We start from the raw sequence: 108466 nt of genomic DNA on the forward strand, positions 1-108466 counted from the left end.
TTTCCGGGGCGCGGGTGGAGGCCGCGCGGCTGCGTTCCCTGCATCGGACTTTCGTGGGGTCCCTTTCGGACGGTCGCCGGTACAGCGCGCTGGATCCGCTGGCGTACGCCTGGGTGCACGCGACCCTGGTGATGGTTCCGGTTGACGCGCAACGGTTTTTCGGCCGCCCACTGTCCACTTCGGAGCTTGACGAGTACTACGCGCAGATGTGCGACATCGGCCGGTTGCTGGGGGTGCGGGAGCGCGATCTGCCGCCGGATTGGGCGGCTTTCTCGCGCTACTACGACTCGATGGTGGCGGGGTTCGAGGGGAACTCGGCGATCGATCAGCTCTTCGCGACGATCGAGACGGTGCGCAAGCCGGTCGGGTGGCTGCCGGACCGGTGGTGGCTCCCCCTGCGGCGGGCTCAGGCGCGGGGACAGATGTTCTTGATCCGAGCCACGCTGCCGCCGGTGCTCCGGGAGCGGCTCGGGCTGTCGTGGAGTATTCGCGACCAGCGGCGCTTCGACCGCTTCGCGCGGGTGGTGCGGCTTCTCGCGGCTCCGCTTCCGCCCGGCTTGCGGACGGCGCACATGCGCTGGATCGGGCGGCTCAACGTCTGGTTCCGCGCCCACCCGAAGGCCTACCGCCTCCTGATCCGCGGCACCGGCCCCGGCTCGCGCCCCTGACGCACTTTCACAGGGAAAGTTCCGCGTCGCGCGGCCAGGCCACCCCGCCGCCGGTGACCCGCTCGCCCCACGTCTTGAATGACTCATTCAGGTCTTCGGAGGTCCTGAATGAGTCATTCAAGACGCCGGCGCAACGCTGCGGACCGCACCGACCCGACTTTGCCGGGCCCTGGACCGGAAGCCATGAGGGTGCCCCTCATGGCCACCCGCGCGGCACTTTCATAGGGGAAGTTCCGCTCAGTCCTCGCGGCCACTCACCCGCGCGTAGTGGGCGCGGGCCTTCGCGCGGTTCCCGCACCGGGACATCGAGCACCACTGCCGGTTCCGCCGCGGCGAGGCGTCGCAGAACCGCAGCCCGCAGTCGTCCGCCGCGCACACCCGCACCGAAGCGTCGCCGGCCGCCAAGTCGATCGCGTCCGCCGCCAGCGCCGCGAACGCCGCCGCCACCGGGTCCTTCGGTGCCGGGACCTCCCGTCGCAGCACCCCACCCGCCAGCACCAGGCGTGGCGGCGGCGAAGGCGCCGAAGCCGCCGCGTTGTTCACCAGCTCGATGTCCATCTCCGCCGGCACCCCGGAGGGCAGGAGCACCCGGTCGATCGCCTCCCGCAGCGCCTTCGCGGCCAGCACGTTCCCGGCCGTCACCGGGACCGGCCCGGCCGTGAAACCCGCGAGCGACAGCCACTCCGCCAGTGCGTCGGGCCCCGTCAGCAGCTCCACCCCCGTCGAGTGCCGGCTGCGCAGCGTGTTGACGAGGTCGAGGCACGGCCGTCCGCCGTCGAAGACCCATTCCATGCCGCCGATTCTAACCCTTGAAGACAGTTAGAAGCAGCGCTACCGTCTAACCCCATGAACCGGTTAGAAAACATCAACGGGCTGAAGATGCACTACCTTCACGCCGGCGACGGCCCGCCGCTGTTCCTCCTCCACGGCTGGCCGCAGACGTCGCACTGCTGGCGGAAGGTCATCGAACCGCTCGCCGAGACGCACACCGTCATCGCGCCCGACCTCCGCGGCTACGGCCGCACCGACAAGCCGAGGACCGGCTTCGACAAGCGCACCATGGCCGCCGACGTCGCCGCGCTCGCGACGCACCTCGGCTTCGAGCGGGTCGCCGTCGCCGGGCACGACCGCGGCGGCCGCGTCGCCCACCGCTGGGCGCTGGACCGTCCGGACCAGGTCGAGCGGATCGCCGTCCTGGACATCGCCCCGACCCGCGCGATGTGGCAGCGCCTCGACACCGGCGTTGCCAAGGCCTACTGGCACTGGCTCTTCCACCTCCAGCCCGACCTGCCCGAGCTCCTCGCCGGCCGGGACATCGCCGGCTACCTCGGCTACTTCTTCGAACGCTGGACCCACCAGCGCCACGCGCTCGACGCCGACGCGCAGGCCGAGTACGTCCGCGCCTTCTCCCAGCCCGGCGCGCTCCGGGCCGGCTTCGACGACTACCGCGCCTCCTTCCCGGACGACGCCGAGCTCGACGACGCCGACTTCGCCGCCGGAAAGCGCGTCACCCAGCCACTCCTCGCGCTGTGGGGCGCGAACGGCCTGCTCGGCACCCTGCCCACCCTCGAGATCTGGCGGGAGTACGCCCCTGGCGCCACCGGCACCGCGCTCGCCGACTGCGGCCACTTCCTCCCCGAGGAACAACCCGGCGAAGTGGTCGCCCACCTGCGCCAATTCCTCGACCCCTGAGACCACCGGGGGTACCGGTCCCCCGCACTGGGGACCGGGATTCCCTCGCCGCCGTGACGCCCGCCACCCGCCGCGCTGGCTAGGTTCGGACCACGATGGGGAGCAAATCGAAAGCGGCACTGCTGATGCTGCTGGCCGTACTGGGGATCGCGGCCGGCGGCGGGACCGCGCACGCCGACGGCGCGCCGAGCGGCACCGACGTCCAAGTCGCGCAGACGCTCGGCGCGCGCGAACTCACCGTGATCATCCGCCGGGTCGACACGACACCGTCGCCGCTGCGGGTCGACGTCGTGACGCACCAGGGCACCGCGCCCGGCACGCTGCACCTCGGCGTCGCGGCCGACGGGATCACCGGCGCGCGCACCGACGTCGTCCTCGGCGCCGAACCCGGGGTGTACGCGGGCGATCTCCGCGTCGACAAGCCGGGGCCGTGGGTGCTGTCGCTGAGCGACGGCACCGGCCCGCCCGCGACCATCCCGTTCATCGTGCCGGCCCGCGTCGTGCCGCCCTGGGAGCAGGCGACCTACGGCGGGTTCGTCGCCGCGGGGGCGTTCCTGCTGCTCGCCCTGATCGTCGGCGTCCGGGCGAAACGCACGGCCTACGCGCTCATCCCGGCGGGCGGCGTGGTCGCCGCGATCGCCGTGGCCGTCACCGGCGCGCTGCTGTCGGCGAACACGCCCCCGCCGCCCGCGCCCGGCAGCCAGCTGGACCCGACGTTCGACAACGTCACGAACCCGTACGCCAACGCGCAGTCGTCCACAGTGGACTATTCGCGGCCGCCGGTGAACCTCGCTGTGGAGGCCCTCCGCGACGAGCTGAAGCTGCGGCTCACCGACGGCGCCACCGGCCGCCCGGTGGACGACCTGCTGGTGCACGACAACGCGCTCGTGCACCTGGTGCTCGTCTCGCCGTCCGGTCGGCTGAGCCACCTGCACCCGGTGCGCGTCGGCCCCGGCGACTACCGCGTCCGCGTCGCCGATCCCGAAGCGGGCACGTACGCCGTCGCCGCGGAACTCGCCCGGCGCGGCGGTGGCGTCCAGCTCGTCCGGTCCACTGTGGACATGAAGGGCACCGCCGCCCCCGCGCCCGAACCCCCGGGGCCCGGACCGCGCACGGTCGACGGCACGCCGGTCGAACTCACCGTCAGCCCGGGGACACCGACCACGATCACCGCGCGCTTCCCCGCCCAGGACCTCCAGCCATGGCTGGGCATGCTCGGCCACCTGATCGTCACCGGGCCGTTCACCGGGCCCGCCGGGGAAGGCGCCGCGAAGGCACCGACGTGGGCGCACGTCCACGCGATGATCCCGCCCGTCGCCGGCCAGCTCGACCGCCCCGACGAAACCGTCGCGGCGTACGGCCCGGACGTCAGCTTCACCTACACCTTCGCCGAGCCCGGCCGGTACCGGATCTGGCTGCAGGCCGAGCGCGGCTACCGCGTGCTGACCGTCCCCGCCGTGGTGGACGTCCCGACGACAGGAGCCGGCCGATGAGACGCCCGACCACGCTGATCGTCGCCGTCGCCCTCGTCGCCGCGGGCCTGCTCACGTGGCTGCTCTGGCCGGGCGGTGGCGCGAAACCCACCACGCAGCAAGCGGTTTCCGGGCCCTACACCGTCCAGTTCTCCGCGGACCGGCCGCGCATCGGCGGCAACACGTTCGCGGTGGCGGTGACCGGGCCGGCGCCGGACGCCGTCACGATCGCGCCAGTGATGGCGCAGATGGGGCACGCGCTCGCGCCGGTGCCCGCCGGGCCGGACGGGCCCGGCCGCTTCCGCGCCGCGGACGTCGGGCTGCCGATGGCCGGGCAGTGGGAGATCACCGTCTCGCTGCGGGGGCCGGGCGGGGCCGCGCAAGTCGTCTTTCCGTTGCTCGTCAACTAAAGGAGGGTCGGGGGAAATGGATCTCACCGCATCCGGCGTCCGCACGGCGTCGGTCGCGAAACCGGCGCGAACGGGGTTGCTGCCGGCGAACGTCGTGCTCGGCGGGTCGTTGCTGTCGCTGGTCGGGCTGACCTGGGACATCCAGTGGCACAGCGACGTCGGGCCGGACACGTTCTTCACGCTGCCGCACCTGTTCCTGTACGCGGGCAGCGCGGTCGTCGGCCTGGCAAGCCTCGCCGTCGTGCTGCTGACGACGGCGGCGCGCCGCGCGGGCCGCCCGGTCGACCCGCGGATCGGCGGGCGCGTGGTCAACGTGTTCGGCCGGACGTTCGCCGCGCCGCTCGGCTACCTCGTCTCGGGCGTCGGCGCGGCCACGTTCCTGCTGTACGGCCTGTGGGACCAGTGGTGGCACGGGCTCTACGGCTTCGACGCGGTCATCGACTCACCGCCGCACATCGGGCTGCTGCTGTCGATCACGGTGTCGCTGATCGGCACGACCGCGGTGTTCGCCGCGGCGCGGGAGCACCGCTGGGGCCGGCTCGGCACGCTGGGGTCGCTGACCGTGCTGCTGACGTTCGCGCCGGTGCTGGCGCTCGGGCTGCAGCAGGTGCCGGACGACTACGCCGACGCCGTGTCGATCGGCCAGTCGACGATGGCGGTGCTGCTGGTCGCGGTCGGCGCGGGGTTCTTCCGCCGTCCCGGCGGGGCGGTCGGCACCGCGGCGATGGTCGCGGCCGTGCAGGCGGTCTTCTGGTGGTTCTCGCCGTGGGCGGCGCAGGCGTACGCCGAAATGGTCGGGCTGCCGATGCGGGACGCGATCTCCGGGGTGCCGGAGATGCCGTCGCTGACGCCGATGGCCCTGCTGCCGGTGGCCGCACTGATGGAGCTGGGCTACCTGGCCGGCCGGCGCCGCGGGTGGCGCCCCGGCCGCGTTTCCGTGGCCGTCGGCGGGTTCGCCGGTCTGCTGCTCGGGCTGAGCCTGCCGCTGCAGCGGGTCATGCTCTACACCGGCGCGCACCTGCCGCCGGCCTGGTACTTGACGACGACCGCCGTGCTCAGCGCGGCGCTGGGGCTGCTCGGCGGGTTCGCCGGGTGGCGGTTCGGCGGGATGCTGTGCCTGCTGGCGCCCGCCGAGAAGGGGGAAACCGCTGATGCGTAAGACGTTGCTCGCACTGGCCGCCGTCGCGGGCCTGCTGTTCGCGACCGCGGCGCCGGCGAACGCCTACGAGCCGGTCAACATCGTGCACACCGAGCGGGTGCAGGCCGGGCCGTACGGGCTGACGGTCGGGTTCAGCACCTGGCCGCTGAAGGCCATGCAGTCACTGGACTTCACCTTCGTCCCCGACGGCGGGATCGAAGGGAAGTCCGGCACGCTCACGATGGTCAACCCGGAGGGCGGGCAGAACCGGAAGCAGCCACTGGTCCGGCACCCGCGCAAGCTCGAGGTCTGGGGCCTGGACGTCCGGTCGATGCCGCGCCCGGGCGCGTGGACGTTCCGCTTCACCGTCAACGGTCCCGCCGGAACCGGCACCGGCGAGCTGCGCGCGCTGCCGGTCCTGGAACAGCCGGGGCCGCCGATGGGACTGAGCTGGGCGATCAGCACGCTGCCGCTGATCGGGCTGGTGGCGCTGGTCGTCGTGGCCTGGCGGCGGACCCGGAGCCGGTTGCGGGGCGGGGAGCTTCCGGCAACCGGGTGAGATTTCGCCCACATTCCGCGGTCGCGCGTATCCGGGCCGCCGCGAAGGCCTCCTTCACCGCAGAGGACGGGGAAGGGGGCCTTCGCCATTCGAGCACTCAGGCGGGTGATCATGATCACCCGAGCAGGGGAGGTATCAGGCCGGCAGGTCGAACTGCCCGGCCTTGACGGCGACCAAGAACGCTTCCCACTCGGCGGTGTCGAACACGAAAACGGGGCTGGTCGGGAGCTTGGTGTCCCGGACACCGATCAGGCCCTCGCGGCCCAGGTTGACCTCGACGCAGCTGCCACCGTTGGGCTCGCTCGCGAAGGACTTCTCCCACGCGGCCTCTTCGAACAGGGACACGGCCGTGTTCGGATCGTAATCCGCGAACGACGGATAATCCGCCATGGGTCGTACCTCCGAGGATCGATGGGGGGTGCGGCCGCGACCTGGTCGAAAGCACCCGTTCCCGGCTACTCAGTGTCTCAATGGCCTAGACCGCAGGGCCAAGCGGGTGATCAACTAGCTTCGGCCTCGACATGAAGATTATTCCAGGAGTAGGATTAATCGCATCGGCCGGGGCGTCGGCGTCGGTGAATGACTGCCTGCGCGCGGCGGGCGGTCCCCGAGCGACGCCGAAGCGGCCGAAACCGAAGAACCAAGCCACCGCAGGAACCTCATGGGGGAGGATCAGCGTGATCGTCGAGGACAGCGCGCCACCGGGCGTGCTCGTCGTGGGCAGGCTCGCCAAGGGCACCGCCGGCGAAGCCCGCCGGGTGGTGCACGTCTTCGGCCTGGACGCCGCCGCGACCGACACCGAGCTGATCCGAACCCGATGTGGGGAAGCGCTTTCCCGTCAAGACGTCGAATGGCTGGTCCCCGGGGCCGGCATGCCGTGTGAACCCTGTCTCGGACTGACCGGCGGCGAGCCCGCCCGGGCACCGCGACGAGAGCTGGGGGTGTAGACGATGGCCGTCCGAATGAACTCGCTCTTCCGCCGCGAAGACGAAGAACACCGTGGCCGCCGCGGGATCGGCGACGAACTGCGGAACCGCTTCGGCTTCAGCCTGATCCAGGCACCACTGCGCAAGACCACGACGTGGGCGACCGACCAGGACCTCCCGCTGCGCCGCTACTCCGACGGGGTCCGCACCACCCGGCCGATGGAGACGTCGATCGACCTGACGCCGCTGCTGCGCGGCCGCATCGGCTCCCGCGCCTGACTGCCGCACCACCACCGGAGCCCCGGTTCCCCGAAGGGACCGGGGCTCTCGCGCGTGCGGGCTACGGTTTCCGCAGCAGCAGCCGGGCTTGGCGGAAGGGGCGCTCGTCGCCGGTGTGCTCGCGGTGCATCCGCCCGACCTCGGCGAGGCCCGCCGTCGCACCCAGCGCGGCCAAGGCGTCCACCGGCCAGCGGTACGCCGTGGTGACCTTGTGGTCGAACGTCGTCACCTCGCCGCCGTCGGCCTCGAAGCAGCCGAGCAGCAGGACCCCGCCCGGCGCCAGCGTCCGCGCGAACTCGGCGAAGTAGCCCGGCAGCTCCGCCGGCGGCGTGTGGATCACCGAGTACCACGACAGGATCCCGGCGAGCGAGCCGTCGGCGATGTCCAGCGCCGCCATCGAACCCACGGCGAACCGCAGGTCCGGGTGCGCGGCACGGGCCAGCTCCACCATCGCCGGGGACAGGTCGACGCCGGACGCGTCGAGGCCAAGCGAACGCAGGTGCGCCGTGAGGTGGCCCGGCCCGCAGCCCAGGTCGGCGACCGGGCCGCGGCCGCGCGCGTAGTCCGCGAACGCCGTCCACGCCGCCCGGTCCAGCGGGTCGCCGTCCCAGATCGGGCCGACGAACTCCGCGTACTGGACGGCGACCGCGTCGTAGGGCGTGACCGTCACGGCTTGCGGCCGAGGCCGCAGAGGTGGCCGACGAACGCCGGGTCGTTCGCGAGCTTCTTGGTGGCCTTGGACTCGATCTCCTCCGGGTGCCACTCCGGCAGGTAGACGATGCCCGGCTCGACCAGTTCGAGGCCGTCGAAGAACGACGTGAACTCTTCGCGCGTCCGCAGGTGCAGCGGCGTGCTGGACCGGTTGTACTGCTTCATGATCGACTCGCGGCTGTCGGAGTCGGCCATCTGCTCGAGACCGTCGCTCGTCAGGTGCGAGGACAGGAAGTACGAGCCGGACGGCAGCAGCGACTGGTACTTCCGGATGGTCTGGGCCACCGGCTCGTCCGGGCCGAGGAAGTACAGGACGCCGACGATGATCAGGCCGATCGGGCGGTTCGGGTCGAGGACGCCGGTGTCGAGCGCGCGCTTCCAGATGTCGGCCGGGTCGCGCAGGTCGCCCTGCAGCACCGCGTGCCGGTCCGCCACGCCCTCCTTCTCCAGCAGGACCTGGGAGTGGGCCACCGCGACCGGCTCGTTGTCGACGTACACGCAGCGCGCGTTCGGGTTGACCTCCGCCGCGACCTCGTGGACGTTGCCGACCGTCGGGACGCCGGAGCCGAGGTCGAGGAACTGGTCGATGCCGTTGCGCGCCAGGTACCGGACGCCGCGGCCGAGGAAGTCGCGGCCGGCGCGGGCGACGGTCTTGATCATCGGGAACGTCTTGACGGCCTGCTCGCCGAACTGCCGGTCGATGGCCCAGTTGGCGGTGCCGCCGAGGAACCAGTCGTAGATGCGGGCCGCGTTCGGCCGCTCGAGGTCGACGCCTTCGGGGGCCTCGGGATCCTGCGTCGTCATGCGAACCGTCCTTCACGCTTGCGGCCGACACCGCCGACCACGCTCGCGAGGGGGACCGTGGCGGCGCCGGGCTCGGGGCGCCACTCTCCCACAGGCACGATCCCGGGCTCGACGACGTCGAAGTTACCGAAGAACGCGGCGATCTCGTCGAGCGACCGGGAAACCGCCGGCGAGCTCGACTTCTCGGACAGCTTCACGAGCCGCCGGATCTGCGCCAGCTCCTCGCCTTCGACCCCGGACTCGGTCGCGTGCGAAAGCACGTACGCCGACCCGGGCGCCAGCAGCCTCCGGTAGTCGCGGATGGCTTCGCGGACCCCGGTGACGTCCGGCAGGAAGTGCAGCACCGCCACGCTCAGCAGGCACATCGGCCGGTCCGGGTCGAGCACGCCGGTCGCCAGCGCGGCTTCCCACACCTCCCGGGCGTCGCGCAGGTCGGCGTGCAGCACGGCGTGGCGGCCGGGGTCGCCGGTCTCCTCCAGCAGGATCCGCCCGTGCGCCACGGCGACGGGCTCGTTGTCGACGTAGACGCACCGGCTGTCGTCGGCGTGGTCGTCGGCCACCTCGTGCACGTTGCCCGCCGTGGGGATGCCGGAGCCGAGGTCGAGGAACTGCGTGATGCCTTCGGCGAGGCAGTAGCGGACGGCGCGGCCGAGGAAGTCGCGGTTGCTCCGCGCGAGGGCTTTGGCCAGCGGGAACGCCTGCACCGCCTGCTCGCCGTACTGCCGGTCGATCGCCCAGTTCGCGGTGCCGCCGAGCGCCCAGTCGTAGATCCTCGCCACGTTCGGCCGGTCGAGGTCGACGGCGTCGGGGAGGAAGTCGGGGTCCACGGTGTCCACTTCCGGCGGATTCCAGCGCAACAGAAGGACTCTACCGAAAGTTGTTCACCGGACGGGATAGCTGAGGCGTCCGTTCGCCCTATTGGATCTGCTGCATCTGGGCGCGGTAACCCTCCGCGAGCTCCTTGAGGAACTGCCGGGTCTCCTGCCGCTCCAGCGCGGCGCCGCGCAGCCGGTCCCACGAGTCGACGAAGATGTTGAAGTCCTTGACGTCGTCGAGGTACAGACCACCGGCCGAGTGCTCGATGTAGACGAAGTCCCGGGTGCGGTCCGGGAAGCGCATGATCGTGAAGTCGTTGGGCACCGCGGCCAGCCGCGCGCCGAACGGCAGCACGTGCACGTAGACCCGCGGGTGCTTCTCGAGCGAGAGCAGGTGCTCGACCTGGTCCAGCATCACGGCGGGCGCGTACCCGCCGGGCGCCCGGCGCAGCGCGCCTTCGCTGATGATGAACCGGTAGTACGGCGGCTGCTGCTGTTCGAACACGGCCTTGCGGTCGAGGCGGTTGCGCACCAGCGACGTGACGTCGGTGGCGCCGGCCTCGGTGAACTGCTTGAGCATGTAGTGCTCGGACTGCAGCGGACCGGGGATGCGCTCGCCGTGCCAGGTGAGGATCTCCGCGGCCGCGGGTTCCAGGTCGGTGAAGGTGCGGAACCAGTGCGGCACCACCGAGCGGTAGCCGGACCAGTGGCCGCGCTGCCCGGCGGCGGCCCGGGCCAGGTTCATCAGCGTGTCGGCTTCTTCGCCGTTGATCCCGAACGCGTTCAGCATGGATCGCACATCCCCGAGCTTCACCCCGACGGCACCGGACTCGATCTTGTTGACCTTGCCCTGGGTGCAGCCGAGGACCTCGGCGACCTGCTGCTGTGTCATCCGCGCCGCGGTGCGGGCATGCCGGAGCTCGTTCCCGAGCTGCTTCCGGCGCGAGGTGACGGTGCTGGCCATCGCCCTGCTCTCCCGGACCACTACCAAGCGACGGCGGCCTCCCGGTCGCCGTCGCACGCGAACTATCGAACCCACCCAGGCTAGTGCTTCACCTTGCGGATCTCGATGATGACATCGCGCAGCGTTCCAGGAAACGCCGTGGAATGCCAGTCACCTGCGCTATCACTCGCCTGGACCAGTGAAATTCCTAATTATTCGGCCAACCGGCGGAGCCCCGGCTCGGGCATAGTGAGCGCCGTGACCGATCGTTCGCCCTCCGCCGCCGCCGTCACCCGCCTGGCCGACGACGTCCACGGCTACGTCCAGCCGGACGGCTCCTGGTACATCAACAACTGCGGGTTCGTCGACGCCGGCGACCACACCGTCCTCATCGACACCTGCTCGACCGAGCGCCGCACGCGCGCGCTGCTCGACGCCGTCGGCGCCACCACCGGCAGCCCGGTGACGACGCTGGTCAACACCCACCACCACGGCGACCACACCAACGGCAACTACCTCGTGGAGACCGCGACCGTGGTCGGCCACCGCAAGACCCGCGAGCTGCTGGTCGCCGAGGGCATCCAGACGTACGACGGCGTCTTCGTCGGCAACGACTGGGGCGAGCTGCGCTCGCGGCCGCCGGAGGTCGTGTTCGACGACCGGCTGACCGTGCACGCCGGTGACACGACCCTCGAGCTGATCCACCCGGGCCACGCCGCCCACACCACCAACGACGTCCTGGTCTGGCTGCCGGATCAGCGCGTGCTCTACGCCGGTGACCTGGTGTTCAACGGCGGCAGCCCGTTCGCGCTGATGGGTTCGGTGGCCGGCTGGCGCAAGGCGCTGGACGTGGTCCGAGACCTCGAGCCGCACGTGATCCTGCCTGGTCACGGCGGGCCGTGCGGGCTGGATGTCGTGGACAAAGTGGACGCGTACCTGGAGTTCGTCCAGCGGACGGCCGAGCGCGGGAAGGCCGCCGGGCTGTCCCCGCTGGAAGTGGCGAAGGACACCGACCTGGGTGATTTCGCGGCGCTGAGCGAGCAGGAGCGGCTGCCGGGCAACCTGCACCGGGCGTACGCCGAGCTGGAGGGCGCCGAATGGGGTGCTCAGATCGATCTCGCGGCCGCGGTCATGGACATGGTGGCGATCAACCGGGGCCCGATCCGCTGCTTCTCCTGAACTGCGTGAGCCGCGGCGCCGTACCTCCCATGAGGCGTCGATCGGACTAGGGTCTGAATCGAGAGAGTCTTCGAGAGGATTCGGATGAGCAAGAAGGCGAGCATCGGGGTCACCGGCCTGGCGGTCATGGGCCGCAACCTGGCCCGCAACCTGGCCCGGCACGGGCACACGGTGGCCCTGCACAACCGGTCCGAGGAGCGGACCCGCGCACTGGTGGAGCAGTTCGGCGACGAGGGCGACTTCATCCCGGCGTACTCCGCCCAGCAGTTCGTCGACGCGCTGGAGCGGCCCCGCCAGGTCGTGATCATGGTCAAGGCGGGCGCCCCGACGGACGCCGTCATCGAGGAGTTCGCGCCGCTGCTCGAAGAGGGCGACGTGATCATCGACGCCGGCAACGCGCACTTCGCCGACACGCGCCGCCGCGAGAAGGCGCTGCGCGAGCGCGGGCTGCACTTCGTCGGCAGCGGCGTCTCCGGTGGCGAGGAAGGCGCGCTGCACGGGCCGAGCATCATGCCCGGCGGCTCGAAGGAGTCGTACGAGTCGCTCGGCCCGCTGTTCGAGGACATCTCGGCCAAGGTCGACGGCCAGCCGTGCTGCACGCACATCGGTGCGGACGGCGCCGGCCACTTCGTGAAGATGGTGCACAACGGCATCGAGTACGCCGACATGCAGCTGATCGCGGAGTCGTTCGACCTGCTGCGCCACGCGGGTGGCTACTCCCCCGCCGAGATCGCCGACGTCTTCCGCACGTGGAACACCGGGCGGCTCGACTCGTACCTGATCGAGATCACCGCCGAGGTGCTGGCGCACGTCGACAAGACGTCCGGCAAGCCGTTCGTCGACATCGTCGAGGACGCCGCCGAGCAGAAGGGCACCGGCCGCTGGACGGTCCAGATCGGCCTCGACCTCGGGGTCCCGATCTCGGGCATCGCCGAAGCCGTCTTCGCGCGTTCGCTGTCCGGGTCGAAGCCGCTGCGCGCGGCCGCCCGCGGGCTCGGCGGCCCGTCGGCGTCGCCGCTGACCGGTTCTTCGCTGGAGCGCTTCGCCGACGACGTCGAGCAGGCGCTGTACGCGTCGAAGGTGGTCGCGTACGCCCAGGGCTTCAACCAGATCCAGGCCGGCGCGACCGAGTACGGCTGGGACATCGACCTCGGCAAGGTCGCCTCGATCTGGCGCGGCGGCTGCATCATCCGCGCGAAGTTCCTGAACGACATCACCTCGGCCTACGCCGAAGAGCCCGCGCTGCCGACGCTGCTCACCTCGGGCGGCTTCCGCAAGGCGGTCGAGGACGCGCAGGACTCGTGGCGTTCGGTGATCTCGACGGCGGTCCGGCTCGGCATCCCGACGCCGGGCTTCTCGACCGCGCTGGCGTACTACGACGGCCTCCGCGCCGACCGCCTCCCGGCGGCGCTCGTCCAGGGCCAGCGGGACTTCTTCGGCGCCCACACCTACCGCCGCGTGGACCGCGAAGGCTCGTTCCACACGGCTTGGGCCGCCGACGGCCGCCCGGAGTCCGACGCCTGACGAAGTCCGTGAAGGCCTCCTTACCGGCTTTTTTGCCCGGCAAGGAGGCCTTCACGGCTTTCCGGGTGAGCCCCCTCGACCCACCCGGGGTCTCACTGCCCGCGGGCGGCGAGGATCTCCGCCAGCACCTCCAGGATCTTCGCTTCGGCCTTGTCTTTCTTGACGCCGAGGCCGTCGAGCACCTCGAACCCGGCGCCCTCCCGCTGTTCCAGCAGCGCCAGGAGCATGTGCTCGGTGCCGATGTAGTTGTGGCCCAGCCGCAGGCCCTCGCGCATGGTCAGTTCGAGGGCCTTCTTGGCGCCGCCCGAGAACGGCACCGGGTTCGGCACGGGCTCGACCCGCTCGGGCAGCCGCGCTTCGGCGGCTTCGCGGACGGCGTCGAGCTGGACGCCCTGGGCGAGGATCGCGCCCGCCGCGAGTGCCGCGGGTTCGGCGAGCAGGCCCAGCACGATGTGCACGGTGTCGATCTCGGGACTGCCGTTGTCCACGGCCGACTTCTGGGCCTCGACGATCACGTGCCGCGCCCGGTCGGTGTAGCGGCCGTAGACGCGTTCGATCGCGCCGGAGGGGTCGCCGCCGGGGTCCACCTTCGGCACGAACCGCTTCTGGGCGGCCTGCTTGGTGACGCCCATGCTCTTGCCGATCTCGGTCCACGACGCCCCGGAGCGCCGGGCCTGGTCGACGAAGTGGCCGATCAGGTGGTCGGCCACCTCGCCGAGGTGTTCGCCCACGTAGACGGCGTCGGACAGCTGGGCGAGGGCGTCCTTGTCGTTGTTGCTCTTGATCGCGCTGATGAGGTCGTCGAGTTTGACGTTGGCAGGAAGGTCCATGCCGTCAACTGTAGGTTGACGATCTTCTGTCGTCAACCGCGAGTTGACGCCGCCTTCAGATGCTCCTTGAGGTTGAACTCGCTCACCTCGAGGTCCGCGTACCGCGGGTGCGGATCGGCGGTGAAGAGCCGCCGCGCGGCGATGTGGTCGGCCGGCCGGTTCACCGACTCCACCGCGATCAGGACGTCGTCGCGGAAGGACAGCACCGAGAACTTGCCCGCGTCGCGGTCGCCGGCGACCACCGTGCGATCGGCGCCGGACAGGATGCCCGCGATCTGCAGCTTCGCGCCCGACTGGTCGGTCCAGAACCACGGCAGGCTCGCGTACGGCTCGGGGGTGCCGGTGATCGCCGCGGCCACGCTGCGGGCCTGGTCGACGGCGTTCTGCACGGACTCCAGCCGGGTCGCCGCGCCGGCCTGCACGCACGGGAAGTTCGCGCAGTCGCCGATGGCGAAGATCTTCTCGTCCGACGTCCGCAGGTGCGCGTCGACGACCACGCCGTTGTCCACCGGCAGCCCGGCCTCGGCGGCGAGCGTCGTCTCCGGCACCACACCGACGGCGACGACGACCAGGTCGGCGGGCAGCCGGGTGCCGTCGGACAGCTCGACCTCGCGCACCCGCTCGTCCCCGTGCAGCGCGGAAACGCCTTGGCCGAGCAACACCGTGTGCCCGGCTTCGCGGTGCAGCTCGGCGAAGTAGGCGGAGATCTCCGGCGTCGCGACCCGGTTGAGCAGCCGGTCCTGCGCCTCGACGACCGTCACCGGACGGCCGGCGTGCGAGGCGAACTCGAGCCCGATGAAGCCGCCGCCGACCACGACGACGTTTTCCGCGTGCGCCAGCGATTCGCGGAGGCGGTCGGCGTCATCGCGGGTACGCAGGGTCAGCACGCCCGGCAGGTCCGCGCCGGGCACGGGCAGCGTCCGGTTGCGCGCGCCGGTGGCCATCACCAGGTGGTCGTAGCCCAGCTCGCGGCCGTCTTCGAGCCGTACCAGCGAAGCCTCGCGGTCGATCGCGGCGACCCGCCCGGCGACCAGTTCGATGTCCTTCTCCGCGAAGAAGTCCTCACCGCGCAGGTGCAGCTGTTCGAGCCCGGCGGTCCCGGCCAGGTAGGCCTTCGACAGCGGCGGCCGCTGGTACGGCACGCCCGGCTCGTCCCCGACGAGCACGACCCGGCCGTCGAAGCCCCGGTCCCGCAGCGACGCGACGGCCTGGAACCCGCTTTGCCCGGCCCCCACGACGAGAACCGTGTTCTGTGCACCCATGCCCGCCATCCGATCACAAGAGGCTCAAGCCGTCGAGGAGCCGCCGCTCGACCGCAGCGCGCGCGGCGCCCCGAGCACCCGCGAGATGCCCCGCGCCGCGGCCCGCACGGCCGGGACCAGCGTCCGCGGGTCCGTCCCCTCCGCCGGGACGACGATGGAGATCGCCGCCACCACCTCGTCGGTGGCGTCGTATACCGGGGCCGCCACGGACAACGAGATCAGCTCGATCTGGCCGTCGCTGATCGCGTAGCCGTCGCGGCGGACGTCGGCGAACACGCGCCGCAGCTGCGCGGGCGAACCGATCGTCTTGGGCGTGAACGTCTTGAGCGGCCGGGACAGGACCTCTTCCTGCGCCTCCGCGGGCGCGTGCGCGAGCAGCACCTGCCCGACGCCGGTGGCGTGCGCGGGCAGGCGGCCGCCCACCCGCGTCAGGACGTTGACCGCGCCGCGGCCGGAGATCCGCTCGACGTAGACGACTTCGGCGCCGTCGAGCACGGCGAGCTGCACGTTCTGGTGGGTGGCCTCGTAGAGGTCCTCCAGGAACGGCATCGCGCTTTCCCGCAGCTCGGCGCCGTGCGGTGCCAGCGACGCGACTTCCCACAGCCAGAGCCCGACGCGGTACACGCCCGCTTCGTCGCGGACGAGCGCCCCGCGCCGGGTCAGCTCGCCGGCCAGCCGGTGCGTGGTCGACAGCGGCAGCCCGACGCGACGGCTGAGCTCGGACAGCGTGAGCCGCGGCCGCTCGGCCGTGAACGCGCCCAGCAGGTCGAGAACGCGGTCCACGACCGACGTCGGCCGCCGCGCGCCGTGCCGCACCGGATCAGTCTTCGTCGTCGCCCGGCAGCAGCGGGCGCATGAACGTCCGCCGGTACCGGAGCACGCAGCCGCTTTCCTCGCGGATCTTGTCGGCCTCGATGAAGTCCGGGTCGGCGCCGAACAGCGTCCGGTAGCGCTCGTACGCGGCGAGGCTCTCGAAGCTGAACAGCGCCCGGGCTTCGTCGCTCGCCCCTTCCGACGGCAGGAAGTAGCCGTGGTGGACGCCGCCTTCCCGCTGCACCAGCCGCATCCACGCGGCGGCGAAGCGTTCGAAGTCGGCGAGCTTCGCGGGGTCGATGACGTAGTCGACGACGCAGGTGATCACCGGCCGCCCCAAACGCGGTCGGCCGTGGCCACGATCAGCTCCAGCTTCCGCAGCTGGTCGTCCGCGGTCAGGTCGTTGCCCTCCTCGGTCGAGGAGAACCCGCACTGCGGCGACAGGCACAGCTGGTCGATGTCGACGTACTGGGACGCCTCCTCGATCCGCCGCACGAGGACGTCGGCGTCCTCCAGCTCCGGCCGCTTGGTCGTGACCAGGCCGAGGACGACCTTCTTGTTCTTCGGGACGAACCGCAGCGGTTCGAAGCCGCCCGAGCGTTCGTCGTCGAACTCCAGGAAGAACCCGTCGACGGCGAGGTCGCCGAAGAGCGCTTCCGCGACGAACTCGTAGCTGCCGGACGCGACCCACGAGGACCGGAAGTTGCCGCGGCACAGGTGGGTCGTCACGGTGAGGTCCTCGGGCCGGTCGGCCAGCGCCGCGTTCATCGTCGCGATGTTGCGCAGGTGCTGGGTGTCCGGGTCGCCGCCCATCCGCGCGACGAGCTCCCGCTGCGCCGGGTCGTTGAGGTAGGCGAGGCTGGTGTCGTCGAGCTGGAGGTACCGGCAGCCGAGGCCGTGCACCGCGGAGACCTGCGCCGCATACGCGGAGCTCAGGTCCGCGAAGAACTCTTCGAGGTCCGGGTAAACGCTCTCACTGACCGCCGCCCGGCCGCCGCGGTAGTAGACCATGCTCGGCGACGGGATGGTCAGCTTCGGCGTCACCCCGGCGTCCACATGGGACTTGAGGAACTCGAAGTGCGCGGCGAAGATCGGCTCGTCGAGCCGGACCTTCCCGTCGACCTGCAGGCCCGGCGGGCTGAACTCGAGGTCCCCGGCCAGGTTGTGGAACTTGACGTGCAGCCGCTCGTCGCTCTTCGAGACGCCGCCGAGGGCGTAGATGAAGTCCATGTGCCACGAGGCACGCCGGAATTCGCCGTCGGTGGCCGAACTCAGCCCGGCCGCCTTCTGCATCTTGATCACGTCGCGGATCGCGTCGTCTTCGACCGCGCGGAGCTGCTCCGCGCCGATCTCACCGGATTCGTGCCGCCGCCGCGCGTCACGCAAGACCGGGGGCCGCAGCAGGCTCCCGACGTGATCGGCGCGAAACGGCGGGCCCACCTGGGGAATGCCGCCCGAAGTCATGCACCGATGGTCACACATCCGGGACCGTTCCGCCGCCCCCGGAAACAAGATCATGACTCGCGAGACTTGCCAGCGTCACGCGCGGCGCGTTGGCTGTCCCCGGTGAAAGGGGCCTGTGCATGACGAAACACCCGGTCGACGAAGTCCTGCCCGCCGGACGGCTGGCGCTGCTCGGGCTGCAGCACATGTCGATCATGTACGCTGGCGCGGTCGCGGTGCCGCTGATCGTCGGCAGCGCGCTCAAGCTGGACCCGGCGACGATCGGGCTGCTGGTCAACGCCGATCTGCTGGTGGCGGGCATCGCGACGCTGATCCAGGCGGTCGGCATCGGCAAGCTGCTGGGCATCCGGCTGCCGGTGGTGGCGGGCGCGACGTTCAGCGTCGTCAACCCGATGATCCTCATCGCCTCGCAGTACGGCCTGCCCGCCGTCTACGGCGCGATGCTGGCCTCCGGTGTCTTCGGGCTGCTCATCGCGAAGCCGTTCGCGAAGCTGATCCGGTTCTTCCCGCCGCTGGTCACCGGGACGCTGCTGCTCGTCATCGGCGTCTCGCTGCTCGGCCCGGGCGCGGGACTGATCGCGGGCAACGACACCAGCGCGCCGGACTACGCGGCCCTGTCGCACCTCCTGCTCGCGTTCGGCGTCTTGGCGCTGCTCGTGCTGTTCACGCGGGTGCTGCGCGGGTTCGCCAACCAGATCGGGCCGCTGCTGGCGCTGGCGATCGGGCTGGTGGCCGCGATCCCGATGGGACTGGTGCACTGGGACGGCCTCGGCGCGGCGAGCTGGTTCGGGCTCGCGTCGCCGTTCCACTTCGGGGCGCCGACGTTCCCGGTCGCCGCGGTCCTGTCGATGTGCGTGGTCATGCTGGTGACGTTCACCGAGTCGACCGCGGACATGATCGCCGTCGGCGAGATCACCGGGCGGCCGCCGACCGACTCCGACCTCGCGCGAGGCCTGGCCACCGACGGCTTCTCGGCCGTGCTCGGCGGCGTGCTGAACTCCTTCCCCGACACGGCGTTCGCGCAGAACGTCGGCCTGGTGCGGATGACCGGCGTCCGCAGCCGCTGGGTGGTCGCGGTGACCGGCGGGATCCTGGTGCTGATGGGCCTGGTCCCGAAGATCGGCGCGTTCATCGCGGCGATCCCGCAGCCGGTGGTCGGCGGGGTCGCGGTCGTCATGTTCGCGATGGTCGCCGCGGTGGGCGCGCAGAACCTGAAGAAGGTCGAGTTTTCCGGCAACCACAACACTTTCATCGTCGCGGTCGCGCTCGGCGTCGGGCTGCTGCCGGCGTTCGCGCCGAAGATCTTCCAGCACTTCCCCGCGTGGCTGCAGACGATCTGCGGCAGCTCGATCACGGTGGCGGCGGTGCTGGCGTTCGTGCTGAACCTGCTGTTCAACCACCTCGGCCGGCGCACGGAGCCGGATCTGCTGGAAGCGCCGTGAGCAGCCGCTCGACGAGCCGGGCCCCGGTGCCCGGCTCGACCGGGCGGCGGAACAGCACGCGCAGGTAGAGCGGGGCCAGCACGAAGTCGAGCACTTCGTCGACCGACGGCACCGGCTCACCCCGCGCTTCAGCCTTGTCCAGCGCGTCTTGGAGGTCGGCGCCGCGGTCCTGCAGGTATTCGAGCGGTTCCTTCTCCGGCCCGAGGGTCGCGACGAGCGCGCGAAGCAGGATCTGGCCGCGCGGGTCGCGCATCGCGCGTTCGACGCCCTCGGCCCAGCCGAGCAGGTCGCCGCGCAGCGAACCGGTGTCCGGGATCGGCGACGTCGCGCGCAGGCGCGTCACGGCCGCGTCGAGGAGCAGGTTGTCGCGCCCGCCCCAGCGCCGGTAGATGCTGGTCGGGTTCACCCCGGCCCGTTCGGCGATCTTCGGGACGGTCGCGTCGATCTCCCCGGCCGCGAGGAGCTCGATCACGGCTTCGTGGACGGCATCGCGGACACGGGCGCTGCGGCCGCCGGGTCGGGTCATCCACCCATCTTAAAGCAAACAAGCTTGCTTTAGCCGTCGCCCCGTGGCTATCGTTAAAGCAAACAACTTGGCTTTAGGGAGACCGAAGTGGCCCGCAAGATGACCCGGGAAGAGCGCGAAGCCTTCCTCGCCGAACCGCGCGTCGGCGTGCTGAGCGTCGCCGGCGAACCCGGCCGCGCCCCGCTGACCACGCCGATCTGGTACCGCTACGAGCCGGGCGGCGACATCCTCGTGATGACCTCCCCCGGCCTGCGCAAGACCCGGCTGATCGAGGCGGCCGGCCGGTTCGCGCTGTGCGTCCAGGAGCAGAACGGCGTCTACAAGTACGTCTCGGTCGAGGGACCGGTGGTGAAGACGTGGCCGATGACCAAGGCGGAGCGCCACGCGGTCGCCGCGCGCTACCTGCCGCCGGGTGTGAGCGACGCCTACACGGACGCGACCGACGGCACGCACGGGAGCAACATCGCGATCGTGATGCGCCCGGAGCGGTGGAACACCTCGGACTTCAGCGACCTCGCGGAGCAGCTGGCGTGATCACCAGCAGATGATCAGCAGGCACGTCGTCGGCTTCGGCGGCGCCGGGGGCGCCGGCCGAGTCGGCTGCTGGCCGCCCGTCGTCGCCGGCGTCGTCGTGACCGAGCCGGACGGGTCACCGCTGGTCGGCGTGGTCGTCGGCGTCGTGGAGTCGGCGCTGCTCTCGGTCGTCGTGGGCTTGCCGGGCACCTCGGTGACGGTCTCCCGTGGCACGCCACTGCCCGGGACGACGTCGCCGCCGCCGGTGCCACCCTCCGGGGGCGAGTCCGTGGCCTGGTCGGCGCCGCCGAGGCCGGTGGTGCGCTGCGGGAACGGGATCACCTGGATCTGGTCGACCGCCGACGCGTCCGGCGTGCCCTTGCCGCCGAGCCCGACCAGCACCGCGGCGGCCCCGCAGCCGATGACGACGGCGAGCATCACCGCGAGCACCCGCCACCGCGACTGCCCCGGCCCCGCCCGTTCACCCCAGCCCTCGCGCACGAGCAGCTCGGCGACCGATACCTCGTCGTTCACCCCGACAGACCTTCCCGAGAGGCCTTTCGGCCGACATCGTGGCCGTATTTTTACCGCACAAGCCACCCAAACGGGTGAGCAACTGGTAAAAATCTCTTCCCCGTCGCAAGAGTTTGACAGTGAGTGACAAGCACAGCGTTTTCTAAGCTGGCACTCGTGATACTCCCAGCATGACCGGCGAAGCTCAGCCCATGCTGCTGAAAGCCGGACGGCCGGTCCCCGTGATCGCCGTCCCCCGTCGCTTGAGCGCACGGCAGCTCGTCCGTTTCATCCCGAATCCGAAGGCGACACCGTTCACCTTCGGCTATCTGGTCCTCTTGCTCGGCACGACGCTCGTCCTCAAGTTCGCCGACCCCGCGGTGACCGAGCGGCTGCTCCGGCTGTCCAGCACCGACGCCCACAACCTCTGGCGGCGGCCGCTGACCTCGCTGCTGACCAGCGCCCTCTGGCTCTCCGACGAAGGCTGGCTCGCCTACGTCGTGATCTTCGCGATCGCGGTCGCCCCGCTGGAACGCCGGTTCGGCGCCCGCCGCACGCTCACCGTGTTCTTCTCCGGGCACGTGCTGGCCACGCTCGTCACCGAGCTGCCGGTGATGGCGCTGATCAACGCGCACGTCCTGCCGGCCTCCGCCGGGCACTGGCTCGACATCGGCGTCAGCTACGGCTTCTTCACCACGGCCGGCACGCTCGTGTTCCTGCTGCGCGGCCGGGCCCGGCTGTTCGCACTGGCCGCGATGGAGGCGTTCATCGCGGTGATCTGGATCAGCGACGACCCGGTGGCCCTCGATGCGGTCGTCACGCTGCTCGGCCACGCGTTCGCCGCGCACTTCGGGCTGCTGTTCTGGGGTCCGTGGCTGCGTGCCGCGACGGGTAGGCAGGTGGCGGCGTCGGTGGTGTAATCGACGGGCCACGGCCGCGCAGCACGGGGGACGGACGCTCATGGAGGCTGACTCGCTCACCGAGCTGGTCGAGCTGAGTCCGGACGCGATCTGCGTCCACGAGCACGGCGTCCTCACCTACGCCAACCGGGCCGCGCTCGAGACGTTCGCCGCGCGCGGCACCGCCGAGGTCGTCGGGCGCCGGTTCGCCGATTTCGTCGCCGAGGATTCACAGGCCGAGCTGGCCGGGAAGCTCGAAGGGCTGACCAGGCCGGGGCAGGCGAGCGAGCCCGTCGAAGCGCTGATGTCCCGGCTCGACGGGAGCAAGTTCGCCGTCGAGACGGTCGTGGTGCGCCTCCGGGGCGCGGCCGCGTACCAGGTCGTCATGCGGGACATCACGGCGAAGAAGGCGGCCGCGGACGCCCTCCGCTACCAGGCCGCGCTGGTGTCGCACGTCAGCGACGCCTTGATCGCGACCACCGGCGACGGCGTCGTGACCAGCTGGAACCCGGCCGCCGAAGCGGTGTACGGCTGGACTGCGGCCGAGGCCGTCGGGCGGCGCGCGAGCGAACTGGTCGGCGCGTCGCTGGACCTGGCGGCGATCCGGCGCGGCGGCGGGGTCGCCGAGGCGGTGCACCGGCGGCGCGACGGCGCTCCCCTCGCGGTCCGGGTTTCGGCAGCTGAGATGAACGACGGTTACGTGCTCGTCTGCGCCGACGAAACCGCGCGGCGGCGGGCCGAGCAGAACTACCGCACGGTCGTCGCGTCGCTCGACGAAGGCGTGCTGGTGATGGGCCCGACCGGGCTGATCGAAGCGGCGAACCCGGCGGCGTGCCGGATCCTCGGCGTGCCCGAGCCCGACCTGATCGGCGTCCCGTGCCACACGCTGGTGCTGTTCACCGAGTCCGGGCACTGGATCCCGCCGGACGAGATGCCGTCGGTGCAGTCCCGGCGGACCGGCGTCACGCACAACGGCCTGGTCGTGCGCCTGCGGCGGCCGGACGGGCGGGACGTCTGGGTGTCGCTGACCTCGCGGCTGCTCGACCCGGACGACCCGACGACGCGGGCCGTCGTCACCACGTTCACCGACATCACCGAGACCCGCGCGATCAGCGCGCGGCTGGCCCACGACGCCACCCACGACCCGCTCACCCGGCTGGCCAACCGGACCCTGCTCCTCGACCGGCTCGACGTCCGCGAGCGCGGGGCGCTCACGGTGCTGTTCCTCGACCTGGACAAGTTCAAGGTCATCAACGACTCGCTCGGGCACTCGGTCGGCGACCAGGTGCTGCGGATCGTCGGCGAGCGCCTGCGCCGCAGCTCCGGGCGCGAGGACCTGGTCGGCAGGCTCGGCGGCGACGAGTTCGTCGTCGTCACCGGCGAAGTCACCGAGCCCGCCGAAGTCCGGGCGCTGGCCGAGCACCTCCGGGCCGCGCTGGCCGAGCCGATCGGCGTGCTCGGCAGGCAGCTGCACCTCGACGCCAGCATCGGCGTCGTCCTCGTCGACGGCGCCGACGACCGCAGCGCGGAGGACCTGCTGCGCGACGCGGACGTCGCGATGTACCAGGCGAAGACGCTCGGCCGGGGCCGCCACCACTTCTTCGACGTCGGCCTGCGCGAGCGCATGCAGCGGCGGCTGCGGATGGAACAGGACCTGCGCGACGCGGTCCACGACGGCCAGCTGTGGCCCGCGTACCAGCCGGTCGTCGACCTGCGGACCGGCGAAATGGTCGCGGTCGAGGCGCTGCTGCGCTGGACGCACCCGCGGCAGGGCGCGATCTCGCCGTCGGAGTTCATCCCGCTCGCCGAGGAGAGCGACCTGATCAACGTGATCGGCAAGGCGATGCTGCGCGCGACGACCCGCGAACTCGCCGCGCGGCGCACCGGAGGTCTGGACCTGACGCTGAAGGTCAACCTGTCGGCCCGCCAGCTCGACGACCCGCACCTGGTGCCCGCGGTCCAGGACGCGCTGGCGAGCACCGGGCTCCCGGCCGCCGCGCTGTGCCTGGAGGTCACCGAAAGCGCGTTGATGCGCGACCAGGAAGCGGCCGCGGAAGTGCTGGCGTCCCTGCGATCCCTGGGCGTGCTGCTGGCGATCGACGACTTCGGCACCGGCTATTCGTCGCTCGCCCAGCTGCGCCGGCTGACGCTGGACACGCTCAAGATCGACCGCTCGTTCATCACCGGCATCGCCGAATCCCGCGACGCGGCGGCGATCGTCACGAGCATCATCGCGATGGCCCACGCCGTGGACCTGACGGTGATCGCCGAGGGCGTCGAGTCCGCCGAGCAGGTGGACCTGCTCCGGTCGCTGGGGTGCGACCAGGCGCAGGGCTACCACCTCGGCCGCCCGGTCGCGGCGGCCGAATTGTTCGGTCAGTAAACGGTTTTGAGCCGCTCGAGCTCGTCCGCGGTCAGCTCGATGCCGAGGTCTTTGAGGGTGGCGTCGAGTTCCCCGGGCGCGATGGTGGTGGTTTCGCTGTGCCCACCGGGTTTTTCGACGGTGAGCTCGCGGCCGAGGAGCCGCCGGCTGACGCCCGGTTCGAGCGTCATGACCACGAGCCGTCCGGTGAACGGCGACTTCGGGTGCGTCGACGTGTAGTGGTGGTAGACCTCGTAGTCGATGGGGTGCATCCCGTTGAGCCGGAACTCGAGGATGTCCTCACCGTCCTTTTGCAACGTCCACCAGCCGTCTTGGTGCTTCAGCCGCTGCGGCCAGCCTGCCTGGTCGACCTCCGCGCCGTCCACGAGCGGCATGGGCTCGAGGATCCCGGCCCCGTACCCGACGTCGGCGAGAAAGCTGCGGCCGTCCACGTCGACGACGAGGGTCATGTGCGTGTACGGCCCCGGCCGCCGCGGCTGCACGCGCGCGGAAAGCCGGTGCACGGTGTAGCCGAGCCGCTCGAGGACGGCGGCGAAGAGGCCACTCTGTTCGTAGCAGTAGCCGCCCCGCCGCCGCCCGACGAGCTTGGCGTTCACGACGTCGAGCGAAATCCCTTGGTGCTGCCCGAGAACGACGTCGACGTTCTCGAACGGGATGGCCCCGACGTGCCCCCGCATGAGCTCCCGCAGCGCGGCTTCGGACGGCGGGCGGCGCTGTTGCCCGGTGCGCGCCAGGTAGGCGTCGAGATCGACGGCATCGATGCCCCATTCATCGGTCATGGACCCACCCTGCACCCTCGACCTCGATCGAGGTCAACCCTCGTGCACGACCTTCCGCACCTCGACGGCGGTGTACTGGGCGTCGGGGATCTTCGCGGCCAGCTCGACCGCGCGCGCCTCGCTCTCGACGTCGACGACGTAGTAGCCGCAGAGGAAGGCTTCGGCCTCGACGAACCCGCCGTCCCGGGTGTGCGCCACGCCGTCCTTGACGGTGATGGTCTTGGTCTCGGCGGGTTCGGCGAGGGCTTTGGTCTCGACCATCTCGCCGGAGCCGGTGATGAGCTTGATGAACTCGCCGTGTCCTTCGTAGACGCCGTTCTTCTGGTCGTCGGTGAGGGTGGCCCAGATGGTCGGGTTCATGTGAAGGGTCAGGAGGTAGCGCATGTCGTCTCCCCGGTTCGGGCGGCGGCCCCTGGTGGGCTGCCTTTCGCCGGTGGGTCGGTGCTGTTCCGGCGGTCCGGACATGCGGCTTGGCGGTTCGCTCGTTCGGCCTAACGCCTCGTCCGGTTACGCGAGCCCCAGCGCGGCCAGCACCTTCCGCACCGCCTCCACGACCGGAGCACCGACCTCACCCGCGAAGGTGGCCACCCCGAGGATCTTCTTGGCCGCGCGCTTGAGGAGCCCCGGCTCGCTCTTCCCGTCGACGATCACCGCGTGCGCTTCGTCGACCTCCGCGACTTCGTCCGCGTCGAGCCGGGGTTTCATCAGCTCGATCGCCTCGGCGAGTTCGCGGAGTGCTTCTTCCTTCCCGCCGACCGTCCAGGTGTTGCCTTCGACCTTGTTGTCCCGGCCGATCACGCTGTTCGACACCGGGGCACTGATCTCGTACTTGTCGTTGCTGCTCATGTCGATGACCCTCTTGTCGACGTAGGTGATCCTGATGTGGTTCCTGGTCGTGCTTTCCGGCAGCCGCGCGGTTCGTTCGAGCAGCAGGTCCAGGCTTTTGAGGATGCCTTTGCTCTGCCCCAACAGTTCCGACCGCAGGCCGCGGAGAACAGCGGGCGAGGCCAGTTCTTCGCAGTTTTCGGCGAAGGCGAGTGCGGAAGACTGGTCGAACCCGCCCCGATCCTTCGGCACCAGGATTTTCAGCTGTGCGGCGAGGTAGCTCTTCAGCTTTTCTTCCGAGAAGACTTCCGGCGCGCTGTTCCAGGCGCGGATGACCCCGCGCAGGGATTCCCGTTCGGCGTGCAGCCGCCAGAGGTTCCCGCGGACCTGCCGGGCTCTCGCCCGGTCCGCGGCGACGTCGGTGACCACCGACCAGACGGGGATGATCTTCGCACCGAACTCCACCTGGTACCCGTTGATGGACGTGCTGTCGAATCGGCTCGCCGGATCCCCGTGGAGGCGTGCCGAGGGTTCCACCAGCACCGCAGGGAGGCCACCGGCCACCAGATCACCCGTAGCGGCCCCGAAGGATCTGGCCGTCGACACCTCGAGGAAGCGCCGGGCCAGGGGTTTCCCGCTGTCGCCCAGCGCCCGACCGGCCCCCGCGCGCACCTTCACCGAGAGGCAGTCCCGCGCGATGTCCCGCAGGGCTCCCACGGTCAGCGGGGCGCGACGGCGATCGTCGATTTGGAACCCGAAGTCGAGCCGAGCGGAGACACCGGACGAATAGAGCCGGCGGAACACCGGGGTGATCCGCGTGCCGTCCCGCAACGACGGCGGCTCCGCGTCGACGAACCGGACGAAGTTCTTCGCGTCGCAGAAGGCTCGTTCCCCGGACCAGTCGGAAATGCCCCCGCGCCGCCGATCCCGGATCGGGCCGGCGTCGCGCACGAACTCGTCGTCGCTGACCGGATCGGGCCAATGCGGAGAAGCCAGCCGCCCGGTGGGAAATGAAGCCAGCAACCGGAGATCGACCAGCGGCAGTTGCACGACGACGAGCATGAACCCGTTTCCCCGGCGGAAATTGTCCCCGACGGGCCGAGTTTAGGGCAGAACGATCCCCTCGTCGAACGTAATGGGGATCGCCGCCCAGGATCAGCCGAGAGGGCAGACCCCCGGGTTCCCCGGGCTCCGCCCTGCCACGCCTTCCACCGGCACCAACCGGCTCGGGCCACAGCCGATCCTGTGACCGACCCACGCATGAGGGCCCTCCGCCCCCACGCACACGGTCAGGTTCCTCGAGCAGCTCGCGGCCCCCGAGGATCTCGTCGCACGCAACGAGGCCACCCAGCCTAACCGGCCGTCGAGGGGTAGGAAAGCCACATGGCCTACGTCAGGTTCCAAAGCGCCGAGCCCACCGCCGAAGGGCGCCACCCCGGGTTCTTCGGCTTGATCAACAACTTGAGCAGGGCGGGTCGGCTCACAGCGGAGCAGGAAGAGTTCCGCCGGACCAACCACGCGTGGTACGAGTCCCACTACACGAATCCGGCCACGATCGATCCGGCCGTCTACGACCACGCGGTCAACCCGGGCGCGACCGCCTGGTTCAAAGACTCGGCCGAGGAGCTCGTCGGCCGTGCCGCCGGCTACCTCGAAATCCTCGACGCCCACGACGTCCGGTGGAACAAGCTGGTCTCCGACCAGGCGCCCGGGCGAATCATCTACGAGGACGACGACCAGATCGTCGTCGTCCCGTTCAGCTCCGGCTGACGAGCAGGTACCGCTCGTCCTCGATCGGGCCGCCCCACAGCGCGGGGTCGTCGAGCCGGATCACCGTCGCGGTTTCGCGGTGCGCGAGGACCAGGCGTTCGCACTCGGCGGCCGTGATCCCCGCCCCGGTGGACCACCGGCCTTCGACGAGCACCAGCCGCCCGTCCGGCTTGAGCAACCGCACCCAGGCTTCCAGCGCGGCGGACGGGTCGGGCATGGCCCAGAGCACGTGCCGCACGAGGACGACGTCGTAGGCACCGGGCGCGCAGGGCGGATCGGCGGCGTCCCCGGCGCGGAAGTCCACGGACACGCGCGCGGTAAGCGTTTTCCGCCGGGCCACTTCGAGCATCCGCCGCGAGCGGTCGACGCCGAGCACGGCGTGGCCCGCCTGCGCCAGCAGGACGGCGAGACTGCCGGTCCCGCACCCGAGGTCGACGACATCGGCGGGAGCCGGCGGCAGCACCGGCAGGAGGAGGTCGGCCCACGCGGCCCGCACGGCGGGGTCCCGCAGTCCGTGGTCGGGCTGCTCGTCGAAGGTGTCGGCTTCGGCGTCCCAGATGTCCGTCACACACAAGAAAGCCGCCTTGACCGGAGTCAAGACGGCTTCTTCGAACGGTGGCCAGGGCCGGGGTCGAACCGGCGACCTTCCGCTTTTCAGGCGGACGCTCGTACCAACTGAGCTACCTGGCCGGGAACGCCGGCAAGGAGCCGAACGATCTTGCGACCCTGACGGGACTCGAACCCGCGACCTTCGCCGTGACAGGGCGACGCGCTAACCAACTGCGCCACAGGGCCTTGCGTTACTACTGTACTGCGTACTCCCAACGGGATTCGAACCCGCGTTGCCGCCTTGAAAGGGCGGAGTCCTAGGCCGCTGAACGATGGGAGCCCGGCCGGTTTCGGGTGACCGACCGACCGCGCTCTCAGGTTCCCCTGGGAGCGATTACAAGCATAGGGCACGCTGCCACCGCTTTACACCGGGGGTTCCTTAAGCCCCCGACGGCGCCGGGACCTGCGCAAACGCCGCGAGTTCGGCCTGCCGCCGCTCGAGCTCGGCCAGCTCCCCTTCGGACAGCGCCGACGCCAGGAGTTCGTCGATCCGCGCGTCGGTGATCGACTCGGCCTCGCGCCAGCGCTCGCGGAGGTCCGGCTTGCGCTCCGCCGCGGCGACGAGCGCGTCGGCCGCGTCCTCCGGCCACGCGGTGCGCAGCAGCCGCTCGCGCCCGCCCTCGGGATCGGCGACCACCGCCTCGGGCACTGTGACGCCGAGCGCCCGCAGCGCGGCGAAGTGCAAGCCGCCGCGCAGCTCGCGGAAGACCATCAACGCGAAGCCGAGGCGTTCGGCGTCCCCTTCGGGCCGCTCGGCGTTCTTCCACCCGGCGAAGAGCGCCAGCCCGCTCGCGTCCGCGGCGCCCACCACGCGGAACAGCAGCTCGGCCAGGCGGCCGGGTTCCGGTACGGCCGAAAGGTTGACGCGCGACCACCGAGCCGATGACTCCGAGTAGGCGCGCACGGCGGCGGGCGCGTCGATGGCCGCCGCCGCCGCCGGCAGGACGAAGTCGAACAGCCAGTGCGGGAAGATCCCGAACAGCTCCGCGGCCACCTTCGGCGACACGTCCCCGAGCACCGCCGACCGCCCCCGCAGGCACAGCGACCGCGGCGGCAGGCCCACCTCCGCCTCGACCTCGGCCAGCTCCGGCGAAGTCATGAACTTGCCTCCCAGCACCTGCACCACCGACCGGATCCGGTTCGCCGTCGTCATGTCCGTTCCCCTTTCGACCCGACAACCGTAACACTGTTACGAAACCCGCGCCAAAGAGCGGTGCGCGACCTGCCAATTACTCCCCAGAAAGACCTTCAACCTGCGAGAACATCACGGGAAGGGTCCGGCACCGACACCGGACCCACCGGCTCACCGCTGAACCGGCGCCTGCCCGTCGTCATCCAGGTTCAGCCCCAGCATCTCCAGCAGCTGAACACAGTCCTCGACCCCCAACGCCCCGGCCGCGACCGCCAGCCGAGCCCGCCGAACCTGATCGTCGGACACCCGCTGCGCATCCCCGGCCCCACTGCGCTGCGCCGGCAACGCCCCGGCAAACGGAGCACTCCCCCCATCGGCACCTTCGTACCGAAGGAGGAACTGCCGCACTTCAACAGACCCGCTCATAGCTCCTCCACACGGCTCACAACAGCTTGGCCGCGAGGCTAACCAGCGCCGGCCGCCACACACAGCCCCCCGGAGAGTGAACCTGAGGCCACGCTCCGCTCAACGCAGCGCAATCAGCAGGGCAGGAGAAGAGCACCACCCGAACGAACGTCACCCACCGCGAAGTGACACCACACGCGGAAATTTCCCGCTCTCCACTCGCCCTGTCCAGCAACTCGTGCAACAATCGAAGTGCTGACACACCCCCGGTCAGCGCCTGTGGAGATCCCCTCCGACCCCCGCGTTCCTCCCCCTGGCGCGGGGGTCCTCCATTTTCTGGGCCTGCTCGGGCTTCACCCTTCGCTTCGGCCCATTCATTCCGGCGTATTGCCCGAGGGCCGAGTCCCCGGAGCCCCCACGGTGCCTTCGGTTCGGCTTGGCGGGATGGGGCGCGCAACCGGCCGCTCAGTCCGGTCAGCCCGCTCGCCTCGCACCCGTCCGCCCACCTGCCCGGTCAGGTCGCCCCGTACCCCTTGCGGCCGCGCTCGGCCGCCGCCACCCGGCTGATCGATTCCGCGCCCGTCCGACTCCCCACCCTCACAGCCGCGTCCGGCCCGCAAGTCCGCTCCGGAAGCTGTCTCGGCGACCTCGGCAATTCGGGGGGCGTTCTTGATCGATTCGCTCGGTTATTGAGGTGTTGCCCTCTGTTCAAAATCACCCCTACCCCATTGGGCTGATTGGGGGGTGGTTGCTCTGATTGGGGATATTCAAGGGCGTGTCGTGGCTCACAGTGGTTTGTGTGGTGAGACCTAACCGTTATCGTGGCTGGCGTGCCTCTTCCCTCCCTTGGCCGCTTGAGCAGCCGCACGAACCTCAAAGCCGCGTCCTCCGGGCGCCATCGTGGTGCCGCGAAGCCTGCGGACGACGGTGTCGTCGAGGACAAGGAACTCACCTCCTACCTCGCCGCGCTGGCGCCCGATGCCGACAACGAGAGCACCGGGACCGGCAAGCGCTTCGGCGAGGCGCAGGTCATCCAGCTCCGGATGAGCCTCATCGCCAACCAGCAGCTGAAGGACATCGCCGCCGAGCGGGACATCTCGCCCCAGGCGCTCGCCCAGGAATGGATCCTCGAGCGGCTCAACTGGGAAGGCCAGGCCTCCTCGCTGCAGGACCAGCGCCAGCAGACCGGTGACCTCACCGACCTCACCGACGAGTTCCACTTCCCCGCCGACGCCTTCGAAGCGCCGGCCCTCGGACGGCGCTGAACACCCCGGAAACCACATGAGAAAGGGCCCCCGGCGACGAATCGCCGGGGGCCCTTCACTCAGGCCTTAAGAAACGCAGAGGGCCTGTTGTCAGATCGCGCGGACCTTCTGGGCCTGCGGGCCCTTCTGACCCTGGCCGACCTCGAACTCCACCCGCTGGTTCTCCTCGAGGGTGCGGAAGCCGCGGCCCTCGATCTCCGAGTAGTGAACGAACACGTCGCCTTCGCCGCCGTCCTGCGCGATGAAGCCGAAGCCCTTCTCCGCGTTGAACCACTTCACAGTGCCTTGCGCCACCGCTGTACTCCTCGTTACACAGATCCGCTTCGAATGCCACCGAAGCGGCACCCCGACCGTCCCGGGCGGTTCCAACGAGACGAGTCAAGAGCGGTTCGGCTCCATGGCTCGCGTCAGAAGTTCCGCGAGTGTGAAGCCACGAACACGCAAAACGACGGCCTGAGAGCAGACTACCGGGATCTGGCCAAAGTTGAACCCCGTGATCGAGGCGAAAACCGGCTCTGCGCACCAAGGTCACCGGAACGTCGTAGGGCTCCCGCCCGGTTCTGTCGGACCCACCGGCTAGTCTGGCGCAGCACAGCGACACCGTGATCACCGGATACGGCTCGGAGTCGCCCGTGCCCCCTCCGTGAAAGCCCGCCGCGATCATTGTGACCTTCGTCACGCGACTCTTGCTCAACGTCGATGGTCCACGAGGCGTCTCGAAGGGGGAGGCACCAAATGGGGCAAAGGGGAATGGGTGTGACGGTGAGGACTTCCACGCGGCGCCGGGGCGCGGCAGTGGTACTGGGCTTGGTCGCGGTGCTCGCGCTGGGGGCGTGCAGCAGCGAACCGACGGTCTCGGCGAGCGGCTCTTCGGGCGGGGGCCCGACGGCTCCTCCGTCGCCCAGCGCGCAGCCCGCGAAGCTGACGGTGACGCCGGCCGGCGGCGCGCAGGACGTGGCGCCCGGCGAACCGGTGGGGGTCCAGGTCGCCGACGGCACGATCCTCTCGGTCACGCTGACGAACCCGGACGGCAAGCAGGTCCAGGGCCAGGCGTCGGCCGACAAGAAGAGCTGGAGCACCACCGAGCAGCTCGGCTACGGCAAGACCTACACCTGGTCCGGCCAGGCGCAAGGTTCCGACGGCAAGAACGTCGCCATCGGGGGCGCGTTCACCACCGTCAAGCCGAAGCGCCAGATGTCGGCGAGCCTGAACGTCGGGGACGGCCAGACGTACGGCATCGCGATGCCGATCGCGCTGACCTTCCCGAGCCGCGTCACCGACAAGGCCTCCGTCGAGAAGGCGCTGTCGGTCGAGACGACGCCGAAGACCGAGGGCTCGTGGGCCTGGCTGAACGGCGACACGTCGGTGCACTGGCGGCCGAAGGAGTACTTCAAGCCCGGCACGCAGGTCAAGGTCAACGCCAAGATCTACGGCGTCAAGATCGGCGAAGGCACGTACGGCAAGCAGGACGTCTCGGCGACCTTCGCGATCGGCCGCTCGCAGATCGTCAAGGGCAACACCACGCAGCACACCATGCAGGTGATCCGCGACGGCCAGCAGATCGCCGACTACCCGGTGAGCTACGGCCTCGACTCCGACCCGGGCCGCGTGACGCACAGCGGCGTGCACGTCGTGATGGGCAAGCAGGCCACGTACGCGATGAGCAACCCGAAGTACCACTACGAGAACGTCGTGGTGCCGTGGGCGGTCCGGATCTCCAACAACGGCGAGTTCATCCACGGGCTGGCGGCGTCGGTCTGGGCGCAGGGCAAGAAGAACATCTCGCACGGCTGCCTGAACCTCTCGCCGGCGCGGGCGAAGGAGTACTACGACGGCGTCCTGACCGGTGACCCGGTCGAGATCACCGGCAGCACGCAGACGCTGACCGCCAAGGACGGCGACTACAGCGACTGGACCTACGACTGGGCGAGCTGGCAGAAGCTGTCGGCCCTCGCCGGCTGAAGCCACTGAGGAGGACCGGGCGGCCGGGAAGTCCACCACGGACTTCCCGGCCGTTCGTGTTTTCCCGGCGACTCGCGAAATCCGGTGCAACCCCGGCGAAGCCCCACCGCATGACTACGGGCAGAGGCGCGACGATCCCGGTCGCGCCCGCCAGAAGAGGAGCTGTCTTGCGTATCCGCATCGCCCTGACCCTCGGCGCGCTCGTGCTCGCCGGTGGCGCCCTGTCCGGTGGCGTCGCGCTGGCCGCCCAGGCGCAGCCGGCCCCGCCGACCAGCGTCCGGCCCACCCAGGCGCCGTCCGACGTCCCGACGGCCACCCGCGCTCCCCAGCCGCCGTCCGCCGTGCCCGCGCCGCGCGAGACGACCCGCGCCCCGCGCACGGGCCCGGCTCCGCGCGTTCCGCGTGCCGTGCCCGCCGGCCCGACCGGTGACCTGCACCTGCCGGCCGTCGAGGTCGCCCGGTAGCCAGGTGATCTCCCGCTCCCGTCCGTCGACCGGGCCGGGCTCGCCGTGGGACGGCGAGTTCGCCCGGTACTTCGGCGAGCGCGCGCACAGCCTGCGCTCGACCGCCTTCCTGCTCTGCGGGGACTGGCACCAGGCCGAGGACCTCACGCAGGCCGCGCTGCTCAAGCTGTACCTCGCCTGGCCGAGGCTGTCGCGCCACGACGCCTTGGACGCCTACGCCCGCAAGGTCGTGCTCCGCACGTTCCTCGCCGAGCACCGGCGCAGCAGGTGGAAGCGGGAGCGGCTCACCGACACCCCGCCGGAGCTCCCGGCGGAACCGGCCGCGGGCGACCAGGACGGACTCGTCCGGCAGGCTCTGGCCGTACTGGCTCCGAAGCAGCGCGCCGTGCTGGTGCTGCGGTACTTCGAGGACCTGAGCGTCGAGGAGACGGCGAAGGCCCTCGGCTGCAGCACCGGCACGGTGAAGAGCCAGGCCTCCCGCGGCCTGGCGACGCTGCGCAACCGGCTCGGCCCGCACTACGCGCTGACCTTCAGCGCGACCACGGAGGGGAGGTGACGAACATGGACCCCGAAGACGACGTCCGCGCGTACCTGACGAGCGCGGCGGGTGGCGCGCAGCCGCCGATGCGCCTCGAAGCCGCCGATGTGATCGAGCGCGGCGGCCGGGTCCGGCGGCGGCGCAAGCGGCTCGCCGTGGCCGGCACCTCGGCCGCGACGGCGGTCGTCCTGGCGGTGGCCGGTTTCCTGGCCGGTCACCGTGCCGGGCCGCCGGAGCCGGTGCAACCCGCCGGCCCGGGGCTGTCCACGATTGGCACCAGCTCCCCCGCGCCGGCGCCGCAGGTCGCACCGCCGACGTCGATCGCGCCGCCGACCGCCCAGCCGGAACGCACGCCGACCGCGCGGGCCACGCGGGCTCCGCAGCCGCCGTCGGCCGGCCGCCCGACGCAGCGGGCGGAACCGAGCACCACCCGCGCCACCACCGGCCCGACGGACAGCGTGCCGTCACCCCCGGTCTCGAGCACGACCCGCTAGCGTTTCCGCAGCTCAGGACCTGTGCCGCAGATCACCGCCCACAGGTGGGTTTCCGACGAAATACCCGGCCCGCCCGTGGCGATATGCCGTGTGGTGTTCCGCTCGGACACCGGAGGAACTGCTCAGCCGGACGCTTCGCCGCCGGCCCGAGAAACCGAGGAGGAAGCACATGGTGTTCGCCGCACTCATCGTCGAAACCGGAATCGCTGTCGTCGTAGCGGGCGCGCTCGCCGCTTGGTCCCGCAAGCGCTTCACTCCTCGGAGCGAAGCGAACTGACCCCAGCGCGCACGTGTGCCCCGCCCGGTGATCCGGACGGGGCACACGTCTATCCGGCGGTCGCTCAGCGCTGGGCGGCTGCGGAGGCCAGCTTGCCGCCGCTGTCCTCGGTGTCGATCTGTTCCATCGGCACCTGCGACGTCTCCGGGATCTTGATGATCGGCAGGATCGCGATCAGCGCCGCCGCCATCAGGTAGTACGCCGGCCAGTCCTCGTTGCCGGTGCTCTTGATCAGCGCCGTCACGACGACACCGCAGGTACCACCGAACAGCGACGTCGAGATGTTGTAGCCGATCGCGAACGAGCCGTAGCGCACCCGCGTCGGGAACATCGCCGGGAACGTCGAGCCGATCACGGCGAGCATGAACACCAGCAGGATCGCCACGATCAGGAACCCGACGAACAGCCACAGGATGCTGCCGGACTGCATCAGCTTGAGGCAGGGCCAGCTCAGCACCAGGAACCCGATGGCCGCGGTGAGCAGCAGCGGTTTCCGGCCGATCCGGTCGGACAGCGCCCCGAGCGGGATGATGATCGCCATCTGGATGACTTCGACGGCGATGATGATCAACGTCGACGTGTTGTCGTTGATCTTCAGCGTGTCCGTGAAGTACGTCGGCATCGTCGTCAGCAGCAGGTAGTCCGCGACGTTCAGCAGCAGGACGATGCCGATCAGGTTGAGGATCATCCGCCAGTTGCGGACGAAGATCTCCTTGAGCGGCGCCTTCTTCGGTGCCTCGCCCGCGGCCTCCATCCGGCGGAACTCGGGGGTGTCCTCGAGTTTGTTCCGCAGGTAGAGACCGATCAGGCCGAGCGGCAGCGCGACGAAGAACGGGATCCGCCAGCCCCACGCGTCGACCTGCTCGGCCGACAGGGACAGCGTCACCGACAGCACCACGAGGTTGCCGAGGACGTAGCCGCCCAACGTGCCGAGTTCGAGGAAGCTGCCGAAGAAGCCACGGCGTTTCGTCGGCGAGTACTCGGCGATGAACGTCGCCGCTCCGCCGTACTCACCACCGGTCGAGAAGCCCTGGATGATCCGGAGCAGCAGGATCGCGATCGGCGCCGCGATGCCCATGCTGTAGCCGCCGGAGTACGTCGGCAGGACGCCGACCAGGAACGTGCAGCCGGACATCAGCAGGATCGTGATGGCGAGGACCCGCTTGCGGCCGAGCTTGTCGCCGAGCGGGCCGAAGAACGCCCCGCCGAACGGCCGCACGATGAACCCGACCGCGAGCAGCGCCAGCGACTTCAGGACCGCGTTGCCTTCTCCTGGGAAGAACAGCGTGCCGATGCTGGTCGCGATCGCGCCCGAGGTGAAGACGCCGTAGTCGTACCACTCGGTCGCGTTGCCCATGGCCGAAGCCCAGACAGCGCGTTTGACGGTTCTCTCGTCAGCTGCGGGTTTACCCGTGGTTGCTGCTGGTTCGCTCATGCCGGCGACGACCTCCTCCGCGCAGTGCCCATTGGGCCGTTCGAGCTCATCAACCCAGTCTTGACCGGTCGTCGCAGGTCGGCAGTCTGAGCCGCGAAACTTCTACGGTGGGGAACTTTCCGGCTACTGAGAGATGTAGCCCGCGGGTACCCGGCCCGGGCCGGACGCGGGCCCGGTTTACCCGCCGGTTAACGTCAGCGCATGAGTCGTGTTTCTCAACCGTGGCCGCCGGTGGCGGTGGAGCCCGCGGTCCCGCACCCGAAGGCGCCGGCGCCGGGCACCGAGCTCGGCGTGCACTTCGCGGAGTGCTTCGGGTGCGGTGACGAGGCCGACGCCGGGCTGCACCTGCGCTCGACCGTCGGCGAGGGCCAGGTCGTGCGCTCGCGGTTCACCGTCACCGCGGCCCACCAGGGCGCACCCGGGCTCGCCCACGGCGGCCTGCTGGCCTGCGCGTTCGACGAGGCGCTCGGCTCGGCCGTCGGCAACCTGATGCGCCGCCCGGCGGTGACCGGCAAGCTCGAGACGGACTTCCGCCGTCCGGTGCCGGTCGGGACGACGCTGTTCATCGAGACCCGGCTGGACGGCGTCGCCGGCCGCAAGATCTACGTCAGCGCGGACGGCCGCCTCGACGCCGAGGACGGCCAGATCGCGGTCAGCGCCCGCGCGCTGTTCGTCGTCGTCGGCTTCGAGCACTTCAGCACGCACGGCGACCCGGAAGCGCTGGAGAAGCTGGCCGCGCAGCACGAGAAGAACCAGCGTGAGCGCGCGGAACGCGACTGGGAGATCAACCCCTGACCGTAGCTTTCACGTGAAAGCTACGGTCAGGTGAGGGTCCGCGGCCGGATGGCGTTGGCCCGGTCGACCAGCTCGACGCGCTGTTCGACCGTGCCCGCCAGTCGCGCCAGCGCCCGGTAGCACCGCTCGAGGCCGAACCGCAGCTCACGCTCCTCGAACGCGCACCCCAGCACCCGCGCGCCCGGCGTCGGCCGCCCCTGCTTGAGCCACTCGTGCGCGGCTTCGAGCACGTTCGCGGTGAGCCGGGTGCGGCGCTCGATGTCCAGGCGGAGCCGTTCGAGCCGGGCCGACGCGTCGAGCAGGTCGTGCTCGGTCACCGGGGTCTCGCGGCCCTTGGCCTTGGTCACCGTGGTCTTGATCTTGATCGCCGCGACCTGTGCGTCGACGTAGTGGGTGGACGACGGCGGCACGGTCTCGAGCACCTCGACCGCGCTGGAGCGCGCCCCCTGCGCCAGGTACACGCGGGCGAGGCCGAAGGCGGCGCTGACGTAGGTGCGGTCGGTCCGCCAGACCAGCTCGTAGAACCGCGCGGCGGCGAAGTAGTCCCCGACGCCTTCGGCGCTGACGCCGAGCGCGAGCTTCGGCGCGACCTCGCCGGGCAGGTCGTCGTACACCGCTTCGAAGGCGACGTGCGCGACCCGCGACCGGCCGCCGGCCAGCTCGATCAGGCCGCGGTACCAGTCGATGCGCCAGTCGTGCGGGAACCCGTTCTTGATCGCCAGGTACTGCGCGGCCTGCAGCTGCCGCTGCGCCTCCGCCAGCTCGCCCAGCTCGATCCGGGCCCGCACGATCCGCAGCCGGACCTCGATCGACTCCCGCGGCGCGCCGGAGAGGGCCTCGATGGCGCCGCGCGGTTCGAGCGTGGTCGTCGTGGCGAGCACGCCGGCGGCCGGGTCGTCCGTGTCGACCTGCGGGATCGGCAGGCCGGCGACGAACTCGTCGGCCCCGGGCAGCGGCACGCTGGCGCCGGCCTCCGGCACCACCAGCTGCACGCCGAACGTGCGGATCTCCGGGCCGAACACGGTGGACGCGCCGGGCCGCGGCTTGCCGGTGCCGAGCGCCATGATCTCGCGCAACACCCCGGTGAGCTGGTCGGCCATCTCCTCGGCGGAGAGGAACCGCCGGTCCGGGTCGGCGTGCGTCGCGCGCCGCAGGAACCGGTAGTAGGAACCGAAGAGCGCGAACAGCGGGACCGCGTCGGGGCCGGGCAGCGTCGTCTTGAACTTGGTGGTGTAGCCGGTGAACTCGAAGCTCAGCACGGCGAGCGTGCGCCCGACGGTGAACAGGTCCGACGCGATCGACGCGCCCTGCGTCGGCAGTTCCGGTGCACTGTAACCGGTCGTGAAGAACAGCGGGCTTTCATAGTCGTCGGTGCGGCGGACCGCGCCCAGGTCGATCAGCTTCAGCTGCTCGTTGGTCTGGATGACGTTGTCCGGCTTGAGGTCGCAGTAGAGCAGGCCCTGGCTGTGCAGGTAACCCATGGCGGGCAGGATCTCCAGCCCGTACGCGATGACCTGACCGATCGGCAGCGGCTCCGGGCGGCGGCTTTCCCGGTGGTGCGCCAGCGCGAGCTGCCGCAGCGACTGGCCGCCGACGTACTCCATGACGATGTAGCCGGTGGTCGTGCCGCTGTGCGCGTCCGGGTGCTGCACGAAGTTGTGGATCTTGACGATGTTCGGGTGCTCGACCTCGGCGAGGAACCGCTGCTCGTTGGCCGCGGCCGCCATCGCCGTCGCGTCACCGGTGTCGATCAGTCCTTTGAGGACGACCCAGCGGTCGCTGACGTTGTGGTCCTGCGCCAGGTAGATCCAGCCCAGCCCGCCGTAGGCGATCGCGCCGAGCACTTCGTACTGGCCGCCGACGAGCTCGTGCGGCTGCAGCTTCGGGAGGAACGAGAACGGCGTCGCGCAGTTCTCGCACTTCCCTTCCGGGGAACCGGGTTTGCCGTCCTTGCCGCGGCCGACCTTCGCGGCGCAGTTGCCGCAGAAGCGCTTTTCCTCCGACACCACCGGGTTCGTCAGCACCGCCGAAGCGGGGTCGCGCGCGGGCACCGGCGGGACTTCGACCAGCCCGGCGCCGAGCCGGCCGCGGCGCGAGCGCGACGTCCGCGAAGACGTCCGCCGCGAGGTACCGGGGAACGAGCCGGACCGGGAGTCCGAGCCGCTGCCGGTTCCCGTGCCCGTACCGGTGCCGGTGTGCCGTCCTTCGCTGGTGCGCTCGGGCAGCACGCTTTCGGTGCCCGGGTCCGGCAGCGGGGTGCCGGGGCCGGTGTCGGGCCGCGGCACCGGCGGCATGATGCTCTGGGTTTCCGGCGCCGGCGACGCGAGCACGCTCGTCAGCTGCGGTTCGTCGGGCTGCGGCGGGCGGACTGCCTGCGTCGGCACCGGCTGGACCGGCGGCAGCACGGGGTTCATGCTGCCCGGCGGCTTGGTCGGGTCGTCCGCGCCCGGGATCGGCGCGCCACGCGGCGGCGTCGGCGGGCGGCGCACGGGCGCGTGGAAGACGGTCTCCTCGCCGCGGGCGGGCTCACCGCGGGACGGCTCGCCGTCGTCGAGGCGGCCCGAGATCGACGGCTCCGGCGTCTCCCACCGCACCGGTGGTGGCGGCTGCCAGCTGCTGCCCGGCGTGGCCACCTGCTTCTCGTCGTCCGGCGCGGCGTGCCGAGGACGGCGCGGTTCCTCCGACACTGCTACCTCCCAGATCCCCGCCGACGTGCGGGAACCGATCCTAGTCGCGATCCGCTCACTGGTACTGCGCCTGCGGCGGCGAGGCCGGCCCCAGCGACGACTCGACCCAGTGGCGGTAGCTGTTCTGCCAGGCGCCGCTGTTGCGGATGTTCTCGAGCACGGCGTTGACGAACTTGACCATGTCCTCGTTGTCCTTCGGCACGCCGATGCCGTAGTTCTCCTGCGTGAACTGGTCGCCGACGACCTGCAGCGTCGGGTCCTGCGCGGCCATCCCGGCGAGGATCGTGTCGTCGGTCGAAACCGCGTCGACCTGGCCCTGCTGGAGCATCACCAGGCAGTCCGACCAGTTGTCGACCGAGATCGCCTGCGGCTTGGCCGGGTCCGTCGCGATCTTCGCCAGCGACGTCGACTTCTTCGCCGCGCACACCTTCTTGCCGCTCAGGTCGGCCAGCTTGGTCGCCTTCGACTCCTTCGTCACCAGCAGCCGCTGCCCGGCGACGTAGTACACGGAGGAGAACTGGACGTCCTTCTTGCGCGCGCAGGTGATGCTGTAGGTCCGCACGACGATGTCGACCTGGTGCTGCATCAGGACGTCCTGGCGCTGCGACGACGTGATCGCGCGGAACTGGACGCGGCCTTCGGGCGCGCCGAAGATCGAGCGGGCGATCTCGTTGACGAGGTCGATGTCGAAGCCCTCGAGGTTGCCCGAGGTCGGGTTGCGGAAGCCGAACAGGTAGGTGGTCTGGTCGACGCCGGCGATGAGCTTGCCGCGTTCCTTGATCTTCGCCATGGTCGAGCCGTCGGGGATCGCCGTGCCCTTGTCCGGCTGCAGGCTGGCCAGGGGGTTGCAGCTGGTGTCGCTGCCCCCGCCGGCGGCCGCGTCCGGCCCGCCCACGTGCGCGGGCTGGGGCCAGGCGGCGTTGCCGACCGGGGCCGGGTCGACCGGCTTCCCGGGACTGCCGCAGGACGCCACCAGCAGCGCGACGACCGCCAGCACGCCCGCCCGGACCGTGTTCCCCCGCCTGCTCACCGGTACTCCCTCAGTCGCTCCCGGATCCCCATGGTGACACCCGCCGCGGCGACGACCGCGAGCACGGCCAGGCCGGGGGCCAGCAGCGTCAGCGCGCGGTCGCCGTTGTGGGTGTCGTCGAGGAATTCCTGCCTGCCGACATCGATGGCCGCCTGGAGGCTGTCGTCGAGCCGCCGGAACGCCGGGGCCGAGCCGTCGGTCTTGTCCTCCAGCACGGCGAAGTCGACGGCTTCCTGGTACTGGCCGGCGTCGTCCTGGGAACGGACTTCCTTGTGCGCCTTCAGCCAGTCGTTCGCGGCCTTCACCGCGTCGGCGACCTTCGTGGCGCCTTCGCCGTCCTGGATGAGGCCGCGGGCTTCGCCGAGCAGGCCGCCCTGTCCGTCCGGGCCGACCAGCTGGGCCGCGTTGGTGCCGAAGTCCTTCTCGTACGCGGCGCCGTCACCGCGCGCGACCAGCGTGAGCGTCTCGTCGGCGCGGGCCTGCAGCGCGGCGATGCGCGCGCGGACCAGCACGTCGACGCGGTGCGAGCCGTCGTCCTGGCCGCTGCCGACCAGGCTGCCCTGCACGATCAGCGCGACCGCGCCCCACAGCAGCGAGACCACGACGGCGGCCGTCGCGACGACGAGCCCGACGTTGAGCAGCCGGTTGGTGCGCTTGGTCAGGTAGACCTGGGCGGCGATCAGCGCGGCCAGCAGCGCGACGACCAGGATCGTGGCGAGCCACGGGAATCCGGTGGCACTGTCCTGCTCGTCGATCAGCCGCTCGGTGTCGACGCGGTAGAGGTCCTGTGCGGCGGGCAGGATCTTCGCCCGCATCAGCTCGGAGGCCTCGCGGAGGTAGGACGCGCCGACCGGGTAGCCGAGGCGGTTGTTCGCCCGGGCCGTCTCGACGAGCCCGGTGTAGACGGGCAGCGACTGGTTGAGGACGTCGACCGGGGCGGCCGCGTCGGCGACGTCGGAAGCGTCGGAGGCGGCCTTCGCGAGCGCGGCGCCGGCTTCGGCGATGTCGCGCTCGTAGCGCTGGCGGAGCTCCGGCGGCTCGGTGCCGATGGAGAGGAACGCGCTCGCGGCGGTCGCGTCGGCGTCCGAGAGCGAGCGGTAGACCTGCTGCGCGGCGGCGGCGAGCGGCTCGCGGTGGTCGATGACGCCGCTGATGGTGTCGTCGCGGTTCTGCACCGAGAGCGTCGCGACCAGCCCGGCGAGGAGGGACAGGAGCACCAGGCCGACGGCGATGACGGTGAGGCGGCCGGGGGTCGTCGCGGCGGACCGGATGATCGCGCGGACGCCCTGTCCCGGCAGGTCCAGCAGCCCCAGCAGACCGCTGCGACCCCCGCTTTCCGGTGGCGGCGGCGGGGGTCCCGGCGCGGGCGCCGTCGGACCCGGGGCCGTCGCAGTGCTGGTCATCCCCGATTCCTCCCCAAAAGCGGTACCCGCAGAAGGTAGCCGGTCCGCCGTCCGAGCGGGCACCGGCACCGCCCGCTGTCATCAGCACGTGATCTCACGCCCGCACCTCGGCCAGGACGCGCCACTGACCGCCGTCGGGACCGGCGTCCAGGGTGCCACCGGCCAGCGCGAGCCGCTCCCGCATCCCCGCCAACCCGAAACCTTCACCTGTTCGAGTGACACCGAGGGTATTGCGGACGTCGAGCCGGACGGTCTCGGGCGCGTAGCTCAGCCGCACCTCGACGTCCGCCCCCGGTGCGTGCTTGCCCGCGTTCGTCAGCGCTTCCCGCGCGGTGCCGGCGAGCGCGACGACCACCGCGGACGGCAGCGGCCGCGGCTCGCCACCGGCGTCGAAGGTGACGGACACGCCGTGGTCGCGGGCGTGCGCGGCGGCGGCCGCGGCGAGGACGTCGGCCAAGGGCGGGATGTCCCGCCGGAGCGCGGCGACGGCGTCACGCGCTTCGGCGAGCCCGTCGGCGGCAAGCCGGCGCGACCGCTTGACCGACCGCAGCGCACCGTCCACATCGGACTTTTCCGCGAGCAGCGCCTCGGCCAGTTCGAGCTGGACCCCCAGTGCCCCCAGCGAATGCGCCAGGACGTCGTGGAGTTCGCGGGCGATCCGGGTGCGTTCGTCGAGCGCGGCGGCGCGCGCGTGTTCGGCCTGCGCGAGCCGTGTCTGTTCGAGCAGCGCTTCGGCCTGTTTCGCCTGCACCTCGTACTGGCGGCGGTTGAGCCCGACGAGGACGAGCAGCAGCAGGACCGCCGCGTCGACGACGCTCTGCCCACCGAGGAAGTGCGACGTCACCGCGAGGGCGATGTCCAGTAGGCCGATGCCGAGGATCACGCCGACGCCGACCGCGGTGAGCGTCGCGAGCCTGCCGAGCGCGATGGCGGACAGGATGATCGCCGAGGAGTCCCCGGCCTGGCCGACGAGCGCGGCCGGCAGCGCGCTCGCGACGGCGAGCAGCGCGGCGGCCGTCTTCGGCAGCCGCGGCGAGAGGACGACGAAGCCGAGCCAGCAGGCGCTCGCGACGCCGTAGGCGGCCCAGACCCGCGGGTCCGGCTCGCGTGCGGTGAGCAGCGTCACGGCGAAGAAGAGCGTGCCGAGCAGCTGCACCACGAGCCAGCTCGGCGCGATGGTGTCCGGCAGCAGGGGACGTTTCGGCACGCCCCTCATCTTTCCCGGATCAGCCTCGGATCGCCGGAGCCAGGGAATGCGGGAGCACGGCTTCGGGGTCCGGCGGCCGCCGGACCAGCACCTCGACGTCGTCGGCGAAGCGGTACGGCTTCGCGTCGAGGATGCCGCCGAAGTGGCGGCGCAGCCGGGACATCTCGGCGCGGACGGTGACCGTGCGGCCGGCGTCGCCGAACAGGTCGGCCGACAGCTCGGAGGCCGACCGGCCGTCGCGGTGGCTGGCCAGCACGTACAGCATTTCGGCGTGGCGCGGGCTGAGCCGGTGCGTCCAGGTGCCGGTGGCGCCGGCCACGGTCAGCTCGGGCTCGCGCGGCGACCGGACGTCGAGCACGACGCGGGTGGGCGGCGCGGCGTCGTCCTCGGCCGGCCGGATCAGCCAGCCGCCGGGAACGGGCTCGACGGCGCAGTTGCCGTACGCGGGCAGCCAGACGCGGCCGGGCTTGAGGCCGGTGGGCAGCGCGATCCGGTCGACCGGCGCGAGGCCGGCGGCCGCGGCGACCCAGCCGTGCTCGTCGGCCACCACGGCCGGCCCGCCGACCTTGCCGAGCACGGGCGCGGCGAAGCCCCGCAGCCGCTCGAGCTCGGTGAGATGCGCGGTGCGCAGCTGCGCCTGCGCGAGCCGCGTCACGGCGTCGACCAGCGCCAACGTCGTCGCGTGGACGGTCGGGGCCGGACCGGAGAGGTCGACGACGCCGAGGAGCTTGCCGTCCCGCGGATCGTGCAGCGGCGCGGCGGCGCACGTCCAGGAGTGCTGGGCGCGGACGTAGTGCTCGGCGGAGTAGACCTGGACCGGGCGGCGCGCGACCAGCGCGGTGCCGATCGCGTTGGTGCCGACGGACTCTTCCCGCCAGTCGACGCCTTCGACGAACCCGAGCCCGTCGGCGCGGCGGCGGACCGCGGCGCTGCCGTCGCGCCAGAGCACCTGGCCGCCCGCGTCGACGATCACCATGATGTGCGCGGCCTGCTCGGCGAGGGTGAGCAGGCCACCGCGCAGCGTCGGCAGGGCTTCGGCCAGCCCGCTCGTGCGGCGGCGGCTCTCCAGCTCTTCGGCAGTCAGGATTGGCGCGGGCGCGCGGCCTTCGGGGTCCACGCCGAGCCGGCGCATCCGTTGCCAGGACGCGCCGATGACCGCCCGCGGGCGGCTGGGCAGGGCTTTCCCGGCCAGGGCCGCTTCGTGCACCTGCGCGAGGACACGGGCGTGCCGCCGGGGGTCCACCCCGGCCGGCAACGCTGCCTCGAGGTCTCGCTGACCCAACCGCCACTCCTTGCGCTCTGCCGCCTCAGTCTGCCTTTTCGATCCGGTGATCGGAAGGTGGCGACAATCTCGCTGAGCGTCAGCGCCGGTACGCCACGACCGCCTTCGCGGCGTTGAGGACCTTCTGCGCGTCCGGGATGTAGAGGTCTTCGAGCGCGTCGGAGAACGGCACCGGCGTGTGCGGCGGCGTCACCATCTCGATCGGCGCCCGCAGCGAGCCGAACGCCGCCTTCGCGACGAGCGCCGAGATGTCCGTGGCCAGGTTGCATCGCGGCGGCGCTTCGTCGACGACGACCAGCCGTCCGGTCTTCCGGACGCTCTCCAGGATCGTCCCGGTGTCGAGCGGGCTGGTGGTGCGCGGGTCGATGATCTCGGCTTCGACGCCGGCGGCCTCGAGTTCGGTCGCGGCTCCTTCGGCCATGGCGACCATGCGGCCGATCGCGACGATGGTGACGTCGCCGCCGTCGCGGACGACGTTCGCCTGGCCGAACGGGATCGTGTAGCTCTCCTGCGGGACGTCGCCGCTGGTGTCGTACAACGCCTTGTGCTCGCAGAAGATCACCGGGTCGTCGTCCCGGATCGACTGGACGAGCAGGCCTTTCGCCTCGTACGGGCTCGACGGGACGACGACCTTCAGCCCCGGGATGTGCGTGAAGATCGGGTACAGGCACTGCGAATGCTGCGCGGCGGCCCGCAACCCGGCGCCGTACACCGTGCGGATGACGACCGGTGTGCGGGCGTTGCCGCCGAACACGTACCGGAACTTGGCGGCCTGGTTGAAGATCTGGTCGAAGCCGACGCCCATGGAGCCGAGTTCCGCGACCGGCCGCTGCCCGCGCGTCGCGGCGCCGATCGCCGCGCCCACGAACGCCGATTCGGAGCTCGGCGTGTCGAGCACCCGGCCGGGGAACCGGTGGGAGAGGCCCTGGGTGACGCCGAGCACCAGCACCGATTCGTCCCGGGCCAGCTCCTGCGCGAGCGCCTCGTCGATCGCCTCGCGGTAGCTGATCGTCCTGGCCACGGCGTGCGCTCCTCAGTACGTCACGTAGACGTCGGTCTCGAGGTCTTCCCTCGTGGGTTTCGGCGCGGCCTTCGCCGCCGAGACGGCGTCCTCGATCAGCTTCGCGACTTCGGCGTCGATGTCGTCCAGGACCGGTTCGCCCAGCTCACCGCGGTCGGTGACGCGGGCCCGGAACCGTTCGAGGCAGTCGAGGCCCGCGAAGCAGCGGGTGAACTTGACCTCGATCAGCGTCGGCCCGCCGCCTTCGCGGGCGCGTTCGACGGCCTCACCGGCGGCTTCGTGGACGGCGAAGAAGTCGAACCCGTCGACGATCACGCCCGGCACGCCGAACCCGGCGGCCCGGTCGGCGATGTTGTCCGACGCGACGCACCAGGCACTCGACGTCGCTTCCGCGTAGCCGTTGTTCTCGGCGACGAAGATCGCGGGAAGGTTCCAGGCGGCCGCGAGGTTCAGCGCCTCCAGCGTCGCACCCTGGTTGCCGGCGCCGTCGCCGAAGAACGCGACGCCGACACCGCCAGTGTTCTGCTGTTTCGCGGCGAGCGCGGTGCCGCAGATGAGCGGCGGGCCACCGCCGACGATGCCGTTCACCCCGAACATGCCCTTGGCGAGGTCGGCGATGTGCGTCGAGCCGCCCTTGCCGTGGCAGGCCCCGGTCTTGCGGCCGTAGATCTCGGCCATCATGGCGTGGACGTCGACGCCCTTGGCGATGCAGTGGCCGAGACCCCGGTGGGTGCCGGCGATCGCGTCACGGTCGTCGAGGTGGAGGCACACCCCGGTGGCCGAGGCCTCCTCACCGGCGTAGACGTGCACGAACCCGGGGATTTCGCCGCTCACGCACTCCTGGCGCACCCGCTCTTCGAAGGCCCGGATGGTGCGCATCACGCGGTACGCCTCCCGCAGGGTGTCCGTCATCTGCGACGTTCCTTCCTGTGCTCGGTTTCCGCGCGCAACAGCCCTTTCCGCGCCGCTTCCGCCATCGCCGCCCGGACGTCGACGCACCACGGCCCGTCCGGTTTGAGCTCGACGAACGCGCTCTCGCCCGGCTTCAGCTCGAGTTCGCGCTCACCGTCGAGCGCGATGACCCCGCCGGCCGCGGCCAGGTCGACGCGCACGCCGGGCCGCAGGACGCCCCACCCCCGCACCCCGACGGGCCGCACGAGCCCGGGCGCGATCGGCGCCTGCACGACGTACGGCGTCTCCCCGACCGGCCCGAGCTGCAGCGCGACGCCGTCCGGGCTGGATCGCGGGCTGGGACAGAGCTGGCCTGGAACGCTCGAGAGGCCGATGCCGTCCGGCTCGGCGAAGGTGCAGTACAGCTCGGTGAGCGTCGCCGGGTCCCACAGCGCCCGCGCTCCGATGTGCTTGCTCAGCGACACGCAGACGTCGACGAGCGCGATCTCGCGACGTGCTTTCGTGACGACTTCCAGCACGCTGACCCGGTGCGTGACGAGGTCGGGGTCGATCTGCCCGGTCGCGATCAGCCCGGCGGCCAGGCCGGCGACGGTCGCCTCCCGCATCTGCGGGAACGCGTTGTTGGTCCCGGTCGAAAGCGCGATGATCGGCACGTCTTCGCAGGCCGCGGCGGCGACGCGGGCAGTCCCGTCCCCGCCGAGGACGACGATGACCCCGGCCCCGGCTTCGACCATCCGCCGCACGGCGTTGGTCGTGTCGGCCGCGGTGCCGGTGAGCGGGTCGTCCTCGCAGAAGTCGACGACGGGCCAGGTCCCGCCCCGGCCGAGCGCCCGCAGGACCGCGGCGGAGATCCCGCCGAGGTCGGTCGAGACGAGGGCCCGGTCGAGCCCGGTGACGGCGAACGCCGCCAGCAGCCGCTGGACCATGTTCGCCTTCTCCGCGGTGGGGAACACCGAAGCTTGCGCGACCAGCCGGCGGATGTCCCGTCCCGAAGCCGGATTCGCGACGATCCCCGCCACCGTTTCACCCACCTGACCTCCTGATACTTCACCGGAGAACAGGAGACTCCGCGGGCGGCGCGGAAGGAAGGGTTGCAGGCCGTTGCAGTGCCGAGCGGTGCTCACGAAGCGTCGAACGTCACCCGGGTGATCTCCAGTGGACAGTCCAACCTGGAGAAAAACCAACCGGGCGCAGCCTGCGGCGGAAAGCTACGGGACGAGGCTGACGGCACCCTGGTAGGTGTAACCGGCCTCTTCGACCGCGCTCCGGACGTCGTCTTCGGCCAGCGCGGCCCCGGCGCGCACGACAACCCGGCCGGTCGGGACGTCGACGTCCACTTCGGTCACTCCGGGCAGCGCCGTGAGTTCTTCGGTGACCGACTGCGCGCAGTGGCCGCAGCTCATCCCGGAGACGGTGTAGCCGTGCTCGATCATGGTGCGCAGCATACGAAAAGGGCCGCCACCCCGAACGGGTGACGGCCCTTCCCCAAGATCAAAGTCAGATCACGGTGACCGACGTGGCCTGCGGGCCCTTCTGGCCCTGGCCGATCTCGAACTCGACGCGAGCGTTCTCCTCGAGGCTCTTGAAGCCGCTACCCTGGATCTCGCTGTAGTGAACGAAGACGTCGCCGCCACCGTTGTCGGGGGTGATGAAGCCGAACCCCTTCTCGGAGTTGAACCACTTCACAGTGCCCTGAGTCATTAAAAATCTCCATGTGTAACACCAAAACAGGAAGCCACTTCGGCGACCCGGGTCAGCACCCGGACGGTTTGCTTCCTCGGCGAGGAGACACTACGCCCGCTGAGTTCTGCGAGCGTGACTCAACACGAACACAAAAATCGAGACCTTCAGCAGTAAAGCACACCTTGACCAGGCCGGACAAGCGCTCTTCACCCGTGCGGGGTGAGCTATTCGCCACTCGCCGGGCGCAGCCCCTCCGCGGAGAACGGCGAACGCCAGGCCGTGTCGTGCTCGGCGGCGACCACGGCGTCGTCGTGCGCCTCGGCGGAGGCGCTGAACAGCACCGGTACGACGCCGGAGGACTTCCGCGCTGGTTCGGATGCGTGCTGGTGATCGGTCACGTCGAAACTCCCCTCGTTCCCTGCCCGCTTCGGCGCGGGTCATGACCGTGATGGTGCCATGCGGCACCGACAGAAACCGGTTGTCTCCCGCCGGGACCCGGCCGGGAAGGTTCAGCGGCGAACCACCACCGGAACACCGTCAGGCTACCTGAGCCTTCGTCGTGCTACCACACAACTTTCCCGGCGTTTCCCGTTTTGAAACCGAGTGAAATCGTTACTGGGCGGGAGGTTGCGGACGTGCCTGCCCGAGCAGCGCCGAAAGCCGGACGTCCGGGGTCACCACATCGGGGTCCGTCCGCACGTCGATGACGCACGGCCGCTGCCGCACCAGCGCACTGGCGATGATCGGCTCCAGCTCTTCCCGATCGTCCACGGTGTATCCGGCCGCGCCCAGCCCACGCGCCCACGAAGCGAAGTCGGTCAGCGGGATGGACACCCCGGACAGCCGCCCGTGCGTCCGCGCCTGGTGCATGGCGAGCGCGCCGTGCACGCCGTTCTGGAAGACGACGACCATCACCGGCGCCCGGTACCGCACGGCGGTTTCGATCTCCTGCCCCGTCATCAGCGTCCCGGCGTCCCCCACCATGGCCACGACCGTCCGCCGCGGCTCGGTGAGCTTCGCCGCGACGGCGGCCGGCACGGCGTACCCCATCGCGGCGTTGCTCGGACCGAGCTGGCTGCGCGGCGCGGTGAAGCACCAGTAGCGGTGCATGAACTGCGCGAAGTTGCCGGCGTCGCTGGTCACGATGGTGTCTTCGGGCGCCAGCTTCCGCAACGCCCGGACGACGTCCACCGGGTGCACCCGCGTGTTCCCGCTCGTGTCGGGCGGGGTCATGAACGTGTGCACGGCCGCGTTCGCCGCCGAAGCGCGCCTGGTCCGCGGCGACGCCACCGCGCGCAGTTCCCGCAGGAACGGCTCGACCTCGGAGTCGACGCGGAACGTGAGTCCCCGCCGTTTGGGGCTGACGTCGATCCCGGTCCCGACCATCACCAGCGTCTGCTGCGGCGTCGGGTAGCGGTACGCCTGCGTGGTCACCTCGTCGAGCTGGGTGCCGAGCGCGACCACGAGGTCGGCCCGCTCGAGCGCGTCGAGCTGCCGGGCCGGGATGCCGAGCCCGAGGTGCCCGGCGTAGCGAGCGTGGTTCTCGGGGAAGGCGTCCTGCCGCCGGAAGGCGTTGTAGACGGGCAGCGCGAGCTCGTCGGCCACGGCGATCAGCTCGTCCCGCGCCGATCGCGCCCGCCCGCCGACGATCACCACGGGGTATTTCGCCTCGTCCACCAGCTGCGCGACGGCATCCGCCGAACGGCCCAGCGTCCCAGAGGCCGGTGGTCGCACCCGCGCCATCGGCTTCGCCGCGTCGTAGGGCATGCCCCAGACGTCGCAGGGCACACCCAGTACGACCGGTCCCGGCCGCCCCTCCTGCGACGTGGTCAGCGCGTGCGCCAGCAGCCCGGGCAGGCTGTCCGGGTCCGTCACCCGCAACGTCGACTTGGCGATCGACTCGAACATCGCCGTCAGGTCCGACGTCGGCAGCTCCCCGGACGACGAGGGCACCGGTTCGGTCGCCGGCGTCTCCAGCAGCACGACCATCGGGGTCTCGTCCTGGTACGCCGTCTGGACGCCGATCGCCAGGCTCGCCGCGCTCGGCCCCCGGCTGGCGAGCAGCACGGCGGGACGCTCGGTGAGCTTGCCCTCCGCCTCCGCCATGAACGCCGCACCCGCGTCGTGGCGCGCCGAGACCAGCGTGATCTCCCGCTCGCGTTGCAGTGCGTCGAGCAGTTCCAGGAAGGACTCACCGACCACCGCGTAAACGCGGCGGACACGCGCCTCGGTCAGGATCCGCACGGCCGTCTGGGCGACGGTCGCTCCCAGTTGGTATCTAATGAGGAGAGCTTAGGCGGGCACCGTTCAGTGCAGTCAAGTGATCTTCGCCGAAACCCGGCAAGGATAGGCCGAATGTCCGCTTTGACCGACTGTTAGCCGATCAAGGGAGCGAGGACCGCAGTCTTGGCCGCAACCGAACATGAAACCGTTTTTACTTATGGCGCACCGGCGTTGAAGTACGGAACCGGCGCCAGCGACGAGATCGGCTACGACCTGACGCAGTACGGCGCCCACCGAGTGCTCGTTCTGACCGACCCGCAAGTGGCCGCGACCGGCTGGCCGCGCCGCATCGCCGACGGCATCACCGGCTACGGCATCGAGACCGAGATCTTCGACGGCGTACACGTCGAGCCCACCGATGTCAGCATGCAGAAGGCGGTTGACTTCGCCCGCGGAACCGGCCCGTACGACGCCTTCGTCGCCGTCGGCGGTGGCTCCGCCATCGACACCGCCAAGGCGGCGAACCTCCTCACCAGCAACGACGGCGACCTGATGGACTACGTCAACGCCCCCGTCGGCGGCGGCCGCGCACCGGACCGCCCGCTGAGGCCGCTGGTCGCGGTACCGACCACGACCGGCACGGGCTCCGAGAGCACGACGGTCTGCGTCCTCGACGTGTTGTCCCTGCGCGTCAAGAGCGGCATCAGCCACCTGCGCCTGCGCCCGACCCTCGCCGTCGTCGACCCGCGGCTGACGGTCAGCCAGCCTCCCGGCGTGACCGCCGCCAGCGGCATGGACATCCTCTGCCACGCCGCGGAGAGCTACACCGCGAAGCCGTACACCGAGTTCGAGCGCAAACGCCCGGAACAGCGGGTTCCGTACTGCGGCTCCAACCCCCTGGCCGACATGTTCGCCGAGCAATCCCTCCGGCTGCTGTCCTGGGCCCTGCCCGCGGCCGTACGCGACGGTTCCGACCTCAAGGCCCGCGAAGCCATGGCCTTGGCCGCGACGTTCGCCGGACTCGGGTTCGGCAACGCCGGCGTCCACATCCCGCACGCGAACGCGTACCCGATCGCCGGCCAGGTCAGGAACTTCCACCCGGACGGTTACCCGGGCGAAGAACCCATGGTGCCGCACGGCATGGCCGTGTCGTTGACCGCGCCCGCCGCGTTCCGCTTCACCTTCGACGCGGCCCCGGACCGCCACCTCCGTGTCGCGCGCCTGCTGGCGCCCGACTTCGAGTGGCCCGGCGACTTCGCCGACCACCTGCCCGCGGTGCTGATCGACCTGATGCGCCGCATCGGCATCCCGGACGGCATCGGCGCCGTCGGCTACACGGAGTCCGATGTGGACTCCCTCGTCGAGGGAACGCTGAAGCAGCAACGCCTGCTGGCCACCGCTCCTCGCGAGGCTTCCGAGGAAGACCTGTCGGACATCCTGCGCGAGTCGGTGTCGCTGTGGTGAACGGGTACCCCCACTGGCAGACGGTTCCGCTGCGCTGGAAGGACAACGACGTCTACGGACACGTCAACAACGTCGTCCACTACTCGCTGATGGACACCGTGATCAACACCTGGCTGATCGAGCAGGGTGGTCTCGACATCGAGACCGGGGAGGTGATCGGGCTGTGCGTCGAGTCGCACTGCGGTTATCACTCATCGGTTTCCTTTCCTGGTTCGCTGCGGGTCGGTTTGCGGGTGGCGCACCTCGGGAAGTCCAGCGTGCGCTACGAGATCGGGATGTACGCCGCCGACGAGACCCTGGTCGCGGAAGGGCACTTCGTGCACGTCTTCGTGGACCGTGAGTCACGTCGGCCGACACCGCTCTCGGGCAAGCTGCGTGAGGCACTGGAAGCACTGCAACCCGGCTGACGCGCACCGCCTTGTTCTTCTGGTACCTCCGATCATGCCCGAAGGCACCGACAGAACCGGCGATTCGACTCGAGTTGTCCACAGGCCCCCCGAAAACCGTCGAGTTGTCCACAGATTGAAATCAAGGGCTTCCCCGGCCTCCCGACGGAGATAAGCTCAAGGAGCACAGAGATAAGTCCACAGTGGACGAGCTCTCGGCTGACACGTGCGGCTCGCGACACGGATGGCGACCTAGGCGTCGATCCGGTGGCACCGGGAATCGTGTCCGGCTGACAGCCCCACGGTGGCCGCAGAACCGCCGCCGGCAGGCGCCCCGCCGGTGGTCGCGGCTCCATCGTCCACGGAGGGACTCAGTGTGGTGTGGCCGTTGCCGGAAGGCGCCCCGCCAACGGCCGCACCACCGCCCACGGGCGAACCGGTCGAGGTACCCGCCGGTTCACCACCTGCGTCAGCAGTCGGGCGGGCACCGGTGGCCGCATGGTCGGGCACCGGTGTCGCCCAAGCCTGCATGAGCTGCGCGTACCGCGCCGACCTGGCCACCAGTTCGGCATGGCTGCCCACCGCGGTTTCGCGCCCGTCCACGACGAGCACGCGATCCGCGCGCAACGCCGAAGAAAGCCGGTGCGCGATCACCACCAGAACACCACCCCGCGCGGCGAAGGCCCGCTCCGCGCGGGCTTCCGCCACCGGGTCGAGATGGGAGGTCGCTTCATCGAGGATCACCACTTGCGCCGCACTGGCGTACACCCTGGCCAACGCGAGCAGCTGCGCTTCGCCCGCGGAGACACCTTCGCCGCCGTGACCGATTTCGGCGTCGAGGCCGCCCAAGCGCCGCAGTAGCGCGCCCGCGCCCACCGCGTCGGCCGCGGACGACAGGTCGTCGTCCGAAGCTGACGGGGCGAACAGGCTCACGTTGTCCCGCACCGTTCCCGCGAAGACATACGCCTCCTGCGGGATCAGCGCCACCAGTTCGTGGCGCAAAGCGGCAGGCACGTCCCGCACCGGGACGCCGCCCAGCAGCACGCGGCCCTCCTGCGGCGCGAGCATCCCGGTGAGCAAGCCGGCCAATGTCGACTTGCCGATGCCACTCGGCCCGACGACGGCGAGGTGCTCCCCCGGCCGCAGTCCCAGGTCCAGACCACGGACCACGGGTTCAGCCGACGCACCCCAGCTGAACGTCAGGCCATGCACCCGGACGTCGATGCCGCGCGGAATCGCCGTGCCGTCGACGACATCGGGCAGTTCGGCCGTCTCCGCCAACCGGCGAAGGGCGACGAGCAGGCGCAGGACGACGGTGCCGGCTGTGGCCGCCAGGCCGCGAAGGGCCGGCTGCATCGTCGTGGCCAGGTAGACGAGCGCGCCCAGGGCCGCGCCGGCGGTCAGCTCTCCGCTAACTACCAACCCCGGTGCCAGGGCGAGCGCGAGAAGCAGCGGAACGAACCCACCGAGCGAGATCACCAGTGCCCGGAGCGCGCTCGAGCGAGCCACGCGGATTGCCGCGTCAGCCTGAGCGTCGACCGCGTCGTACATCGCCAGTGCGGCGACCGGTTGCGCACCGCAGGCCACGATGTCGCGCATGCCGGACAGCGACGCGCCCGCCGTCGCTGCCGTGTGCTCGTCGGCCAGCGCCAGCGCGCGCTGGCGGCGAGCCAGCGACGGCAGGAGGCAGACGAAGGCAGCCAACGCAACGATCACCGGCAGCGCGACCGGCGCCACGAGCGCGCCAGCGACGGTCATGAGGCCGGCGAGCGCGGACGTCGTCGTCACCAGCATGCCGCGGGCCTGTACGAGCAGACCGGCGGTCGCGTCGCGCACGACCTCGACGTGCTGGGTGATCCGGGCGACGCCGCTGGAGTCCGGTCGGTTGCGCGGTGGGGAGTCGTCGTGCAGCACGCCGCGGACGACGGCCGTCACGAGAGCGTCGCGCAGGGGTTCGACGACCTTGCCGAGCTGGTGCCAGACCATCCGCGCACCGAACGCGCCGAGCAAGGCGGCCAAGCCGAACAACGTCAGCCAGCCGAGGCCTGCCGCCGGGTCGCCGACCGCGAAGCCGCGGTCGACGGACAGCTCGACCAGTCGTCCCGAAAAGAAAGCCGGTACGCCTTCGAGCAGCGAACAAACCAGCAGCACGACACCGCCGCGCCATTGCCCGGCGAGGGCGGCCCAGTACAGCCTGCGCAGGCTCACTCGTCGTCCTCCGTGAAGACACCCCGGTAGCCCGGCTCTCCCCAAAGGACGGCGTGCGGGGCGACCGCGCGGATCCGACCTTCCTCGAGCCAGACCACCAGGTCTGCGCGGGCAGCAGTGGCGGCCCGATGGGTCACGACGACGCGTGTGCGTCCGGGGAGCACCTCAGCCAACGCGCGCTCGACCGCCGCCTCGGTGACCGTGTCGAGGCTGGCCGTGGCGTCGTCGAAGATCAAGACGCGCGGGTTGTGCACGATCGCCCGGGCCAGCCCGAGCCGCTGGGCCTCGCCGCCGGAGAGGGGCGTTTCGGTCAGCGGCGTTCGGTAGCCCGAGGGCAGGCGGACGACCACTTCGTCGACCTGCGCAGTCCGGCAGGCGGCCCGGATAGCGGACTCGCCGGCCCACGAGCCGTAGCCGACCGCGTCGGCGACCGTGGTGCCGAGCAGGACGGGCCGCTCGAACGCGTAGCCCACGACCGCGCGCAGTTCCTCGGGACGGATGCGCTCGAGCGGGCGGCCGTCGAGGACGACCTGGCCCTCGTTGGGCGCGATCAGCCCACCGACCACCCCGGCCAGCACCGACTTGCCCGAGCCCGAGCGGCCGACGAACGCGACGTAGGTGCCGCCGTCGATGCGCAGGTCGATCTCGGCGAGCGCGGCCGTGACGCCGACCTGACAGAGCTCCACCGTGCCGTCGCCGGGCAGGAGCGGGAGCTTGCCGGGCACGGGTTCGGGCTCGTCGAGGACCTCGACGAGCCGTTCGGCGCAGCCGCGCGCCCGCGACAACGTCGTGAGCAGCGGGATCTGGGTGATCAGGCCGAGAGCGAGGGCGACGTAGCCGAGCGTGGCCACGACGTCGCCGACGCTGAGCCGGCCGTCGAGCACGCCGAAGCCGGCGGCGGCCAGCACGGACAACTCGACCGCCGGGGTCAGCAGGCCGGCGCGCCAGACCATCCGGGCCTGGGTGCGCCACAGGCCCTGTCCGGCGAGCGTCAGCTTCGGGAGCGGGCGTAGGACGCGCTCCGCCTCACGATCGGCTGTGCCGGACGCGGCGATGGTGCGGAGGCCGGCGACAGCGTCGACCATGCGGGCCGCGAGTTCGCCGGACACCTGCTGATAGGTGAGAACGTCGTCGGCGGTGCGGCGCAAATGACTCCGCGCGAGCAGCAAAGCGAACGGGATGCTGCCCAGGAAGACCAGCGCCAGCCGCCAGTCCAGCAGGGCGAGCAGGACGACCGCGCCGGACGAGATGATCAGCGTCGAGCCGCACTGGACGACGATCCTCACGATGCCGCCCGCGCCCGTGCAGTCGCCGGTGAGGCGGCTGATCGCGTCGCCCTCCGCGAAGCGGGAACGGGCGCCCAGCGCGAACAGCTTGTCCGACAAAGTTCGCCGGAGCCAGGCGGACGCCGTCGCGGTCAGGCGGGTCGTCAGGATTCCGCCGACGACGTCGGCCGTGATCTCCGCTCCGCCGACCAGCAGCAGCCACGAGACTTCGCGCCCGCTCGGGCGGCCCGCGACCACCGCGTCCACTGCGGCCGCGAGCGCGCCGGGCAGGAGGAGGCCGGCCGCGGTGGCGACCAGCGCGGTGACCACGACGGCGGCCAAGCGGAAGCGGTCGAGGCCGGCCACCTTGACCAGCAGCCGATCGGCGGGGCCGCGCATCTCACTCCTTCGGACAGGTACCGCCGGGGCGGTGCCGGAGCGCAGAATGAACGTGCGGGAGCGGCGCACTTGGCCTGTGCCGCTCCCGCACCGTTCACCTCGGCACTACTCGCCGGCGGACCGCCAGGTCAGTGGTAGCAGGTCAGCAGGCTGATGGAGCTGTGGGCGCAGGCGGCGAGCAAGCTCAGGTTCGACGCGCCGCCGTGACCGCCACCGTGGCCGCCGTCGAGCACCTCGGGGGTCTCCATTGCCTGCAGCTCCAGAACGAGTTCCATCGGTGTTCCTTCCTTCGGTTTCCTCGGCTCCGCCGGTCAGCGACCGGAGGTCTGGGGGGACGGCGTGCCGCCCAGGAGGGGCAGCACCTCCTTGCCGTCCAGGAGGGCGGCAAGTGCCAGGAGGATTCCCGCGCCGCCGGTCTTGACGTCCATCGACAGGCGCAGCAGCTGGTTGCCGGGGAACGCGAGGCCGCCCTTGAACGGGACCGCGTACCAGGACAGCCGCGCCAGGTGCAGGTCGATCGCCGCGCGGATCGGCGGCGACGGGTTCGGGTCCATGCCCAGCGCGACCGCCAGTCCGCACCGGCCGAGGAGGAGGCCCGGGTGGATCACGAACTCGCCGCGGCACGATTCGCGCAGTGCGGGGAGGCTCTCGCAGGCGTTGGCGTCCGGGCAGTGCCGCGCCAGCTGCTCGGCGACCAGGAGGATGCCGGCGCTGCCGACACCGGCGTAAGGCAGCGTGCGAGCCGCGCCGTCGCGAACCTGCAGTGAGCCGTCGTCGGTCTCGACGCACTCCTCGAGGTCGCGGGTCAACGCTTGGTCGGCGAAGGACAGCCAGGCGGGCTCGCCGGTCCGCTCGAAGAGCCGGGTGAACAGCAGAGCGGGCCCGGACCAGCCGGACAGCAGGCCGGCGCGGGCGAAGTTGCCGGGCGGCGGCGCCGTCTCCAGCGCCTCGGCCAGCCGGACCGCCGTGGCCAGCGCCTGGCGGCCGAACTCGTTGTCCTGGCGGACCGTCGCGAAGTGCAGCATCGCGAGCCCGATACCGGCGAGACCGCCTTCGAGGCCGTGGTCGGTCGTCTGCTCGACCAGCCGCGCGGACGACGCCAGCAGCCGGGTGGCCTCGCCGTGGTGACCGAAGTTCTCCAGCACGTAGGCGATGCCGTAGCTGCCGTCGTAGAAACCGGGCCGCGTCGGCGGGTCGCGGCGGATCGAATCGATCAGCCAGCGCTCGTGCTCGGGGAACCGGCCGGCGCCGCTGACGTCGAGGGCGTGCAGCACGCCCGCGGCACCGACGCCGAAGCAGGCGCCGCCGACGCTGAACTGCTCGATGTCGCCGGGGAACAGCCGGTCCTCACGCTCGGGGGTCGCACTCGCCAGGATCGCCTCGGCGATCTGCTTGCGGACCAGCGGCCAGTCCGGTTTCTCCTGGTCGAGCTCGGTGTGGACCGGCACCGACCGCGCAGGAGCCGTACGCGAGGCCAGCACCGCGACCGCGGCGTCGGCGTAGCCCGCGGGGAGCGCGAACCGGCGTTCGACGAACTCCGCGATGCCGGGCAGCTTGGCCGGGGCGAGCTCCATCAGCTGGGACAGCGGCAGGAACAGCCACAGCCGCAACGCCGCGAGCGCGTGCTCGTCGATCTCGAAGCCGGTGCGGTCGGCCGGGGCGCGGAACCCGGGCGCGCCCAGCGCCGGGCGGTCGCCGGACTCGACGTCGAAGGCCATTTCGAAGTCGATCAGGGAGATCCGGCCGTCGTCGTCGATCAGGATGTTCAGCGGGTGCAGGTCGCCGAAGACGACACCGCGGGCGTGGATGGCCTCGATCGTCTTCTCGACGCCGTCGATGACGTCGAGCGCGCGCCGGGCGTAGTCGGCGAGGTCGGCGGCCGTCGTCCCGCGCCTGGTCAGCGGGTAGTTGTAGGCCAGCCAGCTGCCCAGCGAGCGGCCGGGCAGGTACTCCATCGCCAGGTAGTGGTGCTCCCAGACCGTGAACCGCTCGAGGACCTTCGGCACCCCGGGGACGCCGGCCAGCCGGTCGAGGACGTCGTGCTCGCGGCGGAGCCGTTCGACGGCGTCGACCCCTGCCTTGTCGAGGCCGGCGTGCGGGCGGGCCTCCTTGAGGACGACCTCGTCGCCGCCCTCCTTGGGCTCCGCGACGTAGACGCCGCCCCCGTTCGAGAAATGCAGGGACCTCATCACCCGGTAGCGGAATTGACTCGGGTCGCCCGCTTTACGCGCGGCGACACTACTCCGCAAACATGCCGGAATTTTCACCCAATCGGGGACGGAGAACGTCGGCTCCCGCTTGTCGGGGACGAGCCGGCCGTCCGGCTTGCGGATCGCGAGGACGCGGTTGCCGTCGTGTTCGACCCACTGCTCGGTGAATCCTCCGTAACGCACGTAGAGGGGTCCGTCACCGTATCGGAGGTCGCTCAGGATATAGGCGCCGTGCTCACCCTCGAGCCGAGTCGAGAGGTCTTCGAGAACCCGCTCGAGCTGCCGGTCGTCCGGCGGGTAAATCGTCACCAGCTTGGCGCTGCCGTCCCGCGGCGCGTATTTCGAATTCCGGGCGAGCAGGGTCAGCATCGAGCGGAGGTGCTTGTACGGGATGCGGTGCTCGAGGCAGTACTCGTGGACCTGCTCGAGTACGCGCCGAGCGTTGTCCAGACCGGCGGAAACGTGGATCTTCCAGCCCTGACCGGGGAGAACCTGACCGCGGGGGTGCAGCATGCGCCAGACTCCGCGGTCGGCGGTGACCCAGCCGGACGGCGCCGGCAGCGCCGAAGCGAATTCGTCGACCGGCGTGCCGATTTCCGCTTGTTCGTCGTAGAACAACGGGTCGGCGAAGCAATATGCTTCGTAGCGCAGGTCCATCCGGGATACCCCTCCGTGCGATCCCCCCGGGCACCGCGACCCCGGGACAAGGAATATTCCCCCATGCCGAACAGCCCTGGGCCAATCCGCCAACCCGGGGGTTCAACTGGGCTATCCGAGGTAGGCAAAAAGGTCAGTTGTCCGTCGACAGCTGAACCGAGGGTGATTTTTACCGGACAGCCCACCACTCCATAGTGGTGTAACACGAAGATTTTTACGCCATTCCCGCAGGTCCACACAAGGGCCGAACGGAATAACCCGCCGAATTGGCAGAATGCCATCAAGGCGGCACGGTGATCATTTCACCCGGTAGCCGCCGGTCACGTGATCCCGGAATCGTCCACAGTGGAGCATGACGTGGCCCGCGCCACGCCGCGGCACCTCGGCGGACGGCCCCGCCGGTACCACGGAGTAAGTTGGCGCCCGGCGAGCGGAAGGAGGAACGGGTGATCTTCGGATTCGCCGTGACGGTCGCTGTGGCCGCCGCGCTCGTCGCGCTGTGGAGCTTCATCCAGTCGGCGCGCAACCGGCTGCCGGACAACCCCCTCCTGATCGCGCTCGCGGTCCTGGAACTGCTGCTGGTCGCGCAGCTGGTGATCGGCATCGTGCTGCTCGCCGGCGGTGCACACCCCGGCAGCCTGGCGACCTATCTGGCCTACCTGATCGGCAGCCTCGTCGTGCTGCCGGTCGGCGCCGCCTGGGCGCTGGCCGAGCGGAGCCGCTCGAGCACGGCGGTGCTGGGCATCGCGTGCCTGGCCATCCCGGTGATGGTGCTGCGACTGAACGAGGTGTGGAGTGGAGCAACAGCGTAGGACGGCCTCCGGCCCCGGACGCGTGCTCGTCGCCGTGTACGCGATCTTCGCGCTGGCCGCGACGTCGCGGGCCGGCGTCCAGATCGGCACGAAGTTCCACGAAGCCCCGCTGGCCTACCTGCTCTCGGCGTTCGCCGCGGTCGTCTACATCGTCGCGACGATCGCGCTGGCCCGCCGCGGTGACGGCTGGTGGCGCGTGGCCCTCGTGGCCTGCTCGATCGAGCTGCTGGGCGTGCTGACCATCGGCACGCTGAGCCTGGTCGACGCGGCCGCCTTCCGCCACCCGACCGTCTGGTCGGTCTACGGCGAGGGCTACCTGTTCATCCCGCTCGTCCTGCCCGTCATCGGGCTGTACTGGCTGCGCAAGTCCTCGCCGGCCAAGATCGCGGCCTAACAGTACGGGAACTGCACGTAGGCCCCGCGAGGACAATAAATACGGATTCGACCGGCGACTTTCGTCGGTTCCGGACATTCCCCCAAAACTCGGACACTCTTGTCGTTCGGTCCCCACCGGCTTTCCCCCCACGCGGTTCTCCCCCGCGTGAAAGGAGTGAGCGTGAAATTCGGCAAGTTCGTCCTGCTGGCCGCGAGCACCGCACTGGCCGTCGTCGGCCTCGGCGGCCCCGCGTCCGCCGACAGCACCCCGCAGGCCCAGCCGTCGATCATCGGCGGCAGTACCGCAACGAGCGGCCCCTGGGCGGCCCGGCTGTTCGTGAACGGCCAGCAGAACTGCACCGCGACGATCATCGCGCCGCAGTACATCCTCACCGCCAAGCACTGCGTCAGCAGCTCCGGCACCTACACGTTCCGGATCGGCAGCCTGGACCAGACCAGCGGCGGCACGATGGCCACCGGCTCCACCATCACGCGCTACCCGGGCGCCGCCGACCTGGCGATCGTCAAGCTCACGACCTCGGTCAGCGCGACGTACTCGCCGCTCGGCAGCGTCGGTGACGTCGCGGTCGGGCAGAACGTCTCGGTCTACGGCTGGGGCGCGACCAGCCAGTGCGGCTCCGAGATCAACTGCCAGTCGCGGTACCTGAAGGTCGCGACGGTCCGGGTCAACTCGATCGGCTGCAGCGACTACACCGGCGGGGTCGCGGTCTGCGCGAACCGCGTCGACGGCATCACCGCCGGCGGCGACTCGGGCGGTCCGATGTTCGCCTCCGGGCGCCAGGTCGGCGTCGCGTCGACCAGCGACCGGGTGAACAACACCGCATACACGAACATCACGCGCTATCGCAGCTGGATTTCGCAGGTGGCCGGAGTCTGATTCCTGACGGCAAAAGGGGCCCGGTCGCGTGTGAACTGACCCCTGGAAGTTGGACTGGCTAGGTAAAGCTAGGGCTTGAGGGCCTGGGCTCGGTATTCGGCCGGGCTCAGGCCTTCAAGCGTGGTCGAGATGCGGATCGTGTTGTACCAGTCGATGTACTCGTCCAGCTCGGCGGTGAACTCCTCGACGGTGTCGAAGCTGTTGTGGTGGAACAGTTCTTCCTTCAAATGACCGAAGAAGTTCTCGGCCATGGAGTTGTCCAGGCAGTTCGCTCGCCGGGACATCGACTGGGCCAGGCCCGCGTCCTCGATCAACCTCCGCCAGGAGACGTGCTGGTACTGGAACCCCTGGTCGGAGTGCACCAACGGCCTGGCGGCGCCGTCGAGGGTCGCGATCGCCGCGCGCAGCGACGAGTTCGTCAGTTCCAAACTCGGGGACGGGCCATGGCTGTAGGCGATCACGGATCGGTCGAACAAGTCGATCACCGGGGACAGGTAGACCTTGCGGTCGCCGATACGGAACTCGGTCACGTCGGTGACCCATTTCGTGTCCGGAGCCGCCGCGGTGAACTGGCGATCCAGCACGTTGGCCGCGACCGTGCCGATCTGCCCGAGCCAGGACCGATAGCGGCGCGGCCGCCGGACCTGGCAGAACAGGCCCAGCATGTTCATCAGCTTCAACACCGTCTTCTTAGCTACCCGCCAGCCCCCGCGGCGCAGCATCGCGTGCACACGCCGATGCCCGTAGCGGCCGCGGGCGGCCTCGAACTGCTCGGTGACCGCCGCCTTCAGCTCGACCTGCGGGTCGGGCCGGGTCAGCCGGGCCTGGTGGTAGAAGAACGTCGAGCGTGCCAGCCCGGCGGCCGCCAGCAGCACCGCCAGCGGATACTCGGCCTTGAGGGTGGCGATGACCTGGGTTTTCACCCTCGCCCCTGCTCCTTCAAGGCCCGCAATTTTTCCAGCAACGCCACCTTCGCCGACAACTCCAGGTTCTCCTGCCGCAGGCGATCCAGCTCGCTGAGCCCGGCTGGGTCAACCGGCTTGCCCGGCCGGCCTTTCGGCTTGGGCCGCAACGCGTCCTCGCCCTCACGCCGGTACACCCTGACCCAGTTTTCCACCAGCTTCGGCGACGACAGATCATGCTCACGCGCCAGCTCCATCGCCGACGCCTCACCATCGACGAACCGGCGCACGACCTCACGCTTGAACTCGAAGGTGAACGACCGCTTACCCGGCTCCCTCATCAGCGCTCCCGCGCTCCGCAACCTCCAACGATCACGCAAGCGTCGCACCGCCATCGGCGACACGCCCAACCGGGTCGCGACCACCTTCGCGCCATACCCGGCCTCGAACAACGCAACAGCGGACTCCCGCTGCTGCTCAGACAACGAACTTCCTGGATACACCAAACCGCTCCCCGGAAAGTCGGAACTGGATTCCCAGTCCAACTTCCGGGGAGCGGTTCACGTGACCGGGCCCCTTTTCTCCGGGATGTTCAGGCGTCGCGAGGCCGGAAGAAAGCGACGAGTTCGGCAGTGGCGAGTGCGTCCCAGGGATCGGTGGTCTCGAGCACGGCGGCGGCACCGGTCGGGAACTTGACCTGGACGTCGCGGGTGTCGTCGCCGTGCCCGGCCAGGTGCAGGGTCAGGTCACTGACCCCGGGCTCGTGCCCGACGAGGGCGACGGTGGTGACTTCGGGTGGCGTCTGGCTCGCGGCGTTCAGCAGTTCGGGGACGTCGGCGCCGTAGAGGTCTTCGTCGAACGTCACAGGCGGTGCGGCGGGGAGTTCTCCGGCGACGTGCTGCCAGGTCTCGCGCGTACGGCGAGCGGTGGAGCAGAAGACGAGCTCGGGGACGTAGCCGGCGTCGACGAGCCAGCGGCCGAGCTTCGGCGCAGCCCGGAGCCCGCGGGGCGCCAGGGGACGATCGTGGTCGGGGAGGCCGTCCGACCAGTCCGACTTGGCGTGGCGGACGACGATGAGCCGTCGGGGCGCGTCCATCAGCTGAGCCTAACGAGCCCGTGGCCGAGACGACCACGGGCTTGCGGGTCACCAGTTGGTGCGGCGCCCGGACGGGTCGTGTCCCCGCGTGCCGGACCGGCGTTGCGGCCCGGGTTCGATCGCCTCTTCGGAACGCGGTTCCGGGGCGTACACCGGCTGGCGGAACAGACCTCCGTACCGCTCACCCTGGGGTGCGGTGACCGCTCCGGGCCGGGGCTCCTCGGTGACGGGGTGGCTGAACAGCGAACTGTCCATTGTGGAGTGAGTGATCGTGGATCCTTTCGTGGACGCCACGGGAGTGGCGTGTGTCAGGCGGGCAGCGGTACGCCACCCTCGGTCGGCTCCGCGGCGCGCGTGAGAACGCTCTGCGCGGCGTCGGGGCCGGTTTCCGGCGGGATGACCTGCACCGTCAGCCGATGCCGGTCCCAGCCGATCACCGTCAGGCTTCCGGGCTCCTGTGACCGGAATCCTTCGAGCCGGACGACGTTGCCGCCGACGACGATCCGCCGCTGCGAGGCCGGCCAGTCCGCGAGGTGGTAGGTCACGCGGTCGATCCGACCCAGCCGATCGGCCACCGCTGCGAGCAGCGCGGGCAGTTCGGCGGCCAGGTCACGGCTGCGGGGCCACCACGCGCCGTCGACGTGTCCGGTGGCCGGCGCCGCCGGCTTCAGCGACAGGCGTGAAGTGGATGGATTGTTCGAGCCCGACGGCATGTCGGCGCTCCCGTCTCCGGCTGTCGACATCGACCGGATTGGGGCCGAGGACGGCGCAGGCTCGACCGCTCGCGCACGAAATGCTCTCGGACACCACTCAGCGTACACGACGATCTCGCGGAGTGTGTTAAGACTGGGTTCTAGCAAAGGGGCCACCGTGCACCAGCTCAGTCTCGGCGTCATCGCGCGTTCACGGAAAGAGAACGAACGGCGACGGCCGATCCACCCACGCCACTTCGAACGGATCGACGCCGGTCTCCGGGAGAGCATCTACCTCGAACTCGGCTACGGCGAACCCTTCGGCGTGCCCGACGAGCACCTGGCGGGCCTCGTCGCGGGCCTGCGCACCCGCGAGCAGCTCATCGCCGAGTGCGACGTCGTGCTGCTGGCCAAGCCGCTTCGCGAGGACGTCGCCGAGCTGCGGCCCGGCCAGGTGCTGTGGGGCTGGCCGCACTGCGTGCAGGACGTCGAGCTGACCCAGCTGGCCATCGACCGGAAGCTGACGGTGATCGCCTTCGAGGCGATGAACCACTGGCGGCGCGACGGTTCGTTCGGCCTGCACGTCTTCCACAAGAACAACGAGCTGGCCGGCTACTGCTCGGTGCTGCACGCGCTGCAGCTGATCGGCTCGACCGGCGACTACGGCCGCCGCCTGCGAGCCGTGGTGATCGGCTTCGGCGCGACCGCGCGCGGCTCGGTGACAGCGCTGAACGCCCACGGGATCCACGACGTCGACGTCCTCACCGCCCGCGGCCTCAGCGCGGTCGGCTCACCGATTCATTCCGCGACGATGGTGCACATCGACCACGACGCGACCAACCCGGGCGATCTCCGCCGCAGCCACGCGATCACCGCCCGCGGCCGGGTGCCGCTGGCCGGGTTCCTCGCCGAGCACGACATCGTGGTCAACTGCGTGCTGCAGGACACCGCGGCACCGCTGACTTTTCTCATCGAGGAGGATCTCGCCGAGTTCGGCTCGGGAAGCCTCATCATCGATGTCTCGTGCGATGAAGGCATGGGTTTCAGTTGGGCTCGGCCCACGACGTTCACCCAGCCGACGTTCCCGGTCGGTGACGGGGTGATTTACTACGCCGTGGACCACAGCCCGTCCTACTTATGGGACTCGGCTACCTGGGAGATCAGCGAGGCCTTGCTGCCGCATTTGCCGGCGGTCTTGGCCGGGCACACCGCTTGGGACGAGCACGAAACCGTTCGGCGGGCTGTGGAAATCCGGGATGGGATGGTTCGCAACCCGGCGATCTTGTCGTTTCAGCAGCGCTCAGGGGACTACCCGCATCAGCGCGATGCCGCTGAGCAGGGAGTTTGAGTGGGCCGCCTGGGGCTCGAACCCAGAACCTACGGATTAAAAGTCCGCAGCTCTACCAATTGAGCTAACGGCCCGCGCCCCCAGTTTAGCCAGGCCCTGGTCCGGCACCTCCACACCGGGGTGCGGCTGAGGCCCCTCGTAAGGTCAAGACTGGTTCTCGGCCGGTGGACCGCCCATGATGCGGGGATGCTTGGTTCCCTGCTGATCCTCACCGGGCCGCCCGGTGCCGGGAAGTCGACCGTGGCCCGTCTTGTCACCGAGGATGCGCCGCGGGCCACCGTGCACCTGCACACCGACAGCTTCTACGTCTGGATCCGGACCGGGTTCGTGGCGCCGTACCTGCCCGAGGCCGCCCGGCAGAACGAGGTCGTGCTCGGGGTGATCGCCGAGGCCGCCTGTGGGTACGCGCGCGGTGGTTACGACGTGGTTCTCGACGGTGTGGTCGGGCCGTGGGCGCTGGAGCCGTTCCGCGCTGCCGCGAAGCGGGGCGGTTTGGACCTCTTCTACGTCGTCCTGCGGCCGGACCTCGAGGTCACCCTCGCGCGCGGGACCGCGCGCAGTGCCCCGGAGCTGACCGACGTCGAGCCTCTCAAGGCCATGCACGCCGCGTTCTCCGCGCTGGGTGAGCTCGAACGGAACGTCATGGACACGACCGACCAGACAATTGAAGAGACCGCCGAAGCGGTGCGGCAACGCGCCCGCTCGGCGGCCTTCAGGTTGTGACGCTCCTCAGTGGACGAACGTCAGCACTGCACGAACAGACCGGTGTAGGCCGTGCACTTCTTCGACGCCTTGTCGTTGGCCGCGGCCGGGTCGGCCGGGGCGCTCGCCGCTCGCTCGGCCGTGGCCGTGAACGCGCCCCAGGCGAAGAAGCCGCCCTCGGAGCTGAACTTCGCCGTAGCCGTCGCGCCCGGGGCGACGTTGCCGATCGCGCAGGTCAGGGCCGTGCCCGAGCGGGTGCAGCCGGTCAGTGACGTGACCGTGCGGCCTGAACCCGCGTTGGCCGTCACGCGGACGCCGGTCGCGGTCGCCGGGCCGGTGTTCGACACCGTGATCACGTAGTCGACGCGGGCGACCAGGCCGGGGCGCGCGGTGCCGGTCAGCGCGACCTTGACGTCGGCCTCGTCCGGCGCGGCGATCGTGAGGGCCGGGCCGTCCTCGACGCCGAACGCGTAGTTGTCGCCGGCGAACTGGTGCTGCAGCGTGAACTGGCCGGGCTCGGCGTCCTCCTTCACCCGGAAGGTGAACGTCACCGTCTTGCTTTCGCCGGCACCCAGGTCGCCGACGCCGCCGCGGAAGCTGCTGAGGTACGGCGAGCACGCGATCGCGCCGGTGCAGGAGACCAGGTTCAGCAGGTCGACGACCGGCTTCTCCTTGGCGTAGAGCGCGGCCTTCGCGCCGGTGACCGTGAAGTCCGTCGGGTTGTACAGCTGCTCGGTGACCGTGAGCGTGTCGCCCGCGTGCACGGTGGTCGCGCTGACGTCGATCGAGCTGGGCGAGGGCGCCGCGGACGCGACGGCGGGGGCCGCGATCAGGGCCGCGGTCGTCAGCGCGGCCAGCACTGCGGTTCTTCGTCCGGTTCGCTGCATGTCTTGATCTCCTGGTTCCGAACCGAGGGGTACCGCTGGAGACCGTGGGGAACCGGTGTGCGCAGCGGGGGTGACGAAGATCAGATCGGCCGCCCCCGAAATTCGTTACCTGGTTCTCGAAACCGTGTCTGAACTGGGGTTTCCGGGGCGTTGCCCGATCACCGGACACCCCGGCGCCCCGAAAATTGTCGGACCCCCGTGGCACGCTCCGCACATGACCGAACACAGCACCCCGGTCGCGGCGCCGGCCCGCTTGACCGGCCCCCGCGAAGACCCGACACCGCTCGCCGACGAGCGGCAGGCCCTCACCGAGAGCCTCGACTACTACCGGCGCACTTTCGAGCTCAAGTGCGCCGGTCTGGACCCCGGACAGCTGGCCGAACGCTCGGTTCCACCGTCGACGCTGACCCTGCACGGGCTGCTGCGGCACCTCACCGGCGTCGAACGCTGGTGGTTCCGGATCCAGTTCGCCGGCGAGGACCTCCCGAACCTGTACTACTCCGACGACGACCCGGGGCAGGACTTCACCTCGCTCGACGGCGACGTGGACGAGGCCTTCTCCCTGTGGCAGGCCGAGTGCGCGCGCTCACGGGAGATCGTCGCGGCGAGCTCGCTGGACCAGACCGGCATCCGCCGCAGCACGGGCCAACCGTTCGCCCTGCGCTGGCTGATGCTGCGCATGATCGGCGAATACGCGCGGCACTGCGGTCAGGCCGACCTGGTCCGCGAGCGGATCGACGGCGTGACGGGCGAATAGCGGCTCAGGCGGCGGCCGCGCGGCGGCGGAGCCGGACGAGGAGGTTGACCACGAGCGGAACGACGATCCAGCACGCGTAGGCCCAGTGCGTGAAGAAGGCGACCGGGATCGAGACGGCGAAGGCGGCGGCCATCGTGCCGACCCCGCGGTACACCTTGCCGAAGAGCTCAGGTGGGGTGTCCGCGCGGTAGTGGTGGTTCCGCTGGATGCGCCGGGCCATGAAGAGGAACAGCGTCAGCGCGACCACCTGCACGAGCGCGTAGAAGACGAAGCGGAACTCGAACCCGGCGTCTTCGGCGATCACCTTGGTCGCGAACGGCATGACCACCTGCGTCAGCAGCCAGCCGAAGCTGAGGCGGATGAGCAGGCTGTCGAGGGTGGTGACGTGGTCGAACAGCCGGTGGTGGGCGCGCCAGTGGCCGCCGATCACGACGAAACTGATCAGGAAGGAGACGTATTCGGACTGGTGATGGCCGAGTGAACGCAGCAGTTCGGCGCTGGTGGCGCCCTCCGGCAGCGGCAGCTCGAGCGCGAGCAGCGTGATCGCGATGGCGACGACGGCGTCCGAGAAGAAGGTCAGCCGTTCGGCGGCGAAGCCCCGGGGTTCGGCGTCGGCGGTGCCTGCGGTGTCCTCGGTGTCCTTGGTGGACGGAGCACTGCTCATGGGCGATGAGCGTGCCAGACGCGGCCGCGTGACATTCGCCGAGGCCGGGCGCGTGCGATGCTGACGCCATGAGCGGCGACCCCGATTCCGGACTTCTGTCCCCGGTACGGGCCGGTACGCCGGCCGAAGCGTCGACCGGCGACGAGGCTTGGCTGCGCGCGATGCTCGACGCCGAGGCGGCGCTGGCGAGGGCGCAGGCGCGGCTCGGGACGGTACCGCCCGAGGCCGCGGACGCGATCACGGCGGCGGCGGGCAGCGCGCGGATCGACGTCGTCGAGCTGGCGCGGGGGTCGCGGGCGACCGCGAACCCGGTCGTCGGCCTGGTGAAGGCGCTGACGTCGGCGGTCGGCGGGAGCGCGGCGGAGTACGTGCACCGCGGCTCGACGAGCCAGGACATCTTCGACACCGCGATGATGCTGGTCGCCGACCGGACGCTGCGGCCGCTCGCCGCCGACCTCGACGCCACCGCCGAGGCGCTGGCCGAGCTGGCGCGCACGCACCGGGACACGATCATGGCCGGGCGCACGCTGACGGCGCACGCGGTGCCGACGACGTTCGGGCTGAAGGCGGCGGGCTGGCGGCAGCTGGTGCTGGACGCGGCCGTCCGGATCCGCCGGCTGCTCGACGGCGGCCTGCCGGTCTCGCTCGGCGGGGCAGCGGGGACGCTGGCGGCGTACGTGGAGTACGCCCGCCTGGCCGAGGGCGCGGGGATGGGGCAAGCGGGGCGGGGTGGGGCGGGGGGCGGGGGCCTGGAAGTCGGCACCGTCGACCAGCCTCACGCTGCGCCGTCACCCGCCGCACCCGCCGGAGACTATGCCGAACGGCTCGTCGACGCGTTCGCCGAGGAGACCGGGCTGGCCGTGCCCGTCCTGCCGTGGCACTCGCTGCGGACGCCGGTCGCCGACCTCGCCGGTGCGCTCGCCTTCACCGCCGGGGCGCTGGGGAAGCTGGCCGTCGACGTCGCGACACTTACGCGGACCGAGCTGGGTGAGGTCGTCGAACCGGCCGCTGATGGGCGGGGTGGGTCGTCGGCGATGCCGCACAAGCGGAATCCCGTGCTCGCGACACTCATCCGTTCCGCCGCGTTACAGGTGCCGGTGCTGGCCGCGGGGGTCACGCAGTCGATGCTGACCGAGGACGAACGGTCGGCCGGGGTGTGGCACGCCGAGTGGCAGCTGGTCCGGGAGTGCCTGCGGCTGACCGGTGGGGCCGCGCACACCGCCGTCGAGCTGGCGCGTGGGCTCAGCGCTCAGCCGGAACGAATGGCGGCGAACCTGGCGTCGACGCACGGGCTGATCGTCTCGGAGCGGCTCTCCGCCGTGCTCGCGCCGCTGCTCGGAAAAACCAAGGCCAAGGAGCTGCTGGGGGCGGCGTCGCAGCGGGCGGTGCGGGAAGACCGGCCGCTGCGGGAGGTGCTGGACGAGCTGCCCGCCGTCACCGCTGTGCTGACTCCGGCCGCGCTGGACGCGCTGCTCGATCCCGCCGGGTACACCGGGGCCGCCGGTGAGCTGGTCGACCGCGCGCTGGAGGGGGCGTGGGAACCGGGGTCGAAAAAACTTTGAACCGCCTCCGACGGGTGTCCGTGTAGTGGGTATCAGGCCGCACCGAGCGGCGGGAAAACCCAACGGACACAAGGAGAACTTCCATGCTTCGCACGCGCATCGCCGTCTCCGTCGCCGCGGCGGCAGCCGGGCTGGCAGTGCTCACCGCTTGCTCGGGTGCCGAAACTGCTCAGCCGGTCATCGCCCCCGCAGCGGCCGGGGGCACCGGTGGCGGTCAGCTCGCCAACGGCCAGGTCGGCAACGCCGCTCCGGCGTCGAACGAGTCGAAACTCGTCGTCGCGGACGTCGCCAACGTCGGACAGGTGCTCACCGACCAGAACGGGATGACGCTCTACCGGTTCGACAAGGACACGGCGAAGCCGCCGAAGTCCAATTGCGACGGTGACTGCGCCAAGGCCTGGCCGCCGTTGCTGTCGACCGGGGACGTCGAAGTGCAGGGCGTCGACAAGAGCCTCGTCGGCAAGGTGACGCGGTCCGACGGCACCGAGCAGATCACCGTCGGCGGGTGGGCGCTCTACCGCTACGCCAAGGACACCAAGGCCGGGGAGGCGACCGGGCAGGGCGTCGGTGGCGCCTGGTACGCCGCGAACGCCAAGGGCGGGAAGGCCGGGCAGGCCGCGGCCGAAGCCGGCGCCGTCAAGCTGAGCGCGAGCAAGATCGACGGGCTCGGGGACGCGATCGTCGACCAGAACGGGATGACGCTCTACCTGTTCACGAAGGACACCAAGAAGGCCAAGACGTCCGCCTGCAACGGCGACTGCGCCAAGACGTGGCCCGCGGTCCTGTCGAACAACGGCAAGGTCGAACTGCAGGGCATCGACTCGAAGCTGCTCGGCAGCATCAAGCGCGCGGACGGCACCGAGCAGGTCACCATCGGCGGCTGGCCCGTCTACACCTTCTCGAAGGACCTGAAGCCGGGCGACGCGAACGGCATGGGCGTCAACGGCACCTGGTTCGTCATCGAGCCCAACGGGTGCAAGGTCGGGACCACTCCCAGCTCCGCCACCAACCAGGCTCCGGCTGACAGCGGCGCTGGGAGCAGCAACTCCGGCGCCGGTGGCACCACCTACTGAGCCACCCCGAAACTGCTAGTGGGCGAGGCCCGGCGGACGCTCTTCACGAGCGGCCTCCGGGCCTCGCTCGTCGTGGTGGCGGCGCAGGAACGACCGGCGGCGCGGGGTGGCGTCGTCGGTGCGCTCGACGCGGTCGCGGTCGATGACCTCGGTGTGCTGCTCGGCGACCGCGGGCTCGCCGACCGTCTCGTCCTCGGGCAGCAGGATGGTGCGGCGGGCCGGCAGGACCGCGATCAGCAGGCCGAGCGCGGCGACGCCGAGGTGCAGCCACGTGTCGGCGGGACCCATGTCCAGCGGGTTGCCGGCGGTGGCGAAGGGGTTGTTCGAGATGAGGCCGTCGATCATCAGGCCCCACACGAACAGCAGGCCGTAACCGATGAACAGCAGCCAGCCGAACGTCCGGGCGCGGCCCGAACCGAACGCCAGCAGCAGGCCGATGACGCCGGTGCCGATGCGGACGAGGCTCATGAGCGGGTTGGCGGAGAACCGCCAGAAGCCCGCGTCGTGGTGGCCGGCGAAGTTGCCGAAGCCCGTCCTGGTCAATCCGATGATGCCGACGACGAGGAACGCGATCCCGGCCAGTCCGGCCAGCACCTGCGCCGGCTGCAGGCCGCGAACCCGGATGCGTGCGCCTTTCGCGTGAGTCATGACTCCAGTCCTTCCCAGCGGGTGGTGACGACCGTCACCGCCCTCAGGTACCCCGCGAACACGGTGAGCGAAACGACGGTGCTTGCCCGCGGGCCACCTGCGCGTTCCCGGTTTCGGCCCCTGGCGAGAGCTATCCCACAAATTCACCCCAATCAGCGAACAGCGCGCCGCGCTCCCGGCAATCCGGAGCATGCGCAAGCTGAGCGGGATCTTCCTGGTGGGACTGTGCCTGGGGGCGGTCGGCGCGGTGGTGGTCACCGCGCGTCACGGCGTCCCCGCGGCACCCGCGCCCCTCGCGGTGGCGGAATCGCTGACAACGATGTCGGAAACGCCGGTGAGCACGCCGACGACCCCCACTCCGACGCCAACGCCGTCGCCGAGCAAGAGCGCCACGCCCAAGAGCGCGCCGAAGGTGGACGCCGCCGAGCTGGACCGGCTGATGCCGAGCGGGACCGCCAGCGCCGTGGTGTTCGACCGGCAGAGCGGAGCCACGACCGTCTCCGTGCGGGCGGACCGCGGGTACACGTCGGCTTCGCTGGTGAAGCTGCTGATCGCGCTCACCGTGCTCGAGCGGGGTGGGCCGACGGCATCCGTGCAGAAGATGTTGTCCCGCAGCGACGACGAGCTCGCGAGCCAGTTCTGGTCGGCCTACGGCGGGCCGGCGATCGTCACGCGCTGGGCCACGAAGCTCGGGCTCACCGGGACGCGGGCGCCGCAGGATCCCGGGCGCTGGGGCGACACGCGGATCACGGCGCGGGACGTCGTGCGGATCCACCAGTACGTGCTGGAGCACGCGCCGGGCGCGATCATGGCCGCGTTGCGGGGTGCGACCGAGCGGGGGTCCGACGGCTTCCGGCAGTACTTCGGCATCCCGGACGCGGCCGACGGGCGACCGTGGGCCGTCAAGCAGGGCTGGTCGTGCTGCGGGCCGACGCGGATGCTGCACACCTCGGGCGTCGTCGGCGACGGGGACCGCTACATCGTGGTGGTGCTGAGCGAGCACCCCGCTTCGGTCGACTACGCGACCGGTTCGAAGCGGGTGACGGCGATCGTCTCCGCGCTGCTCGGCTGAGGACTACTGGTCGGTGTCCGCCAGCGCCCCGTGCGCGCCGGACTTCGGCAGCGGCCACGGCAGGACGCCGCCCGTCGTCTCCGCCTGGCGGCCGGGCGGGGCCGGACTCGTTGTGTGCGAACCGATCCACGCCAGGACGTCGGGGATCTGGGACTTGAAGGTGTTCATGTTGTGGCCCGCGTCCCGGATGCGCCACGACGTGAACTGCACCGGCGGCCTCGCCGCGGCGCGGATCTGGTCGATCGCGTAGCTCTCGTAGTTCTCCTTCTCGCCGGAGATGGCGAGGATCTGGACCGGGGACGGGTGGAGGCGGACGTTGACCCGGACGTTGTTGGCGTCGTTGATGTCCTGGCGGCCGTGGAACAGGTCCTCGGTCTCGGCGTCGACCTGTGCCTTGTCGTAGCCGCTGACGCTGACCGCCTGGCCGTACCACTGCGGGTGGCGGGTCACCAGGTTCATCGCGCAGTACCCGCCGGACGACCAGCCCGCGATCGTCCACGCCTGGCGGTTCGGGGCGACGCCCAGTTTCTGCAGGGCCCAGTCGCGCAGGTCGGCCGTCAGATACGTGTCGTTCGCCGTTCCGTTGACCTCGTCGACGCATTCGGTGTCGTGGCCGACCTTCGGCACGCCCGTCGGGTCCGGGACGATCACGACCGTCGGCGGCAGGACCTTCTTCGCGATCGCGGCGTCGAGCTGCTCCGGCATGTGGTAGCCGCTCGTGAAGACCTCGGGGCCGGACGGGTAGTTCGGGATCCACTCGATCGCCGGGAAGCGGAGTTCCTTGTACGCCGCGTCGAAGTACTGCGGGGGCAGGTACACCGTGACGTCGCGGGTCAGCTTGGTGCGGCGGCCGGTCACCTTCATGTGGACGACCGTGCCCTTGCCCTCGCGGGCGTGCGCGACGCCCGTGTCGCGCAGCTTCTCGAGGTCCTCGCCGTTCTGCGATGCCTCGGCGTCGGTGCCCTGGCCGGCGTACCCGCCGGTGCCGAACAACGAGCCGACCGTCGGGAAGAATCCGCCGATCATGTTGCCCGCCATGCCGGTGGTCAGGACCAGCAGGACGACCGCGAGCAGGATCGTGGCGCTGCGCCACAGGCGCTTGCGCTTCCAGCGGTCCCAGAACCACGGGACCGCGATGATCGCGAGCAGCGTCAGCACGACCACCACGATCATGTTGACCGGCGAATCCAGCCGGATGCTGCTCAAGTTCATGGGTCGGTCCTTCCGGGCGGGCAGTGAATGCGCACCCGGACCCCCCGGGACTCGCGTATATATCACGTTTGAGCCCACGGACAAGTTGCGGCCCTGTGACTTCTGTCATAGGGCCGCAACGCGCGCCGAACTCAGCGTTTTCTCAGTTATTTCCCCAAAGCGCGGGTCAGCACGGTGATGGCCTGGGTGATCGCGGCCTCGGCGGCGTGGGTCTCGCGGAGCGCGTTGACCATCACGAAGTCGTGGATGATCCCCTGGTATCGGACCGCCGTGACGGGCACGCCGGCCTGACGCAGCTTCGCCGCGTACGCCTCGCCTTCGTCGCGCAGGACGTCGGCCTCGCCGGTGATCACGAGGGCCGGGGGCAGGCCGGCGAGCTCCTCGAGCGACGCGCGCAGCGGGGACGCGGTGATCTCCGCGCGCTGGGCGGGGTCGGTCGTGTACTGGTCCCAGAACCACTTCATGCCTTCGCGGCCGAGGAAGTAGCCCTCGGCGAACTTCAGGTACGACTCGGTGTCGAAGTTCGCGTCGGTGACCGGGTAGAAGAGCACCTGCTGCTTGAAGGTCACGTCGCCGCGCTGCTTCGCGAGCAGGGTCAGCGCCGCGGTCATGTTCCCGCCGACGGAGTCGCCCGCGATCGCGATGCGCGAAGTATCGAGGCCGTGCTCGGAACCGTGCGAAGCAACCCACTTCGCCACGGCGTAGCTCTGCTCGATGGCGACCGGGTAGCGCGCCTCCGGCGAGCGGTCGTACTCCGGGAAGACGACGGCGGCACCGACACCGGCCGCGAGTTCGCGCACCAGCCGCTGGTGGGTGTGGAAGTCGCCGAACACCCAGCCGGCGCCGTGGATGTAGACGATCACCGGCAGCGGGCCCTCGACGCCCTCGGGGCGGACGATCCGGGTCTCGACCTCGCCGGTCGGGCCGCCGGGCACCTGGACGACCTCGATCGACGCGGGGGCCATGGCGACGTCGCCGTCCTGGACGCCGTCGACGGCCTTGCGTCCCTCCGCGGGCGGCAGCTGGAACAGGTACGGCGGCTGGTCGGTGGCCTCGGCGAACGCCTGCGCGGCCGGTTCGAGGGCCAGGTTGTGCGGGTTGGCGGTCATGTCGTCCTCCTCGAAGTGAAGCAAGCTGATGTCATCAAGGTAGCTCTCAACTGAGTTGTGCACAACTAAATGACGTCCAATGAGATGCAGGGCACTTAAGTTGCCGCGCAGTCCGAAGTCGGGGAGCATGGAGAGTTACGAGAGAGGAGGACGCCATGGCATCGCTGCGGCTGGACGACCAGCTCTGCTTCGGGCTGTACTCGGCGTCGCGCGCGGTGACGTCGCTGTACCGGGTCGTCCTGGACGACCTCGACCTGACCTACCCCCAGTACCTGGTCATGCTGGCGCTCTGGGAACAGGACCACCGCCTGGTGAAGGAACTCGGCGCCGAGCTGAACCTCGACTCGGGCACGCTCTCGCCGCTGCTCAAGCGGCTGCAGACGGCGGGGCTGGTGGTCCGGAACCGGCAGGCCGACGACGAGCGGTCGGTCCGCGTCAGCCTGAGCGAGACCGGGAAAGCGTTGCGCGAGAAGGCTCAGGGCATCCCCGACGTGATCGGCACGGCGATGAGCCTGGACGACGCCGGGGTGGCCCGGCTGCGCGCCGAGCTGGACCGCCTGACAGAGTCGGTGAACGCCTATCGGGAGGCTCTGGCACCGGCATGATCAACCACGATGACGCGCTGAAGGCCGTCGAGAGCAGCCTGGACCGCCCCTCGGCGGCCCGGATCTACGACTACTTCATCGGCGGGCACACGCACTACGCGATCGACCGCGACTTCGCGGAGAAGGTCCGCGCCCGGCTGCCGCTCATGGGCGAGTACTGCCTGACGAGCCGGCAGTTCCTCGGCCGCGCGGTCCGCCAGTGCGTCCGCAAGGGCATCCGGCAGTTCGTCGACATCGGCTCGGGCCTGCCGACCGCGGGCAACGTCCACGAGGTCGCCGACGAAGAACGCGAAGAACTCGACACGCGCGTGCTCTACATCGACAACGAGCCGATCGCGCTCGCGCACTCGACGTTGCTGCTCGCCGACACCGCCGACCCGGAGCGCCACCACGCCATCGCCGCGGACTTCCTGCAGCCGGAGGACCTCTGGGACCGGGTGACCGCGTCCGACGTCATCGACGTGCGGGAGCCGATGGCCCTGGTGATCAACGCCGTCATGCACTTCGTCAAGGACGAGCAGAACCCGGACTACCTGCTCAAGTTCTACCGGGAGCGGCTGCCGTCCGGCTCGCTGCTGGTGCTGTCGCAGATGACCAACGAGAACCCGGTCAACGAGGACGAGCGCCAGGCGCTGCTCGACCTGCTCGAGTACTACGAGACCACGACGAACCCCGGTTTCCTGCGGCCGATGGCCGAGTTCGAACGCTTCTTCGGCGGCTGGCCGATGCTGGCGCCCGGGCTCGTCTACGCGCCGGCGTGGCACCCCGACGAGCGGACCGTGTTCGCCGGGTCGCCGTCGGAGTCGCGGGTGATCGGCGGCGTCGCCCGCAAGCCTTAGGACGCTTCCCGGAGTCCTTCGAGGAGGTCGAGGACGGCGCTCTTACCCAGCTCCACGGCCTTGCGCAGCACTTCGGGGTCGCGCTCGACCACGCCGACGTCCGGCGATCCCGCCGGCGGCCTGATGCTCAGGATCCGCGGGTCCGACGCCAGGACCTCCTCGTCCTCGACGTCGCGGCGGTAGGTGTCACGCCACGCGGGGATCGTGCCCGGGGCCTGGCGGCGCAGGAACCGCGGCACCACGACGTCGTAGGCGCGTGGTGGCGGCACCGGGAGCTCATCGGCGCGGCGGGTGCGCAGCACGAGGACGTCGGTCGCGTCCTGGGCCAGCGCCGTCCGGTACGGGATCGGCTCGGCGACGCCCGCGTCCACGAACCGGCGGCCCGCCATCGGGATCGGCGGCCCGGCCAGCACCGGCATGCAGGAGGACGCCGCGAGCGCGACCTTGATCGCGTCGACGTCGTCGAGAAAGGGGTGCAGGTCGGTCGACTCCCCCGTGTCGGCGTCGGTGGCCAGCGGGTGGAACGTCACCGGGTTGGCCAGGATCGCCGGGAAGTCCATCGGCTCGAGCACCGAATAAACCTGGTGGACGAGGTATTCGAGGTCGATCACCGCGCGGCCGCGCAGGGTGTGCAGCGGGTTGATGATCCGGCGCATGACGACCGGGTTCCACCAGGTCCGCACGCCCGTCGACGACCGGCCGCTGAGCAGCCAGGCGCCGTTGAGCGCGCCGGCCGACGAGCCGTAGACGGCGTCGAAGACCGGGACGGCGCCGAGTTCGTCGAGCGCCAGTGCCATGCCGCTGGAGTACGTGCCGCGGCTGCTGCCGCCTTCGACGGCGAGCGCGAGGCGCCTGCCGTCGGTGCGCTCGCCCGGGACGCTGCCCGTCGCCAGCCGTTCGGAGATCAGTTCGAGTACCGGGTGCACTCCTCCCATCCTGGTCTTTTCTTCCCGTTCGTCGACCCGATTTGCCTCACTCAGGGGGGTGAAGTGATGCGCGCCTCGTTGCACTGCAACTCGTTGCATAGGACGCTCGGGCCATGGCACTGGAGCACGCGATCCTCGTCTCGCTGTCCGAGCGCGCCGGCTCGGGCTACGAGCTCACGCGCCGCTTCGAGAAGTCGATCGGGCTCTTCTGGAGCGCCACCCACCAGCAGATCTACCGCGTCCTGAAGCGGATGGAAGAGGCCGGCTGGGTGGCCGTCGACGTCGTCGCGCAGTCGGGGCGGCCGGACAAGAAGGTCTACACGGTCAGCGACGGCGGCCGCGCCGAACTCGTCCGCTGGCTGGCCGAGCCCGATCCGGGCGCCGGACCGGTCGAACTGGCCGTGAAGATCCGCGGCGCCACCTTCGGCGATCCGGCGAAGGTGGCCGAAGAGATCGTCCGGCACCGCTCGGCCCACGCCGAACGCCTCGACGTCTACCGCCAGATCGAAAAGCGCGACTTCCCCTCGCCCGCCGGCCTCCACGGCCAGCACCTGCACCAGTACCTGGTCCTGCGCGGCGGCATCCGCGTCGAAGAGGGCCAGGTCGAGTGGTTCGACGAAGTCCTCGCCGCCCTCCACCACACCAAGGACGCCTGATGACCCCGTACCCGAACTTGCTGTCGCCGCTCGACCTCGGCTTCACGACGCTGCGCAACCGCGTCCTGATGGGGTCGATGCACACCGGCCTCGAAGACAAGGCGTCGCACTTCCCCGAGCTGGCCGAGTACTACGCCGAACGCGCTCGCGGCGGGGTCGGCCTGATCGTCACCGGCGGGTTCGCGCCGAACAAGACCGGCTGGCTGCTGCCGCTCGCGTCGAAGCTGACGACGTCCGCCGAAGCGAAGCAGCACCGGCAGCTCACCGCGCCGGTGCACGAGGCCGGCGGCAAGATCGCGCTGCAGGTGCTGCACGCGGGCCGGTACGCCTACCACCCGCTGAGCGTGTCCGCGTCGAGCATCAAGGCGCCGATCAACCCGTTCCGGCCGCGCGCGCTCACCGGCTACGGCGTCCGCAAGCAGATCGACGCCTTCGCGAACTGCGCCGCCCTCGCGCGCGAAGCGGGCTACGACGGCGTCGAGATCATGGGCTCCGAGGGCTATCTCATCAACCAGTTCCTGGCCGAGCGCACCAACAAGCGCACCGACGCCTGGGGCGGCACGCCGGAGAAGCGGCGCCGGTTCGCCGTCGAGATCGTCAAGCGCACGCGCGAAAAGGTCGGCGCCGACTTCATCATCATCTACCGGCTTTCGATGCTCGACCTCGTCGACGGCGGCCAGCGCTGGGAAGACGTCGTCGCGCTCGCCCAGGAGGTCGAGGCCGCCGGGGCGACGATCATCAACACCGGGATCGGCTGGCACGAGGCCCGGGTGCCGACGATCGTCACGTCGGTGCCGCGCGCCGCGTTCACCTGGGTGACCGGGAAGCTCAAGCCGCACGTCGGCATCCCGGTCGTCACGTCGAACCGGATCAACATGCCGCAGGTCGCCGAAGAAGCCTTGAGCCGCGGCGACGCCGATCTCGTGTCGATGGCGCGGCCGTTCCTCGCCGACCCCGAGTGGATCCGCAAGGCCGAGACCGGCCGCGAGGACGAGATCAACACGTGCATCGCCTGCAACCAGGCCTGCCTCGACCACGCCTTCAAGCGCAAGCTCGTGTCCTGCATGGTCAACCCGCGCGCGGGCCACGAAACCACGCTGACGCTGGCGCCGACGCGGCGGCAGAAGCACGTCGCCGTCGTCGGGGCCGGGCCCGCGGGGCTGTCCGCCGCGACCGCGCTCGCCGAGCGCGGGCACCGCGTCGAGCTGTTCGAAGCCGACGACGAGATCGGCGGCCAGTTCGGCATCGCGCGGAGAATCCCCGGCAAGGAGGAGTTCGCCGAGACGATCCGCTACTACCAGCGGCGCCTCGAGGTCACCGGCGTGAAGCTGCACCTCGGGACGCGCGCGAAAGCCGCCGATCTCGCCGGCTTCGACGAGGTCGTGCTCGCCACCGGCGTCGCGCCGCGCGTGCCGTCGCTGCCCGGGATCGACCACCCGAAGGTGCTGTCCTACGTCGACGTCGTGAAGCACGGCAAGCCGGTCGGCGCGCGGGTCGCGGTGATCGGGGCCGGCGGCATCGGCGTCGACGTCAGCGAATTCCTCACGCACACGGACTCGCCCGCGCTCGACCTCGACGCGTGGATGGCCGAGTGGGGTGTCACCGATCCGGAGACCGCGCCGGGCGGCCTCACCGAACGGAAGCCCGAGCCGTCGCCGCGGCAGGTTTACCTGCTGCAGCGCAAGAAGACCGGGATCGGTTCCGGGCTCGGCAAGACGTCGGGCTGGGTGCACCGGGCCGCGCTCAAGGCCAAGCGCGTCGAGCAACTGCCCGGCGTCAGCTACGAACGGGTCGACGACGAGGGCCTGCACATCACCGTCGACGGCATCCCGCGGTTGCTGGAAGTCGACACGGTCGTCGTCTGCGCCGGTCAGGAGCCCGTGCGGGACCTCGCGGACGAACTGCGCGCCGCCGGGCTCCCGGTGCACCTCATCGGCGGGGCCGACGTCGCCGCGGAACTCGACGCGAAACGCGCGATCGACCAGGGAACGAGGCTCGCCGCATCGCTGTAGCCCCAGATGCGTCCGGCACTGGCAGGATGGGGCCCGTGCGAGACGTATGCGTGATCGGGCTCGGGCTGATCGGCGGTTCGCTGCTGCGCGCGGCGGCCGCCAGCGGCCGCACGGCGTTCGGCGCCGCGGTTTCCGAAGGGGACGCCGACGCGGCCAGCAGAGCGGGTTACGACGTCACGACGGACGTCGAAGCCGCGCTGCACCGGGCCGCCGCCGACGACGCGCTGGTCGTGCTCGCGGTGCCGCTCCCGGCCGTCGAAGACCTGCTGCGGCTGGTCAACCAGCACGCGTCGCATTGCCTGCTCACCGACGTGACCAGCGTGAAAGCGCCGGTCTTGGACGCGGTCCGCCGCCGCGTGCCGTACACGCGGTACGTCGGCGGGCACCCGATGGCGGGGACGTCGAACTCGGGCTGGCTGGCCGGGGACGCGACCCTGTTCCAGGGCGCGGCCTGGGTCGTCGCCGTCGAAGAGGACACCGACCTCGAGGCCTGGGCCGAAGTGGCCGCGCTCGTGCTCGACGTCGGCGCGCACGTCGTCCCGCTGCCGGCGGAGTCGCACGACGAGGCCGTGGCCCGGATTTCGCACCTGCCGCACCTGTTCGCGGCCATCCTGGCCACGATCGGCGCCGAGGGCGGCCCGCTCGCGATGTCGCTGGCGGCCGGGTCCTACCGGGACGGCACGCGGGTCGCGGGCTCGAACCCGCACCTCGTGCGCGCGATGACCGAGGGCAACCGGGACGCGCTGCTGCCGATCGTCGACGAAGCACTCGGGCGGCTCGGTGCCGCGCGCGGTTCGCTCGCGTCGACCGGTGGGCTGGCGGCCACGATCAACGCGGGTTACGAAGGCGCGCAAGCACTCGCCGCCAACCTGGACGCCGAGCGCGCGGGCGTCCGGATCAGCCTGGCGGCGCCGGACGCCCGGCAGGGCCTGATCGCGCTCGGCGAGCGCGGCGGCCGGATCACCGGGCTGTCCGACGGGATCGCGACCGGCGAGGTCCAGTAGTCACCGCGCCGGCGGGGTGTCCGGGGTGTCGTCGAACTTGTTGAGGAAGTCCTTGGCCTTCTCGACGCCGCCGTCGATCTGCGAGTCGTGGCCCGCGAACTTGGACTTCGCGAAGTCCGCCGCCTTGTCCAGGCCCTCCTCGATCTTGTCGTTGTGCTCGCGCAGGGCCTCTTCGGCCTTGCCCTTCAACGCTTCGAAGTCGATTCCCATGGCGCAATTGAACAGCACCGGCGTCACGTGCGCCTGTGGTAGGGCAGGAACCGCCGGACGAGCCGCAGCGGGGTGCGTTCCACCAGGTCGGGGCCGCGGACGGCGTCGAACGCCGACTCCAGCTGGTCGACGACGCCGGCGAGCTGCTCGCGGTCCGGCAGCGGTACCGACCGCGGTTCGCGCTGCTCGCGGATGGCGGTCGCCAGTTCGTCCAGCGCGGCCGTGAGCAGCTCGACGTCGGCCGGGTCCGGTGGCGGCACTCCGCGCCCGATCGTCACGCCGACTTCGGTGACCGCGTCCGCGACGCGTTCCTGCGCGGCGATCACCGGCCACCACGCCACCGCCTGGCGGCCGTTCGCCGACGGCTCGACGACGACCTGCTGGAACGCCGTCCGCAGGTCCGCCAGTGCCCGGTAGGCGCCGCGCCGGGCCCGCGACCGCGCCAGCCTCGCCTCCCCCGAAGACGCCTCGACCAGCGCGCACGAGACGTACTTCGCGACGGCGTCCAGCCCGTCGGCCAGCCGGCCGCCGACCTGGGGACGGCGGCTGCCCGGCCACAGCAGGTAGCCGAAGACCAGCACGATCACGCAGCCGAGCGCGGTGTCGACCAGCCGCGCCACCACGACGTTCCAGCTGCCGGTGTTGGCCAGGTCCATCTGCAGGATGATCAGCGGCGTCACGAACGCGCTGAGGATGCCGTAGTTGCGCACCTTCCCGACCGCGACGCCGCCGGCGAAGATCGCGATCAGGGCAACCAGGATCCAGCCGCGGCCGCCGGCGGCGAGCACCACGGCCCCGATCCCGACGCCCACGAGCGTGCCGATCCCGCGCAGCACCGCGCGGCCGAAGACCGAACCGAAGTCGGGCTTGAGCACGATGCCGACGGTCAGCGTGATCCAGTAGGACCGCTCGAACGGCACCAGCAGGCCGACGACCTCGGCGATCGCGACGCAGAGGGTCAGCCGCAGCGCGGCGATCCAGGTCAGCGGGCCGGACGCGAGCGAGCCGGCCCACGCGCGCAGGCGCCGGTACCAGGGCGTCGGCTCGCGGCGCTTGCGGTCGTCGCCCTTGCCGATCCGGACCAGGCCCGCGTATAGGGCGGCGAGCCGCGGGTCGGTTTCGTCCACCGGCGCCGGCGGCGGTTCCGGGAGCGGCTGGCTGGCCAGCACCGACGCCGAGAGCGCGACGAAGTGGTCGATGACCTCCCGCGGCGGACGGCGGCCGGCGTGGACCAGCGCCACCGACGCCTCGACCGCCGGGGTCGTCGCCGACAGGAGGTTGAGCAGCTGGCGGTAGGCGGCGTCGCGGCCGGACAACCACGAGCGCGCGGTGAGCAGCTGGTCGTAGGCGGTGTTCATCGCCGTGGTCAGCCGGTGGCGGGCCACCCGCGAGACGGCTTCGTCGGTCGCGGACAGCATCGCGGCCAGCTCGACGTAGACGTGCGCGACGGCGGTGCGCTCGGGGCTGGTCGCCCGGAAGGTCCAGCTGACCAGCGCGACCAGGAAGCTCCAGGCGGCGCCGAGGCAGAAGAAGCCGAAGAGGAGTTCGACGCGCACGCCGGTCGCGTGCTGGCCGGTGCCGAGCACGCAGAACACGAACATCTGCAAACCGGCGACGGAGGCGTTGCTGCCGGCCGCGCTGATCAGCGCGGACACCGCGGCGACCAGGATCACCGCGGGCACCGACAGCGCCGGGACGCCGCCGGTGAGCAGCCCGACGAGGTACCCGGCGGTCGCGGCGAGCGTCGCGCCGCCCAGGCGTCGCGCGCGGTAGCGGTAGGGCCCGGCCGATTCCGACAGCACGGCGGGCAGCGCGCCGGTCGAGATGAGCGCGCCGACGGCGATGTCGCCCGCCGCGTACGCCACCGCGAGCGGGATGGCCAGCGCGACGACGGCGCGGGCGACCATGTTCCACGGCACCGGGACCGGCTTGCTGCGCAGGAGCTGGGTCAGCCAGTGCGGCGCGGCGAGATCGGGACGCGGCGTGCTCACGCCCCCATCTTGACCTACGCTCCCCGGGACGCTTAATTATCAATCTGTCAACAACGCGGGAGGTTCCGGTGGGCCGCAAGTTCTCCTTCGAGGTCAACCGCACGAGCACGGCTCCGCCGGAGGCGCTGTTCGCGCGTGAGGCCGAGGGCCCGCGCTGGGCGGAGTGGGGAAAGCCACTCATCGTGCAGGCCCGCTGGAAGCGGCCGGGTCCCGGCGTCGGCGCCGTCCGCGAGGTCGGGCTGTGGCCGGTGCTCATCCGCGAAGAAACGGTCGAGTACGAGCCCGGCCGCAAGCACGTCTACACGTTCTTCGGCGCCAACCCGATCAAGGACTACCGCGCCGAGGTGCTGCTCACCCCCACCGCCGACGGCGGCACGCACCTGCGGTGGACCGGGTCGTTCACCGAGCCGGTCAAGGGCAGCGGCCCGGCACTGGCCGCCGGCTTGCGCGCGGTGATCCGGCTGTTCTCGGGCAAGCTCGTCAAGGCGGCCGAAACCGGGCGCTGACCCGGGTGCGCCAGGCCACACCAAGATCGCCCGGCGCAACGTTCCGCGGCTCTCCCACGTCACTCTTTCGGGTGGTCTTTTCGGCCACCGGGGAGGGGACGCGGGATGAAGCGAATGGCGGCGATCGTCGTCGCGGCGGCACTGGCGCTGACGGCGTGCTCGGCGGACGAGCCGGACCAGCGGGAGTTCGGCACCAGCCAGCCGAACCCGGCGCCGGGTGGCGGCCCGGGCGCGACGACACCGGGCCCGTACCCGTTCGGCACGGTCCAGCAGAAGGCACCCGCGGTCGAGAACGGCCAGGTGCCGGTCGTCCGGCGGATCACCACCGACAAGCCGTACGTCTTCCTCACCATGGACGACGGCGCCGTGAAGGACCCGGCCGCGCTGAAGCTGATGCAGCAGAACGGCACCCACCCGGTGCTGTTCCTGAACCAGAAGTACGTGAAGGGCCACGAGGCCTACTTCAAGCAGATCCTCGACGCCACCGGCGCGACGCTCGGCGACCACACGGTCGACCACCCGAACCTCAAGGGCAAGCCGTACGAGTTCCAGCGCAAGGAGATCTGCGACGACGCCGACGACTTCCAGGCGTCGCTCGGCGTCCGGCCGTCGCTGTTCCGGCCGCCGTTCGGTAACTACGACCAGAACACGCTGCGCGCGGCGGCCGCGTGCGGGATGCGCGCCGCCGTGCTGTGGACGGCCGCGGTCAACGACGGGCACGTCCAGTTCCAGGCCGGCGACAAGCTCAAGCCGGGCGACATCGTGCTGATGCACTTCCGGAAGACGTTCACCGAGGACTACACGGCGTTCGTCGAGCAGGCGAAGAAGGACGGGCTGACCCCCGTCCCCCTGGCCGACTTCCTCGGTTAGAGCACCACGGTCGGCGTCACGACCGTCCGGCGGCACGAGACGTCCCCGAGGTGCACGAGGATCTGCGTCGTCCCGCGCGGCACGTTGTCGAGCACGAACCGCCCGCCTTCGTCGGCGGTCGTCGACGACGTGCCGTGCTCGGCGACGCGCACCTCGACCCCGTACTGCCCGGCCGGTACCAGCCAGCCGTCGATGCGGTGCAGCTTGCCGATCTTCGTCAGGTTGATCATCACCGTCAGGTCGCTGACGGTGAACGTGATCGTGCCCGTGCCGCCGCCGCGCACGCCGGCGAGGTCGTCGAGCCGCTCCCACCGGGCGACCTCGACGTCGAGGTCTTCGAGCGCGAGCGCGAATTGGACCCGCTGCACCAGGTCTCCCGGTGGCGGGTCGAACTCGTCGAGGAAGCTGCCGATCCCGGCCAGGATCAGGTCATCGGAAAAGGCCTCACCCGGCGCCCCGAGGTCGTTCATCGGCTTCCCCCTTCACTGGCGAGGAGATCGCGCATCTGGTCGAGGCAGCGTCCTCGGGTCGGTCCGACGCTGCCACGTGGCATGCGCAGCGCCTCGGCGACGAGCTGGTACTCCGCGCGACCCGCGAGCACGGTCAGCCGGAGCAGTTCCTGACAGCGGTGGGGCAGCCGGACGAAGGCGCGCCAGACCCGGCGGTCGCGGTCGGCGCGGACGGCTTCGTCTTCGGGTGCCGGTTGGGTGCTCGGCATGGCCTCGGCGACTTCGTCGCTCAGGGGCACGGGCTGGATGCGGCGGCCGAACGGGTGGGTGGCCTCGCGGCGGGTGGTGGTGATCAACCAGGCGGCGAGCGCCTTGGGATCGCGGAGCTTCCCGAGCTGGCTGAAGAGGGCGAGCCAGACGGTTTGGACCACGTCTTCGGCGACCGAGCGGTCGAGGCCGTTGGCGCGGGCGACGTGCCACACGAGCGGGGTGAGCTCGGCGACCAGGCGATCCATCGCCCGGCGGTCACCGTCCCGCGCGGCCTGCATGCACGCGGCGTGCAGCTCGGCGCCGGTCAGACCCTCCCAAGGCGGGTCCACCTCTGTGGTTTGCACGTCGGTCACGGTATCTGCCCCTCTTCGGAAGAGTCTTCGAGTCGGCAATGGCAGTATCGCGGGTCCTTCGGGGGGAAGGAGCGTGCAGGTGGATCTCGGATACATCAAGTCACTTACTTCTGCGGTGGCGGGCAATGGTCGGCTGCGGGAGGCACCGGCCGGCGCGGATGCGCCCGCACCGGCCGGTGCTCCCCTCCCTCAAGGACCCGCTCCCCAACGGGCCCCGCCAGGTGTCCCCTCCCCCGAAGAGCACCCGGCCGAACGGTGTCCGGAAGCCCCCTCGGCTCCCGGGCACCGCGTTTTCCGTCGAACGCGACACCCCCTGTCGTGTTCTTCCGTCCTCGGCTGCTCCACAGGACGCAGTGGCGGGGCGGCCAGATACACGAACCGCCGAAGTTTTTTCGAGATCGACGTTCCGGCGCCAGGAGATCACCGAATGTGATCAGCAAGCGTTTGCGCCCACCGCGCGTAGCCCGCCGGCCCGGGGTGGAAGCGGTCCGAAGCGAAGGCCGCGGGGTCGAGCAGCGCGGGATCCATCGGGAGGTGGGTGACGCCGGGGACGCGGGCGAGGGCGGCGGCCGACGCGTCGAGCGCCGTCGACCGCGCCGACAGGACGTCACGCAGGGGCCGCGGCAGCGCCGGGAAGCGGGACATCGGCGGCACGCCGGCCAGGACGACGCGGACCGGGCCGAGCCGCCGCCGGACCTCGACGACGAGGGCCAGGAGGTCGCGACGGTAGGCCGGGGCCGTCCGGAGCTCGATGGTGTCGTTGACGCCGAGCGCGACCACGACCAGGTCGGCCGGGCGCAGGAGCGGGACGAGTTCGGCGCGGACGGTCCGGGCATTGGCGCCCGTCCGGCCGACCGCCTGCCAGCGCACCGCCCGGCCGTCGCGGGCCAGCTCGCGGGCGAGGCAGCCGGTGAGCGCTTCCTCGTGGTCCGCCGCGCCGACGCCGTCCACTGTGGATTCGCCGAGGACGGCGAGGCGGAACGGTTCACCTTCGCCGGGGACGAGCCCTTCGGTGGGCCCCGCGGCGCCGGGGAGCCGCGGGGTCGTCCGCTTGACGTAAACGGCTTGAGCGATGAGCACCATGCCGCCGACGCTAGCCGTGGGCGATCGAAACCTTGCGCCTGATCAGCGTGGGGTCCGCCACGGCGTCGAGCAGGTACGCGGCGACGTCGGCGCGGCGGATCGTGTAGCTGCCGCGCACGTTGCCGTCGAGGCGGCTCTTCACGACGCCGGTACGCGGGCCGTTCAGCAGCATCGGCGGGCGGACCACCGTCCAGTCCGCGTCGCTGGCCATGACCAGGTCCTCCATCGCGCGCATGTCCGCGTAGCCGTGCTTGAGGACCGCGTTGAGCAGCGGCTTCACGAGCGTGCGGGTGAAGACGCCGTCGCCGTCGGCGTCCAGGCCGCTGGCGCTGACCACGAGCAGCCGCTTGGCCCCGGCCGCGAGCGCCGCGCGGGCGCCGTCGGTGCAGACGGTCGTCGGCTGACGGTCGCGTGAACCCAGCGCGGAGAGAACGGCATCGCAGCCTTCGATCGCGGCGGTGAGCTTCTCGTGCTCGTGCAGGCCGGCGACGACGACCTCGGCCGGCAGCTCCAGCTTGGCGGGGTCGCGCACCACGGCCGTGACGTGCCAGCCGCGGTCCAGTGCCTGCTTGACGACTTCGCGGCCGACGCCGCCGGTGGCGCCCAGAACGGTGATCCGCATGGTGTCTCCTCCTCGGTTAGTGAACACTCACCAGGTAGGGTGAGTGTTCACTAACCAGACTGAGAACGCACTCAGGGAGCCACCATGGGAAGCCGTGAGGAGATCGTCGCCGCGGCCGCGAAGGTGATGCGCGAGCAGGGCTACGCCCACGCGACGACGAAGGCCATCGCGCGGACCGCGGGGTACTCGGAGGCGATGCTCTACAAGCACTTCCGCGACAAGACCGACCTGTTCCTCAGCGTCATGGGCGAGGAGCTGCCCGCACTGGGCGCGGTGCTGGGCGAGCTGACCGCGGATCCTGGGCAGGCGTCGCTGCGGGACAACCTCGCCCGGGTGGCAGGGCTCGGCCTGGCTTTCTACCTCGAGGGGTTCCCGATCGCGGTGTCGGTGTTCTCGTCGCGCGAGCTGCTGCGGTCGCACCGGGAACGGCTGGGCGAGCACGGGCCGCGGGTGCTGCTCGACGGCGTCGCGAATTACCTGCGGGCCGAGGTTTCCCTGGGCCGGGTCAAGGCCGGGACCGACGTCGAGGCGGCCGCGGCCCTGCTGCTCGGCGCGTGTTTCCAGCGGGCGTTCCTGGCGACGTTCGAGGAGCGCGAGCCGGCCGATCTCGCCGGGCGGCTCGCGGACACGCTGCTCGCCGCGCTCTGAGGCACTAGTCGTTCCACAACTCGGCCGCTGCCTCGGGGTGCGTCACCTGCAGTCGCTCGACGAGCCGGGCATGGTGGGCCGCCGCGGCACTTCCACTGCCGTGCCCCAGCTCCTCCGCGACTTCGTCCCAGCTCAGACCTCGCCCACGGGCATGCCTGATGAACGCGTCTTCCGACTGGTCCAGCACTCGCCGTTGCCGGACGATGAGGCGCCGCCAGGCGCGCACCACCTCGGCCGGCATCTCCGAATCCGGCCGGCGCCCGGCAAGCAAGGAAAGGGCCGTCAGGGGCGACGACGCGAACGAGGATCCGCCGGCCTCCCCGAGCTGCGTACTGAGCCAATCGCGAACAACCGGATCCACATCGAGCTGGTCGCCCACATCCCCCACCGTTCTGCCGCCGCCTCAAGCGGAGGCGTTCTTCTCCTCGCGCAGCTTGTGCCAGCGCTCGTACATCCCGTTGAGTTCTTCCAGCATGAACGACAGGAAGTCCCGCATCTCCGCGAGCCGCTTGCCGGCCGGTGAGTCCTCGCCCAGGGCGTCGATGCCGTTGTCGGCCGCGTCGCGCCACATGATGATCATGCGGTCGCGCTTGAGGAAGGTCGCGTACCAGAGGTCGTCGAAGAGGCGGTAGTGGTCGCGGCGCTCGCCGGGCTCGCGTTCCTTGGCGACCAGGCCGATCTGCTCGAGGAAGCGCACCGCGCCCGAGATCGCGGCCGGGCTGACCGACAGCTGCGAGGCCAGGTCGGCGGCGGTCAGGCGGCCTTCGTCGGTGGTCATCAGCGCGGCGAACACCCGCGCGGCCATGCGCTGCATCCCGATCTGCGAGAGCACCAGCGCCAGGCTCTCGACGTACCGGCGGACGGCGTCTTCATCTCGCTTCGTGTCAGGCGTCGTCATCGGCCCATCCTCCCGTACCCGTCCCCCAAGATCACTCTCTCTATACATTTTCTTAACTTCACAACTTTGTGAAACCAGTGTAGCTTCCGAAGCATGGAAAACGCCATCGCGATCTCCGGCCTGCACAAGTCGTTCGGCCGGACGAAGGCCCTCGACGGCCTCGATCTGCAGGTACCTACTGGGGAAGTACACGGTTTCCTGGGCCCGAACGGCGCCGGGAAGTCGACCACCGTCCGGGTTCTGCTCGGCCTGCTCCACGCGGACTCCGGGGACGTCCGGCTGCTCGGCGGCGACCCGTGGAAGGACGCCGCGAGCCTGCACCGCCGCCTGGCCTACGTGCCCGGCGACGTCAACCTCTGGCCCAACCTCTCCGGCGGCGAGGTGATCGACCTGCTCGGCCGCCTGCGCGGCGGGCTCGACGAGAAGCGCCGCGCCGACCTGATCGAGCGGTTCGACCTCGACCCGAAGAAGAAGGGGCGGACGTACTCGAAGGGCAACCGGCAGAAGGTCGCCATCGTCGCCGCGCTCGCGTCGCGGGTCGACCTGCTGATCCTCGACGAGCCGACGTCCGGCCTCGACCCGCTGATGGAGGCGACGTTCCAGTACGCCATCCAGGAGGAGCGCGAACAGGGGCGGACCGTGCTGCTCTCCAGCCACATCCTCGCCGAGGTCGAGGCGCTGTGCGACAAGGTCAGCATCATCCGCAACGGCCGCACGGTCGAGTCCGGGACGCTCGCCGAACTGCGCCACCTGACCCGGACGTCGATCACCGCCGAGCTGGCCGGCCCGCCGAACGGGCTGACGAAGCTGGCCAACATCCACGACCTCAAGGTCGAGGGCAACCGCGTCCGCTTCGACGTCGAGACGCGCTCGCTCGACGAAGCCCTGCGGCAGCTCACCGAAGTCGGCGTGCGCAGCCTGGTCAGCCAGCCGCCCACGCTCGAAGAGCTGTTCCTGCGGCACTACACGACCGAAGCGAGCGCGAAATGACCGCGACCCTCTCCCGCGCCGAAGCCGAGGTCGCGCCCGCGCACGAACTCGCGGGCACCTGGCACCTCACCCGGCTCGCGCTGCGCCGCGACCGCGTGGTGCTGCCCATCTGGATCGTGCTGCTCAGCATCGTGCCGGCGAGCACGGTCAACACGTTCACGCAGTTCTACCCGACGGTGGCCGACCGGCTCGCGCTGCAGGCGGGCGCCAACGCCAACCCGTCGTACGCGCTGCTCTACGGGCCGCCGTTCAACCTGACCACCGCCGGCGGGTTCATCGCCTGGCGCATGTGCGGGTTCCTGGCGCTGCTCACCGGGCTGATGGTGGTCTTCACCGTCACCCGCCACACCCGCGCCGAGGAGGACACCGGCCGCGCGGAGCTGCTCGCGTCCGCGGTCGTCGGCCGGTACGCGGCGCTGACGTCGGCGCTCTTCGTGGCCGGTGGGGCGAGTGTCCTGATCGGGCTGGTCCAGACGGTCAGCCTGATCGGCGCCGGGCTGCCGGCGGCCGGCTCGATCGCCTTCGGCGCGGCGGAAGCCTTGGCGGGACTGGGGTTCACCGCCGTCGCGGCAGTCGCCGTCCAGCTCGCCGAGTACTCGCGCACCGCCAACGGGATCGGCACCGCCGTCGTCGGCGCCGCCTTCCTGGTGCGCGGAGCCGGTGATTCCACTGTGGACGCCCGCTGGCTGTCGTGGCTGTCGCCGATCGGCTGGGTGCAGCAGGTCCGGGCGTTCGCCGTCGAACGCTGGTGGGTGCTCCTGCTGCCGGCGGCCTTCGCGCTCGTCGTGGGCGCGATCGGGTACTGGCTGCTCCCCCGCCGCGACGTCGGCGTCGGCATCCTGCCGCCGCGGCCGGGTCCGGCGCGCGCGGCAGCGAGCCTGCGGTCGCCGTTCGCGCTCGCCTGGCGGCTGCACCGCGGTCCGCTGACCGGCTGGCTCGTCGGCGTGGCCGTGGTCGGCGCGGTGTTCGGGTCGATCGCCAGCGGCATCGGCGACCTCGTCGGGTCGAGCCCGCAGGCGCAGCAGATCTTCGAACGGCTCGGCGGCAGCCACGCGCTGACGCAGGCGTTCCTCGCCGCGATGGCCGGGATGTTCGCCATGGTCGCGTCGCTCTACGGCGTCCAGGCGGCGCTGCGGATGCGCGGCGAGGAGACCGCGATCCGGCTCGAACCGGTGCTGGCCACCAGCGTCGGCAAGCTGCGCTGGGCGGGCGGCCACCTGGTGTTCGCGTTCTTCGGCACGGCGGCGCTGCTGCTGGTCGGCGGCCTGTTCATGGGCCTGGCCAACGGCCTGCGCACCGGCGACGTCGGCGGTTCGATCGGCGACACCCTCGCCGGGATGCTCGTCCAGCTGCCCGCGGCCTGGGTGGTGGTCGCGCTCGCGGTGGCGATCTTCGGCCTGGTGCCCGCGTACTCGGCCGCGGCGTGGGCGGTGGGCGCGCTGGCGCTGCTGCTCAGCCTGTTCGGCCCGGTGGTGAACCTGCCGCAGGCGGTGCTGGACGTCTCGCCGTTCCAGCACCCGCCGAAGCTCCCGGGCCAGGAGTTCACCGCGACGCCGGTCGTCTGGCTGCTCGTGGTCGCGGTCGTGGCGCTGGGGGCCGGCCTGGCCGGCTGGAAGCGCCGGGACGTCGGTTAGCGCGGACGCAGCTCGCCGCCCGCGCCCACCAGGAGCTGGGCTTGCGGCCCCGCCTTTCCGCAGGCGGGGCCGTTCGGCTCGCTGAACGCCGGTGTCACCTCGACGCCGTGGGGCTTGCCGTCGTCGAACCGGACGGTGACCCGCACCGGCTCCGCGGGCAGGCCGGGGACGTCGGCGAAGCCCTGGAGGCCGCCGGTGGGGACCATCGACACACCGCACGCGCCGTCCGAGCACGTCGTCGCGCCCGCCGCGGTCTCGGGGAAGAGGGCGACCTGGCGGGTGACGCACCGGCCGTCCCAGCAGGCGTCGAGCGTGGCGCGGGTGATGCCGGCCGGGTCGGGGACCGACAGGCCGATGCCGACCGGGGTGCCGATGTCCGTGCAGGCCACCTCGTCCGTCCCGCACCCGGCCGCGCCGAGCAGGAGCACGGCCAGGGTTCCGGCAAAGTCACGCCGGCGCGGTCCGGAGCGTTCCGCCAACGTCTTGAATGAGTCATTCAGGACCTCCGAAGACCTGAATGAGTCATTCAAGACGTCGGGCGAGCCGATCACCGGCGGCGGAGTGGCCGAGCCGCGCGACTTTGCCCGGCCCCTGAGGGCCGCGGCGATCCACGGAATCCTTCGCATGACAGCCAGACGGGACCGGCGGCCTGCCGGTTGCACGGTCAGTCGCGCCAGCCGCTGGTCAGCGGCAACGTTGTCGACGTCAGGGTGGGCGTGGCCGAGGTCGGCGTCGAAGTCACGGTGACCTCCACCCGGCTCGTCGTGGTCGTCGGCGCAGGCGTGTCGACCGAGATGACGGTGGAGGGCGGCGCCGACGCGGTCACGGTGACCGGCACGGCGGGCACGGTGCTGGTCGGCGGCGTGCTGACTTCGGCGGGCCGGGGCGTCGGGCGCCCGGCGACGAGCAGGGCGGCGACGAGCAGCCCGGTGGCGAATCCCGCCAGCCCGGTGACCGCGGCGGAACCCCAGGTAGGTCGGCCACTCATCCGGGCACCCCCTCGCCACGCGCAGCGCAGGTACGAGGACTAACTCGCGTCGATCTTACTTCTCGTTACCCGATGTGCCACCTTGGAATCCCGGCTGTGGCTCGCCGGCCTCCTCAGCCAGTTCGGCAGCCGGATCGACGTGCTGGCGGTGCCGCTGCTGATCGCCGCCGACATCGGACGCGCGGCGCTGATCGCGACGGTCCCGGTCGCCGCCCTGTTCGGCGTGCTCGGCCTGCCCCAGCTGCTGTTCGTGGTCCTCGAGGTCGGGCTCCTCGGCGTGTTCTTCGACATCGCGCACCAGACGTACGTCCCCCGGCTGATGCCGTGCGAGCAGTTGCCGGACGCGCCTGTGGCCGGCGCTGTGGCTGCGCCGCATCGAAACCCCGGACGTGCGTCCCGATCCGCGGCCTCGGCGGCTGCTCCGCGAGATCGGCGAAGGGCTGCGAGTGGTGCGCGGCAACCGCATCCTGCTGGCGATCAGCGCGCACGGCGCGGTGTCGAGCCTCTTCCAGTCGGCCCACCTGGCGATCGTGATCGTCTTCCTGTTCCGGGACGTCGGGCTCCCGGCCTGGGCGATAGGGCTGCTCGGCACCGCGTCGCTGACCGGTGCCCTCACCGCCGGGCTCACCGCTCGGCTGCTACGTCGCCGCCGGTTCTTCGCGAGCTACGGCGTCATCGTGCTGAACGTGTTCGGGATGAGCTTCCAGCAGGCGGTCGCGGCGCCTGCGCTGCTGGACGGGGCCCTCGCGACCGCGTTCGGGACGCGGGCGACGCTGCAGATCGCCGCTGCGGAAGCTGCGTGACCTGAACGAGGTCTCAGCGGGACGGCCCTAGTTTCGGGGCATGGACGAAAGCGCGCGGGCGCACCGGCTCTGCGAGGCGGCCCACTCGGCGTGGAAGGCCGGTGATCCGGCGCGGGCCCGGCGGCTGCTGGACGTCATGACCCGGACGGTCCGCGAGCCCGTCGCGCGGCCGCTGACCGGGCGGCTGCGCGGGCTGATCGAGCTGTACAGCGGGAACCTCGCCGCCGCGCAGGACCACCTGACGCGGCTCGCGGACCGGGTCGAACCCGGGCGGGCCGCGAGGCTGCTGTTCCTGGCGATCGACGCCGCGCACCACCGCGACCGGTGGGACGACGTCGTCGCGCTGACGCGGCGGATCACCGCGCTGGACTGCGAGCCCGGGTACCACGTCCTGGCCGGGCTGTTCGCCGGCGGCGAGGTCCCCGATCCGTGGCAGCTCCTCGACGCGGTGCCGGCGTCGCTCACCGAACGGCACGCGCACCGCTGGCTCGTCCCGATGGCGATCAGCCGCCGCGGGCCGCACCGGCAGGCGACGCGGGAGTTCGGGCTCGTCGCCGCGGAACGGTTGCGCGCCAACGGGCTTCTCGCGCTGTACGCGGTTCTGCTGACGTGGCTGGCCGAAGTGGAGCTGGACCTGGGCCGCTGGGGCGACGCGCGGGCGCACGCGGAGGAAGCGCTGCGGACCGCCGCCGAGCAGCGCGTGACGTCGGTGGACGCGCACGCCGTGCTGGCCCGGCTCGCCGCCCTGCGCGGTGACGCGGAGGCGTGCCGGGAGCACGCGGCGCTCGTGCTGGGGGAAGCACCGGCCCAGGACAACGCCTTGGCCGCGGCGCAGGCCCGGTGGGCGCTGGGCTCACTGCACCTCTCGCGCGGTGAGTACGAACCGGCCGTGGAACGGCTCACCTCGCCGGGGCACCGGGACGTCGCCGCCGCGGCCGCCCGCGACCGCGCCGAAGCGGCGTCCGGCGGGCTTTCCCTTGTCCCACCCGACGACCGGCCCTTCGAGCGGGCGCGCGGCAGTCTCCGGCGCGGCCAATCGCTGCGGCGCGACCGCCGCGTCACCGAAGCGAAAGTGGCGCTGCGGACCGCGCTGGAGCTGTTCGAAAGCCTCGGCGCGGCGGAGTGGGCGGCGACGGCTCGCCGTGAGCTGCGGGCGGCGGGGTCGGCCGCGCCCACCGCCGGGCCGTTGACCGCCCAGGAGCGTCAGGTGGCGGAGCTGGCCGCGGCGGGGTTGTCCAACCGCGAGATCGGCGCGCGGCTGTTCCTCAGCCCGCGCACCGTCGGCTACCACCTGTACAAGGTGTTCCCGAAGCTCGGCATCGCCAGCCGGGCGCAGCTACGCGACATCGCCCTGACCGGCTGACGCCCGCAGCCCGTCGACGACGACGCGGACGAGGTGCGCGCTGCCCGGCGTGTACCGCTCGACCGCGAGGCAGCCGACGATGAGCGCGCGCAGGTCGTCCCCGTCGATGTCCCGCCGGACGGCCCCGGCCGCCTGCGCCCGCTCGAGGAGCCGCGCGAAGCCCGCGCGGAAGTCGTCACCCGCGCCGGCTTTGAAGGCGTGCCCACTGGATTCGGCGAGGGCGTCGCAGATGGCCCGGTTGAGGGACGCCTGGTGGATGACGCGGACGAAGTAGTCGAAGAAGACCTCGCCGGGCTCGTCGGCTTCGGCGAGGGCGCGGGCTTCGTCGGCGAACTGCTGGATGCGCTCGAGGACGACGGCCTGGAACAGCGCTTCCTTGCTGGGAAAATGCCGGTAGACGGTGCCGGCCCCGACGCCGGCCAGCCGCGCGATGTCGTCGAGCGGCACCGCCAGCCCGTCGACGGCGAACGCCTCTTCCGCGGCGGCCAGGACCTTGGCCCGGTTGCGCCGGGCGTCCGCGCGCATCTTCTCCATCAAGCTTCTCCTCGTTGACAACCGGAGCGATCGCTCCGTATCGTCCTAAGCGGGTTCACCGTTCCGATTCAACGTCCAGTCTTCCAGGAGAATTCCGATGCCTCGCACCGTGCCCGAAATCGCCCGGCTGGTCCGGCTTGGTATGTCCACTGTCGACACCGAACCGTTCGCGGACGTCTTCGCCGCCGACGCGGTGTACGAGCGGCCGTTCCTCGGCCTGCGCACCGAAGGCCGGGACGCCCTCGTCGCCGAGCTCCGCGCGGCCGGCGCCCGGGCGCACGCACTGGGCGTGCGGGAAGCCCAGGTCGCGCTGGAGCTGACGGAGACCGGGTTCGTCGTGGAGCTGGCGGTGGCCGGCCACCCTTCGTCGGTCGGGGTGGTGACGGTGACCGGCGGGGAGATCACGGCCTATCGCGACTACCCGAACACCGCCCTCGCCTCGCTCGGCACGCGCGAGATCTTCGACCGCTTCCTCGCCGCCTCGGTCGAGAACCGCTGGGACGACCTCGCCGACCTCTACGCCGAAGACGTCACGCTGGAAATGCCCTTCACCCTCCCCGGCGTGCCCCGCGTGACGAAGGGCCGGGAAGAACTCCGGCGCCGCTTCCGCGCGGCCGCCGGACTCCGGCGGATCACCGGAGCCGCCAACGTCGTCGTGCACGAGACGACGGACCCGCGGCGGCTCGTGGCGGAGTTCGACCTGCACCAGGAGGTGCGCGGCGAGGCCTTCGCCGTCTCCTACGTCATGGTCATGACCGTCGAGGACGGGGTGATCACGCACACCCGCGACTACACCGACACCGCCGCGGCCGCGGAACGGCTCAAGGCGTGGTCGCCTGCTGGGACGCCGGCGGGATGAACAGCCGCTCGACCGTGCTGACCGACCAGTCCCACACCCCGGGCACCAGCAGCACGCCGAGCACCACGAACACCGGGAAGACCAGCCGCTTCTCGACCTTCTTCCCGGTCTTGAACCGGAGGGCCTTCGGCGGCCCCAGCTCGTACCAGGTCTCGCCCGCGATCGGGATCGGGAAGAGGAACGGGCAGCCGGACTCGGTGAGCGCGTCGCCCAGGCAGTGGGTCAGGCAGCCCGCCGCGACCGCGATGCCGAGCCAGCCCGAGATCGAGGCCAGCTCGCCCGCGCGGTCCGGCGGGGCGGTGAAGAACCACCACGCCACCGCGGCACCGCTCACCGGGAGCAGCCAGTCGCCCAGCGCGCCTTCGGCCAGCATCAGCCCGAAGATCACCACGCCGACGACCGCCCACGGGCCGCCGGTGGCCGTGCCCCACGACGTCAGCGCGCCCAGGCCGGCCGCGAACAGGACCGTGTGCGAGAGGTGGCGGTGCTGGCCGGTGACCTTCTCGTCACGCGGGCCCTTGGTCAGCGCGTAGAACGCCGCCGACACGCGCCGCAGCAGCCACGACAGGGCGCCGGTCAGCCAGCCGAGGAGGCGGGACGCGCTCGCGCCGGGGTGATCGAGGTCGGGCAGCAGTGCGAAGCCCGCCGTGGTGGCCGCGAAGACCACCGCCTGGTGCACCGAACCCACCCCGACCGCGGGCGCCAGGGCCAAGCCCGCGCACCAGCCGGTCAGGGCGTGCGTCCGCCCCATCATCGTGCCGCCCCCAAGGTCCACGCACTAAAACAAGTCCGCGGAACCGTAGCGGGCGGTCAGGCTTGGGGGTCCTCCGACACGCTCAGGTGTTCGGCCACGCCGGTGAGCTCGATCACCCGGCTCACCGCGGGGCTCGGCACGACCTCGAGTTCGACGTCCTGCTCGCCGGCCTGGCGTTGTGCGCGGAGCACCACGTTCAGCGCGGAGGAATCGAAGAAGGTCACCCCGGTCAGATCGGCCACGACCCGCTGCGCCCGCTTGTCCGCGATCAGCCCGGCCAGGGCCTCTTGCAGCTGCGGGCTGGTGAGCAGATCGAGCTCGCCGGTGACCACCACCCGGGGCTCCGTCGCGTCGGTGTCCAGCGTGATGCCGAACCCGGGCGGGGTGGCGTTCTGGTCGGCTGCGGGCATGCAGTTTCTCCTCGTCAGGCGCTGCTCCTGCGCCGGGTACGCGCCTGCTGTCTCAAGCGGCAACCGTGTCACCGTGCCTTCCAGAGCCCGGGGCAGAACCCCGTGCCGGGCACGGTCAAGGCAACTCCGGGGCCAACCCTAACCCAGGAAGCGGCCGAGCCCGCCACGGCCGCCGCCCTTTCGCGTGAGCTGTTCACCTGCACCTGAATCGTGCCTGGTCAGTGCGCGCTCACGGTCTTCCGCTCGGCCCTCCGCTGGCGGAGGAACAGCTGCCGCCGTTCGATCTCGCCGAGGCCGCCCCAGATGCCGTACGGCTCCTGCACGGTCATCGCGTGCCGGCGGCACTGCGCCAGGACCGGGCAGGTCTGGCAGATGGCCTTGGCCCGCGACTCGCGCCGCTCGCGCGCGGAACCCCGCTCGTTGTCCGTGTGGAAGAACAGACTGCTGTCGGCACCGCGGCACGAGCCGTTCAGCTGCCATTCCCACTCTTCAGCAACCACGTTGGGCAGCCGGCTCACGTCAGCCATGTCGTCCCCGCCTTTCCCAGGATCAGCATGTCGACGGCTACATGCCCGCCGGTGGAGCGGATCAAACCCGGGTTTGGTTTGCTCACCCCACGGGCATCTCGCTGACCGGGCGTGAGAGGACACCGCCGACCCCCCGCAGCGCGAGCCGGAGAAAGGAACAAACGTGGAGGACAACGCCCCGCTCGTCCCGGAAGGCGCGCAGGTCATCGAGGTGCGGACGGCTGCGATCCCGCACGTCGTGCCCACGCTGCGGACCATCGTGGCCGACATCGCGATGCGCCAGGACTTCGACCTCGACGCCGTCGAGGACCTCCGGATGGCGGTGGACGAAGCCTGCTCGCTGCTGCTCCCCGCCAGCGCCGACGGGAAGCTGACGTGCGTCTTCTCGTGGAACGGGCCGCGCATCGAGGTCTCGGTCTCGGTCTTTTCGGACAGCCCGGACCACGAGGACGACACCGGGCTCTCCTGGCAGCTGCTGACCGCGCTCGCCACGACGGCCGAGCGCACCATCACGCCGGAAGACGGCCGCTACCTGTCCCGGGTGGACCTGGTCCGGGAAAGCCAGGTGGCGGACTCGTGAGCGGTCCCGCCGAGAGCAGCGGCGGCGAACCGGACGTCGGCGCGCTGTTCGCCCAGCTCGCCGGGCTGCCGGCGGATTCGCCGGAACGCGAGCGCATCCGCGACACCCTCGTGCGCGCCCACCTGGAACTCGCACGCAACCTGGCCCGGAAGTTCCGCAACCGCGACGAGGCGATGGAGGACCTGGTCCAGATCGCCACGGTCGGGCTCATCCACGCCGTCGACCGGTTCGACCCCGATCAGGGGACGGACTTCCTGGCGTTCGCGGTGCCCACCATCTCCGGGGAGCTGCGCCACCACTTCCGGGACAACAGCTGGTCGGTGCGGGTGCCGCGGCGGCTCAAGGAGCTGAACGCGAACATCTCGGCCGCGCGCGAAGAGCTCACCGTGCAGCTCTCCCGCGCCCCCAAGCCGAGTGAGATCGCGGCCCGCCTCGGCGTGCCCATCGAAGACGTCTACGAGGGGCTTCGCGCCGGTCAGGGGCGCTACGGCGCTTCGCTGGACCACCTGCTGGAGAACGCGGCGCACACCCGGTTCGGGGCGCCCGACGCCGAGCTGGGGCAGGCCGAGCTGCGGGAGGCGCTGCGCCCGATGCTGGAGAGCCTGCCGGACCGGGAGCGCAAGATCGTCGCGCTGCGGTTCGGCTCCGGGATGAGCCAATCGGACATCGCGCGCCGCGTCGGGGTGTCCCAGATGCAGGTGTCGCGGTTGCTGGCTGCGACGCTGAAGAAACTGCGTTCGGGCCTGGACGAATCCGAGCTGGCCGAAGGCACCTGATTAGCCGCTCACCCGCTTGGGTACTTCGCGGGCGGTACCGAACTCACTGGGAGGGGGACCGGATGACGACGTCGAAGATGCCGCAGCAGACCGCCGCGGCTGCCGCCCCGCTGAGGGTGCCCCTCCCGGCCGATGTCACCGCCCCGGCACTGGCCCGGCACGAGGTCCGGACGGCGCTGCTCGGCTACGGCGTGGACGAGCGCGGGCTGGCCGACGTCCTGCTGGCCACGTCGGAACTGGTCACGAACGCCTTCGAGCACGGCGAGCGGCCGAAGCGGCTGGAGCTGGAGTACGCCGGCGGGTACCTGACCCTGCGCGTGTACGACACCGGCGCGCTGCTGCCCGAGCTGCGGGCGCCGTCCCCGGCGCAGGCGCGCAGCCGCGGGCTGGTGCTGGTCCAGGCGCTGTCGGTGGACTGGGGCTTCGAACGCTGTGCCGGCGGCAAGTTCGTCTGGGCGGTCTTCCGGGTTTCGGACGACTGATCAGCGCAGCTCGCGCGCGGCTTCGGTCTCCCCGATCCGCTCCCGGAACGGCTTCCGGTCGAGGGCCTCGACGATCGCGTCCAGCAGCGCGCGCAGCGAGTACGGCAGCTCGGCTTCCAGCGCTTCCGACGCCTCGGTCGTCGCCGCCCACTCCGCTTCGATCAACGGCAGCAGGCCGCGCGCCTTCGCGGTGAGCGACACGATCCGCTGCCGGGCGTCGGCGCCCGGTTCGAGCGCGACCAGCCCGGCCCGGTTCATCTGCGCGACGGTCTGGCTGGCCGCCGAGTGCGTCACGCGCATCTCGGCGGCGAGGTCGCGGATGGCCAGCGGGCCGCGGGCCAGCAGCGCCCGCACCACCGGCGAGTAGCGCGGCCGGTAGCTCTCGAGGCCGATGTCGGCCAGGAACCGCGCGACGTCGCCGTCGAGGAGTTCGAGGACGTGCCGCAGCCGGGTCCCCAGCCCGTCCGGACCCGAAGTCATGGCCATGACCGGCGATCATAGGCGCCGGCCGTGTGCTTGGATCGCGGTATGGAGAACCGGAAGATCGCCCGGCTGGGCCGCGAGGTGTCCGTCGTCGGGCTCGGCTGCTGGCAGCTCGGCGCCGACTGGGGCGAGGTCGACGAGAACGAGGCGCTGGGCGTGCTGCACGCGGCCGCCGACAACGGTGTCACCTTCTTCGACACCGCCGACGTCTACGGCGACGGCCGCAGCGAGCGGCTGGTCGGCCGGTTCCTCGCCGACCGCGGCGACGTCTTCGTGGCGACCAAGATGGGCCGCCGGGTCGAGCAGGTGCCGGAGAACTACGTCGCCGCGAACTTCCGCGAGTGGAACGACCGGTCGCGCCGCAACCTCGGCGTAGACACGCTCGACCTGGTGCAGCTGCACTGCCCGCCGACGCCGGTGTACTCCTCGGACGCGGTGTACGACGCGCTGGACGCGATGGTCGACGAGGGCCGGATCAAGGCGTACGGCGTCAGCGTCGAGACGTGCGAAGAGGCCTTGACCGCGTTGGCGCGGCCGCACGTGGCTTCCGTCCAGATCATCCTGAACTGCCTGCGCCTCAAGCCCCTGGAGCGCGTGCTGCCGGTCGCCGCGGAGGCGGGCGCCGGCATCATCGCGCGGGTGCCGCTGGCGTCGGGCCTGCTGTCCGGCCGGTACACGGCGGACACGACGTTCGCCGAGAACGACCACCGGAACTTCAACCGCCACGGCGAGGCGTTCGACGTCGGCGAGACGTTCTCCGGCGTGCCGTACGAGGCCGGGCTGGCGGCCGTCGAGCGGCTGCGCGGGCTGGTGCCCGAGGGCCAGGCGCTGGCGCAGTTCGCGTTGCGCTGGATCATCGACCAGCCGGGCGTGAGCACGGTGATCCCGGGCGCGCGCAACGCGGCGCAGGCCACGGCGAACACCGCGGCGGCGGCGCTGCCCGCGTTGTCCCCCGAGGCGCTGGCGGGCGTCCGCGAAACGTACGACGAGCTGATCCGGCCGCTGGTGCACGATCGCTGGTGAGCCCGGCATGATGGGCCGATGATGACGCCCGAAGAGCTCCTGACCACCACCAGGACCGTGCGCAAGCGGCTCGACCTGGACCGCCCTGTGCCGCTGGACCTGGTGAAGCACTGCGTGCAGGTGGCGTTGCAGGCGCCGAGCGGCTCGAACACGCAGCGGTGGCAGTGGCTGATCGTCACCGACGACGAGCAGCGGGCCGCCCTCGGCCGGATCTACAGCCGCGCGTGCCACGAGTACCTGGCGTCGCCGAACGCGGCGGGCAAGCAGTTCGCCGACGACCCTTCGCGGGCCCCGGTGCAGCAGCGCGTCGGCGACAGCGTCGCGTACCTGGCCGACCGGATGGGTGACGTCCCGGTGCTCGTGGTCCCGTGCCTGGAGACGGCGTCCGCGGAGCTGCCGCCGGGCAACCAGGCCGGCCTGTGGGCGTCGCTGCTGCCGGCGGTGTGGAGTTACATGCTGGCGGCGCGTTCGGTGACGCTGGGCACGGCGTGGACGACGCTGCACCTGAAGTACGAGCAGGAGGCGGCCGAAGTGCTGGAGCTGCCGAAGAACGTGCACCAGGCGGCCTTGATCCCGACGGCGTTCTACACGGGCGACACCTTCAAGCCCGCGGCGCGGCAGCCGCTGGAAGAGGTCCTGCACCTCGACCGCTGGTGAGCTTGACCTTCCCCCTGGGGCCGGGCGCACCGTGAGTGGTGACCGGGCGCCCGCCCGGGGCGAGGGGGACCACGTGCTCACCATCGGCGCGTTCGCGAGGCTGGCGCGGCTTTCGCCCAAAGCCTTGCGGCTCTACGACGAATCGGGCCTGCTGCCGCCGGCGCGGGTCGCCCCGGACACCGGGTACCGCTGGTACTCCCCGGACCAGCTCGCCCGGGCCCGCCGGATCGCGCACCTGCGGCGGCTCGACCTGCCGCCGGCCCGGATCAGGACGGTCCTCGACCTCCCCGCCGCCGCGGCCGCCGAGCACCTCGCCGCCTACGTCGAAGAGCAGCGGCAGCTCTGGCGGGCCAAGCGGGAACTGGCCGGCTTTGTTCGGCGGGCCTGCCATCCCGCGTCCGGCAGGCGAAGCGGGCCGGCCGTTCCTGCGCTACCACGGCGAACTCGACGTCGACAGCGACGGGCTCGTGGAGTTCTGCTGCCCCATCGCCGACACCGGCGTGGCCGACCGGTTCCCCGACATGACGCTGAGCACCGAACCGGCGGGCCGGGAGGCGTACGTCAGCGTGACCAAGGCGAACATGGGGACCGCGCTCGGGCTGGAGTCGCTCCACCGGTGGCTCGCCGACCACGACGAGCACACCGACTGGAAGCCGCGGCAGATCTTCCTGGCCGACCCCGCGGCGGCCGGTTCCGACGATCCCGTCTACGAACTGGCCGTTCGCCTGGACTGAAGCCGGGTTCAGCGGACGGTCAAGGTGAGCCGCTGGATGCCCCAGGCGTCGGCCTGGGAGCCGGGCAGCCAGACGTCGACGATGTCGTCCTTGATCCAGCTGCCGATGTCGGCCGCGTAGCACTCGCCGTAGCCGGGGACCGAAAACCGGGTGCCCCACGGGATGATCCGGGCGTCGACGGCGCAGAAGCCCGGGCCCGCGTTGTAGCCCAGCGCGGTCTGGGCGACGTCGTTGTAGGACGTGACGCGGTAGTTCAGCGTGGTGCCGGCGGGGATCCGGTAGGGCGCGAGCCGGTCGCCGGTGCCGAGGCGGTAGGCCGTCGAGATCTGGCCGAGCGAGCCGGGCGAGTTGTCCTCCGCCGTCATCGCGTAGAGCTGGTAGTTCGCGTCCTGGCACGGGCTCGCGTCGGTGACGGTGAGCGTCGGCTGGCCCCAGTCGCTGATCCACTGCAGGGCCTGGCCGTTGCGGAACGCGCGGTACGCCTTCGCGCCGGAGACGCGGGCGAAGGTGAAGGTGACCTTGCCGTCGGCGCCGAGCCCGCCGCTGACCGAACCGGGCGCGGGCAGCCGGTTAGTCACGTCGACGGCGCCGACGAGCGTGCCGGGCCCCTGCCCGCCGGTGACCGGGCGGTCCGGGATGGTGCCCTGGTAGAAGTGCTGGCAGGCGGGCAAAGCGGCGGCCGACGCGGGTGCGGCGGGAGCGAGCAGACCGCCGGCGGCGAAGGCCGCCAGCGCGAGGACCCTGACTGAGCGCACGACGGGAAACCTCCATGGGTGGGGACCGGGGTGGAGGCGGGTTCACCGCTGAAAACGACGCTAAGTGGCCTGGACCACACAGTCAATAGGTCTAGACCTTTAAGGTTTTCCGGTACCCGATCGGCGCAGCGGCCTGGCAATGCCGCGCCGGGGTGGGCCTGCGATGTCCTGAATGAGTCATTCAGGACATCCGAAGACCTGAATGACTCATTCAAGACGCCGGTGAAGCCGTCGCCGAGCGAGCCGCTCAGCGCGTCCGGCGCAGCGGCCATGGACTACAGGTAGCCCACCAGGCGGTCGGCCAGCTCGGCCGGGTGGCTCAGGGTGACGCAGTGCGGGCCGTCGATCTCGTCCGGCGTGACGCCGAGGCGTTCGCGGGCGACGCGGCGCTGGAAGTCCGGGGTGAAGAACCGGTCGTCGCGGCAGAGCAGCACCCGCGTCGAGACGTCCGGGTGGGCGGCCAGCGGCCACGGCTCGTCCCACTCCTTGCTGACCTGCTCGCGGCCGTGCGCCTGGCACTGCTCGGCCAGCTCGGCCGGGACGCCGTTGAAGAACTGCTCGGCCTCGGACAGCCCGGCCGGCGCGGCGAAGCCGGTGTTGCCCCACCACTGCCCCGGCGGCTCGGCGGGCGCCGGGATCATCCCGGCCAGGTAGACAAGCACCCGCGCCCGCACCTTCGCCGCGACCAGCGGTGCCGTGAACCCGCCGTACGAATGCCCGACGACGGCGACGTCCGACGCGTCCCCCAGGGCCGCCAGCACCGTGCCGGTGAAGTCGGAAAGCCCGGCCGCCCGGTCGGTGATCGGCAGGTCCGGCGCGACGAAGTCGTGGCCGCGAGCGACCAGCTCCGGGCCGAGGAGGTGGAAGTCCCAGCCGCTGCCACCGCCCCCGTGGATCAGCGCGAAAGTCGTCATGGCGGGCAGCTCAGCAGCGGCGCAACATGTCCGTCAAGGCCGTTTTCTCCCCCTGCGTGATCGTCAGGGCGTAGTAGTGCTTCACCACGATCCAGTCGGTCGCGTAGGTGCACCAGAACGACACCAGCGGCGGTTTCCACTGGTCGGGCGCCTTGTCGCTCTTCTGCTGGTTCACGTTGTCGGTGACGGCGAACAGCTGCGGCCGGGTCAGGTCGTTGGCGAACTGCTCGCGCTTCTCGGCCGTCCACGTCTTCGCGCCGCTCACCCACGCCTGGCCGAGCGGGACCATGTGGTCGATGTCGACGTCGGTCGGCTTCGTCCACGTGTCGCCGTCGTAGATGCTGGTCCACGTCCCGGCCGTCGCCTTGCAGTCCTTGTCGGTCTTGACGTCCTTGCCGTCGCGCTTGAGCACGACCTCGCGGGTGTCGCAGCCGGCGCCCTGGCTGTCCCAGTGCTTGAACTTCTCGCGCGAGTAGCCGTCCATCGACGTCCGCGCGGCGATCGTCAGCTCGTCGAGCTGCTTCTGCGCGTCGGCGGCGCTGACCGGCACCGGGCCCGCGGTGGACGGCGGGGTCGCACCCGCCCCTCTGCTCGTCACCCAGTACCCGAACAGGGCGACCGCGAGGATCGCGACTACCAGCAGGATCCGTTGCGTCACGCTGAGCCGAAAACTGCGGGCCGCCAAGATTTTCTCCTCTCACCTGCGCGGGGGCGCGGCGTAGTCTCACCCGTGCCGACGTGGGACAACCGCGCCGACACGACGACCTGGCGCGAATGTGATCTCGCCCACTCTCAGCGATGTCACACCGGGCCCATGAACTGCGACTACCGGAGCAGGACCCATCCGGAGGGAGCAGCCGATGCCCGGTCGGCTCAAGAAGTTCGACGAGTTCTTCCAGCGCAAAGCCGCGGAAGGCGGAAACGTCGTCGCCATGGCCAGGATGGGCTCCGCCATGCGCGAGCGCGGGGAGCTGGCCGAGGCCGAGACCTGGTTCCGCAAGGCCGCCATGGGCGGCGACCGCGTCTCGATGACGTCGCTGGCCCACCTGCTGGCCGAGCGCGGCGCCCGGGAAGAGGCCGAGCGCTGGTACCACGAAGCGGCGCTGGCCGGCGACCCGCACGGGATGCTGAACCTGGCCCGCGCGTACGAGCGGCAGGGCAAGCGCGACGAGGCCCAGCACTGGTACGGCGAGGCGGCCCGCACCGGTGACCTGCCCTCGATCGCCGCGCTCGGGCACCTGCTGCGCGAGCAGGGCAAGGGCGAGGAGGCCGAGTCGTGGCTGCGGCAGGCCGCCGACGCCGGCACCACGAGCGCGATGATCGACCTGGGCATCGTGCTGCGCGACCGCGGGCAGACCGCGGAAGCCGCCCGCTGGTGGCGCTCGGCCGCGCAGGCCGGCGACCTCGCCGCCACCTGCCAGCTCGGCAGGCAGGCCGAACGGCTCGGCAGGCCGGGTGACGCCGAGTCGTGGTACCGCCAGGGCGCGACCGGCGGGAACAGCGAGGCGATCGTCCGGCTGGGCCTGCTCCTGCACCGCCGCGGCGACCTCGAGGAGGCGGAAAGCTGGTACCTCGACGCCGCCGAGCGCGGCGACCCGGCGGCGATGACGAACCTCGGCGTGCTGGCCCGCAACCGCGGCGACGAGGGCGAAGCCGCCGCCTGGTACCGCAAGGCCGCCGAGCACGGCAGCGTCCCGGCGCTCACCAACCTCGGCCACCTCGCCGAGCACCGCGAGGACTTCGCGGAGGCCGAGCAGTGGTTCCGCCGCGCCGCCCGGACCGGGGACGTCCAGGGCATGCTGAGCCTGGCGCGGATGCTGCGCTCGCGCGGCGCCGCCCAGGAGGCGGAACAGTGGCTGGCCCGGGCGGAGCACGTCCAGGACGACCGCGAGCACCACTTTTGACCGGCCGTCCGCGCGGTCGCGTGACGCTCCGCGGCCTGGCACGGCCCCCCTTCGATCTATTGTGTGGTCCACCTCACAGCTCTAGCCTGAATGGGCTCCCACCACCGAGCAGCTGCCTCCGAGGAAGTACCGCGATGTCGTGGTCACCGAATCACCCGGACTCCGTCGATACCCTCTTCGAGCGCCGGAAGGCCCCGGTGCTCGCCCTGGCCGACGACGCCGGGACGGTCGCGGCGGCGTGCCTCGGCATGGCCCGGCGCTTCCACCGCGGTGGCAAGCTCGTGGTCTTCGGCAACGGCGGCCCCAGCACCGACGCCCAGCACGTCGCGGTGGAGTTCGTCCACCCGGTGATCGTCGGCAAGCGCGCGCTGCCCGCGCTCTCGCTGACCGCGGACGTCGCGACGGTCACCGGCGTCGCCAGCCGCGCCGGCCTCGACGACATCTTCGCCCACCAGCTGCGGATCATCGGCGACCCGGCCGACATCGCGCTCGGCATCTCCACCGACGGCGCGTGCGCGAACGTCCGGCGTGCCCTCGAGACCGCCCGGGACCTCGGCATGCTCACCGTCGCGCTGACCGGCGGCGACGGCGGGGCGATCGCCGCGACACCCGGTCTCGACCACGTCCTCGTCGCCCGCTCGACCGACCCGCGCGTAGTCAAGGAGGTCCACGTGACCACGTACCACGTCCTGTGGGAACTGGTGCACGTCTTCTTCGAGCAACCCGGTCTGCTGGAGGTGGCGTCGTGAACGCCGATGGCGCCGACAGACCGGCCGGCCCCGTCTGCCACGACGGGGTGTGCATCACCTGCTCCGACACCGCGGTCGAGGTGACCGTGGTCGAGCTCCTCGAAGACGAGCTCGCTGTCGTGGACACCGGTTCCACGCGGGAAGAGGTCAGTGTGGCGCTGGTCGAGGCCGGCGTCGGCGACCGCATCCTCGTGCACGCCGGAGAAGCCATCGCACGCTTGGAAAAGCGCTAGCCGCGGGAGAGCCGGCATGACGCGGGAACACCCCGTCCCCGACGGCCTCGAGGCGCTGTACCCGTTCCTGTACTCGGGTGCGAGCGACCTCGACGCCGTCCTCCGCCAGGTCGAACAGTCCACTGTGGACAAGGTGCGCGAGATCGTCGCCCTCCGCGATGAGGTGCTCGCCGCCGACCGCGACCGGCTGTTCGCGTGCGCCCAGGACCTGGCGCGCGCGTTCCGCGGCGGCGGCCGGCTGCTCGCCTTCGGCAACGGCGGGAGCTCGACCGACGCCCAGGACCTCGCCAGCCTCTTCCTCAGCCCGGCCGGCGACGCGCGGCCGTTGCCCGCCTTCGGGCTGACGAACGACATCGCGGTGGTGACGGCCCTGTCCAACGACATCGGGTTCGACGTCGTGTTCGCCCGGCAGATCGGCGCGTTCGGCCGGCCCGGCGACATCGCGGTGGGCCTGTCCACCAGCGGGAACTCCGCGAACCTGGTGCGCGCCTTCGATGAAGCCGCCCGGCACGGCATGGTGACCGTCGGCATCGCCGGCTACGACGGGGGCAAGATGGCCGAGCTGGACAGCATCGACCACCTCTTCGTCGTCCCGTCCCCTTCCGTGCACCGCATCCAGGAAGCCCAGACGACCCTCTACCACGCGCTGTGGGAGCTGACCCTCGGCGCGCTCGACGACCCCGGGGGTGCACACCCGTGACGCACGCGCAGCAAGAAGAGCAGCCCATCCACATCCTCTGGATCAACGCCGGCCTGTCCTGCGACGGCGACTCCGTCGCACTGACCGCCGCCACGCAACCGAGCATCGAGGAAATCGTCCTCGGTGCCTTGCCCGGCCTGCCCAAGATCGCGGTCCACTGGCCGTTGATCGACTTCGAATGCGGCCCCGACAAGGGGGCCGACACGTTCATCGAGTGGTTCCACAAAGCCGACCGCGGCGAGCTGGAGCCGTTCGTGCTGGTCGTCGAGGGCTCGATCCCCAACGAGTCGATCAAAGAGGAGGGCTACTGGTGCGGGTTCGGGAACAACCCCGAAACCGGCCAGCCGATGACGACCAGCGAGTGGCTGGACCGCCTGGCGCCCAAAGCGCTGGCCGTGCTCGCCGCCGGAACCTGCGCCACCTACGGCGGCATCCACGCGATGCAGGGCAACCCGACCGGCGCCATGGGCGTGCCCGACTACCTGGGCTGGAACTGGAAGTCCGGGGCCGGCATCCCGATCGTCTGCGTGCCCGGCTGCCCGACCCACCCGGACAACCTGTCCGAGACCATCACCTACCTGCTCTACCAGGCCGCCGGGCAGGCGCCGATGATCCCGCTCGACGACCACCTGCGGCCGCAGTGGCTCTTCGGCGCGACCGTGCACGAGGGCTGCGACCGCGGCGGCTACTACGAGCAGGGCCAGTTCGCCACGGAGTACGGCTCCCCGAAGTGCCTGGTGAAGCTGGGCTGCTGGGGCCCGGTCGTGAAGTGCAACGTGCCCAAGCGCGGCTGGATCAACGGCGTCGGCGGCTGCCCGAACGTCGGCGGCATCTGCATCGGCTGCACCATGCCGGGCTTCCCGGACAAGTTCATGCCGTTCATGGACGAGCCACCCGGTGCGCAGGTGTCCTCCTTCGCCGCCAGCACGTACGGGTCGGTGATCCGCCGCCTGCGGAAGATCACCGAACGCAAGGCCGACAAAGAGCCCAAGTGGCGGCACAAGGGCGGCAAGCTCGACACCGGCTACCAGGCAGGGACGCGGTCATGACGGAGATGAAGGACAAGACCGGCCTCGTCGAGATGGCGTGGGACCCGATCACCCGGATCGTCGGCAGCCTCGGGATCTACACGAAGATCGACTGGGCGCAGAAGAAGGTCGTGGAGTGCCACAGCACGTCGTCGGTCTTCCGCGGCTACAGCATCTTCATGAAGGGCAAGGACCCGCGCGACGCGCACTTCATCACCAGCCGGATCTGCGGGATCTGCGGCGACAACCACGCGACTTGCTCGGTGTACGCGCAGAACATGGC

124 protein-coding genes, 4 tRNA genes and 1 pseudogene (2 of these 129 only partly in view) are annotated in these 108466 nt (G+C 71.0%); 58 read left to right on the top strand and 71 right to left on the bottom strand.

Annotated elements, in window-relative coordinates:
• On the top strand, nucleotides 1-668 hold the 3' portion of the coding sequence (locus tag H4696_RS31500) for an oxygenase MpaB family protein (RefSeq protein ID WP_086861352.1). It extends 208 nt beyond the left edge of the window; only the last 668 of its 876 coding nucleotides appear in the window; the start codon falls outside the window, past its left edge; its stop codon occupies nucleotides 666-668.
• A gap of 237 nt (nucleotides 669-905) precedes the next feature.
• Here H4696_RS31500 and H4696_RS31505 read toward each other — a convergent pair whose 3' ends face one another.
• On the bottom strand, nucleotides 906-1460 hold the full coding sequence (locus H4696_RS31505; protein ID WP_192782640.1) for a CGNR zinc finger domain-containing protein: 555 nt from the start codon (nucleotides 1458-1460) through the stop codon (nucleotides 906-908).
• Nucleotides 1461-1514: 54 nt separating this feature from the next.
• Here H4696_RS31505 and H4696_RS31510 point away from each other — a divergent pair, with 54 nt between their 5' ends.
• The 5 genes from H4696_RS31510 to H4696_RS31530 all read left to right on the top strand — a co-directional run bounded on the left by H4696_RS31510 (nucleotide 1515) and on the right by H4696_RS31530 (nucleotide 5939).
• Nucleotides 1515-2360: an alpha/beta fold hydrolase gene (locus H4696_RS31510; RefSeq protein ID WP_086864156.1), complete on the top strand. Its 846-nt coding sequence runs from the start codon at nucleotides 1515-1517 to the stop codon at nucleotides 2358-2360.
• 95 nt (nucleotides 2361-2455) lie between these two features.
• The gene (locus tag H4696_RS31515; protein WP_169735153.1) at nucleotides 2456-3853 is read left to right on the top strand and encodes a hypothetical protein; all 1398 of its coding nucleotides are present in this window, start codon (nucleotides 2456-2458) and stop codon (nucleotides 3851-3853) included.
• Nucleotides 3850-4242 carry a FixH family protein gene (locus H4696_RS31520; protein WP_086864158.1) on the top strand — a complete coding sequence of 131 codons (393 nt, stop codon included), beginning with the start codon at nucleotides 3850-3852 and terminating at the stop codon, nucleotides 4240-4242. The genes H4696_RS31515 and H4696_RS31520 overlap by 4 nt, the downstream gene beginning before the upstream one ends.
• A gap of 16 nt (nucleotides 4243-4258) precedes the next feature.
• Nucleotides 4259-5401, top strand: a complete 1143-nt coding sequence (locus tag H4696_RS31525; protein WP_086864159.1) for a hypothetical protein — start codon at nucleotides 4259-4261, stop codon at nucleotides 5399-5401.
• Nucleotides 5394-5939, top strand: a complete 546-nt coding sequence (locus H4696_RS31530) for a hypothetical protein (protein WP_086864160.1) — start codon at nucleotides 5394-5396, stop codon at nucleotides 5937-5939. The genes H4696_RS31525 and H4696_RS31530 overlap by 8 nt, the downstream gene beginning before the upstream one ends.
• 135 nt (nucleotides 5940-6074) lie before the next feature.
• Here the strand turns inward: H4696_RS31530 and H4696_RS31535 are convergent, their stop codons facing one another.
• Nucleotides 6075-6329, bottom strand: coding sequence for a DUF397 domain-containing protein (locus H4696_RS31535; protein ID WP_086860869.1), 255 nt, complete (start codon nucleotides 6327-6329; stop codon nucleotides 6075-6077).
• Nucleotides 6330-6616: 287 nt separating this feature from the next.
• On the opposite strand from H4696_RS31535, the gene H4696_RS31540 reads away from it, so the two are divergent.
• Both H4696_RS31540 and H4696_RS31545 read left to right on the top strand, forming a co-directional pair.
• A complete protein-coding gene (locus tag H4696_RS31540; RefSeq protein WP_143265112.1) occupies nucleotides 6617-6886 on the top strand; it encodes a hypothetical protein in 270 nt (89 codons plus the stop codon).
• 3 nt (nucleotides 6887-6889) lie between these two features.
• A complete protein-coding gene (locus tag H4696_RS31545; RefSeq protein WP_086860871.1) occupies nucleotides 6890-7144 on the top strand; it encodes a hypothetical protein in 255 nt (84 codons plus the stop codon).
• A 61-nt stretch (nucleotides 7145-7205) separates the two neighbouring features.
• Here the strand turns inward: H4696_RS31545 and H4696_RS31550 are convergent, their stop codons facing one another.
• The 4 genes from H4696_RS31550 to H4696_RS31565 all read right to left on the bottom strand — a co-directional run bounded on the left by H4696_RS31550 (nucleotide 7206) and on the right by H4696_RS31565 (nucleotide 10438).
• Nucleotides 7206-7814, bottom strand: coding sequence for a class I SAM-dependent methyltransferase (locus H4696_RS31550; RefSeq protein ID WP_086860873.1), 609 nt, complete (start codon nucleotides 7812-7814; stop codon nucleotides 7206-7208).
• Nucleotides 7811-8659 carry an SAM-dependent methyltransferase gene (locus H4696_RS31555; RefSeq protein ID WP_086860875.1) on the bottom strand — a complete coding sequence of 283 codons (849 nt, stop codon included), beginning with the start codon at nucleotides 8657-8659 and terminating at the stop codon, nucleotides 7811-7813. The genes H4696_RS31550 and H4696_RS31555 overlap by 4 nt, the downstream gene beginning before the upstream one ends.
• Entirely contained in the window at nucleotides 8656-9486 is an 831-nt protein-coding gene (locus H4696_RS31560) for an SAM-dependent methyltransferase (RefSeq protein WP_086860908.1), read from the bottom strand. Before H4696_RS31560 ends, H4696_RS31555 begins: the two co-directional genes overlap by 4 nt.
• An 88-nt stretch (nucleotides 9487-9574) precedes the next feature.
• Nucleotides 9575-10438, bottom strand: coding sequence for a helix-turn-helix domain-containing protein (locus tag H4696_RS31565; RefSeq protein ID WP_086860877.1), 864 nt, complete (start codon nucleotides 10436-10438; stop codon nucleotides 9575-9577).
• Between the two features lie 237 nt (nucleotides 10439-10675).
• Here H4696_RS31565 and H4696_RS31570 point away from each other — a divergent pair, with 237 nt between their 5' ends.
• A complete protein-coding gene (locus H4696_RS31570) occupies nucleotides 10676-11596 on the top strand; it encodes an MBL fold metallo-hydrolase (RefSeq protein ID WP_086860909.1) in 921 nt (306 codons plus the stop codon).
• Between the two features lie 84 nt (nucleotides 11597-11680).
• Nucleotides 11681-13120 carry an NADP-dependent phosphogluconate dehydrogenase gene (gndA, locus tag H4696_RS31575; protein ID WP_086860878.1) on the top strand — a complete coding sequence of 480 codons (1440 nt, stop codon included), beginning with the start codon at nucleotides 11681-11683 and terminating at the stop codon, nucleotides 13118-13120.
• A 92-nt stretch (nucleotides 13121-13212) separates the two neighbouring features.
• On the opposite strand, the gene H4696_RS31580 is transcribed toward gndA, so the two are convergent.
• Genes H4696_RS31580 through H4696_RS31600 form a run of 5 tightly spaced genes read right to left on the bottom strand, consistent with a single transcriptional unit; the run spans nucleotide 13213 to nucleotide 17489 of the window.
• The gene (locus tag H4696_RS31580) at nucleotides 13213-13950 is read right to left on the bottom strand and encodes a Clp protease N-terminal domain-containing protein (RefSeq protein WP_086860880.1); all 738 of its coding nucleotides are present in this window, start codon (nucleotides 13948-13950) and stop codon (nucleotides 13213-13215) included.
• A 32-nt stretch (nucleotides 13951-13982) separates the two neighbouring features.
• Complete coding sequence (locus tag H4696_RS31585; RefSeq protein WP_086860913.1) at nucleotides 13983-15212, bottom strand: NAD(P)/FAD-dependent oxidoreductase; 1230 nt, start codon at nucleotides 15210-15212, stop codon at nucleotides 13983-13985.
• A 24-nt stretch (nucleotides 15213-15236) separates the two neighbouring features.
• Nucleotides 15237-16028 (bottom strand): IclR family transcriptional regulator, encoded by a 792-nt coding sequence (locus H4696_RS31590; protein ID WP_086860882.1) that lies wholly within the window; start codon nucleotides 16026-16028, stop codon nucleotides 15237-15239.
• 4 nt (nucleotides 16029-16032) lie between these two features.
• The gene (locus H4696_RS31595; protein ID WP_086860917.1) at nucleotides 16033-16353 is read right to left on the bottom strand and encodes an NIPSNAP family protein; all 321 of its coding nucleotides are present in this window, start codon (nucleotides 16351-16353) and stop codon (nucleotides 16033-16035) included.
• Nucleotides 16350-17489, bottom strand: coding sequence for a 5-methyltetrahydropteroyltriglutamate--homocysteine S-methyltransferase (locus H4696_RS31600; RefSeq protein WP_169735002.1), 1140 nt, complete (start codon nucleotides 17487-17489; stop codon nucleotides 16350-16352). Before H4696_RS31600 ends, H4696_RS31595 begins: the two co-directional genes overlap by 4 nt.
• Nucleotides 17490-17608: 119 nt before the next feature.
• Between H4696_RS31600 and H4696_RS31605 the strand changes: the two genes are divergently transcribed.
• Nucleotides 17609-18931, top strand: coding sequence for a nucleobase:cation symporter-2 family protein (locus H4696_RS31605; RefSeq protein ID WP_086860884.1), 1323 nt, complete (start codon nucleotides 17609-17611; stop codon nucleotides 18929-18931).
• On the opposite strand, the gene H4696_RS31610 is transcribed toward H4696_RS31605, so the two are convergent.
• Nucleotides 18882-19457 (bottom strand): TetR/AcrR family transcriptional regulator, encoded by a 576-nt coding sequence (locus H4696_RS31610; RefSeq protein WP_086860886.1) that lies wholly within the window; start codon nucleotides 19455-19457, stop codon nucleotides 18882-18884. The two genes, H4696_RS31605 and H4696_RS31610, sit on opposite strands and share 50 nt — an antisense overlap.
• Nucleotides 19458-19544: 87 nt before the next feature.
• On the opposite strand from H4696_RS31610, the gene H4696_RS31615 reads away from it, so the two are divergent.
• Nucleotides 19545-19991, top strand: a complete 447-nt coding sequence (locus H4696_RS31615) for a pyridoxamine 5'-phosphate oxidase family protein (RefSeq protein ID WP_086860887.1) — start codon at nucleotides 19545-19547, stop codon at nucleotides 19989-19991.
• On the opposite strand, the gene H4696_RS31620 is transcribed toward H4696_RS31615, so the two are convergent.
• Complete coding sequence (locus tag H4696_RS31620) at nucleotides 19992-20504, bottom strand: hypothetical protein (RefSeq protein ID WP_086860889.1); 513 nt, start codon at nucleotides 20502-20504, stop codon at nucleotides 19992-19994. It abuts the gene before it with no gap.
• A 170-nt stretch (nucleotides 20505-20674) separates the two neighbouring features.
• Here H4696_RS31620 and H4696_RS31625 point away from each other — a divergent pair, with 170 nt between their 5' ends.
• Together H4696_RS31625 and H4696_RS31630 are read left to right on the top strand one after the other, a co-directional pair.
• Nucleotides 20675-21403: a rhomboid-like protein gene (locus H4696_RS31625; protein WP_225955855.1), complete on the top strand. Its 729-nt coding sequence runs from the start codon at nucleotides 20675-20677 to the stop codon at nucleotides 21401-21403.
• A gap of 40 nt (nucleotides 21404-21443) precedes the next feature.
• Entirely contained in the window at nucleotides 21444-23765 is a 2322-nt protein-coding gene (locus tag H4696_RS31630) for a sensor domain-containing protein (RefSeq protein WP_086860893.1), read from the top strand.
• On the opposite strand, the gene H4696_RS31635 is transcribed toward H4696_RS31630, so the two are convergent.
• The 3 genes from H4696_RS31635 to H4696_RS31645 form a co-directional block, all read right to left on the bottom strand.
• Entirely contained in the window at nucleotides 23759-24544 is a 786-nt protein-coding gene (locus H4696_RS31635; protein ID WP_086860895.1) for an arylamine N-acetyltransferase family protein, read from the bottom strand. The genes H4696_RS31630 and H4696_RS31635 overlap by 7 nt on opposite strands.
• Nucleotides 24545-24577: 33 nt before the next feature.
• Entirely contained in the window at nucleotides 24578-24928 is a 351-nt protein-coding gene (locus H4696_RS31640; protein WP_086860897.1) for a YciI family protein, read from the bottom strand.
• Between the two features lie 123 nt (nucleotides 24929-25051).
• Complete coding sequence (locus H4696_RS31645) at nucleotides 25052-26431, bottom strand: hypothetical protein (RefSeq protein ID WP_086860899.1); 1380 nt, start codon at nucleotides 26429-26431, stop codon at nucleotides 25052-25054.
• 321 nt (nucleotides 26432-26752) lie between these two features.
• On the opposite strand from H4696_RS31645, the gene H4696_RS31650 reads away from it, so the two are divergent.
• The gene (locus tag H4696_RS31650; RefSeq protein WP_086860900.1) at nucleotides 26753-27139 is read left to right on the top strand and encodes a hypothetical protein; all 387 of its coding nucleotides are present in this window, start codon (nucleotides 26753-26755) and stop codon (nucleotides 27137-27139) included.
• Here H4696_RS31650 and H4696_RS31655 read toward each other — a convergent pair.
• From H4696_RS31655 to H4696_RS31680, 6 genes are all read right to left on the bottom strand, one after another.
• Nucleotides 27126-27707, bottom strand: a complete 582-nt coding sequence (locus H4696_RS31655) for a class I SAM-dependent methyltransferase (RefSeq protein WP_169735003.1) — start codon at nucleotides 27705-27707, stop codon at nucleotides 27126-27128. The two genes, H4696_RS31650 and H4696_RS31655, sit on opposite strands and share 14 nt — an antisense overlap.
• Nucleotides 27708-27755: 48 nt before the next feature.
• Nucleotides 27756-27829 (bottom strand) — tRNA-Phe (locus H4696_RS31660).
• Nucleotides 27830-27860: 31 nt separating this feature from the next.
• Nucleotides 27861-27934 (bottom strand) — tRNA-Asp (locus tag H4696_RS31665).
• Between the two features lie 21 nt (nucleotides 27935-27955).
• Nucleotides 27956-28028 (bottom strand) — tRNA-Glu (locus H4696_RS31670).
• 99 nt (nucleotides 28029-28127) lie between these two features.
• A complete protein-coding gene (locus H4696_RS31675; protein ID WP_086860902.1) occupies nucleotides 28128-28901 on the bottom strand; it encodes an SCO6745 family protein in 774 nt (257 codons plus the stop codon).
• A gap of 150 nt (nucleotides 28902-29051) precedes the next feature.
• Complete coding sequence (locus H4696_RS31680) at nucleotides 29052-29306, bottom strand: hypothetical protein (protein WP_086860904.1); 255 nt, start codon at nucleotides 29304-29306, stop codon at nucleotides 29052-29054.
• Between the two features lie 809 nt (nucleotides 29307-30115).
• Between H4696_RS31680 and H4696_RS31685 the strand changes: the two genes are divergently transcribed.
• Nucleotides 30116-30550, top strand: a complete 435-nt coding sequence (locus tag H4696_RS31685; protein WP_169734784.1) for a hypothetical protein — start codon at nucleotides 30116-30118, stop codon at nucleotides 30548-30550.
• 90 nt (nucleotides 30551-30640) lie between these two features.
• Here the strand turns inward: H4696_RS31685 and H4696_RS31690 are convergent, their stop codons facing one another.
• Entirely contained in the window at nucleotides 30641-30844 is a 204-nt protein-coding gene (locus tag H4696_RS31690; protein WP_003097368.1) for a cold-shock protein, read from the bottom strand.
• Between the two features lie 456 nt (nucleotides 30845-31300).
• Between H4696_RS31690 and H4696_RS31695 the strand changes: the two genes are divergently transcribed.
• The 4 genes from H4696_RS31695 (at nucleotide 31301) to H4696_RS31710 (ending at nucleotide 34008) form a co-directional block, all read left to right on the top strand.
• Nucleotides 31301-32512, top strand: a complete 1212-nt coding sequence (locus H4696_RS31695; RefSeq protein WP_086855949.1) for a L,D-transpeptidase — start codon at nucleotides 31301-31303, stop codon at nucleotides 32510-32512.
• A 167-nt stretch (nucleotides 32513-32679) separates the two neighbouring features.
• Nucleotides 32680-32976: a hypothetical protein gene (locus tag H4696_RS31700; RefSeq protein WP_192782641.1), complete on the top strand. Its 297-nt coding sequence runs from the start codon at nucleotides 32680-32682 to the stop codon at nucleotides 32974-32976.
• 4 nt (nucleotides 32977-32980) lie between these two features.
• Nucleotides 32981-33532 (top strand): SigE family RNA polymerase sigma factor, encoded by a 552-nt coding sequence (locus tag H4696_RS31705; RefSeq protein WP_086855951.1) that lies wholly within the window; start codon nucleotides 32981-32983, stop codon nucleotides 33530-33532.
• Between the two features lie 5 nt (nucleotides 33533-33537).
• The gene (locus H4696_RS31710; protein WP_086855968.1) at nucleotides 33538-34008 is read left to right on the top strand and encodes a hypothetical protein; all 471 of its coding nucleotides are present in this window, start codon (nucleotides 33538-33540) and stop codon (nucleotides 34006-34008) included.
• A 341-nt stretch (nucleotides 34009-34349) separates the two neighbouring features.
• Here the strand turns inward: H4696_RS31710 and H4696_RS31715 are convergent, their stop codons facing one another.
• A complete protein-coding gene (locus H4696_RS31715; protein WP_249026809.1) occupies nucleotides 34350-35642 on the bottom strand; it encodes an MFS transporter in 1293 nt (430 codons plus the stop codon).
• Nucleotides 35643-35921: 279 nt separating this feature from the next.
• Here H4696_RS31715 and H4696_RS31720 point away from each other — a divergent pair, with 279 nt between their 5' ends.
• On the top strand, nucleotides 35922-36515 hold the full coding sequence (locus H4696_RS31720; RefSeq protein ID WP_169734785.1) for a PaaI family thioesterase: 594 nt from the start codon (nucleotides 35922-35924) through the stop codon (nucleotides 36513-36515).
• Nucleotides 36516-36541: 26 nt separating this feature from the next.
• On the opposite strand, the gene H4696_RS31725 is transcribed toward H4696_RS31720, so the two are convergent.
• The 12 genes from H4696_RS31725 to H4696_RS31780 form a co-directional block, all read right to left on the bottom strand.
• Nucleotides 36542-39202: a serine/threonine-protein kinase gene (locus H4696_RS31725; RefSeq protein WP_086855954.1), complete on the bottom strand. Its 2661-nt coding sequence runs from the start codon at nucleotides 39200-39202 to the stop codon at nucleotides 36542-36544.
• A 55-nt stretch (nucleotides 39203-39257) separates the two neighbouring features.
• Complete coding sequence (locus tag H4696_RS31730; RefSeq protein ID WP_192782642.1) at nucleotides 39258-40232, bottom strand: glutamate ABC transporter substrate-binding protein; 975 nt, start codon at nucleotides 40230-40232, stop codon at nucleotides 39258-39260.
• Nucleotides 40229-41635: a type 2 periplasmic-binding domain-containing protein gene (locus tag H4696_RS31735; RefSeq protein WP_086855955.1), complete on the bottom strand. Its 1407-nt coding sequence runs from the start codon at nucleotides 41633-41635 to the stop codon at nucleotides 40229-40231. The genes H4696_RS31730 and H4696_RS31735 overlap by 4 nt, the downstream gene beginning before the upstream one ends.
• A gap of 94 nt (nucleotides 41636-41729) precedes the next feature.
• Nucleotides 41730-42851: a sensor histidine kinase gene (locus H4696_RS31740; RefSeq protein ID WP_086855956.1), complete on the bottom strand. Its 1122-nt coding sequence runs from the start codon at nucleotides 42849-42851 to the stop codon at nucleotides 41730-41732.
• A 10-nt stretch (nucleotides 42852-42861) separates the two neighbouring features.
• Nucleotides 42862-44124, bottom strand: coding sequence for a helix-turn-helix domain-containing protein (locus tag H4696_RS31745; RefSeq protein WP_086855957.1), 1263 nt, complete (start codon nucleotides 44122-44124; stop codon nucleotides 42862-42864).
• Between the two features lie 79 nt (nucleotides 44125-44203).
• Complete coding sequence (locus H4696_RS31750) at nucleotides 44204-45145, bottom strand: alpha-ketoacid dehydrogenase subunit beta (RefSeq protein WP_086855958.1); 942 nt, start codon at nucleotides 45143-45145, stop codon at nucleotides 44204-44206.
• A gap of 12 nt (nucleotides 45146-45157) precedes the next feature.
• Nucleotides 45158-46057: a thiamine pyrophosphate-dependent dehydrogenase E1 component subunit alpha gene (locus H4696_RS31755; protein WP_086855959.1), complete on the bottom strand. Its 900-nt coding sequence runs from the start codon at nucleotides 46055-46057 to the stop codon at nucleotides 45158-45160.
• Entirely contained in the window at nucleotides 46054-47088 is a 1035-nt protein-coding gene (locus tag H4696_RS31760; protein WP_086855960.1) for an ATP-NAD kinase family protein, read from the bottom strand. Before H4696_RS31760 ends, H4696_RS31755 begins: the two co-directional genes overlap by 4 nt.
• Before the next feature lie 177 nt (nucleotides 47089-47265).
• Nucleotides 47266-47490 (bottom strand): heavy-metal-associated domain-containing protein, encoded by a 225-nt coding sequence (locus H4696_RS31765; protein ID WP_086855970.1) that lies wholly within the window; start codon nucleotides 47488-47490, stop codon nucleotides 47266-47268.
• Between the two features lie 64 nt (nucleotides 47491-47554).
• On the bottom strand, nucleotides 47555-47758 hold the full coding sequence (locus tag H4696_RS31770) for a cold-shock protein (RefSeq protein WP_086855961.1): 204 nt from the start codon (nucleotides 47756-47758) through the stop codon (nucleotides 47555-47557).
• A gap of 206 nt (nucleotides 47759-47964) precedes the next feature.
• Nucleotides 47965-48138 carry a hypothetical protein gene (locus H4696_RS31775; RefSeq protein ID WP_169734786.1) on the bottom strand — a complete coding sequence of 58 codons (174 nt, stop codon included), beginning with the start codon at nucleotides 48136-48138 and terminating at the stop codon, nucleotides 47965-47967.
• 214 nt (nucleotides 48139-48352) lie between these two features.
• The gene (locus H4696_RS31780; RefSeq protein ID WP_086855962.1) at nucleotides 48353-50011 is read right to left on the bottom strand and encodes a thiamine pyrophosphate-binding protein; all 1659 of its coding nucleotides are present in this window, start codon (nucleotides 50009-50011) and stop codon (nucleotides 48353-48355) included.
• 183 nt (nucleotides 50012-50194) lie between these two features.
• Here H4696_RS31780 and H4696_RS31785 point away from each other — a divergent pair, with 183 nt between their 5' ends.
• Together H4696_RS31785 and H4696_RS31790 are read left to right on the top strand one after the other, a co-directional pair.
• Entirely contained in the window at nucleotides 50195-51427 is a 1233-nt protein-coding gene (locus H4696_RS31785; RefSeq protein WP_169734787.1) for a hydroxyacid-oxoacid transhydrogenase, read from the top strand.
• Nucleotides 51421-51834 carry an acyl-CoA thioesterase gene (locus H4696_RS31790; RefSeq protein ID WP_086855964.1) on the top strand — a complete coding sequence of 138 codons (414 nt, stop codon included), beginning with the start codon at nucleotides 51421-51423 and terminating at the stop codon, nucleotides 51832-51834. Before H4696_RS31785 ends, H4696_RS31790 begins: the two co-directional genes overlap by 7 nt.
• A 231-nt stretch (nucleotides 51835-52065) precedes the next feature.
• On the opposite strand, the gene H4696_RS31795 is transcribed toward H4696_RS31790, so the two are convergent.
• From H4696_RS31795 to lanKC, 4 genes are all read right to left on the bottom strand, one after another.
• Nucleotides 52066-54021 carry an ABC transporter ATP-binding protein gene (locus H4696_RS31795; RefSeq protein WP_086855965.1) on the bottom strand — a complete coding sequence of 652 codons (1956 nt, stop codon included), beginning with the start codon at nucleotides 54019-54021 and terminating at the stop codon, nucleotides 52066-52068.
• The gene (locus H4696_RS31800; RefSeq protein WP_086855966.1) at nucleotides 54018-55685 is read right to left on the bottom strand and encodes an ABC transporter ATP-binding protein; all 1668 of its coding nucleotides are present in this window, start codon (nucleotides 55683-55685) and stop codon (nucleotides 54018-54020) included. The genes H4696_RS31795 and H4696_RS31800 overlap by 4 nt, the downstream gene beginning before the upstream one ends.
• A gap of 128 nt (nucleotides 55686-55813) precedes the next feature.
• Nucleotides 55814-55960: a SapB/AmfS family lanthipeptide gene (locus H4696_RS31805; protein ID WP_086855967.1), complete on the bottom strand. Its 147-nt coding sequence runs from the start codon at nucleotides 55958-55960 to the stop codon at nucleotides 55814-55816.
• Nucleotides 55961-55996: 36 nt separating this feature from the next.
• Complete coding sequence (lanKC, locus tag H4696_RS31810; RefSeq protein WP_192782643.1) at nucleotides 55997-58552, bottom strand: class III lanthionine synthetase LanKC; 2556 nt, start codon at nucleotides 58550-58552, stop codon at nucleotides 55997-55999.
• Between the two features lie 446 nt (nucleotides 58553-58998).
• Here lanKC and H4696_RS31815 point away from each other — a divergent pair, with 446 nt between their 5' ends.
• From H4696_RS31815 to H4696_RS31825, 3 genes are all read left to right on the top strand, one after another.
• The gene (locus tag H4696_RS31815) at nucleotides 58999-59364 is read left to right on the top strand and encodes a hypothetical protein (RefSeq protein WP_086865217.1); all 366 of its coding nucleotides are present in this window, start codon (nucleotides 58999-59001) and stop codon (nucleotides 59362-59364) included.
• Between the two features lie 22 nt (nucleotides 59365-59386).
• The gene (locus H4696_RS31820; RefSeq protein WP_086865218.1) at nucleotides 59387-59758 is read left to right on the top strand and encodes a hypothetical protein; all 372 of its coding nucleotides are present in this window, start codon (nucleotides 59387-59389) and stop codon (nucleotides 59756-59758) included.
• 162 nt (nucleotides 59759-59920) lie between these two features.
• Nucleotides 59921-60637: a S1 family peptidase gene (locus H4696_RS31825; RefSeq protein ID WP_086865219.1), complete on the top strand. Its 717-nt coding sequence runs from the start codon at nucleotides 59921-59923 to the stop codon at nucleotides 60635-60637.
• 68 nt (nucleotides 60638-60705) lie between these two features.
• Here H4696_RS31825 and H4696_RS31830 read toward each other — a convergent pair whose 3' ends face one another.
• The 5 genes from H4696_RS31830 to H4696_RS31850 form a co-directional block, all read right to left on the bottom strand.
• Nucleotides 60706-61560: an IS3 family transposase gene (locus tag H4696_RS31830; RefSeq protein ID WP_086864085.1), complete on the bottom strand. Its 855-nt coding sequence runs from the start codon at nucleotides 61558-61560 to the stop codon at nucleotides 60706-60708.
• Nucleotides 61557-62024, bottom strand: coding sequence for a helix-turn-helix domain-containing protein (locus tag H4696_RS50365; protein ID WP_225955568.1), 468 nt, complete (start codon nucleotides 62022-62024; stop codon nucleotides 61557-61559). Before H4696_RS50365 ends, H4696_RS31830 begins: the two co-directional genes overlap by 4 nt.
• Before the next feature lie 107 nt (nucleotides 62025-62131).
• On the bottom strand, nucleotides 62132-62635 hold the full coding sequence (locus H4696_RS31840) for a SixA phosphatase family protein (RefSeq protein ID WP_086856835.1): 504 nt from the start codon (nucleotides 62633-62635) through the stop codon (nucleotides 62132-62134).
• Nucleotides 62636-62683: 48 nt separating this feature from the next.
• Nucleotides 62684-62890, bottom strand: a complete 207-nt coding sequence (locus H4696_RS31845; protein WP_143264943.1) for a hypothetical protein — start codon at nucleotides 62888-62890, stop codon at nucleotides 62684-62686.
• A 53-nt stretch (nucleotides 62891-62943) separates the two neighbouring features.
• Nucleotides 62944-63378, bottom strand: a complete 435-nt coding sequence (locus H4696_RS31850) for a DUF5994 family protein (protein ID WP_225955857.1) — start codon at nucleotides 63376-63378, stop codon at nucleotides 62944-62946.
• A gap of 127 nt (nucleotides 63379-63505) precedes the next feature.
• On the opposite strand from H4696_RS31850, the gene H4696_RS31855 reads away from it, so the two are divergent.
• Nucleotides 63506-64675 (top strand): N(5)-(carboxyethyl)ornithine synthase, encoded by a 1170-nt coding sequence (locus H4696_RS31855; protein ID WP_086856833.1) that lies wholly within the window; start codon nucleotides 63506-63508, stop codon nucleotides 64673-64675.
• A gap of 1 nt (nucleotide 64676) precedes the next feature.
• Here the strand turns inward: H4696_RS31855 and H4696_RS31860 are convergent.
• Nucleotides 64677-64749 (bottom strand) — tRNA-Lys (locus H4696_RS31860).
• Between the two features lie 112 nt (nucleotides 64750-64861).
• Here H4696_RS31860 and H4696_RS31865 point away from each other — a divergent pair.
• A complete protein-coding gene (locus tag H4696_RS31865) occupies nucleotides 64862-65398 on the top strand; it encodes an AAA family ATPase (protein WP_086856832.1) in 537 nt (178 codons plus the stop codon).
• A gap of 20 nt (nucleotides 65399-65418) precedes the next feature.
• Here the strand turns inward: H4696_RS31865 and H4696_RS31870 are convergent, their stop codons facing one another.
• Nucleotides 65419-66264, bottom strand: a complete 846-nt coding sequence (locus H4696_RS31870) for a COG1361 family protein (RefSeq protein ID WP_192782645.1) — start codon at nucleotides 66262-66264, stop codon at nucleotides 65419-65421.
• Nucleotides 66265-66478: 214 nt separating this feature from the next.
• On the opposite strand from H4696_RS31870, the gene H4696_RS31875 reads away from it, so the two are divergent.
• A complete protein-coding gene (locus H4696_RS31875) occupies nucleotides 66479-67021 on the top strand; it encodes a DinB family protein (RefSeq protein WP_086856830.1) in 543 nt (180 codons plus the stop codon).
• Nucleotides 67022-67025: 4 nt separating this feature from the next.
• Here the strand turns inward: H4696_RS31875 and H4696_RS31880 are convergent, their stop codons facing one another.
• Nucleotides 67026-67685 (bottom strand): TMEM175 family protein, encoded by a 660-nt coding sequence (locus H4696_RS31880; protein ID WP_086856829.1) that lies wholly within the window; start codon nucleotides 67683-67685, stop codon nucleotides 67026-67028.
• A gap of 68 nt (nucleotides 67686-67753) precedes the next feature.
• Between H4696_RS31880 and H4696_RS31885 the strand changes: the two genes are divergently transcribed.
• Nucleotides 67754-69247 carry a class-II fumarase/aspartase family protein gene (locus H4696_RS31885; protein WP_192782646.1) on the top strand — a complete coding sequence of 498 codons (1494 nt, stop codon included), beginning with the start codon at nucleotides 67754-67756 and terminating at the stop codon, nucleotides 69245-69247.
• A gap of 83 nt (nucleotides 69248-69330) precedes the next feature.
• Complete coding sequence (locus tag H4696_RS31890; protein WP_086863129.1) at nucleotides 69331-70320, top strand: SCO0930 family lipoprotein; 990 nt, start codon at nucleotides 69331-69333, stop codon at nucleotides 70318-70320.
• 15 nt (nucleotides 70321-70335) lie between these two features.
• Here the strand turns inward: H4696_RS31890 and H4696_RS31895 are convergent, their stop codons facing one another.
• Nucleotides 70336-70968 carry a DUF4383 domain-containing protein gene (locus tag H4696_RS31895; RefSeq protein WP_086863128.1) on the bottom strand — a complete coding sequence of 211 codons (633 nt, stop codon included), beginning with the start codon at nucleotides 70966-70968 and terminating at the stop codon, nucleotides 70336-70338.
• Between the two features lie 190 nt (nucleotides 70969-71158).
• Here H4696_RS31895 and H4696_RS31900 point away from each other — a divergent pair, with 190 nt between their 5' ends.
• Entirely contained in the window at nucleotides 71159-72040 is an 882-nt protein-coding gene (locus H4696_RS31900; protein WP_086863127.1) for a serine hydrolase, read from the top strand.
• 3 nt (nucleotides 72041-72043) lie between these two features.
• Here H4696_RS31900 and H4696_RS31905 read toward each other — a convergent pair whose 3' ends face one another.
• Together H4696_RS31905 and H4696_RS31910 are read right to left on the bottom strand one after the other, a co-directional pair.
• Nucleotides 72044-73252: an alpha/beta hydrolase gene (locus H4696_RS31905; RefSeq protein WP_086863126.1), complete on the bottom strand. Its 1209-nt coding sequence runs from the start codon at nucleotides 73250-73252 to the stop codon at nucleotides 72044-72046.
• A 146-nt stretch (nucleotides 73253-73398) separates the two neighbouring features.
• Entirely contained in the window at nucleotides 73399-74361 is a 963-nt protein-coding gene (locus tag H4696_RS31910) for an alpha/beta hydrolase (protein ID WP_086863125.1), read from the bottom strand.
• Between the two features lie 155 nt (nucleotides 74362-74516).
• Between H4696_RS31910 and H4696_RS31915 the strand changes: the two genes are divergently transcribed.
• Both H4696_RS31915 and H4696_RS31920 read left to right on the top strand, forming a co-directional pair.
• On the top strand, nucleotides 74517-74966 hold the full coding sequence (locus tag H4696_RS31915) for a MarR family winged helix-turn-helix transcriptional regulator (protein WP_086863124.1): 450 nt from the start codon (nucleotides 74517-74519) through the stop codon (nucleotides 74964-74966).
• Nucleotides 74963-75805 carry an SAM-dependent methyltransferase gene (locus H4696_RS31920; protein WP_086863123.1) on the top strand — a complete coding sequence of 281 codons (843 nt, stop codon included), beginning with the start codon at nucleotides 74963-74965 and terminating at the stop codon, nucleotides 75803-75805. Before H4696_RS31915 ends, H4696_RS31920 begins: the two co-directional genes overlap by 4 nt.
• On the opposite strand, the gene H4696_RS31925 is transcribed toward H4696_RS31920, so the two are convergent.
• Complete coding sequence (locus tag H4696_RS31925) at nucleotides 75802-76740, bottom strand: patatin-like phospholipase family protein (RefSeq protein ID WP_225955858.1); 939 nt, start codon at nucleotides 76738-76740, stop codon at nucleotides 75802-75804. The two genes, H4696_RS31920 and H4696_RS31925, sit on opposite strands and share 4 nt — an antisense overlap.
• A gap of 104 nt (nucleotides 76741-76844) precedes the next feature.
• On the opposite strand from H4696_RS31925, the gene H4696_RS31930 reads away from it, so the two are divergent.
• The 3 genes from H4696_RS31930 to H4696_RS31940 are packed head-to-tail and all read left to right on the top strand — an operon-like array spanning nucleotide 76845 to nucleotide 80403.
• Entirely contained in the window at nucleotides 76845-77387 is a 543-nt protein-coding gene (locus H4696_RS31930) for a PadR family transcriptional regulator (RefSeq protein ID WP_086863121.1), read from the top strand.
• The gene (locus H4696_RS31935; RefSeq protein WP_086863120.1) at nucleotides 77387-79399 is read left to right on the top strand and encodes an NADPH-dependent 2,4-dienoyl-CoA reductase; all 2013 of its coding nucleotides are present in this window, start codon (nucleotides 77387-77389) and stop codon (nucleotides 79397-79399) included. Before H4696_RS31930 ends, H4696_RS31935 begins: the two co-directional genes overlap by 1 nt.
• Before the next feature lie 50 nt (nucleotides 79400-79449).
• Nucleotides 79450-80403, top strand: a complete 954-nt coding sequence (locus tag H4696_RS31940; RefSeq protein WP_086863119.1) for a prephenate dehydrogenase — start codon at nucleotides 79450-79452, stop codon at nucleotides 80401-80403.
• Here the strand turns inward: H4696_RS31940 and H4696_RS31945 are convergent, their stop codons facing one another.
• The gene (locus H4696_RS31945) at nucleotides 80404-80613 is read right to left on the bottom strand and encodes an antitoxin (protein ID WP_086863118.1); all 210 of its coding nucleotides are present in this window, start codon (nucleotides 80611-80613) and stop codon (nucleotides 80404-80406) included. It lies immediately after the preceding gene.
• A 23-nt stretch (nucleotides 80614-80636) separates the two neighbouring features.
• Entirely contained in the window at nucleotides 80637-82604 is a 1968-nt protein-coding gene (locus tag H4696_RS31950; RefSeq protein WP_086863117.1) for an FUSC family protein, read from the bottom strand.
• Between the two features lie 68 nt (nucleotides 82605-82672).
• On the opposite strand from H4696_RS31950, the gene H4696_RS31955 reads away from it, so the two are divergent.
• Together H4696_RS31955 and H4696_RS31960 are read left to right on the top strand one after the other, a co-directional pair.
• On the top strand, nucleotides 82673-83110 hold the full coding sequence (locus tag H4696_RS31955; protein ID WP_086673582.1) for an SRPBCC family protein: 438 nt from the start codon (nucleotides 82673-82675) through the stop codon (nucleotides 83108-83110).
• A 114-nt stretch (nucleotides 83111-83224) separates the two neighbouring features.
• Nucleotides 83225-83980: a polysaccharide deacetylase family protein gene (locus tag H4696_RS31960; protein WP_225957555.1), complete on the top strand. Its 756-nt coding sequence runs from the start codon at nucleotides 83225-83227 to the stop codon at nucleotides 83978-83980.
• Here the strand turns inward: H4696_RS31960 and H4696_RS31965 are convergent.
• The 4 genes from H4696_RS31965 to H4696_RS31980 form a co-directional block, all read right to left on the bottom strand.
• Complete coding sequence (locus tag H4696_RS31965) at nucleotides 83977-84450, bottom strand: hypothetical protein (protein WP_086863116.1); 474 nt, start codon at nucleotides 84448-84450, stop codon at nucleotides 83977-83979. The two genes, H4696_RS31960 and H4696_RS31965, sit on opposite strands and share 4 nt — an antisense overlap.
• The gene (locus H4696_RS31970) at nucleotides 84447-85052 is read right to left on the bottom strand and encodes an RNA polymerase sigma factor (protein ID WP_086863115.1); all 606 of its coding nucleotides are present in this window, start codon (nucleotides 85050-85052) and stop codon (nucleotides 84447-84449) included. Before H4696_RS31970 ends, H4696_RS31965 begins: the two co-directional genes overlap by 4 nt.
• Nucleotides 85053-85472: 420 nt before the next feature.
• The gene (locus tag H4696_RS31975; protein ID WP_086863114.1) at nucleotides 85473-86135 is read right to left on the bottom strand and encodes an SGNH/GDSL hydrolase family protein; all 663 of its coding nucleotides are present in this window, start codon (nucleotides 86133-86135) and stop codon (nucleotides 85473-85475) included.
• A 10-nt stretch (nucleotides 86136-86145) separates the two neighbouring features.
• Nucleotides 86146-86757 carry an NAD(P)-dependent oxidoreductase gene (locus tag H4696_RS31980; protein ID WP_086863113.1) on the bottom strand — a complete coding sequence of 204 codons (612 nt, stop codon included), beginning with the start codon at nucleotides 86755-86757 and terminating at the stop codon, nucleotides 86146-86148.
• 84 nt (nucleotides 86758-86841) lie between these two features.
• Between H4696_RS31980 and H4696_RS31985 the strand changes: the two genes are divergently transcribed.
• Nucleotides 86842-87405, top strand: coding sequence for a TetR/AcrR family transcriptional regulator (locus H4696_RS31985; protein WP_086863112.1), 564 nt, complete (start codon nucleotides 86842-86844; stop codon nucleotides 87403-87405).
• A 4-nt stretch (nucleotides 87406-87409) separates the two neighbouring features.
• Here H4696_RS31985 and H4696_RS31990 read toward each other — a convergent pair whose 3' ends face one another.
• Nucleotides 87410-87784, bottom strand: coding sequence for a hypothetical protein (locus tag H4696_RS31990; RefSeq protein WP_143265267.1), 375 nt, complete (start codon nucleotides 87782-87784; stop codon nucleotides 87410-87412).
• Between the two features lie 24 nt (nucleotides 87785-87808).
• Nucleotides 87809-88303: a GbsR/MarR family transcriptional regulator gene (locus H4696_RS31995; RefSeq protein ID WP_086863110.1), complete on the bottom strand. Its 495-nt coding sequence runs from the start codon at nucleotides 88301-88303 to the stop codon at nucleotides 87809-87811.
• A gap of 93 nt (nucleotides 88304-88396) precedes the next feature.
• On the opposite strand from H4696_RS31995, the gene H4696_RS32000 reads away from it, so the two are divergent.
• Nucleotides 88397-89293: an ABC transporter ATP-binding protein gene (locus tag H4696_RS32000; RefSeq protein WP_086863109.1), complete on the top strand. Its 897-nt coding sequence runs from the start codon at nucleotides 88397-88399 to the stop codon at nucleotides 89291-89293.
• A complete protein-coding gene (locus H4696_RS32005) occupies nucleotides 89290-90927 on the top strand; it encodes an ABC transporter permease (RefSeq protein ID WP_192782647.1) in 1638 nt (545 codons plus the stop codon). Before H4696_RS32000 ends, H4696_RS32005 begins: the two co-directional genes overlap by 4 nt.
• Here H4696_RS32005 and H4696_RS32010 read toward each other — a convergent pair.
• From H4696_RS32010 to H4696_RS50370, 3 genes are all read right to left on the bottom strand, one after another.
• Complete coding sequence (locus H4696_RS32010) at nucleotides 90924-91355, bottom strand: hypothetical protein (protein WP_249027081.1); 432 nt, start codon at nucleotides 91353-91355, stop codon at nucleotides 90924-90926. The genes H4696_RS32005 and H4696_RS32010 overlap by 4 nt on opposite strands.
• Nucleotides 91356-91591: 236 nt before the next feature.
• A complete protein-coding gene (locus H4696_RS32015; protein WP_158104359.1) occupies nucleotides 91592-91915 on the bottom strand; it encodes a hypothetical protein in 324 nt (107 codons plus the stop codon).
• Nucleotides 91916-91970: 55 nt separating this feature from the next.
• On the bottom strand, nucleotides 91971-92213 hold the full coding sequence (locus H4696_RS50370) for a hypothetical protein (protein WP_225955861.1): 243 nt from the start codon (nucleotides 92211-92213) through the stop codon (nucleotides 91971-91973).
• 91 nt (nucleotides 92214-92304) lie between these two features.
• Between H4696_RS50370 and H4696_RS50375 the strand changes: the two genes are divergently transcribed.
• Both H4696_RS50375 and H4696_RS50380 read left to right on the top strand, forming a co-directional pair.
• Nucleotides 92305-92718 (top strand): hypothetical protein, encoded by a 414-nt coding sequence (locus tag H4696_RS50375; RefSeq protein WP_225955862.1) that lies wholly within the window; start codon nucleotides 92305-92307, stop codon nucleotides 92716-92718.
• A 40-nt stretch (nucleotides 92719-92758) separates the two neighbouring features.
• A complete protein-coding gene (locus H4696_RS50380; RefSeq protein WP_086862304.1) occupies nucleotides 92759-94081 on the top strand; it encodes a helix-turn-helix domain-containing protein in 1323 nt (440 codons plus the stop codon).
• On the opposite strand, the gene H4696_RS32030 is transcribed toward H4696_RS50380, so the two are convergent.
• A complete protein-coding gene (locus H4696_RS32030; RefSeq protein ID WP_086862303.1) occupies nucleotides 94055-94615 on the bottom strand; it encodes a TetR/AcrR family transcriptional regulator in 561 nt (186 codons plus the stop codon). The two genes, H4696_RS50380 and H4696_RS32030, sit on opposite strands and share 27 nt — an antisense overlap.
• A 97-nt stretch (nucleotides 94616-94712) precedes the next feature.
• Here H4696_RS32030 and H4696_RS32035 point away from each other — a divergent pair, with 97 nt between their 5' ends.
• Nucleotides 94713-95474, top strand: a complete 762-nt coding sequence (locus H4696_RS32035; protein WP_086862302.1) for a nuclear transport factor 2 family protein — start codon at nucleotides 94713-94715, stop codon at nucleotides 95472-95474.
• Here the strand turns inward: H4696_RS32035 and H4696_RS32040 are convergent.
• The 3 genes from H4696_RS32040 to H4696_RS32050 form a co-directional block, all read right to left on the bottom strand.
• Entirely contained in the window at nucleotides 95437-96225 is a 789-nt protein-coding gene (locus H4696_RS32040) for a metal-dependent hydrolase (RefSeq protein WP_086862301.1), read from the bottom strand. The two genes, H4696_RS32035 and H4696_RS32040, sit on opposite strands and share 38 nt — an antisense overlap.
• Before the next feature lie 59 nt (nucleotides 96226-96284).
• Nucleotides 96285-96638, bottom strand: coding sequence for an STAS domain-containing protein (locus H4696_RS32045; RefSeq protein WP_086862300.1), 354 nt, complete (start codon nucleotides 96636-96638; stop codon nucleotides 96285-96287).
• Nucleotides 96639-96856: 218 nt separating this feature from the next.
• Nucleotides 96857-97165, bottom strand: coding sequence for a WhiB family transcriptional regulator (locus H4696_RS32050; protein WP_086862299.1), 309 nt, complete (start codon nucleotides 97163-97165; stop codon nucleotides 96857-96859).
• A 163-nt stretch (nucleotides 97166-97328) separates the two neighbouring features.
• On the opposite strand from H4696_RS32050, the gene H4696_RS32055 reads away from it, so the two are divergent.
• The 3 genes from H4696_RS32055 to H4696_RS32065 all read left to right on the top strand — a co-directional run bounded on the left by H4696_RS32055 (nucleotide 97329) and on the right by H4696_RS32065 (nucleotide 99003).
• Complete coding sequence (locus H4696_RS32055; protein WP_086862298.1) at nucleotides 97329-97745, top strand: ATP-binding protein; 417 nt, start codon at nucleotides 97329-97331, stop codon at nucleotides 97743-97745.
• Complete coding sequence (locus H4696_RS32060; RefSeq protein ID WP_086862297.1) at nucleotides 97742-98521, top strand: SigB/SigF/SigG family RNA polymerase sigma factor; 780 nt, start codon at nucleotides 97742-97744, stop codon at nucleotides 98519-98521. The genes H4696_RS32055 and H4696_RS32060 overlap by 4 nt, the downstream gene beginning before the upstream one ends.
• Before the next feature lie 62 nt (nucleotides 98522-98583).
• Nucleotides 98584-99003 (top strand): ATP-binding protein, encoded by a 420-nt coding sequence (locus tag H4696_RS32065; protein WP_086862296.1) that lies wholly within the window; start codon nucleotides 98584-98586, stop codon nucleotides 99001-99003.
• On the opposite strand, the gene H4696_RS32070 is transcribed toward H4696_RS32065, so the two are convergent.
• Nucleotides 99004-99483: a MarR family winged helix-turn-helix transcriptional regulator gene (locus H4696_RS32070; RefSeq protein ID WP_420831572.1), complete on the bottom strand. Its 480-nt coding sequence runs from the start codon at nucleotides 99481-99483 to the stop codon at nucleotides 99004-99006.
• Between the two features lie 48 nt (nucleotides 99484-99531).
• Between H4696_RS32070 and H4696_RS32075 the strand changes: the two genes are divergently transcribed.
• From H4696_RS32075 to H4696_RS32090, 4 genes and pseudogenes are all read left to right on the top strand, one after another.
• A complete protein-coding gene (locus tag H4696_RS32075) occupies nucleotides 99532-100509 on the top strand; it encodes an aldo/keto reductase (protein WP_086862294.1) in 978 nt (325 codons plus the stop codon).
• A gap of 18 nt (nucleotides 100510-100527) precedes the next feature.
• On the top strand, nucleotides 100528-101166 hold the full coding sequence (locus H4696_RS32080) for a nitroreductase family protein (RefSeq protein WP_086862293.1): 639 nt from the start codon (nucleotides 100528-100530) through the stop codon (nucleotides 101164-101166).
• Between the two features lie 73 nt (nucleotides 101167-101239).
• Nucleotides 101240-101389 (top strand): annotated as a pseudogene (locus tag H4696_RS50925) (MerR family transcriptional regulator); the annotation flags it as partial.
• 148 nt (nucleotides 101390-101537) lie between these two features.
• On the top strand, nucleotides 101538-101900 hold the full coding sequence (locus tag H4696_RS32090) for a GyrI-like domain-containing protein (RefSeq protein ID WP_169735056.1): 363 nt from the start codon (nucleotides 101538-101540) through the stop codon (nucleotides 101898-101900).
• An 8-nt stretch (nucleotides 101901-101908) separates the two neighbouring features.
• On the opposite strand, the gene H4696_RS32095 is transcribed toward H4696_RS32090, so the two are convergent.
• From H4696_RS32095 to H4696_RS32105, 3 genes are all read right to left on the bottom strand, one after another.
• Entirely contained in the window at nucleotides 101909-102655 is a 747-nt protein-coding gene (locus H4696_RS32095) for a 3D domain-containing protein (protein ID WP_086862292.1), read from the bottom strand.
• Nucleotides 102656-102930: 275 nt separating this feature from the next.
• Nucleotides 102931-103569 carry an alpha/beta fold hydrolase gene (locus H4696_RS32100; protein WP_086862291.1) on the bottom strand — a complete coding sequence of 213 codons (639 nt, stop codon included), beginning with the start codon at nucleotides 103567-103569 and terminating at the stop codon, nucleotides 102931-102933.
• A gap of 10 nt (nucleotides 103570-103579) precedes the next feature.
• A complete protein-coding gene (locus H4696_RS32105; protein WP_086862290.1) occupies nucleotides 103580-104254 on the bottom strand; it encodes an HNH endonuclease family protein in 675 nt (224 codons plus the stop codon).
• A gap of 175 nt (nucleotides 104255-104429) precedes the next feature.
• Between H4696_RS32105 and H4696_RS32110 the strand changes: the two genes are divergently transcribed.
• The 6 genes from H4696_RS32110 to H4696_RS32135 form a co-directional block, all read left to right on the top strand.
• Nucleotides 104430-105473 (top strand): tetratricopeptide repeat protein, encoded by a 1044-nt coding sequence (locus H4696_RS32110; protein ID WP_086862289.1) that lies wholly within the window; start codon nucleotides 104430-104432, stop codon nucleotides 105471-105473.
• Between the two features lie 134 nt (nucleotides 105474-105607).
• Nucleotides 105608-106222, top strand: coding sequence for a D-sedoheptulose-7-phosphate isomerase (locus H4696_RS32115; RefSeq protein ID WP_086862288.1), 615 nt, complete (start codon nucleotides 105608-105610; stop codon nucleotides 106220-106222).
• Nucleotides 106219-106455, top strand: coding sequence for a HypC/HybG/HupF family hydrogenase formation chaperone (locus H4696_RS32120; RefSeq protein WP_249027080.1), 237 nt, complete (start codon nucleotides 106219-106221; stop codon nucleotides 106453-106455). Before H4696_RS32115 ends, H4696_RS32120 begins: the two co-directional genes overlap by 4 nt.
• A gap of 16 nt (nucleotides 106456-106471) precedes the next feature.
• On the top strand, nucleotides 106472-107155 hold the full coding sequence (locus tag H4696_RS32125) for a D-sedoheptulose-7-phosphate isomerase (protein WP_086862287.1): 684 nt from the start codon (nucleotides 106472-106474) through the stop codon (nucleotides 107153-107155).
• Entirely contained in the window at nucleotides 107152-108204 is a 1053-nt protein-coding gene (locus tag H4696_RS32130) for an NADH-quinone oxidoreductase subunit B family protein (RefSeq protein WP_086862286.1), read from the top strand. Before H4696_RS32125 ends, H4696_RS32130 begins: the two co-directional genes overlap by 4 nt.
• On the top strand, nucleotides 108201-108466 hold the start of the coding sequence (locus tag H4696_RS32135; RefSeq protein ID WP_086862285.1) for a nickel-dependent hydrogenase large subunit. Its footprint extends 1507 nt past the window's final position; the window shows 266 of its 1773 coding nt (coding positions 1-266); it begins with the start codon at nucleotides 108201-108203; its stop codon lies beyond the right edge, outside the window. The genes H4696_RS32130 and H4696_RS32135 overlap by 4 nt, the downstream gene beginning before the upstream one ends.

This window comes from Amycolatopsis lexingtonensis, from assembly GCF_014873755.1.
Lineage (GTDB): Bacteria > Actinomycetota > Actinomycetes > Mycobacteriales > Pseudonocardiaceae > Amycolatopsis > Amycolatopsis lexingtonensis.

What these genes read in the sequence shown, in the direction of transcription:
- H4696_RS31505 (WP_192782640.1), bottom strand. Translation starts at nt 1,460, where the DNA reads ATGGAATGGGTCTTCGACGGCGGACGGCCGTGCCTCGACCTCGTCAAC.
- H4696_RS31585 (WP_086860913.1), bottom strand. Translation starts at nt 15,212, where the DNA reads ATGGGTGCACAGAACACGGTTCTCGTCGTGGGGGCCGGGCAAAGCGGG.
- H4696_RS31925 (WP_225955858.1), bottom strand. Translation starts at nt 76,740, where the DNA reads ATGGGAGGAGTGCACCCGGTACTCGAACTGATCTCCGAACGGCTGGCG.
- H4696_RS31885 (WP_192782646.1), top strand. Translation starts at nt 67,754, where the DNA reads ATGAGCGGCGACCCCGATTCCGGACTTCTGTCCCCGGTACGGGCCGGT.
- H4696_RS31635 (WP_086860895.1), bottom strand. Translation starts at nt 24,544, where the DNA reads ATGACCGATGAATGGGGCATCGATGCCGTCGATCTCGACGCCTACCTG.
- H4696_RS32040 (WP_086862301.1), bottom strand. Translation starts at nt 96,225, where the DNA reads ATGGGGCGGACGCACGCCCTGACCGGCTGGTGCGCGGGCTTGGCCCTG.
- H4696_RS31645 (WP_086860899.1), bottom strand. Translation starts at nt 26,431, where the DNA reads ATGCTCGTCGTCGTGCAACTGCCGCTGGTCGATCTCCGGTTGCTGGCT.
- H4696_RS32070 (WP_420831572.1), bottom strand. Translation starts at nt 99,483, where the DNA reads ATGACTTCGGGTCCGGACGGGCTGGGGACCCGGCTGCGGCACGTCCTC.
- H4696_RS32050 (WP_086862299.1), bottom strand. Translation starts at nt 97,165, where the DNA reads ATGGCTGACGTGAGCCGGCTGCCCAACGTGGTTGCTGAAGAGTGGGAA.
- H4696_RS31715 (WP_249026809.1), bottom strand. Translation starts at nt 35,642, where the DNA reads ATGGGCAACGCGACCGAGTGGTACGACTACGGCGTCTTCACCTCGGGC.
- H4696_RS31890 (WP_086863129.1), top strand. Translation starts at nt 69,331, where the DNA reads ATGCTTCGCACGCGCATCGCCGTCTCCGTCGCCGCGGCGGCAGCCGGG.
- H4696_RS31845 (WP_143264943.1), bottom strand. Translation starts at nt 62,890, where the DNA reads ATGGACAGTTCGCTGTTCAGCCACCCCGTCACCGAGGAGCCCCGGCCC.
- H4696_RS32080 (WP_086862293.1), top strand. Translation starts at nt 100,528, where the DNA reads ATGATGACGCCCGAAGAGCTCCTGACCACCACCAGGACCGTGCGCAAG.
- H4696_RS50380 (WP_086862304.1), top strand. Translation starts at nt 92,759, where the DNA reads ATGGACGAAAGCGCGCGGGCGCACCGGCTCTGCGAGGCGGCCCACTCG.
- H4696_RS31850 (WP_225955857.1), bottom strand. Translation starts at nt 63,378, where the DNA reads ATGTCGACAGCCGGAGACGGGAGCGCCGACATGCCGTCGGGCTCGAAC.
- H4696_RS32030 (WP_086862303.1), bottom strand. Translation starts at nt 94,615, where the DNA reads ATGGAGAAGATGCGCGCGGACGCCCGGCGCAACCGGGCCAAGGTCCTG.
- H4696_RS31935 (WP_086863120.1), top strand. Translation starts at nt 77,387, where the DNA reads ATGACCCCGTACCCGAACTTGCTGTCGCCGCTCGACCTCGGCTTCACG.
- H4696_RS31915 (WP_086863124.1), top strand. Translation starts at nt 74,517, where the DNA reads ATGGCATCGCTGCGGCTGGACGACCAGCTCTGCTTCGGGCTGTACTCG.
- H4696_RS31565 (WP_086860877.1), bottom strand. Translation starts at nt 10,438, where the DNA reads ATGGCCAGCACCGTCACCTCGCGCCGGAAGCAGCTCGGGAACGAGCTC.
- H4696_RS31880 (WP_086856829.1), bottom strand. Translation starts at nt 67,685, where the DNA reads ATGAGCAGTGCTCCGTCCACCAAGGACACCGAGGACACCGCAGGCACC.
- H4696_RS31510 (WP_086864156.1), top strand. Translation starts at nt 1,515, where the DNA reads ATGAACCGGTTAGAAAACATCAACGGGCTGAAGATGCACTACCTTCAC.
- H4696_RS31740 (WP_086855956.1), bottom strand. Translation starts at nt 42,851, where the DNA reads ATGAGGGGCGTGCCGAAACGTCCCCTGCTGCCGGACACCATCGCGCCG.
- H4696_RS31515 (WP_169735153.1), top strand. Translation starts at nt 2,456, where the DNA reads ATGGGGAGCAAATCGAAAGCGGCACTGCTGATGCTGCTGGCCGTACTG.
- H4696_RS31630 (WP_086860893.1), top strand. Translation starts at nt 21,444, where the DNA reads ATGGAGGCTGACTCGCTCACCGAGCTGGTCGAGCTGAGTCCGGACGCG.
- H4696_RS31840 (WP_086856835.1), bottom strand. Translation starts at nt 62,635, where the DNA reads ATGGACGCGCCCCGACGGCTCATCGTCGTCCGCCACGCCAAGTCGGAC.
- H4696_RS31960 (WP_225957555.1), top strand. Translation starts at nt 83,225, where the DNA reads ATGGCGGCGATCGTCGTCGCGGCGGCACTGGCGCTGACGGCGTGCTCG.
- H4696_RS32015 (WP_158104359.1), bottom strand. Translation starts at nt 91,915, where the DNA reads ATGAGTGGCCGACCTACCTGGGGTTCCGCCGCGGTCACCGGGCTGGCG.
- H4696_RS31905 (WP_086863126.1), bottom strand. Translation starts at nt 73,252, where the DNA reads ATGAACTTGAGCAGCATCCGGCTGGATTCGCCGGTCAACATGATCGTG.
- H4696_RS31580 (WP_086860880.1), bottom strand. Translation starts at nt 13,950, where the DNA reads ATGGACCTTCCTGCCAACGTCAAACTCGACGACCTCATCAGCGCGATC.
- H4696_RS31975 (WP_086863114.1), bottom strand. Translation starts at nt 86,135, where the DNA reads ATGGTGCTCATCGCTCAAGCCGTTTACGTCAAGCGGACGACCCCGCGG.
- H4696_RS32110 (WP_086862289.1), top strand. Translation starts at nt 104,430, where the DNA reads ATGCCCGGTCGGCTCAAGAAGTTCGACGAGTTCTTCCAGCGCAAAGCC.
- H4696_RS31995 (WP_086863110.1), bottom strand. Translation starts at nt 88,303, where the DNA reads ATGACGACGCCTGACACGAAGCGAGATGAAGACGCCGTCCGCCGGTAC.
- H4696_RS31720 (WP_169734785.1), top strand. Translation starts at nt 35,922, where the DNA reads ATGAGTCGTGTTTCTCAACCGTGGCCGCCGGTGGCGGTGGAGCCCGCG.
- H4696_RS31930 (WP_086863121.1), top strand. Translation starts at nt 76,845, where the DNA reads ATGGCACTGGAGCACGCGATCCTCGTCTCGCTGTCCGAGCGCGCCGGC.
- H4696_RS31555 (WP_086860875.1), bottom strand. Translation starts at nt 8,659, where the DNA reads ATGACGACGCAGGATCCCGAGGCCCCCGAAGGCGTCGACCTCGAGCGG.
- H4696_RS31525 (WP_086864159.1), top strand. Translation starts at nt 4,259, where the DNA reads ATGGATCTCACCGCATCCGGCGTCCGCACGGCGTCGGTCGCGAAACCG.
- H4696_RS31910 (WP_086863125.1), bottom strand. Translation starts at nt 74,361, where the DNA reads ATGACCGCCAACCCGCACAACCTGGCCCTCGAACCGGCCGCGCAGGCG.
- H4696_RS31980 (WP_086863113.1), bottom strand. Translation starts at nt 86,757, where the DNA reads ATGCGGATCACCGTTCTGGGCGCCACCGGCGGCGTCGGCCGCGAAGTC.
- H4696_RS32045 (WP_086862300.1), bottom strand. Translation starts at nt 96,638, where the DNA reads ATGCCCGCAGCCGACCAGAACGCCACCCCGCCCGGGTTCGGCATCACG.
- H4696_RS31605 (WP_086860884.1), top strand. Translation starts at nt 17,609, where the DNA reads ATGACGAAACACCCGGTCGACGAAGTCCTGCCCGCCGGACGGCTGGCG.
- H4696_RS31900 (WP_086863127.1), top strand. Translation starts at nt 71,159, where the DNA reads ATGCGCAAGCTGAGCGGGATCTTCCTGGTGGGACTGTGCCTGGGGGCG.
- H4696_RS31675 (WP_086860902.1), bottom strand. Translation starts at nt 28,901, where the DNA reads ATGACGACGGCGAACCGGATCCGGTCGGTGGTGCAGGTGCTGGGAGGC.
- H4696_RS31545 (WP_086860871.1), top strand. Translation starts at nt 6,890, where the DNA reads ATGGCCGTCCGAATGAACTCGCTCTTCCGCCGCGAAGACGAAGAACAC.
- H4696_RS31920 (WP_086863123.1), top strand. Translation starts at nt 74,963, where the DNA reads ATGATCAACCACGATGACGCGCTGAAGGCCGTCGAGAGCAGCCTGGAC.
- H4696_RS32000 (WP_086863109.1), top strand. Translation starts at nt 88,397, where the DNA reads ATGGAAAACGCCATCGCGATCTCCGGCCTGCACAAGTCGTTCGGCCGG.
- H4696_RS31520 (WP_086864158.1), top strand. Translation starts at nt 3,850, where the DNA reads ATGAGACGCCCGACCACGCTGATCGTCGCCGTCGCCCTCGTCGCCGCG.
- H4696_RS31800 (WP_086855966.1), bottom strand. Translation starts at nt 55,685, where the DNA reads ATGCGCGGCCCCGCCGATCGGCTGCTGGTCAAGGTGGCCGGCCTCGAC.
- H4696_RS31805 (WP_086855967.1), bottom strand. Translation starts at nt 55,960, where the DNA reads ATGGAACTCGTTCTGGAGCTGCAGGCAATGGAGACCCCCGAGGTGCTC.
- H4696_RS31695 (WP_086855949.1), top strand. Translation starts at nt 31,301, where the DNA reads ATGGGTGTGACGGTGAGGACTTCCACGCGGCGCCGGGGCGCGGCAGTG.
- H4696_RS31755 (WP_086855959.1), bottom strand. Translation starts at nt 46,057, where the DNA reads ATGACGGACACCCTGCGGGAGGCGTACCGCGTGATGCGCACCATCCGG.
- H4696_RS32125 (WP_086862287.1), top strand. Translation starts at nt 106,472, where the DNA reads ATGACGCGGGAACACCCCGTCCCCGACGGCCTCGAGGCGCTGTACCCG.
- H4696_RS32075 (WP_086862294.1), top strand. Translation starts at nt 99,532, where the DNA reads ATGGAGAACCGGAAGATCGCCCGGCTGGGCCGCGAGGTGTCCGTCGTC.
- H4696_RS32005 (WP_192782647.1), top strand. Translation starts at nt 89,290, where the DNA reads ATGACCGCGACCCTCTCCCGCGCCGAAGCCGAGGTCGCGCCCGCGCAC.
- H4696_RS31985 (WP_086863112.1), top strand. Translation starts at nt 86,842, where the DNA reads ATGGGAAGCCGTGAGGAGATCGTCGCCGCGGCCGCGAAGGTGATGCGC.
- H4696_RS31770 (WP_086855961.1), bottom strand. Translation starts at nt 47,758, where the DNA reads ATGACTCAGGGCACTGTGAAGTGGTTCAACTCCGAGAAGGGGTTCGGC.
- lanKC (WP_192782643.1), bottom strand. Translation starts at nt 58,552, where the DNA reads ATGGACCTGCGCTACGAAGCATATTGCTTCGCCGACCCGTTGTTCTAC.
- H4696_RS31535 (WP_086860869.1), bottom strand. Translation starts at nt 6,329, where the DNA reads ATGGCGGATTATCCGTCGTTCGCGGATTACGATCCGAACACGGCCGTG.
- H4696_RS31650 (WP_086860900.1), top strand. Translation starts at nt 26,753, where the DNA reads ATGGCCTACGTCAGGTTCCAAAGCGCCGAGCCCACCGCCGAAGGGCGC.
- H4696_RS32035 (WP_086862302.1), top strand. Translation starts at nt 94,713, where the DNA reads ATGCCTCGCACCGTGCCCGAAATCGCCCGGCTGGTCCGGCTTGGTATG.
- H4696_RS31895 (WP_086863128.1), bottom strand. Translation starts at nt 70,968, where the DNA reads ATGACTCACGCGAAAGGCGCACGCATCCGGGTTCGCGGCCTGCAGCCG.
- H4696_RS31625 (WP_225955855.1), top strand. Translation starts at nt 20,675, where the DNA reads ATGACCGGCGAAGCTCAGCCCATGCTGCTGAAAGCCGGACGGCCGGTC.
- gndA (WP_086860878.1), top strand. Translation starts at nt 11,681, where the DNA reads ATGAGCAAGAAGGCGAGCATCGGGGTCACCGGCCTGGCGGTCATGGGC.
- H4696_RS31600 (WP_169735002.1), bottom strand. Translation starts at nt 17,489, where the DNA reads ATGACTTCGGGCGGCATTCCCCAGGTGGGCCCGCCGTTTCGCGCCGAT.
- H4696_RS31965 (WP_086863116.1), bottom strand. Translation starts at nt 84,450, where the DNA reads ATGAACGACCTCGGGGCGCCGGGTGAGGCCTTTTCCGATGACCTGATC.
- H4696_RS32115 (WP_086862288.1), top strand. Translation starts at nt 105,608, where the DNA reads ATGTCGTGGTCACCGAATCACCCGGACTCCGTCGATACCCTCTTCGAG.
- H4696_RS31870 (WP_192782645.1), bottom strand. Translation starts at nt 66,264, where the DNA reads ATGCAGCGAACCGGACGAAGAACCGCAGTGCTGGCCGCGCTGACGACC.
- H4696_RS32065 (WP_086862296.1), top strand. Translation starts at nt 98,584, where the DNA reads ATGACGACGTCGAAGATGCCGCAGCAGACCGCCGCGGCTGCCGCCCCG.
- H4696_RS31640 (WP_086860897.1), bottom strand. Translation starts at nt 24,928, where the DNA reads ATGCGCTACCTCCTGACCCTTCACATGAACCCGACCATCTGGGCCACC.
- H4696_RS31875 (WP_086856830.1), top strand. Translation starts at nt 66,479, where the DNA reads ATGACCGAACACAGCACCCCGGTCGCGGCGCCGGCCCGCTTGACCGGC.
- H4696_RS31710 (WP_086855968.1), top strand. Translation starts at nt 33,538, where the DNA reads ATGGACCCCGAAGACGACGTCCGCGCGTACCTGACGAGCGCGGCGGGT.
- H4696_RS32100 (WP_086862291.1), bottom strand. Translation starts at nt 103,569, where the DNA reads ATGACGACTTTCGCGCTGATCCACGGGGGCGGTGGCAGCGGCTGGGAC.
- H4696_RS31865 (WP_086856832.1), top strand. Translation starts at nt 64,862, where the DNA reads ATGCTTGGTTCCCTGCTGATCCTCACCGGGCCGCCCGGTGCCGGGAAG.
- H4696_RS31765 (WP_086855970.1), bottom strand. Translation starts at nt 47,490, where the DNA reads ATGATCGAGCACGGCTACACCGTCTCCGGGATGAGCTGCGGCCACTGC.
- H4696_RS31945 (WP_086863118.1), bottom strand. Translation starts at nt 80,613, where the DNA reads ATGGGAATCGACTTCGAAGCGTTGAAGGGCAAGGCCGAAGAGGCCCTG.
- H4696_RS31735 (WP_086855955.1), bottom strand. Translation starts at nt 41,635, where the DNA reads ATGACCAGCACTGCGACGGCCCCGGGTCCGACGGCGCCCGCGCCGGGA.
- H4696_RS31680 (WP_086860904.1), bottom strand. Translation starts at nt 29,306, where the DNA reads ATGAGCGGGTCTGTTGAAGTGCGGCAGTTCCTCCTTCGGTACGAAGGT.
- H4696_RS31530 (WP_086864160.1), top strand. Translation starts at nt 5,394, where the DNA reads ATGCGTAAGACGTTGCTCGCACTGGCCGCCGTCGCGGGCCTGCTGTTC.
- H4696_RS31610 (WP_086860886.1), bottom strand. Translation starts at nt 19,457, where the DNA reads ATGACCCGACCCGGCGGCCGCAGCGCCCGTGTCCGCGATGCCGTCCAC.